At 47.1% G+C, this 111,981-nt stretch carries 126 protein-coding genes, 4 tRNA genes and 3 pseudogenes (2 of these 133 running past the window's edge); 75 read left to right on the top strand and 58 right to left on the bottom strand.

The window, feature by feature from the left end:
* The 4 genes from IPG41_01800 to rny form a co-directional block, all read right to left on the bottom strand.
* On the bottom strand, positions 1 to 7 hold the 5' end (the start) of the coding sequence (locus tag IPG41_01800; GenBank protein QQR55273.1) for a hypothetical protein. It extends 947 nt beyond the left edge of the window; the window shows 7 of its 954 coding nt (coding positions 1–7); the start codon lies at positions 5 to 7; its stop codon lies beyond the left edge, outside the window.
* Between the two features lie 53 nt (positions 8 to 60).
* Positions 61 to 618 carry an RNA polymerase sigma factor gene (locus IPG41_01805; GenBank protein ID QQR55274.1) on the bottom strand — a complete coding sequence of 186 codons (558 nt, stop codon included), beginning with the start codon at positions 616 to 618 and terminating at the stop codon, positions 61 to 63.
* An 84-nt stretch (positions 619 to 702) separates the two neighbouring features.
* Entirely contained in the window at positions 703 to 1,551 is an 849-nt protein-coding gene (locus tag IPG41_01810; GenBank protein QQR55275.1) for a hypothetical protein, read from the bottom strand.
* Positions 1,552 to 1,646: 95 nt separating this feature from the next.
* Positions 1,647 to 3,164, bottom strand: coding sequence for a ribonuclease Y (rny, locus tag IPG41_01815; protein ID QQR55276.1), 1,518 nt, complete (start codon positions 3,162 to 3,164; stop codon positions 1,647 to 1,649).
* A gap of 338 nt (positions 3,165 to 3,502) precedes the next feature.
* Here rny and IPG41_01820 point away from each other — a divergent pair, with 338 nt between their 5' ends.
* Genes IPG41_01820 through IPG41_01845 form a run of 6 tightly spaced genes read left to right on the top strand, consistent with a single transcriptional unit; the run spans position 3,503 to position 9,877 of the window.
* Entirely contained in the window at positions 3,503 to 5,239 is a 1,737-nt protein-coding gene (locus tag IPG41_01820; protein QQR55277.1) for a lamin tail domain-containing protein, read from the top strand.
* Positions 5,240 to 5,263: 24 nt separating this feature from the next.
* A complete protein-coding gene (locus tag IPG41_01825) occupies positions 5,264 to 7,438 on the top strand; it encodes a hypothetical protein (GenBank protein ID QQR55278.1) in 2,175 nt (724 codons plus the stop codon).
* A 7-nt stretch (positions 7,439 to 7,445) separates the two neighbouring features.
* Positions 7,446 to 7,787, top strand: a complete 342-nt coding sequence (locus IPG41_01830) for an NAD(P)H-dependent oxidoreductase subunit E (GenBank protein ID QQR55279.1) — start codon at positions 7,446 to 7,448, stop codon at positions 7,785 to 7,787.
* Positions 7,788 to 7,796: 9 nt separating this feature from the next.
* Entirely contained in the window at positions 7,797 to 8,726 is a 930-nt protein-coding gene (locus tag IPG41_01835) for an FAD-dependent oxidoreductase (protein ID QQR55280.1), read from the top strand.
* Between the two features lie 36 nt (positions 8,727 to 8,762).
* The gene (locus tag IPG41_01840; GenBank protein QQR55643.1) at positions 8,763 to 9,344 is read left to right on the top strand and encodes a peroxiredoxin; all 582 of its coding nucleotides are present in this window, start codon (positions 8,763 to 8,765) and stop codon (positions 9,342 to 9,344) included.
* A gap of 38 nt (positions 9,345 to 9,382) precedes the next feature.
* Positions 9,383 to 9,877 (top strand): lipoprotein, encoded by a 495-nt coding sequence (locus IPG41_01845; protein ID QQR55281.1) that lies wholly within the window; start codon positions 9,383 to 9,385, stop codon positions 9,875 to 9,877.
* Between the two features lie 3 nt (positions 9,878 to 9,880).
* Here IPG41_01845 and IPG41_01850 read toward each other — a convergent pair whose 3' ends face one another.
* Complete coding sequence (locus IPG41_01850; GenBank protein QQR55282.1) at positions 9,881 to 10,369, bottom strand: hypothetical protein; 489 nt, start codon at positions 10,367 to 10,369, stop codon at positions 9,881 to 9,883.
* A gap of 139 nt (positions 10,370 to 10,508) precedes the next feature.
* Between IPG41_01850 and IPG41_01855 the strand changes: the two genes are divergently transcribed.
* From IPG41_01855 to IPG41_01865, 3 genes are read left to right on the top strand one after another with little or no spacing between them, the layout of a single operon-like run.
* Positions 10,509 to 11,474: a bifunctional oligoribonuclease/PAP phosphatase NrnA gene (locus IPG41_01855; protein ID QQR55283.1), complete on the top strand. Its 966-nt coding sequence runs from the start codon at positions 10,509 to 10,511 to the stop codon at positions 11,472 to 11,474.
* 3 nt (positions 11,475 to 11,477) lie between these two features.
* A complete protein-coding gene (locus IPG41_01860; GenBank protein ID QQR55284.1) occupies positions 11,478 to 11,897 on the top strand; it encodes an alpha/beta fold hydrolase in 420 nt (139 codons plus the stop codon).
* Entirely contained in the window at positions 11,834 to 12,028 is a 195-nt protein-coding gene (locus IPG41_01865) for an alpha/beta hydrolase (protein QQR55644.1), read from the top strand. The genes IPG41_01860 and IPG41_01865 overlap by 64 nt, the downstream gene beginning before the upstream one ends.
* Positions 12,029 to 12,046: 18 nt before the next feature.
* Here the strand turns inward: IPG41_01865 and IPG41_01870 are convergent, their stop codons facing one another.
* Entirely contained in the window at positions 12,047 to 12,631 is a 585-nt protein-coding gene (locus tag IPG41_01870) for a hypothetical protein (protein ID QQR55285.1), read from the bottom strand.
* Positions 12,632 to 12,674: 43 nt separating this feature from the next.
* On the opposite strand from IPG41_01870, the gene bcp reads away from it, so the two are divergent.
* The gene (gene bcp / locus IPG41_01875) at positions 12,675 to 13,145 is read left to right on the top strand and encodes a thioredoxin-dependent thiol peroxidase (protein ID QQR55286.1); all 471 of its coding nucleotides are present in this window, start codon (positions 12,675 to 12,677) and stop codon (positions 13,143 to 13,145) included.
* 45 nt (positions 13,146 to 13,190) lie between these two features.
* Positions 13,191 to 13,580: a DUF2203 domain-containing protein gene (locus tag IPG41_01880; protein QQR55287.1), complete on the top strand. Its 390-nt coding sequence runs from the start codon at positions 13,191 to 13,193 to the stop codon at positions 13,578 to 13,580.
* On the opposite strand, the gene IPG41_01885 is transcribed toward IPG41_01880, so the two are convergent.
* A complete protein-coding gene (locus tag IPG41_01885; GenBank protein QQR55288.1) occupies positions 13,555 to 14,367 on the bottom strand; it encodes a fused MFS/spermidine synthase in 813 nt (270 codons plus the stop codon). The genes IPG41_01880 and IPG41_01885 overlap by 26 nt on opposite strands.
* The gene (locus IPG41_01890) at positions 14,364 to 15,032 is read right to left on the bottom strand and encodes a fused MFS/spermidine synthase (GenBank protein ID QQR55289.1); all 669 of its coding nucleotides are present in this window, start codon (positions 15,030 to 15,032) and stop codon (positions 14,364 to 14,366) included. Before IPG41_01890 ends, IPG41_01885 begins: the two co-directional genes overlap by 4 nt.
* A 76-nt stretch (positions 15,033 to 15,108) precedes the next feature.
* Here IPG41_01890 and IPG41_01895 point away from each other — a divergent pair, with 76 nt between their 5' ends.
* Positions 15,109 to 16,569 carry a leucyl aminopeptidase gene (locus IPG41_01895; protein QQR55290.1) on the top strand — a complete coding sequence of 487 codons (1,461 nt, stop codon included), beginning with the start codon at positions 15,109 to 15,111 and terminating at the stop codon, positions 16,567 to 16,569.
* 3 nt (positions 16,570 to 16,572) lie between these two features.
* On the opposite strand, the gene IPG41_01900 is transcribed toward IPG41_01895, so the two are convergent.
* The 9 genes from IPG41_01900 to IPG41_01940 form a co-directional block, all read right to left on the bottom strand.
* Positions 16,573 to 17,676 carry an AI-2E family transporter gene (locus IPG41_01900; GenBank protein ID QQR55291.1) on the bottom strand — a complete coding sequence of 368 codons (1,104 nt, stop codon included), beginning with the start codon at positions 17,674 to 17,676 and terminating at the stop codon, positions 16,573 to 16,575.
* 46 nt (positions 17,677 to 17,722) lie between these two features.
* Entirely contained in the window at positions 17,723 to 18,556 is an 834-nt protein-coding gene (locus IPG41_01905) for a sugar nucleotide-binding protein (protein QQR55292.1), read from the bottom strand.
* A 12-nt stretch (positions 18,557 to 18,568) separates the two neighbouring features.
* The gene (locus IPG41_01910; GenBank protein ID QQR55293.1) at positions 18,569 to 18,940 is read right to left on the bottom strand and encodes a M23 family metallopeptidase; all 372 of its coding nucleotides are present in this window, start codon (positions 18,938 to 18,940) and stop codon (positions 18,569 to 18,571) included.
* 338 nt (positions 18,941 to 19,278) lie between these two features.
* On the bottom strand, positions 19,279 to 19,479 hold the full coding sequence (locus IPG41_01915) for a transposase (GenBank protein QQR55294.1): 201 nt from the start codon (positions 19,477 to 19,479) through the stop codon (positions 19,279 to 19,281).
* Positions 19,476 to 19,712: an IS200/IS605 family transposase gene (gene tnpA / locus IPG41_01920; protein ID QQR55295.1), complete on the bottom strand. Its 237-nt coding sequence runs from the start codon at positions 19,710 to 19,712 to the stop codon at positions 19,476 to 19,478. Before tnpA (IPG41_01920) ends, IPG41_01915 begins: the two co-directional genes overlap by 4 nt.
* A 95-nt stretch (positions 19,713 to 19,807) precedes the next feature.
* Positions 19,808 to 20,572: a hypothetical protein gene (locus IPG41_01925; protein ID QQR55296.1), complete on the bottom strand. Its 765-nt coding sequence runs from the start codon at positions 20,570 to 20,572 to the stop codon at positions 19,808 to 19,810.
* A 46-nt stretch (positions 20,573 to 20,618) separates the two neighbouring features.
* On the bottom strand, positions 20,619 to 20,858 hold the full coding sequence (locus IPG41_01930) for a hypothetical protein (protein ID QQR55297.1): 240 nt from the start codon (positions 20,856 to 20,858) through the stop codon (positions 20,619 to 20,621).
* A gap of 95 nt (positions 20,859 to 20,953) precedes the next feature.
* Positions 20,954 to 21,253, bottom strand: a complete 300-nt coding sequence (locus IPG41_01935; GenBank protein QQR55298.1) for a hypothetical protein — start codon at positions 21,251 to 21,253, stop codon at positions 20,954 to 20,956.
* A gap of 155 nt (positions 21,254 to 21,408) precedes the next feature.
* Entirely contained in the window at positions 21,409 to 21,837 is a 429-nt protein-coding gene (locus IPG41_01940) for a hypothetical protein (GenBank protein ID QQR55299.1), read from the bottom strand.
* A gap of 234 nt (positions 21,838 to 22,071) precedes the next feature.
* On the opposite strand from IPG41_01940, the gene IPG41_01945 reads away from it, so the two are divergent.
* The gene (locus tag IPG41_01945; protein QQR55300.1) at positions 22,072 to 22,869 is read left to right on the top strand and encodes a TauD/TfdA family dioxygenase; all 798 of its coding nucleotides are present in this window, start codon (positions 22,072 to 22,074) and stop codon (positions 22,867 to 22,869) included.
* Between the two features lie 7 nt (positions 22,870 to 22,876).
* Here the strand turns inward: IPG41_01945 and IPG41_01950 are convergent.
* The 5 genes from IPG41_01950 to ssb form a co-directional block, all read right to left on the bottom strand.
* Positions 22,877 to 22,951: transfer RNA gene (locus tag IPG41_01950), tRNA-Gln, on the bottom strand.
* A 60-nt stretch (positions 22,952 to 23,011) separates the two neighbouring features.
* Positions 23,012 to 23,884 carry a hypothetical protein gene (locus IPG41_01955; protein QQR55301.1) on the bottom strand — a complete coding sequence of 291 codons (873 nt, stop codon included), beginning with the start codon at positions 23,882 to 23,884 and terminating at the stop codon, positions 23,012 to 23,014.
* A 22-nt stretch (positions 23,885 to 23,906) separates the two neighbouring features.
* The gene (gmk, locus tag IPG41_01960; GenBank protein ID QQR55302.1) at positions 23,907 to 24,497 is read right to left on the bottom strand and encodes a guanylate kinase; all 591 of its coding nucleotides are present in this window, start codon (positions 24,495 to 24,497) and stop codon (positions 23,907 to 23,909) included.
* Positions 24,498 to 24,932: 435 nt separating this feature from the next.
* Complete coding sequence (locus tag IPG41_01965) at positions 24,933 to 25,262, bottom strand: FKBP-type peptidyl-prolyl cis-trans isomerase (GenBank protein QQR55645.1); 330 nt, start codon at positions 25,260 to 25,262, stop codon at positions 24,933 to 24,935.
* 123 nt (positions 25,263 to 25,385) lie between these two features.
* Positions 25,386 to 25,853 carry a single-stranded DNA-binding protein gene (gene ssb, locus IPG41_01970; GenBank protein ID QQR55303.1) on the bottom strand — a complete coding sequence of 156 codons (468 nt, stop codon included), beginning with the start codon at positions 25,851 to 25,853 and terminating at the stop codon, positions 25,386 to 25,388.
* A gap of 106 nt (positions 25,854 to 25,959) precedes the next feature.
* Here ssb and IPG41_01975 point away from each other — a divergent pair, with 106 nt between their 5' ends.
* The 4 genes from IPG41_01975 to IPG41_01990 all read left to right on the top strand — a co-directional run bounded on the left by IPG41_01975 (position 25,960) and on the right by IPG41_01990 (position 28,815).
* The gene (locus tag IPG41_01975; GenBank protein ID QQR55304.1) at positions 25,960 to 26,472 is read left to right on the top strand and encodes a hypothetical protein; all 513 of its coding nucleotides are present in this window, start codon (positions 25,960 to 25,962) and stop codon (positions 26,470 to 26,472) included.
* A gap of 104 nt (positions 26,473 to 26,576) precedes the next feature.
* The gene (locus IPG41_01980; GenBank protein QQR55305.1) at positions 26,577 to 27,776 is read left to right on the top strand and encodes a hypothetical protein; all 1,200 of its coding nucleotides are present in this window, start codon (positions 26,577 to 26,579) and stop codon (positions 27,774 to 27,776) included.
* Positions 27,777 to 27,853: 77 nt separating this feature from the next.
* Positions 27,854 to 27,928, top strand: a tRNA-Asn gene (locus IPG41_01985).
* 56 nt (positions 27,929 to 27,984) lie between these two features.
* Complete coding sequence (locus IPG41_01990) at positions 27,985 to 28,815, top strand: hypothetical protein (GenBank protein ID QQR55306.1); 831 nt, start codon at positions 27,985 to 27,987, stop codon at positions 28,813 to 28,815.
* Positions 28,816 to 28,910: 95 nt separating this feature from the next.
* Here IPG41_01990 and IPG41_01995 read toward each other — a convergent pair whose 3' ends face one another.
* The 6 genes from IPG41_01995 to IPG41_02020 form a co-directional block, all read right to left on the bottom strand.
* Positions 28,911 to 29,327 (bottom strand): Fic family protein, encoded by a 417-nt coding sequence (locus tag IPG41_01995; protein QQR55307.1) that lies wholly within the window; start codon positions 29,325 to 29,327, stop codon positions 28,911 to 28,913.
* Positions 29,297 to 29,533: a hypothetical protein gene (locus tag IPG41_02000; protein QQR55308.1), complete on the bottom strand. Its 237-nt coding sequence runs from the start codon at positions 29,531 to 29,533 to the stop codon at positions 29,297 to 29,299. Before IPG41_02000 ends, IPG41_01995 begins: the two co-directional genes overlap by 31 nt.
* Before the next feature lie 355 nt (positions 29,534 to 29,888).
* On the bottom strand, positions 29,889 to 30,770 hold the full coding sequence (locus IPG41_02005; protein QQR55309.1) for a hypothetical protein: 882 nt from the start codon (positions 30,768 to 30,770) through the stop codon (positions 29,889 to 29,891).
* A gap of 126 nt (positions 30,771 to 30,896) precedes the next feature.
* Positions 30,897 to 31,151 carry a hypothetical protein gene (locus IPG41_02010; protein QQR55310.1) on the bottom strand — a complete coding sequence of 85 codons (255 nt, stop codon included), beginning with the start codon at positions 31,149 to 31,151 and terminating at the stop codon, positions 30,897 to 30,899.
* Positions 31,152 to 31,153: 2 nt separating this feature from the next.
* The gene (locus tag IPG41_02015; GenBank protein ID QQR55311.1) at positions 31,154 to 31,294 is read right to left on the bottom strand and encodes a hypothetical protein; all 141 of its coding nucleotides are present in this window, start codon (positions 31,292 to 31,294) and stop codon (positions 31,154 to 31,156) included.
* A 242-nt stretch (positions 31,295 to 31,536) separates the two neighbouring features.
* Positions 31,537 to 31,968, bottom strand: a complete 432-nt coding sequence (locus tag IPG41_02020) for a hypothetical protein (protein ID QQR55312.1) — start codon at positions 31,966 to 31,968, stop codon at positions 31,537 to 31,539.
* Between the two features lie 186 nt (positions 31,969 to 32,154).
* Between IPG41_02020 and IPG41_02025 the strand changes: the two genes are divergently transcribed.
* The 6 genes from IPG41_02025 (at position 32,155) to IPG41_02050 (ending at position 36,062) form a co-directional block, all read left to right on the top strand.
* A complete protein-coding gene (locus IPG41_02025) occupies positions 32,155 to 33,165 on the top strand; it encodes a cyanophycin synthetase (GenBank protein QQR55313.1) in 1,011 nt (336 codons plus the stop codon).
* A gap of 49 nt (positions 33,166 to 33,214) precedes the next feature.
* Positions 33,215 to 33,871 (top strand): hypothetical protein, encoded by a 657-nt coding sequence (locus IPG41_02030; protein ID QQR55314.1) that lies wholly within the window; start codon positions 33,215 to 33,217, stop codon positions 33,869 to 33,871.
* Between the two features lie 5 nt (positions 33,872 to 33,876).
* Positions 33,877 to 34,359 carry a CPBP family intramembrane metalloprotease gene (locus IPG41_02035; protein ID QQR55315.1) on the top strand — a complete coding sequence of 161 codons (483 nt, stop codon included), beginning with the start codon at positions 33,877 to 33,879 and terminating at the stop codon, positions 34,357 to 34,359.
* A 95-nt stretch (positions 34,360 to 34,454) separates the two neighbouring features.
* Entirely contained in the window at positions 34,455 to 35,507 is a 1,053-nt protein-coding gene (locus IPG41_02040) for a transposase (protein ID QQR55316.1), read from the top strand.
* Complete coding sequence (locus IPG41_02045; protein QQR55317.1) at positions 35,486 to 35,773, top strand: hypothetical protein; 288 nt, start codon at positions 35,486 to 35,488, stop codon at positions 35,771 to 35,773. The genes IPG41_02040 and IPG41_02045 overlap by 22 nt, the downstream gene beginning before the upstream one ends.
* Positions 35,774 to 35,798: 25 nt before the next feature.
* Positions 35,799 to 36,062, top strand: a complete 264-nt coding sequence (locus IPG41_02050; GenBank protein ID QQR55318.1) for a type II toxin-antitoxin system RelE/ParE family toxin — start codon at positions 35,799 to 35,801, stop codon at positions 36,060 to 36,062.
* On the opposite strand, the gene IPG41_02055 is transcribed toward IPG41_02050, so the two are convergent.
* Positions 36,059 to 36,478: a hypothetical protein gene (locus IPG41_02055; protein QQR55319.1), complete on the bottom strand. Its 420-nt coding sequence runs from the start codon at positions 36,476 to 36,478 to the stop codon at positions 36,059 to 36,061. The two genes, IPG41_02050 and IPG41_02055, sit on opposite strands and share 4 nt — an antisense overlap.
* Positions 36,479 to 36,482: 4 nt before the next feature.
* A complete protein-coding gene (locus tag IPG41_02060) occupies positions 36,483 to 36,917 on the bottom strand; it encodes a hypothetical protein (protein QQR55320.1) in 435 nt (144 codons plus the stop codon).
* Between the two features lie 136 nt (positions 36,918 to 37,053).
* Here IPG41_02060 and IPG41_02065 point away from each other — a divergent pair, with 136 nt between their 5' ends.
* Both IPG41_02065 and IPG41_02070 read left to right on the top strand, forming a co-directional pair.
* Positions 37,054 to 37,407 (top strand): transposase, encoded by a 354-nt coding sequence (locus tag IPG41_02065; GenBank protein QQR55321.1) that lies wholly within the window; start codon positions 37,054 to 37,056, stop codon positions 37,405 to 37,407.
* Positions 37,365 to 37,802, top strand: a pseudogene (locus tag IPG41_02070) (IS5 family transposase). Before IPG41_02065 ends, IPG41_02070 begins: the two are co-directional and overlap by 43 nt.
* Here the strand turns inward: IPG41_02070 and tnpA (IPG41_02075) are convergent.
* On the bottom strand, positions 37,794 to 38,228 hold the full coding sequence (gene tnpA / locus IPG41_02075) for an IS200/IS605 family transposase (GenBank protein ID QQR55322.1): 435 nt from the start codon (positions 38,226 to 38,228) through the stop codon (positions 37,794 to 37,796). The pseudogene IPG41_02070 and the gene tnpA (IPG41_02075) sit on opposite strands and share 9 nt — an antisense overlap.
* 274 nt (positions 38,229 to 38,502) lie before the next feature.
* On the opposite strand from tnpA (IPG41_02075), the gene IPG41_02080 reads away from it, so the two are divergent.
* From IPG41_02080 to IPG41_02120, 9 genes are all read left to right on the top strand, one after another.
* Positions 38,503 to 38,865, top strand: a complete 363-nt coding sequence (locus IPG41_02080; GenBank protein ID QQR55323.1) for a transposase — start codon at positions 38,503 to 38,505, stop codon at positions 38,863 to 38,865.
* Positions 38,866 to 38,884: 19 nt separating this feature from the next.
* Positions 38,885 to 39,280, top strand: coding sequence for a transposase (locus tag IPG41_02085; GenBank protein ID QQR55646.1), 396 nt, complete (start codon positions 38,885 to 38,887; stop codon positions 39,278 to 39,280).
* A 15-nt stretch (positions 39,281 to 39,295) separates the two neighbouring features.
* Entirely contained in the window at positions 39,296 to 39,799 is a 504-nt protein-coding gene (locus IPG41_02090; GenBank protein ID QQR55324.1) for a hypothetical protein, read from the top strand.
* Positions 39,800 to 39,863: 64 nt separating this feature from the next.
* The gene (locus IPG41_02095; protein QQR55325.1) at positions 39,864 to 40,364 is read left to right on the top strand and encodes an NYN domain-containing protein; all 501 of its coding nucleotides are present in this window, start codon (positions 39,864 to 39,866) and stop codon (positions 40,362 to 40,364) included.
* Positions 40,365 to 40,525: 161 nt separating this feature from the next.
* Positions 40,526 to 42,082, top strand: a complete 1,557-nt coding sequence (locus IPG41_02100; protein ID QQR55326.1) for an FAD-binding oxidoreductase — start codon at positions 40,526 to 40,528, stop codon at positions 42,080 to 42,082.
* Between the two features lie 19 nt (positions 42,083 to 42,101).
* Positions 42,102 to 42,893 (top strand): ATP-binding cassette domain-containing protein, encoded by a 792-nt coding sequence (locus IPG41_02105; GenBank protein QQR55327.1) that lies wholly within the window; start codon positions 42,102 to 42,104, stop codon positions 42,891 to 42,893.
* 61 nt (positions 42,894 to 42,954) lie between these two features.
* Positions 42,955 to 43,683: an ABC transporter permease gene (locus IPG41_02110; GenBank protein QQR55328.1), complete on the top strand. Its 729-nt coding sequence runs from the start codon at positions 42,955 to 42,957 to the stop codon at positions 43,681 to 43,683.
* An 84-nt stretch (positions 43,684 to 43,767) separates the two neighbouring features.
* The gene (locus tag IPG41_02115) at positions 43,768 to 44,766 is read left to right on the top strand and encodes a M23 family metallopeptidase (GenBank protein QQR55329.1); all 999 of its coding nucleotides are present in this window, start codon (positions 43,768 to 43,770) and stop codon (positions 44,764 to 44,766) included.
* Between the two features lie 25 nt (positions 44,767 to 44,791).
* Positions 44,792 to 45,148 carry a hypothetical protein gene (locus IPG41_02120; GenBank protein ID QQR55330.1) on the top strand — a complete coding sequence of 119 codons (357 nt, stop codon included), beginning with the start codon at positions 44,792 to 44,794 and terminating at the stop codon, positions 45,146 to 45,148.
* 209 nt (positions 45,149 to 45,357) lie between these two features.
* On the opposite strand, the gene IPG41_02125 is transcribed toward IPG41_02120, so the two are convergent.
* Positions 45,358 to 46,224 (bottom strand): hypothetical protein, encoded by an 867-nt coding sequence (locus tag IPG41_02125; GenBank protein ID QQR55331.1) that lies wholly within the window; start codon positions 46,222 to 46,224, stop codon positions 45,358 to 45,360.
* 98 nt (positions 46,225 to 46,322) lie between these two features.
* Here IPG41_02125 and IPG41_02130 point away from each other — a divergent pair, with 98 nt between their 5' ends.
* Positions 46,323 to 46,850, top strand: coding sequence for a DUF4256 domain-containing protein (locus tag IPG41_02130; GenBank protein QQR55332.1), 528 nt, complete (start codon positions 46,323 to 46,325; stop codon positions 46,848 to 46,850).
* Here IPG41_02130 and IPG41_02135 read toward each other — a convergent pair.
* The 3 genes from IPG41_02135 to IPG41_02145 all read right to left on the bottom strand — a co-directional run bounded on the left by IPG41_02135 (position 46,847) and on the right by IPG41_02145 (position 51,816).
* Positions 46,847 to 48,211: an S-layer homology domain-containing protein gene (locus IPG41_02135; protein QQR55333.1), complete on the bottom strand. Its 1,365-nt coding sequence runs from the start codon at positions 48,209 to 48,211 to the stop codon at positions 46,847 to 46,849. The two genes, IPG41_02130 and IPG41_02135, sit on opposite strands and share 4 nt — an antisense overlap.
* 81 nt (positions 48,212 to 48,292) lie before the next feature.
* Positions 48,293 to 51,100 carry an S-layer homology domain-containing protein gene (locus tag IPG41_02140; protein ID QQR55334.1) on the bottom strand — a complete coding sequence of 936 codons (2,808 nt, stop codon included), beginning with the start codon at positions 51,098 to 51,100 and terminating at the stop codon, positions 48,293 to 48,295.
* Between the two features lie 110 nt (positions 51,101 to 51,210).
* Positions 51,211 to 51,816 carry a DUF1361 domain-containing protein gene (locus IPG41_02145; protein ID QQR55335.1) on the bottom strand — a complete coding sequence of 202 codons (606 nt, stop codon included), beginning with the start codon at positions 51,814 to 51,816 and terminating at the stop codon, positions 51,211 to 51,213.
* Positions 51,817 to 51,925: 109 nt separating this feature from the next.
* Between IPG41_02145 and IPG41_02150 the strand changes: the two genes are divergently transcribed.
* Positions 51,926 to 53,239 carry an SdiA-regulated domain-containing protein gene (locus IPG41_02150; protein QQR55336.1) on the top strand — a complete coding sequence of 438 codons (1,314 nt, stop codon included), beginning with the start codon at positions 51,926 to 51,928 and terminating at the stop codon, positions 53,237 to 53,239.
* Between the two features lie 28 nt (positions 53,240 to 53,267).
* Here IPG41_02150 and IPG41_02155 read toward each other — a convergent pair whose 3' ends face one another.
* Positions 53,268 to 55,184: an S-layer homology domain-containing protein gene (locus IPG41_02155; protein QQR55337.1), complete on the bottom strand. Its 1,917-nt coding sequence runs from the start codon at positions 55,182 to 55,184 to the stop codon at positions 53,268 to 53,270.
* Positions 55,185 to 55,312: 128 nt separating this feature from the next.
* Between IPG41_02155 and queA the strand changes: the two genes are divergently transcribed.
* Positions 55,313 to 56,344, top strand: coding sequence for a tRNA preQ1(34) S-adenosylmethionine ribosyltransferase-isomerase QueA (gene queA, locus IPG41_02160; GenBank protein QQR55338.1), 1,032 nt, complete (start codon positions 55,313 to 55,315; stop codon positions 56,342 to 56,344).
* Between the two features lie 27 nt (positions 56,345 to 56,371).
* The gene (locus tag IPG41_02165; GenBank protein QQR55339.1) at positions 56,372 to 57,058 is read left to right on the top strand and encodes a sulfite exporter TauE/SafE family protein; all 687 of its coding nucleotides are present in this window, start codon (positions 56,372 to 56,374) and stop codon (positions 57,056 to 57,058) included.
* Between the two features lies 1 nt (position 57,059).
* Here the strand turns inward: IPG41_02165 and IPG41_02170 are convergent, their stop codons facing one another.
* Complete coding sequence (locus tag IPG41_02170) at positions 57,060 to 60,302, bottom strand: efflux RND transporter permease subunit (GenBank protein ID QQR55340.1); 3,243 nt, start codon at positions 60,300 to 60,302, stop codon at positions 57,060 to 57,062.
* Positions 60,303 to 60,423: 121 nt separating this feature from the next.
* On the opposite strand from IPG41_02170, the gene IPG41_02175 reads away from it, so the two are divergent.
* From IPG41_02175 to IPG41_02185, 3 genes are read left to right on the top strand one after another with little or no spacing between them, the layout of a single operon-like run.
* The gene (locus tag IPG41_02175) at positions 60,424 to 60,954 is read left to right on the top strand and encodes a sigma-70 family RNA polymerase sigma factor (GenBank protein ID QQR55341.1); all 531 of its coding nucleotides are present in this window, start codon (positions 60,424 to 60,426) and stop codon (positions 60,952 to 60,954) included.
* A 27-nt stretch (positions 60,955 to 60,981) separates the two neighbouring features.
* Positions 60,982 to 62,586 carry a M23 family metallopeptidase gene (locus tag IPG41_02180; GenBank protein ID QQR55342.1) on the top strand — a complete coding sequence of 535 codons (1,605 nt, stop codon included), beginning with the start codon at positions 60,982 to 60,984 and terminating at the stop codon, positions 62,584 to 62,586.
* Positions 62,546 to 63,190, top strand: a complete 645-nt coding sequence (locus IPG41_02185) for a YdcF family protein (GenBank protein QQR55343.1) — start codon at positions 62,546 to 62,548, stop codon at positions 63,188 to 63,190. Before IPG41_02180 ends, IPG41_02185 begins: the two co-directional genes overlap by 41 nt.
* Positions 63,191 to 63,304: 114 nt before the next feature.
* Here the strand turns inward: IPG41_02185 and IPG41_02190 are convergent, their stop codons facing one another.
* Positions 63,305 to 63,442 (bottom strand): hypothetical protein, encoded by a 138-nt coding sequence (locus IPG41_02190; protein ID QQR55344.1) that lies wholly within the window; start codon positions 63,440 to 63,442, stop codon positions 63,305 to 63,307.
* A 178-nt stretch (positions 63,443 to 63,620) separates the two neighbouring features.
* Here IPG41_02190 and IPG41_02195 point away from each other — a divergent pair, with 178 nt between their 5' ends.
* From IPG41_02195 to IPG41_02210, 4 genes are read left to right on the top strand one after another with little or no spacing between them, the layout of a single operon-like run.
* Positions 63,621 to 64,739 (top strand): YibE/F family protein, encoded by a 1,119-nt coding sequence (locus tag IPG41_02195; protein ID QQR55345.1) that lies wholly within the window; start codon positions 63,621 to 63,623, stop codon positions 64,737 to 64,739.
* Positions 64,740 to 64,761: 22 nt separating this feature from the next.
* Positions 64,762 to 67,083, top strand: coding sequence for an S-layer homology domain-containing protein (locus tag IPG41_02200; GenBank protein QQR55346.1), 2,322 nt, complete (start codon positions 64,762 to 64,764; stop codon positions 67,081 to 67,083).
* Position 67,084: 1 nt separating this feature from the next.
* On the top strand, positions 67,085 to 67,813 hold the full coding sequence (locus IPG41_02205) for a C39 family peptidase (protein QQR55347.1): 729 nt from the start codon (positions 67,085 to 67,087) through the stop codon (positions 67,811 to 67,813).
* A gap of 12 nt (positions 67,814 to 67,825) precedes the next feature.
* Positions 67,826 to 69,103 carry an oligosaccharide flippase family protein gene (locus IPG41_02210; GenBank protein QQR55348.1) on the top strand — a complete coding sequence of 426 codons (1,278 nt, stop codon included), beginning with the start codon at positions 67,826 to 67,828 and terminating at the stop codon, positions 69,101 to 69,103.
* Here IPG41_02210 and IPG41_02215 read toward each other — a convergent pair.
* Entirely contained in the window at positions 69,092 to 73,237 is a 4,146-nt protein-coding gene (locus IPG41_02215; GenBank protein ID QQR55349.1) for a hypothetical protein, read from the bottom strand. The genes IPG41_02210 and IPG41_02215 overlap by 12 nt on opposite strands.
* Before the next feature lie 195 nt (positions 73,238 to 73,432).
* On the opposite strand from IPG41_02215, the gene IPG41_02220 reads away from it, so the two are divergent.
* From IPG41_02220 to IPG41_02240, 5 genes are all read left to right on the top strand, one after another.
* Positions 73,433 to 73,509: transfer RNA gene (locus tag IPG41_02220), tRNA-Pro, on the top strand.
* A gap of 6 nt (positions 73,510 to 73,515) precedes the next feature.
* Complete coding sequence (locus tag IPG41_02225) at positions 73,516 to 74,238, top strand: amino acid racemase (protein ID QQR55350.1); 723 nt, start codon at positions 73,516 to 73,518, stop codon at positions 74,236 to 74,238.
* 157 nt (positions 74,239 to 74,395) lie between these two features.
* Complete coding sequence (locus IPG41_02230) at positions 74,396 to 74,728, top strand: hypothetical protein (GenBank protein ID QQR55351.1); 333 nt, start codon at positions 74,396 to 74,398, stop codon at positions 74,726 to 74,728.
* A gap of 54 nt (positions 74,729 to 74,782) precedes the next feature.
* A complete protein-coding gene (locus IPG41_02235) occupies positions 74,783 to 75,169 on the top strand; it encodes a DUF2177 family protein (protein ID QQR55352.1) in 387 nt (128 codons plus the stop codon).
* A 228-nt stretch (positions 75,170 to 75,397) separates the two neighbouring features.
* On the top strand, positions 75,398 to 75,541 hold the full coding sequence (locus IPG41_02240) for a hypothetical protein (protein QQR55353.1): 144 nt from the start codon (positions 75,398 to 75,400) through the stop codon (positions 75,539 to 75,541).
* Between the two features lie 20 nt (positions 75,542 to 75,561).
* Here IPG41_02240 and IPG41_02245 read toward each other — a convergent pair whose 3' ends face one another.
* Both IPG41_02245 and IPG41_02250 read right to left on the bottom strand, forming a co-directional pair.
* Positions 75,562 to 75,861: a hypothetical protein gene (locus tag IPG41_02245; GenBank protein ID QQR55354.1), complete on the bottom strand. Its 300-nt coding sequence runs from the start codon at positions 75,859 to 75,861 to the stop codon at positions 75,562 to 75,564.
* Positions 75,862 to 75,869: 8 nt separating this feature from the next.
* Positions 75,870 to 76,829: an L-lactate dehydrogenase gene (locus IPG41_02250; protein ID QQR55355.1), complete on the bottom strand. Its 960-nt coding sequence runs from the start codon at positions 76,827 to 76,829 to the stop codon at positions 75,870 to 75,872.
* A 73-nt stretch (positions 76,830 to 76,902) separates the two neighbouring features.
* On the opposite strand from IPG41_02250, the gene IPG41_02255 reads away from it, so the two are divergent.
* Positions 76,903 to 76,979 (top strand) — tRNA-Pro (locus IPG41_02255).
* A 41-nt stretch (positions 76,980 to 77,020) separates the two neighbouring features.
* Here the strand turns inward: IPG41_02255 and IPG41_02260 are convergent.
* From IPG41_02260 to IPG41_02270, 3 genes are all read right to left on the bottom strand, one after another.
* Complete coding sequence (locus tag IPG41_02260; protein QQR55356.1) at positions 77,021 to 77,866, bottom strand: hypothetical protein; 846 nt, start codon at positions 77,864 to 77,866, stop codon at positions 77,021 to 77,023.
* Between the two features lie 151 nt (positions 77,867 to 78,017).
* Positions 78,018 to 78,452: an IS200/IS605 family transposase gene (tnpA, locus tag IPG41_02265; protein QQR55357.1), complete on the bottom strand. Its 435-nt coding sequence runs from the start codon at positions 78,450 to 78,452 to the stop codon at positions 78,018 to 78,020.
* 67 nt (positions 78,453 to 78,519) lie between these two features.
* A complete protein-coding gene (locus IPG41_02270) occupies positions 78,520 to 78,756 on the bottom strand; it encodes a hypothetical protein (protein QQR55358.1) in 237 nt (78 codons plus the stop codon).
* A 161-nt stretch (positions 78,757 to 78,917) separates the two neighbouring features.
* Between IPG41_02270 and IPG41_02275 the strand changes: the two genes are divergently transcribed.
* Both IPG41_02275 and IPG41_02280 read left to right on the top strand, forming a co-directional pair.
* Entirely contained in the window at positions 78,918 to 80,087 is a 1,170-nt protein-coding gene (locus IPG41_02275; GenBank protein ID QQR55359.1) for an exo-alpha-sialidase, read from the top strand.
* Positions 80,088 to 80,111: 24 nt separating this feature from the next.
* Positions 80,112 to 82,490, top strand: coding sequence for a beta-propeller domain-containing protein (locus IPG41_02280; protein ID QQR55360.1), 2,379 nt, complete (start codon positions 80,112 to 80,114; stop codon positions 82,488 to 82,490).
* Positions 82,491 to 82,885: 395 nt separating this feature from the next.
* Here IPG41_02280 and tnpA (IPG41_02285) read toward each other — a convergent pair whose 3' ends face one another.
* From tnpA (IPG41_02285) to IPG41_02295, 3 genes are all read right to left on the bottom strand, one after another.
* Positions 82,886 to 83,320 carry an IS200/IS605 family transposase gene (gene tnpA, locus IPG41_02285; protein ID QQR55361.1) on the bottom strand — a complete coding sequence of 145 codons (435 nt, stop codon included), beginning with the start codon at positions 83,318 to 83,320 and terminating at the stop codon, positions 82,886 to 82,888.
* A 67-nt stretch (positions 83,321 to 83,387) separates the two neighbouring features.
* Positions 83,388 to 83,867, bottom strand: a complete 480-nt coding sequence (locus IPG41_02290) for a hypothetical protein (protein ID QQR55362.1) — start codon at positions 83,865 to 83,867, stop codon at positions 83,388 to 83,390.
* Between the two features lie 51 nt (positions 83,868 to 83,918).
* Complete coding sequence (locus IPG41_02295; protein ID QQR55363.1) at positions 83,919 to 84,431, bottom strand: hypothetical protein; 513 nt, start codon at positions 84,429 to 84,431, stop codon at positions 83,919 to 83,921.
* A gap of 45 nt (positions 84,432 to 84,476) precedes the next feature.
* Here IPG41_02295 and IPG41_02300 point away from each other — a divergent pair, with 45 nt between their 5' ends.
* Positions 84,477 to 84,809: a transposase gene (locus IPG41_02300; protein ID QQR55364.1), complete on the top strand. Its 333-nt coding sequence runs from the start codon at positions 84,477 to 84,479 to the stop codon at positions 84,807 to 84,809.
* On the opposite strand, the gene tnpA (IPG41_02305) is transcribed toward IPG41_02300, so the two are convergent.
* Entirely contained in the window at positions 84,742 to 85,176 is a 435-nt protein-coding gene (gene tnpA / locus IPG41_02305; GenBank protein ID QQR55365.1) for an IS200/IS605 family transposase, read from the bottom strand. The two genes, IPG41_02300 and tnpA (IPG41_02305), sit on opposite strands and share 68 nt — an antisense overlap.
* Here tnpA (IPG41_02305) and IPG41_02310 point away from each other — a divergent pair.
* Together IPG41_02310 and IPG41_02315 are read left to right on the top strand one after the other, a co-directional pair.
* A complete protein-coding gene (locus tag IPG41_02310) occupies positions 85,175 to 85,375 on the top strand; it encodes a hypothetical protein (protein QQR55366.1) in 201 nt (66 codons plus the stop codon). The two genes, tnpA (IPG41_02305) and IPG41_02310, sit on opposite strands and share 2 nt — an antisense overlap.
* Positions 85,333 to 85,800, top strand: a pseudogene (locus tag IPG41_02315) (IS5 family transposase). Before IPG41_02310 ends, IPG41_02315 begins: the two are co-directional and overlap by 43 nt.
* A gap of 184 nt (positions 85,801 to 85,984) precedes the next feature.
* Here the strand turns inward: IPG41_02315 and IPG41_02320 are convergent.
* From IPG41_02320 to IPG41_02340, 5 genes are all read right to left on the bottom strand, one after another.
* Positions 85,985 to 86,569, bottom strand: coding sequence for a hypothetical protein (locus IPG41_02320; protein ID QQR55367.1), 585 nt, complete (start codon positions 86,567 to 86,569; stop codon positions 85,985 to 85,987).
* A gap of 46 nt (positions 86,570 to 86,615) precedes the next feature.
* Entirely contained in the window at positions 86,616 to 87,266 is a 651-nt protein-coding gene (locus tag IPG41_02325; protein QQR55368.1) for a LysE family transporter, read from the bottom strand.
* 54 nt (positions 87,267 to 87,320) lie between these two features.
* Complete coding sequence (locus IPG41_02330) at positions 87,321 to 88,511, bottom strand: class I SAM-dependent methyltransferase (GenBank protein ID QQR55369.1); 1,191 nt, start codon at positions 88,509 to 88,511, stop codon at positions 87,321 to 87,323.
* Between the two features lie 65 nt (positions 88,512 to 88,576).
* Entirely contained in the window at positions 88,577 to 90,139 is a 1,563-nt protein-coding gene (locus IPG41_02335) for a hypothetical protein (GenBank protein ID QQR55370.1), read from the bottom strand.
* A gap of 61 nt (positions 90,140 to 90,200) precedes the next feature.
* Positions 90,201 to 90,920, bottom strand: a complete 720-nt coding sequence (locus tag IPG41_02340) for a hypothetical protein (protein QQR55371.1) — start codon at positions 90,918 to 90,920, stop codon at positions 90,201 to 90,203.
* 103 nt (positions 90,921 to 91,023) lie between these two features.
* On the opposite strand from IPG41_02340, the gene IPG41_02345 reads away from it, so the two are divergent.
* The 7 genes from IPG41_02345 to IPG41_02375 are packed head-to-tail and all read left to right on the top strand — an operon-like array spanning position 91,024 to position 96,344.
* Positions 91,024 to 91,413 carry a nucleotidyltransferase domain-containing protein gene (locus IPG41_02345; GenBank protein QQR55372.1) on the top strand — a complete coding sequence of 130 codons (390 nt, stop codon included), beginning with the start codon at positions 91,024 to 91,026 and terminating at the stop codon, positions 91,411 to 91,413.
* 5 nt (positions 91,414 to 91,418) lie between these two features.
* Positions 91,419 to 91,844: a DUF86 domain-containing protein gene (locus tag IPG41_02350; GenBank protein ID QQR55373.1), complete on the top strand. Its 426-nt coding sequence runs from the start codon at positions 91,419 to 91,421 to the stop codon at positions 91,842 to 91,844.
* Positions 91,841 to 92,917, top strand: a complete 1,077-nt coding sequence (locus tag IPG41_02355) for a 23S rRNA (adenine(2503)-C(2))-methyltransferase RlmN (protein QQR55374.1) — start codon at positions 91,841 to 91,843, stop codon at positions 92,915 to 92,917. Before IPG41_02350 ends, IPG41_02355 begins: the two co-directional genes overlap by 4 nt.
* An 18-nt stretch (positions 92,918 to 92,935) precedes the next feature.
* The gene (locus tag IPG41_02360) at positions 92,936 to 93,229 is read left to right on the top strand and encodes a hypothetical protein (GenBank protein ID QQR55375.1); all 294 of its coding nucleotides are present in this window, start codon (positions 92,936 to 92,938) and stop codon (positions 93,227 to 93,229) included.
* Positions 93,230 to 93,261: 32 nt separating this feature from the next.
* Positions 93,262 to 93,663 carry a hypothetical protein gene (locus tag IPG41_02365; protein QQR55376.1) on the top strand — a complete coding sequence of 134 codons (402 nt, stop codon included), beginning with the start codon at positions 93,262 to 93,264 and terminating at the stop codon, positions 93,661 to 93,663.
* A 57-nt stretch (positions 93,664 to 93,720) separates the two neighbouring features.
* Positions 93,721 to 94,329 carry an iron-sulfur cluster assembly accessory protein gene (locus IPG41_02370; protein ID QQR55377.1) on the top strand — a complete coding sequence of 203 codons (609 nt, stop codon included), beginning with the start codon at positions 93,721 to 93,723 and terminating at the stop codon, positions 94,327 to 94,329.
* 11 nt (positions 94,330 to 94,340) lie between these two features.
* A complete protein-coding gene (locus IPG41_02375) occupies positions 94,341 to 96,344 on the top strand; it encodes a hypothetical protein (protein QQR55378.1) in 2,004 nt (667 codons plus the stop codon).
* Here IPG41_02375 and IPG41_02380 read toward each other — a convergent pair.
* From IPG41_02380 to IPG41_02390, 3 genes are read right to left on the bottom strand one after another with little or no spacing between them, the layout of a single operon-like run.
* A complete protein-coding gene (locus IPG41_02380) occupies positions 96,329 to 97,480 on the bottom strand; it encodes a glycosyltransferase family 2 protein (GenBank protein ID QQR55379.1) in 1,152 nt (383 codons plus the stop codon). The genes IPG41_02375 and IPG41_02380 overlap by 16 nt on opposite strands.
* Complete coding sequence (galE, locus tag IPG41_02385; protein QQR55380.1) at positions 97,480 to 98,454, bottom strand: UDP-glucose 4-epimerase GalE; 975 nt, start codon at positions 98,452 to 98,454, stop codon at positions 97,480 to 97,482. The genes IPG41_02380 and galE overlap by 1 nt, the downstream gene beginning before the upstream one ends.
* Positions 98,451 to 98,825 carry a GtrA family protein gene (locus IPG41_02390; GenBank protein ID QQR55381.1) on the bottom strand — a complete coding sequence of 125 codons (375 nt, stop codon included), beginning with the start codon at positions 98,823 to 98,825 and terminating at the stop codon, positions 98,451 to 98,453. Before IPG41_02390 ends, galE begins: the two co-directional genes overlap by 4 nt.
* Before the next feature lie 294 nt (positions 98,826 to 99,119).
* Between IPG41_02390 and IPG41_02395 the strand changes: the two are divergent.
* The 12 genes and pseudogenes from IPG41_02395 to IPG41_02450 all read left to right on the top strand — a co-directional run bounded on the left by IPG41_02395 (position 99,120) and on the right by IPG41_02450 (position 109,643).
* A pseudogene (locus IPG41_02395) lies at positions 99,120 to 102,147 on the top strand (vitamin B12-dependent ribonucleotide reductase).
* 330 nt (positions 102,148 to 102,477) lie between these two features.
* Positions 102,478 to 103,047 carry a hypothetical protein gene (locus IPG41_02400; protein ID QQR55382.1) on the top strand — a complete coding sequence of 190 codons (570 nt, stop codon included), beginning with the start codon at positions 102,478 to 102,480 and terminating at the stop codon, positions 103,045 to 103,047.
* A 50-nt stretch (positions 103,048 to 103,097) separates the two neighbouring features.
* Positions 103,098 to 103,250 carry a hypothetical protein gene (locus IPG41_02405; protein QQR55383.1) on the top strand — a complete coding sequence of 51 codons (153 nt, stop codon included), beginning with the start codon at positions 103,098 to 103,100 and terminating at the stop codon, positions 103,248 to 103,250.
* 21 nt (positions 103,251 to 103,271) lie between these two features.
* Positions 103,272 to 104,249: an FtsQ-type POTRA domain-containing protein gene (locus IPG41_02410; GenBank protein ID QQR55384.1), complete on the top strand. Its 978-nt coding sequence runs from the start codon at positions 103,272 to 103,274 to the stop codon at positions 104,247 to 104,249.
* Positions 104,242 to 104,805 (top strand): hypothetical protein, encoded by a 564-nt coding sequence (locus IPG41_02415; protein QQR55385.1) that lies wholly within the window; start codon positions 104,242 to 104,244, stop codon positions 104,803 to 104,805. Before IPG41_02410 ends, IPG41_02415 begins: the two co-directional genes overlap by 8 nt.
* A 71-nt stretch (positions 104,806 to 104,876) precedes the next feature.
* Entirely contained in the window at positions 104,877 to 105,782 is a 906-nt protein-coding gene (locus IPG41_02420; GenBank protein QQR55386.1) for a hypothetical protein, read from the top strand.
* A 13-nt stretch (positions 105,783 to 105,795) separates the two neighbouring features.
* Entirely contained in the window at positions 105,796 to 106,767 is a 972-nt protein-coding gene (dusB, locus tag IPG41_02425) for a tRNA dihydrouridine synthase DusB (GenBank protein ID QQR55387.1), read from the top strand.
* A 31-nt stretch (positions 106,768 to 106,798) separates the two neighbouring features.
* A complete protein-coding gene (locus tag IPG41_02430; protein ID QQR55388.1) occupies positions 106,799 to 107,242 on the top strand; it encodes a hypothetical protein in 444 nt (147 codons plus the stop codon).
* On the top strand, positions 107,242 to 108,039 hold the full coding sequence (locus tag IPG41_02435; GenBank protein ID QQR55389.1) for a hypothetical protein: 798 nt from the start codon (positions 107,242 to 107,244) through the stop codon (positions 108,037 to 108,039). The genes IPG41_02430 and IPG41_02435 overlap by 1 nt, the downstream gene beginning before the upstream one ends.
* Positions 108,039 to 108,830: a hypothetical protein gene (locus IPG41_02440; GenBank protein ID QQR55390.1), complete on the top strand. Its 792-nt coding sequence runs from the start codon at positions 108,039 to 108,041 to the stop codon at positions 108,828 to 108,830. The genes IPG41_02435 and IPG41_02440 overlap by 1 nt, the downstream gene beginning before the upstream one ends.
* Entirely contained in the window at positions 108,823 to 109,251 is a 429-nt protein-coding gene (locus IPG41_02445; protein QQR55391.1) for a hypothetical protein, read from the top strand. Before IPG41_02440 ends, IPG41_02445 begins: the two co-directional genes overlap by 8 nt.
* Positions 109,252 to 109,286: 35 nt before the next feature.
* A complete protein-coding gene (locus tag IPG41_02450; GenBank protein QQR55392.1) occupies positions 109,287 to 109,643 on the top strand; it encodes a hypothetical protein in 357 nt (118 codons plus the stop codon).
* Between the two features lie 2 nt (positions 109,644 to 109,645).
* Here IPG41_02450 and IPG41_02455 read toward each other — a convergent pair whose 3' ends face one another.
* Together IPG41_02455 and IPG41_02460 are read right to left on the bottom strand one after the other, a co-directional pair.
* A complete protein-coding gene (locus IPG41_02455; GenBank protein ID QQR55393.1) occupies positions 109,646 to 111,094 on the bottom strand; it encodes a methionine--tRNA ligase in 1,449 nt (482 codons plus the stop codon).
* A 69-nt stretch (positions 111,095 to 111,163) separates the two neighbouring features.
* A protein-coding gene (locus IPG41_02460) for a hypothetical protein (protein QQR55394.1) crosses the window boundary here: on the bottom strand, positions 111,164 to 111,981 show its 3' portion. 232 nt of this gene lie beyond the right edge of the window; only the last 818 of its 1,050 coding nucleotides appear in the window; its start codon lies beyond the right edge, outside the window; the stop codon is at positions 111,164 to 111,166.

Consider the following 111,981-nt stretch of genomic DNA (forward strand, 5'->3'; position numbering starts at 1 on the left):
GTTCCATAGATTTGAAAGAAAGAAATAAAAGGAAGCTTCCGTAGTTACAATGCAAATTCTTTAAAAGGGTTGCAACGCTCGTAACTTTTCCAGTCCGCGAGAAAGAAGGGATTTCACGGTGCCTTCTCTTTTATTGAGAATGCTGGCGATTTCTTTAACACTTTTCTCCTCAAAAAAACGGAGAGCAATGACTTCTTGATAAAGCAGCGGCAAAGTCTGGATTTGTTTTTGCACACGTAAAAATTCCTCATGACGCTCAAGCACTTCCTCAGCCAAACGAAGCTCCTCTTCTAAATCAGCGGAATCTTTGAGATCAAACCCAGTATTTTCCATCATGGCTTCCAAAGAACACAGCTTCTTTTTCCCTCTAAAATGCATGCGTAGTTCATTGGTTGCAATGCGATAAAGCCACGCCGAAAACGAAACCGAGCGCCAACGAAACTGCCATAGTTTACTCAGTGCCTTAAAAAAAGTTTCCGCAGCCAAATCTTGAGCCAAAGCCAACTCCCCCGTTCGATGAATCAAATAAGCAAGGATCTTAGGATGGTACAAGTCAAAAAGCACCCCAAAGGCCTCGGGGTCTTTTCTGGCAGCTTCAATGAGTTCTTCTTCCTCCAAAATATACTACTTTAATGAGCTACACCTATAATGCACAAAGCAATCAAAGGTTGCAAAACCACTACAAAACCAATTCAAAGAGGCTCAAACTACCCTTTCAGAACGAGGCATCATGGTGGTCATCACTTCTCTCATCAAGTGAGCACCAACACCAGGCACTCCTAGGGCACGCAAGAAAAAATCAAATCCACGCCCGGCGACCCAAGCACCCCCAAGCAATGAATCTGACGACGAACCATTTTCCACATCGTCAGACTTATACGTCAGAACGGTATAGCCCTGCGTATCAAAAGGTCGCCCTTGAGACTGTCGAAGCAGTTGAGCCAAAATATAAGCTCGAGGATGCACACTGGTAACTCCGTCTGGCAACTGCCGCTCCAAGTGCCTGAAACCAGTTTGCAAGCTTACATCACCGCTCAAAGGAGACACTGCACCCACTTCAACAAAGCCCAACTTGTACCCAAACTGCGCACAAGCAGTAATACCTCGCAAACGATATTTCAGACGTTCACTTAACGTTAAAGGACGACCACGCATATCATTCCTTGCATTCACAAACGCAACAAACTCTTCAATCGGGGCCTGAGGTTCAATCACAAAAACCGGAGCGGTCATCTTTAAAACTTCCTGAATTTGCCCTGCGGTGAATTTACGAAGTGCAGTCAAGCACGCGTCCAAAGTAGGAGTTGGAGACAGGTAGTCAGGATTAAAACTTTGCAAAAGTTCAAAAGCATCGCCAAATTGGGTCCTCACCAAAGCCTCAAAGTTCGCAGCATCAGAGGGAACAGGGACATCACTCTGAGGAACCAAGCCCACTGTGTGCAAAAAGTTTTTAAAATCCCTTGGATTCAGACGTCGCAACGCCAACACCTGATCAGACAAAGATGAGCCATCTGCTCTATCCTGCACTTTGGTGGGAACACCGCGTGACATAATACAATAATATGTTTAAGAAAAGATTTTATTGAAAAATCATTCAGAAAGCAAGGCTGCATAGGTCCATTGTTCAATCCAACAGGAAAACCCAATCACCCCGCAAACGCCTCCACGCGCTTCTCGCGGATCACCTCCACCTTGATTTTGCCAGGGTATTGGAGTTCTTTTTCAATCTGGCGAGCCAGTTCGTGAGAGAGTTTGATGGACTGAAGGTCATCGACGTTTTCAGGATTCACAAAGACGCGCAATTCGCGACCCGCTTGAACCGCAAAGGCCTTTTCGATGCCCTCGTGATCCGTTGCGAGTTTTTCAATTTCTGCAAGGCGCTTCACATAGTTTTCCATATTGTCCTTGTTGGCTCCAGGACGCGCCACAGAAATCAAGTTTGCAACCTGAACAATCTTGGCTTCCACCGTTTCTGCATCCACGTCGCCTTCGTTGGCCTCCACACAGTGCAAAAGCTCATCCGAAAGTCCAAACTTTTTCAAAATGTCGCGCCCGATCATGGCATGCTTACCCTGAACCTCATGATCCACAGCTTTACCAATGTCGTGCAAAAGCCCGGCCTTTTTACAAAGATCCACATTCGCTCCCATCAAACCGGCGAGCTCCGCAGCTAAAAAGGCCACTTCTAAGGAATGCTTGAGTACATTTTGACCATAGGCAATACGGAACTTGAGCCGCCCTAAAATCTTGAGCAAATTCGGAGGCAAACCGGCCACTCCAACTTCAAAAGCTGCTTTTTCTCCCAAATCTTTAATAAGAAGGTTCACTTCTTCCTTCACCTTGGCGTACATCTCTTCAATGCGAGCCGGATGAATACGTCCGTCTTCCACCAGACGTTCCAAAGTGATTTTAGCCATGTAACGACGAATGGGATCAAAACCACTGATGATGATGTTTCCCGGAGTGTCATCCACAATCACATCCACACCTGTCACGGATTCAAAAGCGTTGATGTTGCGTCCTTCACGCCCGATGATGCGCCCCTTCATATCCTCTTGAGGCAAAGGCACCGCCGTCGTGGTGGATTCCACTGTGGTTTCAGAAGCGTAGCGCTGAATGGCATCGGCAAGGATTTGTCGAGCTTTTTGATCAACTTCTTCCTTCATATCACGCTCCAGTTTTTTAGCATAGTGGACCAATTCATCCTTGAATTCTTTTTCAATCTGATCCAGGAGCAATTGCTTGGCCTCCTCATGAGAAAGCCCGGCCACATCTTGAAGTTTCTTTTCTTGCTCACTCACAAGACCCAAGGCCTTTTCACGATCTTTTTTCAGATGTTCCGCTTGCTCCTCGAGCTTGGCTTTCATTTTGTCGAGATCTTCGACGCGCGCATCCATCTGCTCTTCTTTTTTTACAAGACGCTGCTCCGATTCTTCCAATTTCTTACGCTTCATTCGCTCCTCTTTTTGAGCTTCTTCGCGCTCGCGCATGGCCTCATTTTTGGCCTTCATGATCATGTCATTGGCCTTCGTGTGCGCTTCGTTAAGGGCCTTCTCTTGCTGTTGGCGTTTTTTGAGATCTTCGCCTTTGATCTGCTGGTTCCGGAAAAAAAATCCGGCACCTCCTCCCACCGCCAGTCCAAGTAGAAGGAGTATCAAGGTCACATAGTCCATGATAATCGAGGGGTTAAACCCGGCAATAACAAAGAGAGACGCAGATCACTCGTCTTTTTTTAAATCGGATTGCATTGTGTATCGAAGCAGAGTTTTCAAGAAGTTTTCAACAATGAGGAAGTTCGATTCGCGTCGTCTTTGTATCCCGGAACTTGAGATAATAAAGAACTGAACGAAGTGTAAAAGAAAAGAGCGACAAGAGCAATGAGTTTTACACAAAATGGCCATTCAGAATTTTGTAAGTCAGGAAAAGTTAATGCGTTTTTAATGAAAATTTCAGGATTTCGTTCAGGTTTTTGGCTTAAGCTCGACACGTCTAACCCCAAACCATGTTCAAAAAATTGCTCAGCTTCTTTATTTTTTTAAGCCTCTGTGCCCCAACGGCCTTAGCGACTCCAAGCCCAGCCAGCTCTTCTACAGGCTGCCCCGCCACAACCACTTCCAGTGGAGCGATCTCCACAACCTTAAGAATCTCTGCCCTTTACCCCAACCCCAATACCGGTGAAGCCGAATGGATTGAAGTGACGAACACCGGCACTCAAACCCTAGATCTCGCCAACTACACCTTAGAAGACGCCACAGGCAACCCTTGGGCCGCTAGCGGAAATCTGGAAGCAGGCGAAGCCATACAAATCACTGGCTTCTCTTTTCAACTCAACAACTCCAATGAAACCGTGACCTTAAAAACCAGCACCGGCACCCAAGTCGACACCTGGACTTATGCAAGCAGCAGCAAGGGCACCATTCTTTATAGAAACGCAAGCGCAAGCACCTCCAGCACTGAAAACACCACAAACGCCAGCCAAACCGAACAAACCACCTCTGCCCCTGCCAGCACCCCCACCGAATGGCCCACTTTCTCAGAAGCCATGCCCAATCCTGAGGGTTCAGACGGCAGCGAAGAATGGATTGAACTTTACAATCCTCACTCTCAAACCTTAAACCTAAACGGCTTACAATTGGACGACGGCGAAGAGGGCAGCAGCCCTCACACACTCAGTGGAAGCCTGCCCGCAGAAAGCTATTTGCTCATCAGCATCCAAGACAGTCATTTGAACCTCAACAACACCGAAGATCACGTTCGTCTGCTCGGGATCAACAATGAAATTTTATGGGATCACCCCTACTCAGACCCAGACGAAGGCAGCAGTTTGATTGCTCATGGAAGCAGCACTGCCTGGACCACCACTCCCACCCCTGGTGAAGAAAACGTACAAAGTGGAAATCTAAGTGAAGAAACAGAAGAGGATGAAGAAACTTCCAGCGAAAGCAATGAAAGCGATTACCAAAACGGAGACCTTTCCGAAGAAGTGACCGTGACCGAAGTGTTTCCCAACCCCGAAGGCCCCGACAACGAAGAAGAATGGATCGAGCTCACCAACGGCGGTGGTGAAGCAGTGAATTTGGGCAACTGGACTCTCACCGATGCCTCAGGTCGCAGCTACACCTTTCCCGACAGCACCGTGATTCAAGCCGGTGAAACCCTCGTGCTCTACCGCACCGAATCCGCCATCTCTTTGAACAATTCCAATGAAAGCCTAACCCTGGCCGATCACACCGGCGAAGTGATGAGTGAAGTGAGTTTTGACTCCTCCCAAGAAGACGAATCCTATTCTGAAATTCAAATCGAAGAAGTCAGCTCGACTCAAGCCTCGGTGTCAGGACTCGGCAACCCTGTGCTCACCGTATGGCAGTGGGTCACGCCCAGTCCTGGGAGTCAAAACCCAGTTTGGAAACAGATCAAAGGCAGCGTGACCGAATTTGATGAAGGCCTGCTCACTCTCTTCGATGGCATCAGCTCTTGGACCTTCAAAACGGCCAACGCCGCAACCGACGAGCTGCTCTACGAACCCGGCAACGTGCTGCTGGTGCAAGCCTCCCTCAAAGACGAACTGTATGAAGTGATGCACGCCGAACTCGTGCAAAGCGCCACAAGCACAGATAAAGGAGGCTCCTTCCCTTGGAGTACGGTGCTCAGCATCACCGGACTCAGCGCCTGGGGCGGCTATGAACTCTACAAACGTCGAAAATCCATTTTGAATTTTAGACCCCAGGCCTTACAATGAGGGGGATCAATTCCCTAGCTACTTATGAACCGTCTCCCCTCGATTCAAAAACTCGGCTTTTTCGACCCTTGGGAAATTCAACGAGCTTGGCAACTACAGTTACGATACAATGAAAGAGCGATGGCAGAAGAAGGAATGACAGAAGGAGATAGACTAGATATACAAAGACAATACGATAATAACAAAGCAGAGGGAAAAAGAACTTTTGAATTGGCAGATCACACTTTAGACAGAGAAGGCAAAGAAAAAAAAGAATTCCTTACAACCGCCCTAAAAAGATTCCAAGATAAGACTGGTATCAACGAAGAAAAATATATCACACGAGTTGAAGAAGCCATAAGCATGAGTGAATTGAAAGAATTGGAAATGAAATTTAAAAAAACAGGGATCCAGTATTACAAAGAACAGATTAATAAATCAGGTTTATTCATTCCTATAGACCACCGCGAAACCGCCTTCGTGAACGATGAGAAAAAAATATATTTTGACTGGATAGAGAAGCAACCATTAGATACGGAAGATTCTGACGAGCCCAGCATCATCGAAGCGCTTTCCAACCTTCAAGGACACTTAGACGAAAGACGTGAGGGCAGGGATCGATTGAAAAGACAAAGCAGTTATGTCAAAGACGAATTCTTCCGACAACTGGGAGCCATGGGTACGAGCGGTTCAAAAGACAAACTGTTAGAAAAAATACTGAAAAGTGTAGGGAATTTGGAAAAAGAACCCTCCTCAATTCAATTTGAATTTAAAAAAGGGAGTAAAACAGCCGAGGGTAAAAAAGATACAGCTGCATTATTAAAAGAAGTAAGAGAAGAGCACGAAAAAAAAACGAAAGCTTATGAGGGCATTTTAAATGCCAATAGCATGTACTTTGGAGGGAAAAAAGTAAAAACCCCAAAAGGTGAAATGCGCGAAGCTCAATGGGAGTTCATGAAGTGGTTCCAAGACATCAAGAAATTTTCAGAAATGGATACGGCTTTGGAACAGTTAGAAGACACCGTAATTCCAGAAAGAAAAGCCGTTTACCAAGAAAGAAATGAACTGGTCAACGCCTTACCAGAGCCAAGAAAAACTGCCATTTTGAACAAAACAAACGAAATGCGCCTTCACACTCTTAAGGCTTACCTCAAAGAGGCAGGAGGAACGAACTTAGAAGAAAGTGCCATCGCATTGGAATACATCGCAGAGTTAGAGACTGCTGAATATGACGGCTATCCCCTCTTCACCAACGATGAAAAACGTGAGCTTAGAAAGGCAGTTCAGAAAAGCAAGCCTGAGCTACAAGAAGCAGAACTCAAAGTGTTACTAGGACGACTCATCCCTACAAGAGAAGCAGAGGTAAGAGATTACTTAAACTTAAGTGTACATCTAAAAGATGATCAAAAGTTCTTCACTGCGAACGTCTATGAAAAAAGGAAGTTCATGCGAGAGGCAATCGCTAAACAAAATCGAGAACTCCAACATCCTTTCGATATTGACAACCTAAAAGACATGAGTCAGGAAGAAAAAATGAGTACTTTACTGACAAAATTACAAAGCAGAGAAGGACAAAGAGATCTAAAGTCTGCAAGAAAAGAGTTGAGCCAAGAAGGAAAAACCCAACGAACCGATACTCAACTAAAAGTCATGGATGTAATGAGTAACCAATGGAAAAACATGCGGACCAAAGGTCTAACTCAACCTGAAAACTACATGACAGAGATTTACAAAGGTGCCAAGGTGAACAATTCACAACTTTGGCGAGGTGCGTGGCAAACCGGAGTTGCCAGAGACGAACACCAACAATATATGGCAGACACCGCTCGAACTGACTTCAAAGCTTACTTATCTTTACGAGGGAGAACATGGGGAGGAAATGCCGTTAAAATTGGTAAAGTAACAAAGGAAGAGCTAAGCAGTGGAAGGGGAACTATAATGGAAAAACTGAAAGAAGCAAAATGGGCAGAAAATATGCTTTTCTTAAACGGCCAAGGGGAAGATGAACTTCACCCAGATGACATGCTTGCAGATTTTCTAGCAGAATCATTGGGTGAAGAAGCAGACCAAATCATCTTAAAAGTATTCGGCATCGATCCAAGCCAGCTGCCCGTAGATTTCAAACAAAGGCTGATTCAAGTGGCAATCATAGGAGAAAATGGAGGGATTTTCAAAAGAGCCCACAACGGAGCCCAAATCATTCGTGATGCAGTAAATTAATTCGCTAATGAAAGTCATTAAAATCTGCCAAGCAGGGTCATGCCAAAGAAACTTCGCTACGAACACCTTAAAGAAAGCGGAGGAAACACTTGGCATCAAAGCCGGCGAAAACACACCCGACGGTAAGCTGCGACTCGAAACCTGTGGCTGCCTTTCCAACTGCGACTTTGGCCCCAACGTGTACATCGGCACTTACGAAGAAAGTCCCTTGTCCCTCTTCTTAAAGGACGGTAAAGTTGAGAACCATATGACGCCCAGCCGCATCGAAAAACGCCTCCACGAACTCAAAGATGAAACCTCAGGCCAAAGCCCTCCAAGTGTCAATCCATTCAAACTCCCCAATCTCTAATCTCTCTCCATGCTCCACGACATGATCATCATCGGCGGTGGGTGTGCAGGCCTTTCCGCCTCCATCTACGCTCGCCGTTACAACATGGACGTCGTCGTCCTCACCGAAGGACTCGGCGGCACCATCACCACCACTCACCTGGTTGAAAATTACCCAGGCTTCACGTCTGTTTCTGGACAAGAACTCGCGGACGCCTTCATCAACCATGCCAAAGCCAACGATGTACCCTTCCGCTTGGGAAGCCGCGTGACTCGCGTATGGCAAGAAAGCAGCTCTGGCAAAGACCCCATCTTCAAAGTGCAATTTGGTGTGGATGTGCACGAAGCTCGCACAGTGCTGCTGGCCACCGGAACCACTTATCGCAAACTCGACGTGCCCGGGGAAGCCGAACTCGCCTCCAAAGGAGTGTCCTATTGCGCCACTTGCGATGCACCTTTCTACAAAGGAAAAAACGTGATCATTGTAGGCGGAGGCGACAGCTCCGTGAAAGAGTCCCTGATTTTGGCAGAACACGCCAAACAAGTGACCATCGTTTACCGCGGCGAAAAGATCACCAAGGCCGAACCCATCAACATGAAACGGGTGGAAGCGACCCCCAACATTGCGATCCGCCTCAAGGCCAACATTGTGGAAATTCTCGGAGACAAGCGCGTTCAAAAAGTAAAATTCGACGATGGCAGCGAAATGGATGTGGACGGCGTATTTATCGAAATCGGACGCATCCCCCTCACCGACATGGTGAACGATCTGGGCGTTGAAAAGAATGAAAAAGGAGAAATTAAAATCAACCTGATGAGCGAAACTTCCATACCCGGCTTCTATGCCGCCGGCGACGTGGCCGACACCGAATGGAAACAAGCCATTGTCAGTGCGGATGAAGGCTGCAAGGCCGCCTTCCGTGCTTTTGAATTCGTTTCCGCTCAAAAGGCTAAACAATAAATGCGCTTCGCGCTTAACCCCTAACCCATGCTCCCTATGTGCTCCTCCAACGGTTCCTGCAACTGCGGAAAATCCGCCTGCTCTTGTAAAGAAAAAGCTTGCCTTCAAGTGGGCAAAGCCGCTCCCGATTTCACTGCTGAAGCCCTTTTCAAAGACGGCGTAAAAACCGTGTCCCTCAAAGATTATCGCGGAAAATGGCTGGTGCTCTTCTTCTACCCGCTCGATTTCACCTTCGTCTGTCCCACCGAAATCACGGCTTTCAACGACGCCTACGACGACTTTGCCGCCATGAACACCGAAGTGCTCTCCGCATCCGTGGACAGCGTGCACGCTCACATGGCCTGGCAAAAAGACCTCGGCATAATGAAATTTGGAATGCTTTCCGACCTCAGTCACCAAATCAGCCGCGACTACGGCGTGCTCATTGAAGACAAGGGCATTGCTCTACGTGGGGCCTTCGTGATCGACCCTGAAGGAGTACTCAAAATGGCCGTGGTGCATGATCTTGCCATCGGACGCAACGTAGATGAAATCGTTCGCGTGGTCAAAGCCTGCCAAAGCGGTGAACTTTGCCCCATCAATTGGAAACCGGGTGAAAAAACGCTGGGAAAGGCGTAGACTAAAAACTCCAAAAGATATTTCTTACCCCCCTCCTTATGAAAAAACTTTTATTGGCCCTCAGTTTGACTTTAATCCTCACGGCTTGCTCCGAAACAGCTCCCGTAGAAACCGACCCCACCGATGAAACACCGACCAAAGCGGTGGACATTGAAATCGACAGCAGCGATTGGGTAGCCCTTCAAGGACAAGGCTTTTATGTGCTCGCTCCCGCTGGATGGACTCTGACCTCTGAACAAGGCGTCGAAAGTTACGCGGGCACCATTTCTGGTGATGGAATGAGCCTGAGCTTTGATTACGGCGCCTTCGTAGACGATGAATTCAAAGACCAAAATGCCGATTACGCCAGCAGCAAAGAAAACATTGATGGAAAAGACTCCATCATTTATTTGCCACGCAACACCATTGAAGGAAAGCTGGGTATTTTCATGAACGTTTCCGAGAACGAAAAGCTCTCCATGACCGGAGAAGCCCTTGATCTCAATGAACGTCTCACCTTGCTCAAAGTTTTACGCAGCGTGGAACTGGATTGAAAATCACTCAAAAGGTAAAAACTCTTCCAGCTTATAATAGTGATCCATCACTTTAAAGCTGCCCGGAGCCTCATAATAAAGATGAACAGTGAAGCCCGCACCCGCTGCACTCAAAGAATAAACGTAAAAGATGGGCCGACTACTTTCAGCATAATTTTGAGGATCGTAAAATTCTTCTACTTCTCTACCTAGTCCTTCTTCCAGAGCAGTGAAGAAGAGATCATCTTCATAATAATCGACGGGATGGCCACCATCATCGACCCAATCCGGCATGCCTCCTTCTATTACGATGATGTAGACATCTTGGTCAACGTACAACTCCATAAGAGGATAGGTGCCTGTTTTTTCTTTGTATTCCTGCAGCAGATTCATGTAATAATCATAGTGCGATAAACGCGCTGCGTCGGCTCCTTCTTGATAGGAGTCTTCAATGTACCCACATCCCGAAAAAATAAGAAAAGCAGCCGCGAGAGTAAAAATTATTTTTTTCACGTGTGGAGAGATTAAAGTCAGTCAAGATATATCAAATTTCAGAACCCACCACAAGCGACCTTTTGCGCAAGTCAAAAGGTCGCTTGTGCCCTTCGCAAATACTCTAAGAAAAACTAGAATGAACGACCTAGCCCTATGCATGAGTTCAGACGCACTCAACAACTTTGCCCAAGCTAAAACTTTGCTCGATCAGGCAAAGCGCGTTGTCATTATTGCACATAAAAATCCAGACGCGGATGCCGTGGGCTCCAACCTAGCCATGCGCGAAGCACTGGAAAACAATGGCAAGCAAGTGCTTTCAGCCTGTGTCGATCCCATCCCAGAAAATTGCCGTTTTTTACACAAGGCAGAAACTTTTGTCCAAGACTTCAATCCCGCCGATTTCGACCTCATCATCACTCAAGATTGTGGCGGACATAAAGTCATGGCTTTTCATGAAACAAAACCGGAACTGCTCGACCGAAGTAAAACGCTGCTCCTCAACATCGATCATCACGCCTCCAACGACCATTTTGGAACCGTGAACGTGGTCATGCCCGAAGCCCCAGCCACCTGCTTCATCCTCTTTTTGATGTTCTCGACCTACGGCTGGACCCTCACCCCCACCATGGCCACCGCTCTTTTGCACGGACTGTACTACGACACCGGCTCCTTCATGCATTCCAACACCAACGCCACCGCACTGCGCATCGCGGCTCGGCTTCAAGCCATTGGCGCCGACCACTCCCGCAGCATCAAAGAGCAATTTCACACTCATTCCCTAGCTCAACTCAAGCTGTGGGGCCGCGCACTCGAACGAGCCAGCCTCAATTCCAAACAAGCCGTGGTCACCGGACTCAGCAGCAAAGATTTTCAAGAACTCGGTGCCAACAAAGACGATGTTTCAGGACTCATCAACTACCTCAACCACGCCTCACCCGCCAAATTTTGCGTGCTGCTCACCGAAGAAGGCAATGGCATCATCAAAGGCTCCATGCGCACTCAAGACCCCGACATCGATCTCTCTGCCCTGTCCCAACTTTTTGGCGGAGGGGGCCACACCAAAGCCGCCGGCTTCAGTATTCCAGGCCGCTTGGTAGAAAAACGAAGCTGGGGTATAAGTTGAGCCATGGCTTCCATTTTCATCTTTCACGGCATAGACGGCTCACCCGAAGAAAATTGGTTCCCTTGGATGAAATCGGAACTGGAAAAAAGAGGGCATTCAGTGATCGTACCCCAATTTCCTCATGGCAAAGGGCACAACCTAGCCACTTGGTTGGAACATTTTTCCAAGTACGAAAAAGACCTTACCGACGATAGCATTTTAATAGGCCACAGCATGGCAGGCGCCTTCATGCTCACTCTTTTAGAAACCCACCCCGTTCGTGCTTGTTTCTTAGTTGCAGGATTCATTGGCCCCTTGGGGTTAAAAGTGTTTGATGAAAGAAATGCCAGTTTCACTGAAAAAGTTTTGCCTGGCAGAAAATCCGCAACAACTGTGCTCATTTTGAAATTTGCCAAAGCGACAACGACCCCTACGTCTCTATAGAAAAAGCAGAGGAACTGAGCCATCACTTAAACACGCCAGTGACCCTTGTGCCCAATGCAGGACATTTCAATCAAAGTGCCGCTTACACAAGGTTTGATTTACTGTTGGAAAGCATAGAACGGCTGACCTAATCTGCCGGTGCAGACTTTTTAAAGCGCAGCAAATCGTTCATTCATCACCTCCCAGTTGAGGTTTTTAACAAAGGCATTCAAATAGTCAGGCTTCTTGATGCCGTAGTCGATCATGAACGCATGTTCCCAACAGTCGAGCGCCATGAGGGGCACTTGATGCACTGGATAGTTCATGTGGTGTTCAAACATAATATAGTGGTGCAATTTTTTATCCACCTTGCTGAAGGTCAAAAGCACCCAACCTGGAGTGGAAGCCGCCGCCGCACGCATGTCCTTTTCCCAGTTTTCCATGCTGCCGAAGGAAGCTTCGAGCGCCGCCTTGAGAACCGCAGACCCTTCGGTGGGAGTGCCCTTCATGTTTTCAAAATACATCTCGTGCAAATAGGTTCCGTTGAAAGCCGTGGCTTCGCGACGTTTGAGTTCGCTGTATTCACCAAAAGAATAGTTGGCGAGTGATTTATCCACCGTCATGAGTTTTTCCTCAATCTCATTGATCTTCTTCACATAGCCTTCATAAAGCGTGAAGTGAGCCGTGAGTTGAGCGTCTGAAAGTCCTTGAAGAGACCCAAGCAACCTAGAAAAGTCTTTTGCAGTATGTGCCATAATTGAGTAGAGTTAGGGATGAGCCCATTCTAACAAAAGCAGCATGGCAAAGACACTCGATTTAGGCGACAAAGTTCCCGACTTCAAACTCCCCTCCTCAGAAGGCAAAGAAATGAGCCTGCACGATTTTGCAGGCAAAAAAATAGTGCTTTATTTTTACCCCAAAGACGACACCCCCGGCTGCACTGTGGAAGCCTGTGACTTCCGAGACACTCAAGCCGATTTCAGTAAACTGAATGCCGTGATTGTGGGCGTGAGCAAAGACTCACTGAATTCGCATGAAAAATTCATCGGCAAATACAAACTGCCCTTTGTTTTACTCAGTGACGAAGATTTAAAGTTGATGGAAGCCTTCGGCGTGTGGAAAGAAAAAACCATGTATGGGAAAACCGCACTCGGCGTGATGCGTTCCACCTTTCTCATCGATGAAAATGGCGTGCTGGTGAAAGCGTGGCGCAACGTGAAAGCCGCCGGCCACGTTCAAAAAGTCTTGCAAGAATTGCCAAAAGTGTAACAAAAGCATGGGAAGCATCGTTTTAAGAAACGTAATCCAATCTCCATGAGCAGAACTTTCTCCGTCTCAGAAGCGAATCGGGCACTGCTTTTTGTGAAACCCGTGATTGAAGATCTGCAAGCCCTGATCTTTAACCTGGCCGCATGGCAAAAAAATCCCGAAGGATTTTTCATAAAAGAACTGGATGAAAAAATTCGAAAAATCCAATATCACTTTGAAGAGCTCAAACAAGTGGGCTGCCTCTGCCGCGACCCTGAACGCGGCCTCGTGGACTTTCCCAGTTTTTACAGAAACGAACCTGTGTTTTTATGCTGGAGCTTGGGTGAAGAAGCCGTGACGCATTGGCATCACATTCAAGAAAACAATGAGCAGCGCAAACCCATCGACGAACTCTTTTTAGAAGCCAACTCTAAAAGCCCTCAAGCAGTTGCATGAGCATGGCCTCGTTGAGCAATTCCACTTGAGAAAGTTTATCGTCCTCAAACAGCGGTGCCTCTGAATCGTGAGCCCGCACTTCAGGTCCTTCCCGCTGCAAGCCTCTCCACTTTTCTTGCAAGGCCGGGTCCAAGTTTTGAACAGGTTCATATCGAGCTTCCTTCCCTGTGAGCAGCAGCGTGTTGAAACTGCCGGGAATGGGCGCGCTAAACACCTCTCCAAAAGGATGGGCTAAAGTGTTTTCAAAAACCGTCAAAAACTCACTTTCACCAGAAGCCACATTGACCGCAAGTAGACCGCCCTCATTCAAATGCTCGGCACAAAGCTCAAAAAATTCACGAGTGGCAAGATGAGCCGGAATGCTGGCTCCGTGATACGCATCCACCAAAATCAAATCGTAACGCTGTGAACTCTGGAGTAAAAAAGCGCGCGCATCCGAATGGAACAAGTCGAGTTTTGCAGAATCCAGCCCCATATAAGCCTTGGAAAGGGCGCTCACTTCGGGGTCCAGCTCCACGCCCGTGATTTCAAGTTCAGGGTAATAAGCATTGAAAAGACGTGTAAAAGTGCCCCCTGCATGACCCAAAATCAGCACAGATTGAGGGTCTTCAAGCATGGTGGGTAAAACGGCAAAATAATTGTAATAATAATGGGAATCCAGCAAAGATGAAGAAGGATCATAAACGGACTGGGTGATCATAATGGTATCAATATGCAGTCGGCGAAGCCCTTTTTCATCTTGAGTGATGAAGATAAAACCATAAGGAGAATCGACAGCGGCAATCATGTCAGCCCGAGCATAAACGTGAGGTACAAACAAAAAAAGACTGAGCAGCAGCATCGTCGCACCCAAAAAAGTCGGTTTTTAAGTCCGTAAACAGCAAGGAAAAGCAAGACGAATCCGAGCACCAAAAACGTCTTTGTGGTGCCCAATAAAGGGATCAAGAAAAAGGTGGGCAAAAACGTGCCAACCAAGCTCCCCAAAGTAGAAACCATGGACAGCCGACCCGAAACGGAGGCCACATGCTCGGCACTGGGTTGAAGCAATTTTAAGGTGAAAGGAACCATCATCCCAAGCATAAAAAGTGGCAGCAGAAAAAACAAAGCCGCAATGAACAAAGAGCCCAAACGCACCGCAAAAGCCAAATTCGGAGACAAACTCACGACCACTTCAGAAAAAAATTGAATCAAAAAAGGAATCAAAAGGATCCAAAAACCCGTAGCGGCGATCAAAGAAAAATACAGCTTCGGTTCAGGGCGTCGATCCGCCAGCTTGCCTCCATAAAAATAGCCGCCTGCCAAAGCCAACAAAACCACCGCAATCACGTTGGTCCACACATAAAGCGAATTGCCAAAATAAGGAGCCAGCAAGCGTGAAGCACTGAGTTCAACTCCCATCACAACCGCTCCACAGAGCGCCGCCGAAACAAAGTAAACAAAACGAGACTTCATGCCTCCACTTTAAAGCGGACTAGAAAAAAAGACCAGAGTGTTGTAGCTTAGACTCACACGCTTTTTAACACTCCCTATGAAACTGCTCCTTCAAGCAAAGGCCCCCAAAGCCGATCTGCTTTTCCTTGCCTTATACAAAAAAGAAAGTCTGAGCCAAACTCAAAAAGAATGTCTGGGAGTTGATAAAAAAACCGTGGAAGACCGCCTGAGCGCCAAGGACTTTGAAGGAGAAGAGGGACAAAGCCTCACTCTGTTCACCGACAAAGGCAGCCCTAAACGCATCATTCTTTTGGGCCGCGGAGACAAAGAAAAACAAATGCCTCAATCCACCGAATATTTAGGCGCCACCATGGCAAAATTGGCCAAAACAGCCAAAGCCAAAAGTGCAGCTATTTTGTGCAGCAACGAAGATTTAAATGCCCTCAGCTGCGGTTTTGTGCTGGGTCATTACGAATTCACGCGCTACAAAAAGAAAGATCCCAAAGCCGTCTCTTTGGAGCAAGTGAGTTTTGTGAGCAACGAAACGAAAGAAGCTAAAAAAATCTTGGAGCGCACGATGGCCTTTATGCACGCCTCCAATAGAACACGAGACCTCATCAATACGTGTGCCGGCGATTTGAACACCGAAGATTTAGCCCAAGCCGCCGTAGAATTGGGGAAAAAGTATAAACTGAAAACCACCGTTTTCGACGACAAAAAATTAAAGAAAATGGGGTGCGGCGGACTCTACGGAATGGGCCAAGGCGCAACCGTGGGTTCCCGCATGGTGATTTTAGAATACCGCCACAAAAGCAAGGCAAAGGTCCCTGCCCTCGCCTTGGTGGGCAAAGGCATTGTTTACGATACCGGAGGAATGAACTTCAAACCCTCAGGACACATCGAAGACATGAAGTTGGATATGAGTGGCGCCGCCACCGTCATGGGCACTTTGCAAGCTCTCAGCGAACTCCACGTGCCGGGCTATTTTGTGGGAGTGCTCTGCATTGCAGAAAATGCCCTTTCGGAACGAGCCATTCACTCTGGAGACGCCGTAAGCATGTACAACGGAAAAACCGTAGAAATCACCAACACAGACGCCGAAGGCCGCATGGTTTTGGGCGATGGACTCGCTTATGTGGAAAAAAATTACAAGCCTAAAAAAATCATCAACGTAGCCACTTTAACAGGAGCTGTAACCGTAGCTTTGGGCTATACCATCACGGGCGTTTTGGGCAACAACGATGCCTTCATCCAAGAAGTATTGGAGGCAGGAAAGGCCGTAAAAGAACGTCAATGGCCCCTCCCCTTGGACGAAGATTTTGTTAAAGCCACAAAAGGCAGCTTCACCGACCTTCAAAACAGCACCGACGGCATTCGTGCGGGCACCATCATGGGAGCCGCTTTTCTCAAAAACTTTGTGGATCATACCCCTTGGGTGCACCTGGACATTGCTGGAACCGCTTGGGTGGAGCGTCCCACGCCAACCACTCAATATGGAGCCACTTCCGCCAGTCTAAGAACCTTGATTGAGCTGGCGATCAAAAACTCAGACGCCTAAGCCTCACTCGTCATGCAGCATGTCGCGGTATTCCAACTGATAAATGTGGAGGATGGTGATGGTCAAACTGAGTATGAGCGGACCAAAAATGATCCCTTTTATTCCAAAAACCAAAATGCCTCCTAAAACCGCCAAAAAAGTCGTGAGGGCATGAGTGCGCGTGCGCGACCCAATGAGCAGGGGGCGAGCCACATTGTCCACAAGAGAGACCAGACACACTCCCCATAAGAGAATAAAAACTCCCCAAAAGATATCCCCTTGAAGCAAAGTGACGAGTGCAATGGGCCCCCAAATTAAAGAGGAGCCTACATAAGGAATCAATAAAGCAGCAAAGGCCATTAAAGTAGACCAAAAAACCACATTGTGCACTCCAGCAATGGCCAAGCCAATACCCCCCACAATCCCTTGCATCATTGCCGTAACAAAGCTTCCCATCACAATGGCATAAGTAGTGTCACGGAGTTTATTCCCAATTTCACTCTCATAACGGTCAGGCAAAGGGCTCAGTGTTCTCAATATTTCCAAAAAACGTTCTCCATCACGGAAGAAGAAGAAAACCGTTAAAAGAAGAATGAAGAATCCAAGCACAGTATCGCGCACAGTAGCCAAAATAGAAGTGCTTTGAGCAACCAAAAAACCAGCAACACTTTGGGTAAGATCTTTGAGGAGAGTCACCATGCTATAGACAAAATCCGAAGCACTAAAACGCTCAGCAAGCGGCTGGAAAAAAGCCCCCAGCACGGGTATCTCACTGAGTCCATCAAAGCGCAAATTGAGCACATCCCAAGTGATCCACGTGCTAGAAAGCAGTTGATAGGCATTCAAAGCTTCCTGACTTAAAAACAAGATAAAAAAAGCGAGTGGCGTCAGCACAACAATCATCACAAAGAGCGTGCTCAAAAAGGCAGCGATATTATGGTGACGCGGCAGCAAAGTCCTCATCCACTTATACAAGGGGTAAAAAATCACCACAATGGTGGCGGCATAAATGAGAACGTTGAAAAAAGGAGAAATGATCCAAGCAAACAAAAGCAAAATGCCCACCACAAAAAGAGCAAAAAAATAACGGGCAAAATCAGGAAGAATTAAATTTTTGGATGGATTCATAGCGTAAAGAGTTCAATGCCACCCTAGCATGCCCTTCAAGCTTTTTCTAGAGGCCCTCTAGATATTGACGGTACAAAATCAAAGATTCGCGAATAGCCTGAGCAATAGGGCGCAAATGAATGCCCTCGCTTTCCAATTTTTTCACCGAAAGTCCACAATTGGAGCGTCTCGCTCGAGTGAGTTTTTCCATTTCCTCAACAGTGAAAAGCTCATAGCGATATTCCGGATCCACAAGCTCAATGTAAAGGTCTAAAATTTCTTTATGCGTGATCACACCCGGATTGGTCACATTGTAAATACCCGTGGCCCTTTTTTGAATGAGCACCTTTGCGGCTTTCATAAAATCTTCCAGCACGCTGATGGAATTGGGCACCGAAATGACTTTAGGATATTTTAAAATTTTAGTGATGAAATTGCGCTCGCCGGGCACGCTGTCAAAAGGCATGCGCAGACGCAATTGTAAAACCTCAAAATCTTTGAGCATACGCTCGCTCCACGCCTTGGTTCTTGAATAATAACTGCCCTCAAAATTGGGCGTATCTTCTTCCGAGTACCCTTCGCCATTTTTATAACCTTCATACACACAACCGCTGCCGATGTGCACCATATAAAGCCCCAAGGCCTCGCAAGCCCGAGCCAAAATAACCGGCGCCACTGCATTCGAAAACAAGGTTTCCATTTTATGATCTTCACACCAATCCACATTGGGCCGCCCCGTCTTTCCCGCACAGTTCACCACCACCTCCGGTTTTTGGGCTTCCAACTCGGCTTTTACACTGGAGTAATCTTCAATCCGAACTTTAGAAATCACGGCTTCCGGCGCAAAGGCCTCCAAAAAATGCTGCGCAATGTATCCTTGGCCAAAAATAAGAATTTTCATAAGGAAAAAATCTCACAGAGAGTCCCAATAGTCAAATTGCAAATAGCTCAAATGCTCTCCAGGAATCAGGGCAAAGTGCAAATGTTTGCGCTCGCCATCGGTTTCTTCGCTATACGCCTCCCCTAAAAACCCCAAGATTTGCCCTGTTTTCACCTCATCGCCCACAGAAACAGTCAAGGAGGAACGATCCACATGTCCATACAAAGCCAAAAGAGTTTCCCCTTGCAAAGAGTAACGAAGCACCAAAACCCCACCATAACCCTCCACTTCGCTTGCCGCAAAGACCTCTCCATCGGCAATCGAAAACACCGGCACATCCTCGGACAAATCGCCAGCTTCCACATCCACCCCGGTGTGGTACCCCTTAAAACGCTCCGGTTGCAAGCTTCAAGTAGGTGAAACTTTATCCGAGGATGGAAAGGCAGATCCGTCAAAACCAAATTCAACCCTTCTTGTAAATTTTTCTCCAGCAAATACAACGGGAAATTTATCGATCATCAGAAGAAACCATGGACAAGTCATCGATAGCATTGACTGTAATGGGATTGGCGTAACAACAAGATGCACCTACCATTACGGTGAAAATGAAAAGACAGTAGCAACAGACCTGGTGTCGGATTTACTTCTTGCAGCAAATTCAGCATGCGATGCCTTTAGAGCAGTGCAGCAAACGCCGTTCACACCCACTTTTAATGAACCTCCCCGAGCTTACGCTCGGGGTTTCAGCCTAGTTCAAGCTGCGCTTGGCCCGCATCTTCTTCGCCCTGTTGTTGGATATACTTTCGAATGACCTCCTCGTTAATCCCAACTGTGGAGGCAAAGTAACCTGCCGACCAAATACTTCTCGTCCCCCAGTACACTTTTCTAAGAAACGGAAACTTTATGTTCAACTCACGAGCTGTGTTGGCTTTTATTATTCTCACCACCTCTCCCCTGCTATTTGTGGAGGTATGGAAATTAAAATATGTACATGGTCTAAATCCGTGTTTACCTCTTTCACCACCAGTTCCGGATAGTACTTCGGAATATCCTTCATCACTTCCTGCAGAAAAGCCAACACACCTTCGTTGAATATCTTCCGACGGTATTTGGTCGGCCAAACTAAGTGATAGTCACAGATGAAAACTGCGTGTGAGCTTTTTCGTAGCTTCTTCATGCCTCCACTTTACACCACCACGAAGATGCGGGCACCCACTACATCCCTCGGGCTTACGCCCGGGGAACTACGTCAGTTGATTAGATCCATTTGATCTAATTTGCTCCTAGTTTACTGCTAGACAGATACTCAATCTTGCCGGTATCTAGATGAAGCGCAAAAGTTGAAAAGTAATCGCTATCCGTACTAGGACCGATATAACTCAACGTATCCTCATCTATCCATTGAGCTGAAAAGCCTACGTTATAATAAGGCTCTATTGCTTCAATGTCATAGGGATCCACTGAAACAAAATGGCTATCTTGAAAATTTAAAACGTAAATCAGAGTACTGTGTGGAAAAGCCGCAGTAACATTGTCATTGATCGCAGTGATCACCAGTTGATCATAATCAGGACTCCAATTTCCTATCGAGGCACGCGTCTCCTTTGAAAAAGTGACTAGCGTGCTGACTTCATCTGTATAACGAGAATACAATTTGATAGAGGCCATATCGTGATCAACTCCTTTCGGTAAACCGTCATGAACTCCATATACGAAAAAATCCTCGTTGACAGATGAAATTTTTTCATTCATATGATAAGAGCCATCGAGAGGATAAGAACAGTGAACCTCTTCAGGACAAATCATTGGATCTCCATCCTTGTCCAGGAATTGAATAGTACAAGTAGAATCTTCACAAGTATTGGTCACCTTAAAAGTATTCCCTTCAAAAAGGGTGCTCGTCTGCAAAGGATGCACCAAGGAGTAATCACTCGTAGAAAAAATCTTAATGTCCTTGTCTTGAGCAATTGAATTTCCATGAATAGGAGCTTCTTTGGAACAAGAAGCAAAGAGAATGAATATAGCGATAATGAGCAAGGAGTATTTTTGAACCATTGTTTGTAGTAAGGCTACCCACTCGGGTCTAGTACCCTTGAATGAAGGCCATGAATAGGTAGTAAGCAACAGTAAAAAAACTCAACTTTGCAAACTCTACAAAAAGAGCAATTAAGAATAAAAAGGGTTTAAACCCCTTGAAACTTCCCCAGTAGTCTTGCTCGTCTAATTGCTCATGAAAAGCATTTAAATAGGTATCCTTATAAGCTAACCAAACATAATAGCCGGGGATGATTGGCGCTACAAATGCCATACTTTTATAAAACATAGGATGTTTATAGCTTATTTTTTGAAGATAAGTCATGAGAATCAGGCGCCCAAATTGGAAGGGTTACAACTGGCTGGCTAAGCGGATCTAGTACTCTAAGCCTTTTTCCGTAAAAAACTAATAAACAAACCGATAAAATAACCAAATACAAAATGCTGGAAACTACCGAGCAGAGCAAGCACCATCAAATCTGTTGTCATGGACGCTCCTGCTAAAAAAGGGAGCGGAACGGATGTCATAATCAAACTGGCGGGCAAGTACCAAAATACCGGGAGAAAAGTCAGGCCATCCGCTGCATTTTCAGGAGAAATGAGGCTGCCCAAAAGCAATACAACCCAAAAGACCAAATCAAGACTTAAAAATATTATTCCTAATCGGAAAGGAAGTTTTTTCATAATTTTTATTAACATCTCCCAGAGATAGTACCACAATCGCTTCCTTCTCCCTAGGAAAGTGAGTCATAGGCTTTCAAACTGCCCGAACTGGCTGGCCACTCGGGTCTAGTACTTTTTAAGCTATTTGATTACATCATTTACAGTTAATCAATGACCTAAGACTTAGTATAATAAATTAATTGTGCCGGTTGATCATTGAAAACTTCATCTACAGGTAGCTCTAAAATAGGAGAACCTATTTCAGCACCCAATCTTGATTTTACAAAAATATTCCCTTCTATTTTACTTACTAATCCGGCATGTAGAATTTTAGGCCTGCCATTGGGATTGCACCAAACTGCAATATCTCCAATTTTAGGATCTTTAGTTATTTTATAATCTCTATCAATCACAGCCTCCAGATCATGTGACCAAGCAAAGTATGCTTTATTACGTGCACCAATCCAAAACAGTACAGTCCCTCTACAATTTGGCGTACTAGTTTCTTCATCCAAGGCAGCTAATGCTAACTCAAATCTCCTTGTGAAGTCTGCAGTCGTAGTCACCTCATTTGGTCCAATATCACCAAGAGTATCGTCACCCACATTATCCTGATAATATTCCGCAACTCTGCTTCTCATAAGCTTTAAATATTTATCGCATAATTATAACATATTACTTCGACAATAAATAGAGGCCTTGTTTATAACACAAACAACATTATTTGAGGTTTTTGACTTAACTTCTCGGACTATATGTGTCCACTTTTGGGGTACAGATCATTGGCTGGCTAGTCGGGTCTAGTACCCTTAGACCTGTTTCCATGGTATAATCTACTGATGGAAAGAGAAATAGAAAATTTAGATCTCAGCAAAATACCATACAAAGTTGAGGTGGTAGCGCCACATCTGCAAAAGCCAGGACTTAAATTCTCTTTACAGACCACTCCAGGTGTAACAGTTCTAGACTTATTAAGAGAAGGGATATTAAATACGGAGATCTTTGAAAGATTTGGCTTCGTTGTAATCGAAGATTATAAGATTAATGTTGAAGTGGAGGAAGAAGAAAAACCACCTATAGCCTTCGGTGAACTAGGGGATGCCTACAAATGCGACGAACAGGGACTTCACCAAGACAATGTCCCCGTAAGTATTAAAGAGAAGCCTTTGATCACGCTAAGAAGTGCTGACCGGGGAAGAATATCGGATACTATTGTGGCGGTTCCCAACCAAGAACTAATAAAAGCAATGGTTGATTTCATCAATAAGCTTGGCCCAGATGAAATTAAAGAACTATCACCAGACCCTTTGAATATAGAGAGCTTCAGGAATTTGATAAAAGATGCTGGAATAGAGCTAAAGCCTCGCGACTTGAGCGAACTAATCGTTAAGTTATTGCCTTTTAGAACCTATACAAGCTATGGAAATCCAGAACTGTACCGTGCCTTGAATCGAGCTATAGAAGCCCTCTTATATCGACATAAATGGAAATCACATCAACTTCTAATTATAGACAATCAAGCCATGGTACATGCAAGAAGTTTACCTCCAGAGCTTGATACCAGTGAAATTACTGAAAAATCTTATCTATTACGAAGGATAGTTACCTTGGAAGAAGGAAGAGGATTTAGACTTTAGAACAAAATGGCTGGGGTGGAGGGATTCGAACCCCCGAGTGATGGATTCAGAGTCCATTGCCTTACCACTTGGCGACACCCCATCGGTTTCGATGGGTCGCCCCATCAAAGCCTGGGAAGAATACAAAAGTCAGATCAGAAGATCAAGGGCGGGAACCTGCCCAACGAACAGAATAGTGAAGAAGCTTATCAAAAGAGTCTCCACACCGTGTTGATTTCACCCGCTGAGTAATGATGACTTGTTCCGACAGAGCTCTTATCACTCCTAAGGAAGTAGCAGCCCATAGTACTCGCGCGCTACATTCACCAGACTGATCCTTATTGAACTCAATAGGCTGAAGATCCGTCACAGAAAGAGTGATTCCTCTCCTGGGATAATAAGGCTCAGTAGAGATTCTCCAACTCCCAACCAACCAACCCTCTAAATGACTGCCATAGTTCCAAGGGCCAGAGTTATGGATATCTGCATGAAAAAAGACCTCACGAGCAGGTGGAGCTTGACCTAGCAAACAAGATCGGACAGCCTCGACACCTAAAACAGAGGGTATTAAACGCATATCATCATAAAGAGACGATGCAGGCAAGGTCAGTGTAGATGCTCTCGCAGGAGAGGGGTCGAATTTACGAGGACCATATACCCATCTGTCGACGTCGGGACAAAGTTCCAAACAAGGAGATGATGATAAGGTGCAGTGCAAATTAGTGATATCCTCCTCTACCTGCCCATCATGACGTGGGTCACATAATTCGGATGCATACCTTAGTCCTCTCAAGATACCCTGCCTATAGATCCGCAATTTAGGAACTGTAATATTCTCTAAGGGCAATTGAAACGTTTGACCAGTCCGAAGATCGGAATAAGTCAAAGAAGCAGCCTCCTCTGGAATATCCCCTGCTTGTTGATGAGGAAATCGGTTCTGATCCCATCTGCCTATCTCTTGATCTTTTGCATCGAGAATCAAACCTGCTTTTAAAGACATAAAACAAAAAAATAAGCCAACATCGTATCCCTCCATTGTGGGAAGTCAAGCGCTTAGATCACTGCAACTGAGCCTCAATGGCCTGTTCCGTGTCTGCGACAAGCTTTTCAATTTCCCCCTCAATGCTCACAATCACCACGTCACATTCGTTCTGCCATTCCATCTCTTTCATAAAACTTTGACGGCGTCGCTCCAATTCCTCGGCAGGCAAAGTGCTGCGTTTTAAAATGCGATGTTGAAGCGTCTCCCATCCATCCACCGTCAAAAAAATGGACCGTAAATGGCTGGCTGGAATCAGATCACGAATGGAACGGAGCCCTTGAACATCCACCTCACGAATCACAGTTCGCCCCTCTCGAAGAGGCTGCAAAATGGCCTCTTTCAAAGTGCCATAATAATTTTCACCATGCACCACCGCCCACTCCAAAAACTCTTCCCGCTGCATACGAGCCTGAAAATCCTCCTTGCTGACAAAATGATACACTTCACCCCCTCTTTCACCCGGTCGCGGATCACGCGTGGTGCACGAAACCGGAAACGCAAATTCCGGATGACGCTCACGAAGTGCCTTAAGCACCGTCCCCTTTCCAGAACCAGATGGTCCCAGAATAAGAATCAACTTTCCAGCCCCTTGTACTAATTCTTCCACTATGGTATACTATTAAGATTTTTCTGACGCAATTTACAGGAAAATCGCAGAAAGAGAAAGGGACTTAAGAAGAATTCTAAGCCTCAAAGTCTCCCTCCCTCTCTGCTCGAACGCTTTCGGGACACGACTGCGTTCACCCTAAAAAGATTTCCAACGCCGCGCGTAAAAACGCATCTATAAGGGAGTCAACCCGATCACTCGGGAAAAACAAAAATAAAAAAGCAGACGAGGATGCTCTAACGAATAGACTCCTCTCCCTGATCGCTCGGACCACTCCAAACGATCACCCGGAGACGTAGAAGACTATCCACTAGAGCTTACGCAAGAGACCGGTGCTCCCACCTCTGCACTCGCCACTATGGCACTCGCATGTGAACACGGAACCGGTCTTTTGATGTCCGAAAAAGGCGCTTCGCCCTTAGCGCCCACGGCCGCTTACTTGATTTCTAAAAGTTCCACTTCAAAAATCAAAGCAGCTCCTCCTGGAATGGCTCCAGGAACGCCGTAGTCGCCGTACCCCATATCAGAAGGGATGGTGAGTTTGCGAGTGCCGCCCACCTTCATGCCAAGCATACCTTCGTCCCAACCTTGAATCACATAACCCTGGCCAAGCTGAAACTCAAATGGTTCGCCACGGTCTTTGGAGCTGTCGAATTTACTGCCGTCCTCGAGGGTTCCCGTGTAGTGCACCACGAGGGTGTTCCCTTTTTTAGCCGCTTCACCGGTGCCTTCGATGAGATCTTCAATTTTGAGTTCAGTAGTCATGGTTTCTTCGGAAGTATTAGGGGATGAATCGGTCGTGGGAGCCTGAGCCGTGCCGCACGCAGTGAGTAAAAAAAGCGCGAGTAAGAGTGGAGCGAATCCTTTCATGGCGTGAAAGATTTAAGATTAAAAAGGAAGGTCGTCGAGAGTCACAGCAGCCTCTTCGGGAGTTTCACTGGTGGAAGGGGTCTGAGACTTGATCGCACTGCTGTTGCTGGAACGTTCATAAGTTGCATCCACGCCTTCCCCAGTAGGAGCTCCACTGCGATCCAAAAGGATGAGTTGCTCGGCCACAATTTCCATTTTGCTGCGCTTATGACTGTCTTCGCCTTCCCATTCTCGGGTTTGCATGCGACCTTCCACAAAAATCTTTCGGCCTTTTTTTAGGTAAGCTTGAGCGATTTCAGCCAATTTGCCCCAAAGCACAATGTTGTGAAATTCAGCCTTTTCTTGTTTTTGTCCGGCCTTATCGATCCAAGTGCTATTGGTCGCAATACCAAAGGAAGCCACCATCTGTCCACTGGAAGTTTGACGGACTTCAGGATCACGAGTCACGTTCCCAATCACTTGAGCACGGTTGAGAGAATACGCCATAAACGGTAGGGGTTTAAATCGGCCTTACTTTAGCCACGAAAGGGCAAAAAGAGCAATCTATTTATTTTTGACAAAATACTGTAAAATGTTCATTAACAGAAATAATATGGAAATGAAAGAATCCAACAAGGATAGAGAACCTGCAAATAAAGAAAGAGAACAGGAAATAAGAACCATCGCGCGCGAGCTGTACCTAGACTTATTACGTACTTACTACGGCGTCACTCTCGAAGAAGTGCAGAGCCAACAAAAGGAAAGAGACAAAGAACCCAGAAGAAAAGGTCGCCCCCTGAGTGCTTTCCCAAAAGAAACCAATGAAGAGCCTGGGTTTCGTGTGACACATTTTGGAATAGATAGGATTCAGATTGCGTTCCCAGAAGAGACAGAAAATGGGAAAGAATCCAAAAAATGGCACTACCCACTGCTAATAACATGGTCTCTAACAAGCACAGGAGAAATTCGAATAAGCCGGAATAAAATAGATCCAGAAAGCAAAACCTTCGAGCGAATCACAGGAGAAGTGGCCCTAAAAAGCCTACTGGACTTTCTAGAAGCTAAAGAAGTCTTGAAAAATACCATCGCTGAGTTCAAGCGGCGTCTTGGGAGTTCAGAGGAGTAAAAAGAACTTCCAAAGGCTCACGACTGTGGTACTCTAAAGCCGCTTTCAGATAAAAAAAGCCCAAAAGAAGGGTCAAAAGCAAGAGAACAATTTGAAGAACTTTCATGGAACAGGATTTAAAAAAATACATTTTTCAAACAGGACATGGCAAGGGACTGGCCAAAATAGAAATCGAGTCCATTTCCACGCCAAGTGCCATTGTCGACGAGGTGGAGGACGGCTTTGTAGTGGAAGGAGAATGGGCCGACCCCATCGCCCATTTGAATCGCTTGGGGGGCACGGTGCGCATCTTAGAAGTGATACAAGCCGGGCCTTCGACCATGCCACTCAACTTTGAAGAATGGGTGAGTAAAGCCGTGGAAACAGAAGTCAAAAACAAAGAAGGAAAAATTAGGTATGGAGTGAGTATGCACCCCAAAAGCGAAAAAGTCCTGACAAAAATCTTAATTGGCAGCAAAAAGCGCCTCAAAGACAAGCTGGGCAACGTGCGTTTCGTGAACAAGAACTTCCAAAACCTCTCGTCCGTACAAGCCTGGCATGAGCATTTATTGGAAGACGGAGCCATTGAACTGCAACTTTTTCAAGGAGAAACAAAGTGGTACCTCGCCAAAACCGTAGCTATTCAAGATTTCGAATCCTATTCCCACCGCGACTACAATCGCCCGGCTCGCAACGCCAAAAACGGGATGTTTCCACCCAAGCTTGCTCAAGTGCTCATCAACCTGGCTCTCGGCGCCCGCCAACCCTCGCCCGAAGTGACCATTGTGGATCCCTTTTGTGGCAGCGGCACCGTTTTACAAGAAGCCTGGCTCATGGGTTGCAAGGCTCAAGGTTCAGACATTTCGGCTGCAATCATCGCAGACGCCAAGGAAAACCTCGATTGGTTGCATTATGAATATCGACTCGAAGGCTCCATGCCCACTTTCACCAAAGATGCGACCCAGCTCACCAAAGCAGACCTGCCCGACGGCCTTTTCTTTATTGTTTCCGAAACCAGTCTCGGACCCGCCATCAGCAAGCCCCTCCCCGCCCATCATTTGAAAAATGTGCAAGAAGAACTTGAGAAGCTCTACGATGCTTTTTTTTCTAATCTGAAAAAAATCGCCCCAGCCGGCACCGTGATGGTCTTCACCGCCCCCTATCATCGCCAGGGCAATGAACGCCTCTTCCTCCCCCATCTTCCCAAAATTTTAGCAAAGCACAGCACCATCGTGCCACTGTCCGATCACGAACGCCCTTCCCTGTTCTTCGAACGCAAGGATCAACGGGTGAGCCGCGAGATTTGGAAAGTGCAAATGGGATGATCCCCTCACCCAAAAATTCATTTGCAGGAGCCAAACCGCTTCGCTATACTCCCTCTGCATTTTCAAGTGCCGCACATTCCCCTGTAGCTCAGCGGTAGAGCAAGTGACTGTTAATCACTGGGTCATTGGTTCGAATCCAATCGGGGGAGCCACATTTGATATATTAAACATTTTATTTTATAATACCAACTTATTACTCTGAGAAACCATGCTATTCTCTGGTGAATTCATTCCAGAAGATAAAATTGATCCGAGGCCGATTGCCGAGGGAACTCGAGTGCGCGTGCATCGTTTGCAAGGCCACGATGGACTTAATGGACGAATTTTACGAGTTCCAAGAGATCCTGAACGAGATCATCACGAGACGGTTCAGATGGAACTACTAAAGGGAGGGCCTCTGACAAGTTTTTTGCCTGATCCTGAAACCGTTCGTGCTAGGATCGGGGATAGAGTAAGGAATTTGGTTACGAGCCTAGAGGTTACTTCCTCTTTGCATCGAGTGGTACCTAGCGCAGAAAGTTTCGCTTATGAACTGCAAGCCAAGGGGGATATAGACGCTCAGATTCACTACTTGCAACAACTGAGAGGGTTCGTTGATGCTTGTAAGAACACTTACAAGCAGTCCTGTATCCTTCCCGACTTGATTGGAAGAGGGAATGTTGTTTCTGACTCCAATGGAATTTGGCTGCTCGACTTCAACAACATCTCGGGACAATGGACGGTAGGTCCAGAAATTCAGGTGCCTTTGGATGATCAAGGTCTACCCATTTTTGACATGGGTTTGCAGTTGCTTCACAGTATTGAGAAAAAGCTACTCACACAGCGTGGAACTAATCTATCAACCGAAGCCTTCAACAGAAAGTACAGCCAAGAAAGAAGGCCTCAGAGAACCGAGCTTCCAAAAGAACTTCTGGAAACTCTTGTCAGCGCAGACGATCTCAAAAAAGATCCATTCTACGGAGCCTTACGCTTTAGAAAACGTAGGCAAAAAGTTCAGTCTATCTTGGATAAGATGATGAGAGACAGGATGGTCCATTAACATCTCCTAAAAGAGCAAATACCTGACTGAACAGAAGATTTCCTTTGAGTGCAGCCCAATTCAGAGTTCTGAACTTGTCCACAAGGGGGAGCCATTTAGGCTAACTTCTTCACCGTTTCCTCAAGAGCAGCTCGAATCAACTTTTCGAGCAAAGTAGACTCACCTCCATCGGCTGCTGCAAGAGCTTTCACATATTTGGTTCTACCCACTTTAGTTCCCACTTTCAGCTCAATCGGAGGCAAATTGAGTTTCAACAAAATCATACTGATCAAAAGGCGTCCGATTCGACCATTGTAGTCAAAAAATGGGTGAATCCATAGAAAACGGTGATGCATCCAAGCTAAAAACTCTACAAGCTCATCCAAAAACTTTTTATCCTCCAAACCAGGCAAAGATTTAATCCTAATTTTCAAATCTTCGGAAAAATCTTCCATCATCTGGGGAACTTGAAAGAAACGGGGTGGGTTGTGCTTTGAAACGGTCACTTCAATCGTTCTAAATTTCCCAGCCATGTCAGGGAAATCCATCCAAACCCCACATGATGAACTTCTCTCAAGAAAGCAGGTGTGAAAAGCAACTTGTCCTTAGCTTGAGATTCCAAAACAAAATCCCAAGCCTTCTTAATTCCTTCAATTTCCAAAGGAATAAGTTTTGATCTTGGAATAATACCAAAAGCCGTCTCTTTATAACTCGTTTCTCCTTTTCTTTTGCTCTTCATACAGAGGGAAACTTACGAAGCACCTGTCTCACCATTCTAAGCGTTGTTTCGGGATTTTCAGTTTTGGTCGTACGATAAATCATCTGTTCCTCAAAAGAACTCATGTACTTTGCTCTTTTTTGGGGAGAAGCTTTTTGATACTTCCTGAACGCATTGAGAATGTTTTTGATGGGCATATAAACTTAGTGTATTTTGATTATAGCAAAATGCAAAATGAACGTCATGCACATTGTGCACTTCCCCAGAAAAGGGGGTTGGGTTCTTGCTGCACAAAAGTTCGGATTGCATCAAATACGGGGAGCCATTTAGTTTTGCAGATTAAAACCGCACCCAGCCAAGTTGGACGATCGAACTTCTATTTGAGCAAAGAAGCAAGGTTTGCAGAAAAAGGACCGTATAACTCCACTCGTGGACCTGCCATCCTATTGAGATAAAAAGTGGCTGCCTCTTTGCTTTCATATCCTTCCTCGGCATAGATGGAAATGAAATTCACTTCACGGTCTGAGTTTTCTAGGTAGAATCGTTTCGGCTCCCCTTCCTCATTACGGATAAGCACGTAGCCTTCTGGAGCAAGGTTATTAGTAATATTTCCTCCAGCTGAATACTCACTTTCGTATTGAATCACTTCGGTGAGAAGAAAATATTCCTCTAGGGTAGAAAATCCCAAATCAAAAACTTCCGTGTTCAGTTGATTGTCAGAAGAATCGTACGCCGAAACCTCCATCGAATTGAAGAAACTATACAGGTCTTTTTCAAATTGATCCCATGCTTCTACGTAATCAAGTCCGAAAACCAAAAAGTACGTTGACTCTCGTATATTCACATAGTAACACCACGCCCCTAATCCACAGGGGAGCTCAAACCATTTCCCAGAAGTGAGCTCGGGCAAGGCAATAAGTCGCTCTTCGTCGTCATCAGTGATTTCAAGATTACCCTCCACCGCAAGATCCATAATTGACCCTTCTTTTTGATTTTGCAGCTCTATATCCGCTCCGCCAATGTAAGCCTCTACAGCATTCCAACCTTCGGGCAGAGTGAAGCTGAGTCCCTCAACATTAACAATAGATTCACCTTCTTGATTTACAAAAAGTCCCTCTTCATTGACTCTGCCTCGGAGCTCATAATCTTCCTTCACCTCTTCTTCGTAAGGCTCCACCATTTCCTGTTCGTAAGCTTGGCTACAAGCAGGAAGAATAAGAAAGAACAAAAAGCCGGAAATAAGTTTTGGATGTGACATAAAATTCAGTGAGTAAAACAAGTATACCCCCATCACGCTCCCGCCAATAGTGCATTATACCGGCACTTTTAAAAGCTTCCCCATTTCTCAGATTTCGCCATACCATTCAGTTCGCATACTAACCCTTTAGTTTTGATGATTATCCACATCGAAAACAATCAAATTTCCTTGTCCATCAAAAACACCTAGAGCTCGAAATTGGCGATTGATACGAAAATACCAAATGCCACTTCCCTTTGGGTTCCTTTCTTTGAAGCGTACTTGGACTGCACTGCCTTCGAGCAGATATCTTTTTGCTTTTTTATACTGTTCAAGAAGCCCCCTCTTTTGCAAGTAGGGTAGAACGTCCTTTTTTTCAAAAATGTTAGGGACTTCAGGCATATCTACAAATTCAACAGTTCTTCTTTAGGAGTATTCCGAGCCTGTTCTGCCAAAGAAAGCATCTCATGGCCCACCTCTTCCTTGGGGAGTTCAATCAAATCGGGTCGAATGAGCATTTCATACTCTTCGACATCAAGAAGCACGGCAATAGGTGCATTATTGGAAAAAATATATTTTGGCCCTCGCTGAAGACCCTGCAAAGACTCTTTCGTTTTAGTCCTAAGATTCGTCACAGATATAACCTGTTGTCTTAACATAATTAAATTTGTTAACAAATTTGTATATAAATTATATATTAAATATCATACCAATGCAAATAAAGCTCTAATTGCTTCCAGCTTGGGGGAGCCATTTTATAGATAATACCGTGAGTAGAAATAGAATGCTACTCTTCAGCAGGATAGAAGTTGATACCTTCGAGTTCCCACACGTCCGATTTGAAATCGTAAGACCAAATCACATCCACTAAGCCCCTACTTTCATCGCTGAAAATACTGGAACCCGTCAAGGTGATGTGGGCATGACGTCCTCCATAGGCTGCATCGTAAAGAGCCCAGTTAACAGAGGTACTCTCGAAAGTAACCTGGCTCAATCCTTGAAAAGTGGGGCTCTGAACCAAGGCTTCAAAGTCTTCATAGGAAGTGATTTCCTGAAGAGTATCGCTGGTCTGTGCATAAGCAGCTTCAGGATCCACTTTAGCGAGCTCTATAAAGGCTTCTGTTTTCAGTTTTCCTTCCTCTGGTCCAAACATAGGAGCGCCCGTGCAGCCCATTAAGAAAAAGCTACTAAGCAAAACGGTGGCGAGAAGTTTTTTCATAAAAATCAAGTTTAAGCCCGGCACCAATTTACTCTTTTTTAATAAGCACGCAATCCAGATCTGGATTGCCAATCTATTTTTCGTAATGAACAATGGAAGTAAACCCTCCAAAGGCCATATTGAGTTCTTGTCCTTCCCTTTTTTTGAGATAGTCTCTAGAGTTTACTAGCCTCAACGGACTGGTTAATGAAAAAAGGAACACCCTATCTGACAGCACTCATACAAAAATTGGCTCCAAAAGTGGGCGCAAAAGTCATAATTGAACCAAAATGGAAGATTGTGGCGCAAATACGCTATAAAAATGGAGTGAATCGCTACCTTCGTTTTTATACGCTAGACCTCAATCCTGTCGGAGCATCCGATATCGCAAAGGACAAAGGGTTTGCAAAATTTTTCATGCAAAAAATGGGTTATCCAATAGCCAATGGAAAAGAATTTTTTAAACCTTCGTGGGCAAAAGCCATTGGAAGCAAAGATACCGCCAAAACAGCTCTTGGCTATGCAAAAAAGATCGGGTATCCCTTGATTGTAAAACCAAATTCTTCCAGTCAGGGCTACGGAGTCACCTTGGTCCATAATTCAAAAGAGCTGCTGAGCGCACTGAACCACGCTTTTCAGGATGATCGTGTCGCTCTTGTTGAAGAGTACAAACCTGGAAAGGATTATCGAGTGGTGACTCTGGATGGGAAGATCATTTCCGCGTACGAAAGAATTGCACTTTCAGTGACTGGCGACGGGAAAAAGAATATTGGTGAACTTCTTTTGGCTAAACAGAAACTGTTTAAAAAAAAGAAACGAGACACACGAATCGACATTCACGATCCACGCATTTTAAAAACCTTGAAATCGAAAGGCAAAAACTTGAAAACCGTGCTAGCGAAAGAGGAAAAAATAACCCTACTGCCAAACGCCAATCTTTCAACTGGCGGTGAATCAAAAGATGTAACCGAAACCATCCATCCAAAATTTAAAAAAATAGCGATCTCTCTAACAAAAGACATGGGCCTCAGAATAGCCGGGGTCGACATCATGGTGACTCAAGGGGAAATCACCGAGGCTCCAAAGAAAGACGGCTATTACATTATTGAGATCAACGCCGCTCCTGGACTCGACCACTACGTGACCACTGGAAAAGCACAGAAAAAAATCGTAGAAGCCATGTACCTCAAAGTGCTAAAGGCAATGAAGAAAAAGTGATTGCAGTGTAAGACTGGGTTAAAAAGCAAATAAAAGCTATAATGACACCATGAAAAAAATTCTCCTCTTGGCTCTCTGCATTTTCCTTTGTGCGTGTTCAAATACGCAAAAGGTAGGAAAACCCATTAAAGTCAAAGTAATACGACTGACTCCTGTTTCTATTGCAGAAGACCCCTTCAATCCCAATGCATTCGCAGCTGATCTCGAGCAAACGCTGGAGGGTCCTACAAATATGATCGATATTTTTTACAGCTTCCCCTATGGCTATCTCAGCCATTTCACCAAGGAAGAGCGTGAAGAAATAATGCAGCACGAAGAAGCTTATTTTCTCGTCGATGAAAAGAATCACTACCTAAGCTTCGACATCCCTGCTACCCAAACCGACGATTTTGTCTTCAAAGTTTTTATCGACCAAGATGAAAATTGGCTCATCGCTCACTCTGAACACATATGTCCAGCCCACTGTACACAATACCTGAGCTTCTACCGATTCAAAGAAGGAGAATGGATCGATGTCAGCGCAAGTTATTTGCCTCAGTTGGATTTGGCCTTTGACGTAGAAGACAATGGAAAAAACTTCTTCTACTATCATCAAATTTCTCAAGAAGGAGCAGAAATAAAAATCATAGGAGGAAGCAGTGAGGACAAGCCGCCGGCACTCCCCTTATTCAAATGGAATGGAGTGAGTTTTGATGTCTCCAATTGATCAAAATGATTATCGAATTTTTCCGAGTTCGTAACCTAGCTGGGCTCACCTCAAACATGCAAATCGGGCTGTTAGTCCTCGCCTACCTCGTGACCACGGTTTGGGTTTACATGCACTGGAAAGCCACAGGTGAGTTCTTTGGCAGCAGTGGAAGCTTTCAAAGTATTTTTGCACCCTTCTACGAAGAAATGATTTTCCGTGGTTTAATCCTGGGTGGACTCGCTTCCCTATACAGCAAAAGAACCGCCATTTGCTTGAGCAGTTTTCTATTCGGAATTTGGCACCTCAAAAACTTCCCTATCCATTCGAGTGAAGCCCTTATCTACCAGGTGCTCTACACTGGATTGATCTTGGGACCTTTGCTGGCTTGGCTAGCTCTGCGTGTGAAAAGCATATGGCCTGGGGTACTCATCCATGCGACCAACAATCTGCTTTCCCCCTTGAGCTGGTGGATCATAGGGTTGTTGGGCTATCAAAGTCTTTTCTAATCCAATACGTAGTTTCACGAATTTCAAGTACAGCTCAGGGGAAAAGGAAGAGGGAGTAGAGTAGAGATACTTTACTTCTTCACCCCAACTCCCTCATGGAACAATATAACATGACGAAAGGCATTCGTGGACTGAGAAGATTACTTCGGCAGTTTAACGAAGCTACTTTAAAGCCCTGGCAGAGAGACGTACTTAGAGAAAGAATCCTTATTTTGGATTGGTACGACCATAATGGAAAGAATAAAGCCAAGACTGCCAGGGCTTTTGAAACTTCTAGAAGCCACGTACAAAAGCTGGTGAAGGCCAGAAAGGAAGAAGGACTGGGTGGTCTTATTCCGAAAATAACAGGACCCAATAACAAACGTGGATTTAATCTCACCAGTGAAGAGAAACAAGAGATTGAACGCTATGCAAGGATGTTTCCAGATTGGAGCCACAAGAAGCTTCACATGTTTCTTCACCAGCACAGCATTTCCACCTTGTACCGCTATTTGGCAGCAAAAGGATTACTGGTTCGTAATCGCTGCCCCGGGTTTCACAAGAAACCAAAACCTAGGTCTGCTTGGAAAGTCCAAAGAAAGAAACTCCCCAAGGACTACCAAATCTTAAAACCTGGAGACTTGGTAGTCCTAGATTCCATCGTTGAGTTTGTGGACAGCGCCTTCAACAAACTGTACTTCATTACCTGTGTGGATGTGGCCACCAGGATAGGTTTTGCACTCGTAACCAAGCACCACAGTTCCAAGGCGGCCAAAGCTTTGCTGGAAAAGATGGAAGAAGTGCTCCAGACCAAGATTAAAGCTGTTTTAACAGACAACGGCAGTGAGTTCCTGGCGTACTTCCATAAAGCCTGCCAGCAGCAAGGGATTGAGCACTTCTTCACTCGCCCCAGAACACCAAAAGATAATGCGATTTGTGAGCGATTCAACCTTACTTTGCAACAACACCTCTACTGGAGAGTGGACTTAACCAGTCCCATTTACAAGATTAATGAGGTGCTCGCGGATTGGCTCGTGGAGTATAATTGCCTTCGTCCACATGAATCTCTCAATATGAGACCTCCAGTTGCTCACTACTTTCATCTATTCTACTCCCCTCGCCCCATCCCCGAGGTGTACTTGAAACTATGGAACCGGACATCCAATTGACGTATGCAGCCTGGTTACGATATAATACATTCGTAACCAATCTAGATCTTATGATTAGCGCTCGATCAACCATTTCATTTACGGACAACAATTGGACGAAGCTGAAAAAGGAGGAAAATAAAAGTAAGCTGGTTAATAAAGCTTTAGAGTTTTATTTTGGATCTAAAAAACTGCTCAAACAAAAGGAAGAGGAATTCATTCTGAACGAACTCGCCCACTTTGAAAGCACAGGTGAGGTCTACTCATTTGAAGAAACCTTCAATTAACACTCAATCAAGCCGAGCTTTAAAAATGCAAATTGTTTTCCTCAGACAAGCACATCGGTTTATTAAAAAAGCTGATAAACCCCTAAAAGAAAAAATCCGCGAAGAAATCTTGAAAATAGGCGAGAATCCTAAGCTCGGAGAGCCTCTTACAGGGAAGCTCAAAAAACTAAGATCGCATCATTTCGGATTCATACGAACTCAATATAGAATTGCCTATGAAATAAAGAACAATCTGATTATTATAGCGATTGGAACTCGTGAAAATTTTTACAGAGATTTGATAGATTAATTTGAAGAAATTCGCATCAAAGGCTTAAGAACCGGCAGAATCAAAAGGATCAAATTGACCAAAATCAGAGGCTGAACCCAGTGATAAACATAATTTGAAGCCAGCAGTAAAACCAAGAGAAGGGTTTCTCCAATCAAAAGTTTTGTGCTGGGATGCTCCGAAAAAAAGTTGTCGCATAAAATCTTAGTCAAACACTTAAGCTCTCGCTTCTTTTCAGAAGCAGACTGCCCTTTTTTTGGAATCGGAATTAAAGACAAAAGAAAGTAGCTGTGAGGAATAAGATAACCATAAAGAGTGCCCGCCACCAAAGCATTCAAAAGATCCAAGTATCCTTCATTTTGTGGATGAAGACTAAAGACAGAAAATCCATCCCAATTCATATGAATCCAACCAAAAACAACCAGACTGAGCAGCATCGTACTATGGTATAAAACCTCCATCCAAATAGGACACTTCTTCACCAAAAAAAAGCGGCAAAAGAAAAATGAAAAGAAGGCCCACTGCAAAAGGAACTTCACTGACGTCCATATGACTCAAGTACCAATAACAAAGAACCACAAAACAAGTGACCACTCCTTGGCGCGTGACTGGCTGAATGAGTTTTTCCTTAAAAAAACTGTACATCAAAATACCAAGCAAGGTGAAAAAAATCATGCCAAACGAATTGAGGTCCCACAGCCACTCCCCTTCTTTAAGATAAATACCAAGAGAGGTCAAAAGGTAAGCCATTACACCAATAAGAATGGTCACAATCAAATCATAGTTTTTATAACTCGGCCGCCAATTGAGAAAGCGTAAGACTTGGAGGAAGAAACCCGTTCCAAAGCTAAGCACGAGTTGTGTTTCAGTCACCATGGTCAAAAGTATAAATCAAATTCCTTAGCTCAGCCAGACCACAGACTCAATCTTTCCCTAGATCTCCTTTTAGACTAGGAGCTGTTAACATAAATATAGGAGTGGTGTAGAGTGAAGTTACTCTAACCCTAACGCCATGTACCAGATGCTAACGGATGAACAGTTCAAACTGATCCAGCCTTATTTTCCAAAGCCCAGAAAGCCTGAAAAGATTCCACTGAAACGTTGCATGGATGCCATTTGTTATGTACTTAAAACAGGGTGCGCATGGAGACAAATGCCCTACGATTACAGAGAAAAAGAGAATGACTGGCACACGATTTATACAAGATACAAACGGTGGAGCGAATCTGGACTTTTTGGACAAATGCTTAGAGCACTTGAAGTAGCAGATGTACTTCAAGTGCGAATAGCTTTCCTGGACAGTACAACAAATAGAGCGCACCACAGTGCAGCGGGAGCCATGAAAAAAAGGGGCCACAAGCGTTAGGCCGAAGTAGAGGTGGGTACACTACAAAAATTCACATGATTGCTGGAGATCCAGATCATGGGATGCACTTTGTTTTAACAGGTGGTGAAGTGAGCGATGTGAAAGTTGGAAAACAAATTTTGAGAGATTATTCGTTTCCAAAAACAGTAGATCATTTGGCTATGGACAAAGGTTATTCATGCTACAAAGTTCTGGAGCTGTGCAAAGAAAAAGGCATAACTCCAGTCGTTCCTCCAAAGGCAAAAATGAAATTTCCGTGGGAATACAACAAGAACATTTATGCCTACCGCAACGAGATTGAACGCCTATTTCACCGAATGAAAAATCACAGAAGAATTTCAACTCGCTATGACAAAATGAACCTCCCCGAGCTTACGCTCGGGGTTTCAGCCTAGTTCAAGCTGCGCTTGGCCCGCATCTTCTTCGCCCTGTTGTTGGATATACTTTCGAATGACCTCCTCGTTAATCCCAACTGTGGAGGCAAAGTAACCTGCCGACCAAATACTTCTCGTCCCCCAGTACACTTTTCTAAGAAACGGAAACTTTATGTTCAACTCACGAGCTGTGTTGGCTTTTATTATTCTCACCACCTCTCCCACTGCTATTTGTGGAGGTATGGAAATTAAAATATGTACATGGTCTAAATCCGTGTTTACCTCTTTCACCACCAGTTCCGGATAGTACTTCGGAATATCCTTCATCACTTCCTGCAGAAAAGCCAACACACCTTCGTTGAATATCTTCCGACGGTATTTGGTCGGCCAAACTAAGTGATAGTCACAGATGAAAACTGCGTGTGAGCTTTTTCGTAGCTTCTTCATGCCTCCACTTTACACCACCACGAAGATGCGGGCACCCACTACATCCCTCGGGCTTACGCCCGGGGAACTACGTCAGTTGATCAGATTTCAATCACTATCCCCCTTCTTGGTTTGCAAAAAGAGGCCTTTTGGATGAAGTTATGCTCCAACGTCTAAAGGCGGGGAGCAAATTATTATCTATAGGAGCAGGCCCCGCCCTTTCAGAAAGATTTTTAGGAGCTGTTAACATAAATAGAGGAGTGGTGTAGAGTGAAGTTACTCTAACCCTAACGCCATGTACCAGATGCTAACGGATGAACAGTTCAAACTGATCCAGCCTTATTTTCCAAAGCCCAGAAAGCCTGAAAAGATTCCACTGAAACGTTGCATGGATGCCATTTGTTATGTACTTAAAACAGGGTGCGCATGGAGACAAATGCCCTACGATTACAGAGAAAAAGAGAATGACTGGCACACGATTTATACAAGATACAAACGGTGGAGCGAATCTGGACTTTTTGGACAAATGCTTAGAGCACTTGAAGTAGCAGATGTACTTCAAGTGCGAATAGCTTTCCTGGACAGTACAACAAATAGAGCGCACCACAGTGCAGCGGGAGCCATGAAAAAAGGGGCCACAAGCGTTAGGCCGAAGTAGAGGTGGGTACACTACAAAAATTCACATGATTGCTGGAGATCCAGATCATGGGATGCACTTTGTTTTAACAGATGGTGAAGTGAGCGATGTGAAAGTTGGAAAACAAATTTTGAGAGATTATTCGTTTCCAAAAACAGTAGATCATTTGGCTATGGACAAAGGTTATTCATGCTACAAAGTTCTGGAGCTGTGCAAAGAAAAAGGCATAACTCCAGTCGTTCCTCCAAAGGCAAAAATGAAATTTCCGTGGGAATACAACAAGAACATTTATGCCTACCGCAACGAGATTGAACGCCTATTTCACCGAATGAAAAATCACAGAAGAATTTCAACTCGCTATGACAAATTAGACCTGATGTATGCCTCCTTTATCTCCCTCTGCCTTGTGGCACTTTTACTCAAAGTCTTATGTTAACAGCTCTTAGTTGCATTGGGCGTAGCTCCAGAAAACATCGTACTTGCAGATCTCGAAGAGCACATAATGCCAAACGGTTTTGCTCGACACATTTTCGATGCCAGTTCTTGTGATTGGCCAGATTTTGGAACTCGTTTTGACTTCGTCATATATCCGGAATCTTTTTCTATCATTAACAGCCACTACGAAGATTTTGAAAATGGAATGAATCCTAAAGTAACAGGGATTAATTATGGTTACACTGAAGAAGATTATTTCCGAATCTTTGAGGGAGCGGAGTTTTGCAATGAAGTATTTAAGATTGTGTCACCTGCACTATCTGGTACTTGGCATCTTATACAAAACGGCTTAGAACAATTGAAACCTGGCGGAGAACTTCGCGCTTCACTAGTCGGACCCCATGCAATAAAAGAACAAGAACCCTATCGACAACTCGAATACCTTCGTGAGCATCTCCACAGGCAGTTTGGTGCAACAATCAAAAATGGAGAGATCTTGAAAGTTATGCTCCCTAAATAAACAAGTTCTAGTGGGGCCACTAAGGTAGGATGTGGCAAGGGCTTTTTTATGGTAAGCTCTGATTATGAAAAAGGATAACTACGCATTCATCGACAGCCAAAATCTGAATTTGAGCATTAAAGAACTTGGATGGAAGTTGGATTTCAGAAAATTTAGGCAATACCTCAAAGAGAAATATAAAGTCTCAAAAGCCTTCCTGTTTCTGGGGTTCATCGCTGAAAACAGCGATCTTTATAAATCCCTCCAAGACGCAGGTTTTATCCTCATTTTCAAACCCACGCTCACCTATAAAGACGGCCATACAAAGGGAAACTGCGACGCAGAATTGGTTTTACAAACCATGATCGAATTCAAGAACTATCAAAAAGCTCTGCTCGTCACAGGTGACGGAGATTTCCACTGTCTTGCAAAATATTTGATCCAAGAAAATAAACTTGAAAAACTCTTGATCCCAAACCAAAAGAAGTATTCCGCACTTCTAAAAAAGTTTCCTTCCGAGTTTTTGGCTTTCATTAATGACCTGAAGCCCAAACTGCATTACACAAAAAAGAAGAGAACCCAGTAAGGACGGACCCTTAAAAGGCGCTCTTCGTGGTGATTACAAGACCATTATAGTAGGGTCTGCTCTTTCAAGCAAGGCAGTTATAGTTACCTGCTAACGTCAAAGCAACCCTATTCAGATGGCCTGGTCTTTTAATTTAAAGATAAAATAGCTAAGGTAAACCCATGCGCAAAGGTTCAAAAATTCGCACTAGCCTGGTCATCGCTCTAGCGGCGCTAACAACAATGATTTGGGGAACTAAAAAAGCAGTGGAGTTTTCTGTAGAACCGAGCGGCGACAAAGACTGTGGTTTTATTTATTACCGTGAAACAGACGGTACAAAAGCAACTCAGATGGAGGTGACTTACGAAGGCGAAATGATCAATGACGCGAGTTGTCTCAATCAAACACCGATCTATGGCGTAGTGACGGTTAAGGATTCAACAGACATTTTCAATGCCCTCAGTTTTGCCAAAGAAAACGACCTGAAAATTTCACTGGCGGGCCAACAACACAGCATGGGTGGACAGTCTTTCATTCGAGGCGGCTTGATCTTAGACATGAAAGGGCTCACTGCAATGGAGATGACGGAGTCCGGCACTTTAAGCGTTCAGTCCGGAGCCACTTGGGCTGAGGTACAAGAATTTTTAGATCCTATGGGGCTTTCCGTGAAAGCAATGCAGTCCATCAATATTTTTACGGTGGGAGGAACACTGAGTGTGAATGCTCACGGAACAGCACACAATCCAGGACAAGTAGGAGCTACAGTTCGTTCCCTTCAAGTCATGCTTCCTTCGGGCGAAATCGTGACCGCAAGTCTCACGGAAAACGAAGACTTATTCCGACACACATTGGGTGGCTACGGGCTATTTGGAATCATTCTGAGCGCAGAACTGGAAGTGGTGCCCAATATCATGCTGAACCATGAAATAGAATACATGGACTACAAAGATTTTCCTGCGTACTACGAAGCAAATATTGAAGGGGATGAGGAGAGTGAACTCTTCTTTGCACGACTTTCGGTTTCACCTTTTTCCTATCTCACCGAAACGGTGGTTCACGACTTAAAGCGCACCGATTTTGAAGGAGAGTTACCCCCCATGCAACCCGAGGAGCACACGACTTTCAAACGATTCGTTTTGAATTTTTCAAAGACAGGAAATCTAGGACGTTGGTTCCGCTGGATCTTAGAAAAACACGTGGATGCTTATCAACTGCCTTGCACTCGAAATACGGCCATGAGCCAAGCCGAGCAAATTTGTTTAAGCAGCCGAAATCAAAACATGTACGATCCAAGGGCTTATCTCAAAACCAATGTGCCGAGCACCGACATTTTACAAGAATACTTTTTGCCACATGAGCACTTTGTGGAGTTCATCGACGGTCTACGTGAAGTGGTGAAAAAAAACGACGCAAATTTACTGAATGCAACCATTCGTATTGTGAACAAAGATGAAATCAGTGCCCTACCCTACGCCAAGGGCGATCGTTTTGCCGTGGTTCTCTACTTCAATCAAAAACTAAGCGAAAAAGACAGTGAGACATTAGAAAAAACCACCCTCGATCTAATTGATTTAGCGGAGAGTTTGGATGGAACTTTTTACCTCCCCTACCAGCTGTATTATTCAAAAGAGCAACTGCAGTTGGCTTACCCTGAAATTGACGACTTTTTTGCGGAGAAATTAGAGATGGATCCAGAAGAAATTTTGAGCAACAAATGGTATGAAAAGTACAAACAGTAGATTTACTAAACACCACCCCATGATTCAAGTTAAAAATTTATCCAAAAAATTCGGCGACATCACCGCCGTCAACGACATCACCTTCGAAGTAAAGTCGGGTGAAATCTTTGGTTTCCTTGGTCCAAACGGAGCCGGAAAGTCCACCACCATCAAAATCCTCACCACCTTGCTCTCCCCCAGCGAGGGCCACGTGACTTTAAACGGCCACGACCCCGAAAAAGACGCGGATGCGGTGAGGCGCTGTTTTGGAATCGTCTTCCAAGATCACAGCCTGGATGACGAGCTCACGGCCTACGAAAACATGGAACTGCACGGCATCCTTTACGATGTGCCCGCTGTGACTCGCAAAAAACGCATCGATGACCTGCTGCGCTTCGTGGACCTCTTTGACCGAAAAGGCGACCTCGTGAAAGAGTACTCCGGAGGAATGAAACGTCGCCTCGAAATTGCACGCGGACTCCTGCACCATCCCAAAATCATCTTTCTCGACGAACCCACGCTCGGGCTTGATCCTCAGACCCGCAATCACATGTGGACCTACCTCAAAAAATTGAACAAGGAAGAAGGCACGACGGTCTTCTTCACCACTCACTACATGGAAGAAGCGGAAAAAAACGCGCAGCGCATCTGCGTGATCGATCATGGAAAAATCATCGCCTCCGGCTCCCCTGCTGAGCTCAAAAAGCAAACCGAAACCGACTCGCTGGAAGACGCCTTCCTCAAACTCACCGGGAACGCCATCCGTGACGAAGGCGCTTCCACCGCCGACATGAACCGTGCCATGGCCCGCATGTGGGGTGCACGTAAATAACAAGCGAACCCGAAGGGTTTGCTAAGCAATAACGTGGCGTAGCCACAACAACATAACAACCATGAAAAAAATCTACATTCTTTGGCTCCGCGAAATCAAACGCTACCTGCGCTCCAAGTCCCGCATGGTGGGTTCTCTGGCTCAACCTCTGCTCTATTTGCTCGCCCTGGGCTATGGCTTTGGCAGCGTGTTTCAACAAGCAGGAGAAGGCAATTACCTCAATTTTCTGGCACCCGGAATCATTGGAATGAGCATCATTTTTACCGGAATTTTTTCGGGAGTGGCCGTGATCTGGGATCGCCAATTCGGCTTCCTTAGAGAAATGGTCGTGGCTCGTACTTCACGCCTCAAACTCATGATGGGCCGAACCTTAGGAGGAGCCACCATCGCCACTCTTCAAGGGGTGTTGGTACTTGCACTTTCCATCCTCTTCGGCTTCCGACCCGAAAGCTGGCTCGGCATCCTTCCTTCTATTTTGATCATGTTCCTCCTCGCCCTGCTCTTCACTTCTTTGGGAATCATGATCGCTTCCCTTCTCGAAGACATGCAAGGCTTTCAACTCATCATGAACTTCCTCGTGATGCCGCTCTTCTTTTTTTCAGGAGCCCTCTACCCGCTCGAAGGCTTGCCCAAGGTGCTCGACATCATCGCCAAGATCAATCCACTCTCCTACGGAAACGATGCCCTGCGCGGCGTACTGATTGAAAACAGCCATTACGGACTCGGCCTCGACCTCGCGGTGCTTGCCGGATTTTCGCTGATCTTCTTAGCGCTGGGGACTCACTTTTAAGAAGATTCAGATTTAAAAAAGGGCCTCTAGACATTGCAAATGCCCTAGTGGATAATCAGTACTCCACGTAAAATCGATAAGACCATGAAAAAAATCCACGTCCTCTTTTCACTGCTGATCCTCGCTCTTTCCGTAAACTTTGCAAGTGCTCAAACAATGGAGCGTACAAAGATCATCAACAATTCCGTGGTAAAGATTCAAAATCTCAGAGCTCAAAAGCTTGTTTACGACGAAACAGTATGGCCCGTAGACGAATTCAATCTAGTCTCCATGTTCGGGCCTCGATCTCAATCAGGTTCCTATGACTTCCATCGAGGGATCGACATTTCAGGAACTCTAGGTGATCCCGTCTACTCGATTGCCGACGGTGTGATCTACCGTGCCTACGAGGCCGATGATCCAAACAATCCATACAAAAACAGCGGCAATACAATCGTCGTCATGCATGAGGCGGATCTAGAATTTCCCTTCCATGATGGCACCTACACCAAATATTTTTCGCTCTATGCTCACTTAGACTCTCTGTCAGTTGAATTGGAATCAGGAGACGGAACTTATCAAAACATTTCCAAAGGAGATTTAGTGGGAACCCTGGGACAGTCCGGAACAGCCACTTTCCCTCACCTCCACTTTGAAACAAGAATCGCGACCTTGTGCACTCAGCAAACCCAAGAAGACAACCCAAACATGAGCTGTGCCAGCACGTTTTCTCAACCAAGAGATCCCCACGTTAACCCTCTCCTTTTCTTGGAATATCCCGACAATAACAGCACTCTACTCAAAATAAAGAGCGAAAATCCTTTGCAATTATTGGTGAGTTTTGAAGATGAAGAGATGGATTTCAACCAATTGATCGTCACTCGAAATGGTGAGCAAAAAGTCATCAACTTCAATCTCCGCACAGGAATAGATCCAGAAAACATCGACAATCCAAGTTACAACGGAGTCACGATCACCACCTTTCCATTCACAACAAAGAATCCACGACACCGATTGCAATTCGACATTCCATCTTTCGACGGTTACGACACCATCGAGGTCACAGACATTTGGGGACACGGCTTCAAATGGACCCGCCAGTAAAAGTGTTCATACCACCGCTCACACCATGAATATCATCGCCCGCATTCTTCAAGTTGTTTTAGGACTTTGGCACCTGATGGGTGGCATTTACGAGTCTCAAAACCATCAAATACTGCTCAATAAATGGGCCTTAGAAGCTGCGCCTTTCTTTGTTTGGATGAGCCTCGGTATTGTACAAATTGTACTTTCAGTTTTGCTCGTTGTTTCCCTCCCAAAGAAGCTCAAAACCGTAGCGGCTGTTTCAGCCGTGGGCCTCGCTCTCATCGACCTCTTTGGAATCGCCATCTATTCCACCTACGTGGGCATCGGCATGCTGTGGGCCATCATCCCGGCTGTGGTGCTTATTTTTATTGCTTACTGGAGAAGAACAAGAAGCCTCTAGAGGCTATCTCAAAAAAAGGGAAGAGCAAGAACGCAGAGTGTTTTAAGCTGAAAGAGCTGAAGACGAAGGAGGCTTAGCTGGGCTAAGTCGACTGAGGATGAAGCTTTTGTAAGCAAAATAATCCAGTTCTTGCCTTTAAGAGTAGAAAGGACGGGCACGAAATCAGTGCCGTCCTAAATACTCTGGTCTTTTTTTGAGATAGCCTCTATTCACTGCACATCGTAGAAGTGAGCGTACTCAGAACTCCAGGGATCGTCGCTCCAAAATAAGGTTTCAAAGTACTCGGTGTCTTCGTAAGTCAACGCTTCGTTGGAATCGTAATAACCGATGGTGTCGTCGTCCACCCAATCCACCGCAAAGTAAGGCCCGTTATTAGGCGTACAATCGGGCATCACAGGAAGATTGTACTTGCTCTTTTGAACGAGCTTCCCATCTTCAATCGTCAAAATAAAAACTTTAGACTCTTCAGGGTAGTTCACAGGATCAGATTCGTTGCGGGCAAGAATGCCCAACTTGGTCTGGCTCTCGTTCCAACCAAAGAAACGAAGTCCACTACACCAGGCTTCGCTATAATCCACCGCAGTGAAAGACATCAAAACAGTTTGAGTGCCTTCCTTCACATTGTAAGAGATCAGCTGCGACTCGTCATCCGACCAAGTGTCGACGTAGAGCCAATATTTTTCATCCTTCGTCATGGTTTGCTGAAAAGAGGATCCACCAGGATTCGTACGGTCCCACAAAAAAAGCTCACCCACTTCATCGGGAACGCGCACTTCCCTTCCATCGAGCCATTCAAATTGAAGCCATCGATTATAAGGATCATCACAGAAGTAATACCCTGTCCCCACTCCATAAACTTCAGAATAACCACCCGGACAATTTTCAACCATGGCCACTTCTTCACCTTCCCAAATAAGGTATTTGGTCAAACTAGTGGCAATGTGATCCCAATTTGTTGCAACAAAAGTTTCGTCTGCAAGCTCCTGCACTTCCTCAGCTTCTTCCACAATTGTCTCTTCTGGAGTACAAGCCGTGACCGTTAAAACAAGCAGCAAAAGAAAGATAAATTTTGACATAAGAAATTTTAAACAAAGCAAGTATATACGAAGACTTCCATTTTTGTTACTTTTTAAGTATGAACCAGGAAAAGGACCCATTCAAATAACCCATTTTTATGTCTGAAACTCTCCTCAAAACCCTAAAGGCTCGCTTCGAAAAAAACATGCACCGTCACAAAGGGCTCGACTGGGCCAAAGTAGAAGCTAAACTGAAAGCCGATCCTAAAAAACTCGGGGCCCTCCAGCAGATGGAAGAAACGGGCGGTGAACCCGACGTCGTGGGCCAAGACAAAGGCAGATTTCTTTTTTACGATTGTTCCACCGAAAGCCCAGCGGGCCGCCGAAGTCTTTGCTACGATCCCGCAGCCTTGCATGCTCGAAAAGAGCACAAGCCCAAAAACAGCTCGATTGAAATGGCTGCCGACATGGGCATAGAACTCCTCACCGAAGAAGAGTACCGCGCACTTCAAGAACTCGGCAAATTCGACCAAAAAACTTCCAGCTGGATCAAAACTCCTGCTGAAATTCGAAAACTCGGAGGCGCCCTTTTTTGCGACCGCCGTTACGACCACGTCTTCACCTATCACAACGGCGCGGAATCTTACTACGCCGCTCGAGGTTTCCGTGGCTCACTGAGAGTTTAGAGACCTCTCAAGAAATCCCACATTTCACCGCCTGTTTGACGAGGCCACGTGTGAGGATAATACTCGCCTGAATATTCATCATAATCCACTCCATGAGGACAAAAGAGCACGGGGGCATCTTCCAAACAGCCGCGATATTCCACGCAATTGCCCCAAGTGGGCTCCACAGGATCGCTTTCGGTGGAACAAACATTCTGCTCCAAATAATCGTCGCGCGCAGCCAACCCTGAACTGAAGGAAGCCAGCGTGTCATCGGGGTTGTGCCACTGCATCGCCGCAACCGGCCCGCTGCACGTGCCGGTGCTGCGCGCACCTCCCAAAGTGGCGACTCCACGAAGCACGTCCCCGCGAGCGCAAGCCAAGCTGTTCACAAACCATCCGCCGAGCGAATGTCCCGCCGCATACACTTCATCGAGGTCGATACAATAGCTTTGCGTGAGCTCTTCAAACATCACATCAAAAAACGCATAATCACGCAAAGTGTCTGCTCTATCCCCAGAGTTGGACCAAGTGAAACTGGACCCACTACGAAGTCCAGCTGGATACACAAAAATCGCCTCTCCTTCTCCCGCACGTTCAAAGCCGTAATAACTCTTCACCAGTGTGTTTGGACTGGTTCGGCCATGAAAGGCAAAAAGCAGAGGGATGGGGGTGTTTTTATCATAATGACTGGGCACCGAAACAATGGCCGCCCGCTCAATTCCATCCACCATAAAAGTGCTGGGAGCCGAACTGGGCGCATCCAAACCGCAACCCGCCGAAAGCGAGCGGCGCTCTCTGGAAAAATCCTGAACTCCACTGTAAAGCCGCAGCATTTGATGCACCATAAAAGCCATCTCATCGCGCTGAGCCAATTCATTTGGGAAATACGCATATTTGGAAAAAATCCCATTCACATGCACAAAATCGGCGTAAGGTTCATACCACTGTTCGCCCGCCTCGGCATGAGGCAATCCAAAAGCTTGGATCGAAATTTTAAAAGCCTCCACCAAATTCACCGACTGTTCAGGATGGTAAAGACCGTCGGGGTAACCTTGCGCAATGCCCAGCGCCTTTGCTCGGCACACATAAGGAGCAAACCATTCTTCTTTCACATCCGGGAAACAATTCAAATCCACTTCTTCTGTCGTTTCGCCCAAAGCCGCAAAGACAATCTTCAAAAATTCCGCTCGATTCACCTGAGCTTCCGGACGAAAAGTACCGTCTCCATAGCCCTGCAAAACGCCCTGTTCTTGCAAAAACAAAATGCTTTCCACATAAGGACTTTCTTCCACATCCAAAAAAGCAGCGTGCACGAAAGGAGTGGAAAAATTCCCAAACACCAGGAGCAGGCCCGTAAAAAGAGCAAAGATTTTTTTCACAGCAGGATTATACACCAAGTCAGGGAGACTTCAAAAAAGGGACTCCTTGCGGAGTCCCTTTTTTATTCAATGCTCTAACAATCACTCCATGGACAAAAGATCAGAAAGAATGTTGAAGGCATAGCCGCGAGTAGCGACGGCTCCAGGCATAAAGTATTCCTCCTGAACCAATTCGAGCTCATCGGCTGCATCCACATAAGGGGTGTACCAATATTCTCCGCTCTCCTCTTCTGTAACCTGAATGTCATTGGTGTTCAAAATCATCTTGAGGATTTCGGCATTGTTGGCCACCTCCCCAGGGTGGAAGCTGCCATCGGGGTAACCGCTGATCCATCCCTCTTCTTTTGCAAAGCAAACGTAAGGGGCATACCAATCATCGGTCACATCGCTGAAACAGTTGTTGTACACCGCAGGATCAGGCTCATCCCCAACCGCCAGAACCACAATCTTCATGAGTTCTGCGCGGTTCATACCGTTTTCTTCCTGAACACTTCCATCAGGATATCCATCGATCACTCCACGTTCGTAGAGGTCCAGGATTTCTTCATAGTAGTCATCGGAAGAAGAAAGATCGCTGAAAGGATTTTCAACTACTTCTCCTATCCCATCATTTTCATCTTCAAGCTCGTCCGCGTCATCATCGTCGTCACTGCTGCTGGAACTGGAAGAAGATGAACTTCCACCCCCTCCACCGCCATGAGAACCTCCTCCTCCACTACCGCCACCGGAACTGGCGCTAGCCGCAGTGACGTTGGTCATAGCAACACTAGTGTCGGTCGCAATGTCATCGGCAGCGGTTCCTTCGTTTTCAACTTCCAAAGAACTCACGTCATCCGTTCCATCTGTAAAGGCAACGAGACCGGCAAGGATAATATTAGCCGTGCCAGCCGTAATGTCCCCCGTAGCGGTACAAATCACCACTTGAGAAGCATCCGTACAAGAGAAGCTACCCGCACCCGCAAACGTTTCAGAGCTCAAAGAGACTCCAGACACATCCATGAGCGCAGGGAAAGTGATGTCCACTGTATCTGCTGCATCCAAAGCAGTGGGCAAAGTCAAGGTCACCGTAGTGAGGCCCGGATCTCCTTCTACAGAATTGTCTCCAAGTGTTACACTCGCTGCTGCATCGGCAGCGGTTACATCCGTCAAAGCAACCACAGAATCAGTCGCAATGTCATCGGCAGCCGTACCTTCGTTTTCAACTTCCAAAGAAGTGATGTCCGTGGTTCCAGCATTGGCTCCAGTGATTCCCGTAAGAACAATGTTTCCGGTACCCACATTAACAACACCATCTGCAGTACAGGTCACCAGTTGAGTAGAAGGAGAGGTACAAGCAAAGTTTCCAGCTCCACCAAAGGTCTTAGAACCAAAAGCCACTCCAGAAACATTCACGGAAGTAGGAAACAGAATATCCACTGTATCAGCCGCATCCAAAGCAGTTGCTAAGGTTAAAGTCACCGTAGTGTTTCCAGAAGCTCCAACCACTGAGTTTTCACCAAGTACCACACTTGCGGCAGCATCAGCAGCGGTCACATTCGTAAGCGCCACTACGCTGTCGGTAACAATGTCCTGGGCATCCAAACCTTCATTTTCAACTTCAAAAGAGGTGATGTCGGTGGTGCCGACATTCGCTCCAGTGATTCCTGTAAGAATAATGGTTCCAGTACCCGCAGTGATCGTGCCTGTTGCCGCACAAGTCATAATCTGAGAAGACGGGGTACAGCTAAAGTTTCCACCTCCTCCAAAAGTCTGAGAACCATATACCACCAGAGAAATATCGACATACGAAGGGAAGGTAAGCTGCACGGTATCATCAGCATCTAAAGCAGTGGTTAATGTAAAAGCCACTGTAGTGTTTCCCGAAGCTCCAACCACTGAGTTCCCTGCTAAAGTTACACTCGCTGCCGCATCTCCAGCTGTCACATTGGTTAAAGCAACCGCCGTATCAATACCAATATCAGCGGTATCGCCTCCTTCTTCTTCAATTTGGAAATTGCTGATGTCAGTGGTATCCGTATAAAAACTAGTGATTCCTGGGATCACAATGGTACCCGCGGCAGAAGTGAAACTACCCCCACTCACCGTACAAGTCACCAGTTGAGCTGAACTGGCACAAGAAATGGTGGGGCTGCCACCAGCCTCAGTCAAGGTATCAGTAGCAGCAACAGGAGTTACCAAAGCAGACACATTGATATAAGAAGGAAAAGTAATGATGATTTCATCTGCAGCATCAAGGGACACAAGTGGATTGAAGCTCACCGTGGTGTTGCCCGCAGCACCCACCGTGGGGCTGGCAAGCACTACGCTGGCATTGGGATCACCGGCAGAAATATCGATGGTTGCCGTACCTGTTGGATCATCATCGGTACCCTCGGCAGTGGCTCCACCAAACACAAAATCTGTGGTGGAATCCGCATACAAAGGCGTCACACTGGTGATGAGCACACGAATGGTGTCGCCCGTTTCAGTCGTCCAAGTGGTTTCATCCCAATCTATAGTAAGGGTGGACCCAGAAATTCCATACTCACCACGGTTATCGGTGTTTTCATTACTGATGGCGGCTTCACCGACTCCATCGTCGGTGGCATCGTCATCGAATTCCGCGGTAAAGGTGACCCCAGCCCAACCTGTTCCAATATTGGCAGGCAAAGCAAGCGTCAGCGTATCGGCATCGGCCCAAGTTTGTTGGCCGACACCAGTACCTAAATCCACCGTATATTCCAATTCTAAAGTAGAAATGACGGAACCTACGGTTCCTGTGGAAGGGCTAACTGAATAAGTGCTCGCAGCAAAAGCAAGCGGCACTGAATACAGCGCAAGGCTCAATCCCGCCAGCAGAGCGATGAACCTCTTACTGAAGGAACGTGAAATTAAAAAGTTAGAGTGCATAGCGTGGGACTAAAGAATAAATCGCATAAAGTTTAGACCAATCTCTGGACAACAAAAACGCCTTATTCCCATTTTAAAAGAAAAAGCCTTGCCTAAAAAAGACTTGTTTTTTACTTATGATGGAGATTCTTGAAAAGAAAATACGACGGCAAAAGGAAGAAGAAAAAAGGGAGCACAATCTGCCAAAACAGCAGCGTTTGCGGGGCAAGAATCATGTCCTGAAACACAGCCCAGGGTTGCAAAATTAAATCCCAAGTGTTGAAACGCAGGTAGCGCCCCAAATAAATGGCATACGAACATAAGAAAACAACGGCTCCAATAAAAAAGCCGCCGCCCCTTTTAAAAAAGCGCAGCCAGAGTTGCTCCGCCTGCTGCAAACTTTTATAAAAGAAGAAGAGAGCCGTCAAAGCATAAAAGAAAAGCATTTGAATGTCGTACCACAACATGCTCATCTCTGTTTTCCATTTCAAATGGTAAAAATCCGTCAAAAGGTACGGAGCATTGGGAAGAAAAAAGAGCCACACCCAGCTTAGGCCAAAAAGAATCCAGCACGAAGCGCCCTTCCATTCTTTGCGAAAAGCCCAGGTGCTGAGAGCGAAAGGGATGAACGCCAAAAACAAATTGTAAACCAAAAAAGCATAGCTAGGGGTGCCCGTCACCAGCATACGGACCCCAACAATCACCAGGTCAAAAAGAAGAAGATAACGAAGATTCATAAAGCGGCATTGGGTCAATTGCATCAATCTTAGCAAATTCCTAAAAAAGAGGGTATAATTTAAATAAGCACTTCACCCCCTCTACATGCGTCGCTCCCTCCCCCTTCTTATGACACTGGTCCTAATGCTGGGCTTCAGCCCTCGTGCCTTGGCCAGCTTGAACATTCAAAATTGGCCCACCACTAGCAGTGGCACCGACATCAGTGCAGCTCTCATGCAAGTTTCTAGCAGCTTTGAACCCAGCGGACTGGCTTGGCACCCGGGGCGTCAGCAACTCTTGGCGGTAGGGGACGAAGGAGAATTGGCAGCCTTCAATACGGATGGAAGCGATGTGACTCTTTGGCAACCCGGCGGAGATCTAGAAGATGTGACCCTTGTAAACAGCTCCAGCTCCTTGGTTTATTTGGCCGATGAAAACGGTCGCATCCTGGCTTACGATCTTTCCACAAGCCGAATCACTCAAAGCTGGGACGTCACCGAATGGATGCCCCCCTCCAATGGAAACGGCATGGAAGGACTGACTTATGCGAATGGCTATTTTTACGCAGGCTATCAAGCAGATGGAAAAATTTACGTGCTGAACCTCTCTGGAAGCCAAGCCACCTTGGTGCGCACCCTCGATGTGCTTTCCGGGTCAGGCTACACGGACCTCGCCGCTCTGCATTATGCCAATGAAACCCTCTACGCCGTTTATGACAGCGGAGACCTCTTGGTAGAAATGGATTTGGAAGGAAATATTCAAGCCATCTACTCCCTTCCAGGCAGCAACCAGGAAGGCCTAGCCTTAGGGGAAGACGGCAATCAAGACGGGGATGCCAATTTCTACTTGGCCCAAGACTCCGGAGGCATTTTGAGCTATGACGGTTTCCCCGTGCCCACTGCCTCAACTGTCCTAGATGAAGACGGCGACGGTGCCCCTTTTGAAAACGATTGCAACGATAACGACGCAACCGTAAGTAGCGAGCAAACTTACTACTTAGACCGAGACGCGGATGGACTGGGGTCCTCAAGAAGCGCCCTCTTTTGTGCCAGCACAGCACCCACTGGTTACAGCAGCAATTCCAACGACACTCACGACCGCATCCCCAATGCCGGCATTGAAATCGATGGAGACGAAACGGACAACGACGGAGACGGTCTCATCGACGAAGTGAACACTTTGGCTGAAAACGGAGCCCATCCTTATTACAGCACTCTGAACGTGCATCGAGATGGATCCAGAAAAATCATCGAATACAGCGGCTTGGAAAACGGACACATTCTGGTGCGTTACAAAGACAACTCCGTTTACGACTACGCCGCCCTGAATGTGAGCAGTAGCACTCCCACCACAGTGAGTTTAAAGCAAGGCACGGCCTACCTCATCGTAAGATTGGGACAACAGAGAGTGGTGCTGAGCGGCTACACTGGCCAAGCGAAGTGAACCAGCCAAAGAGGGCCTCAGAGTTCCTCTAGTAGCGATGATCGAAGAGCTTGTCCGCAATCTCTGCAGCTTCCGCACGAGTGATGGAATTTGCAGGACGGAAGGTGTCGTTGTCGTAACCTTCAATGAGATCTTCCTCATCGCCATAAACAATATAAGGCGCAAACCAATCGCGGTCGTCCACATCGTCAAAATCAATGTCGGAATCGTCTAAATCTTCATCGAGTAGGTCATCCAAATCGTCCCCTTCCAGTTCTAAGCGGACCAAAATCACCATGGCCTCCGCACGAGTGATGGCCTGATTGGGGAAAAACCTTCCCTTGCTTCCATTCACAATTCCAAGATCGGTGGCAAAAGTCACATAATCATAAAACCAATCGTTGGAATCCACGTCGAGGTACTCATCCGCAGAACGCACAATTTCAACATCCAGCTCTGAATTGAGCAGAGCAATTTTCAAGAATTCCGCACGAGTCACACTGTCATTGGGAATGTAGTAATGACGCTTGCGGCCTTGCACCACCTCACGGTCGTAAAGGTCACAAATCTCTTCTTCAGCCCAATGCCTATCGATGTCATAGAAGTACCCATCGTCACAACTGCCGTCATAGCGTTCATCGTCATAACGATCGTCGCGATCCACGGAACTCAAGCGGACCTCATCGTCATCGTCGTCCTCATCGCCGGCATCGTCTTCTAAGTTGAGGTATTCCGTGCGACAGTTGTTGCTTTCGCGCGCTTCCCTCACTTCATCTTCGGTGTCCACACACACTTCCAATTCATAGGTTTCATCTTCACGACGTAACAAATCCCCCATGTTGACTTCAGAATCTTCCCCTTCATCCAAAAAAGTATCGGAAGAGTTTTGTTCGTAGTCGCGGCTCCATTCCACGTCCCCATCAATGCTCAGTTCCACACGTACTTCGTCGTTGGAAGAAACATCCTTGTCCCCCTTATTCTCAAGCACTGCAATGATGTCTCCATCAGCTTGCAAGTAAATGTCCTCCACTGAAAGATCAGGAATATTCGTGCTAGAACGTCCGCCACCGGAACCGGAGCTGCCTCCATAGTAAGGACTTCCGCCTTCATCATCATCGTCACTGTCATCTTCATCATTTTCGTCATCGTCGTCCTCATCCTCGTCTTCGTCGTCATCGGCATCCGCCACCAAAACAGTGACTTCAAAAGAATCACATGCGTGTTGAATGGAAGCGCCTTGATCCACATCTTCCACACAAATTTCAACGGTATAAGCTTCATCCCCCGTCACCGCAGCATAGAGGTGAGTGGCCGTGATGTAGATGGTGTCTCCCAACTCAAATTCAGGGTTTTCGCTACCGCTTCCATCCCCCCAATCGATGCGTACAAAAGGAGCATCACTACCCGCAAGGTCTTGAATATAGGCCTGTAAGGTGAGCTCTTCACCCAAGGTCAAGGTTTGATCGGAACCCGCTTCCAAAATAAAAGGAGTGGGCTCTTCTTCCTCTTCAGGTTCTTCTTCAGAAGTGGAGAAAATTTCGGTGACACAGTTGTTGTCTTCATCGGATTCCTCGCTCACATCGCCTCCATCAATACACACTTCAATCTCATCGCCTTCCACCAATTCTACAGCAGAAGAAAAGGCCAAGACCCCAGTGGTTTCATCGCCGGCATTTAAAAAGTCCAGCAGAGAAACATTGATACGATTCCAAGCATAAACGGTTGTTCGGTCTGAGCCGTTCAAAGTGGCAATGTTGTAACCACCCGCCGTATTGGGATCCACAGAAACGCCACCCAAATTGGCATAATCCACCGTCACTGTATAATAACCAGGAACGGAAGTATTTTCGGTGAACTGCATATTGCTCACCGTCAAATCAGGATGAGTCGCATCCGCTGAGGCCAAAAACGGAAGTGAAGTCAAAAGCAAGGCCAAAACAAGCAGGAAAGCTCCTATTTTTTTCATATTGAAAGGGATAATCAAGGTGGAATTATGGGCATCGCCAAGACCAAAGTCAACAGGAATAAGGCTTGCCAAAGCCAAAATCACGTGACAGACTGAAGTCCTCAGTCTTAATTTAAGCCCGGAGTTTTTTGGACTCGCTTTACACCTACACCCTCCCCGAGCGCTGCATCGCACAAACTCCAGCTTCCCCGCGCGACCACTCCAAACTGCTGATTTACGACACGGCGAGCGGTGCAGTGAGTTTCGACCGCTATTTGAATTTGGATCGCTATCTGCCACAGGACAGTCTTTTGGTGATGAACGAAAGCAAAGTGCTGCCCTGCCGAGTGCCAGTCAAAGGCCCCAAAAATGAACCCTTAGAACTGCTGGTGATGAGCAATGAATGGAAACCCAGCAATACCGTGCTTTTGGCCACTGTGAATAAGAAACTGCAGCCCGGCGAGCGGCTTGCCCTGCCCCAAGGACACCGACTCACCGTATTGGAGTCCACAGAAAAAATCTTCCGCTTCAAAGCCAGTTTCAATCTGGCTCGCTTGCCGGAAGTCTTGGCCCGCATCGGGCAAATGCCCGTCCCCCGTTACATCAAAGATTGCCCGCTCACCGAAGAAGAGTTGCGTAAAAAATACCAAACGGTCTTCGCTAAAAAACCGGGTTCCGTGGCGGCCCCGACCGCCTCCTTGCATTTCACTCCACGTCTCTTTAAAAAACTCAAAAAAAAAGGTCATGAACTTGCTTTTGTCACCCTACATGTGGGACTGGGCACCTTTGCTCCTGTACTGCCCGAGCACCTAGAAAGCCGCACCCTATATAAGGAATATTACGAGATTCCAGAAAATAGCAGGATTCAAATAGAAAAGCACAAAGCTGCCGGAAAGCCAATATTCGCCGTGGGCACCACCAGTACGCGCACCCTGGAAGCATGGGCCGAAACTGGAGCCAACAAGGGCCCCACGGAACTTTTCATTCTTCCTCCTTACCCCTTTCAAGTCTTGGATGGACTGCTCACCAATTTTCACATTCCGGGTTCCTCACTCATGATGCTGGTCGAGGCTTTTCTGCAACACAAAAAGGCAAAACACCACCTCAAAGACCTCTATGCCTCGGCCCTCGAAAAAGAATTTCGCTTTTATTCTTTTGGAGATGGTATGCTCATCTTGTAAAATAGAGGCCACGATTTAATCCACCCAATGAACAGTCCCATCACTCTAGGAATTGCTTTTACGGCGGGCCTCGTTTCCTTTCTTTCACCCTGTGTTTTACCCCTGATTCCGGGGTTTTTAAGCCACCTTGGGGGCAGCACCCTCAGCGACGCCAAAATCAAACGCTGGAGCATTTTTTTGAGCAGTGTCTTTTTTGTACTCGGTTTCTCCACCTTTTTCGCTTTGATTGGAGTCCTGCTCAACACGGTGCTCAGTCAGTGGGGCACGGAAGTTCAAAGCTGGGTGGCTCGCCTCGGCGGCGCTTTCATCATTTTATTTGGGCTTTTTTTAACAGGCATTCTCACCCCCACTTTTTTACAAAAAGAATACAAATTCAAGCCTCGCTTGCATCCGGCATCACGCCACTTCTCTGCCTTTTTATTTGGAGCCGCTTTCGCTGCAGGTTGGACCCCGTGCGTGGGCCCCGTTTTGGGCAGCATTCTGGTACTTGCCACCGTTTCCCCTAGCTCATCTTTTGCCCTCTTGCTGACTTATTCTTTTGGGATGGGCCTACCCTTCCTGCTCGTGGGCCTCTTTGCCAGCCCCGCCGCAAACCTCATTCGCCGGTATCGCATGGCTCTGCAAGGAGTGACCGTGATCTTTGGTATTTTACTGATCGCCTTGGGTATTCTGGTTTTCACTGAACGGCTCGACCTTTTCTTTGCCTCTTTTTGATTCAACCTCTAAGGAAAAGCGCATGAAAGCGGCGTGAAAGCCAACGGAAGAAAATGAAGAGGATGGGTGTGGTGAATAAAGAAGTCACCCCTGAAGTCAAAAGCCCAAACATGATCACCAAAGACAAAGACCGATACTGTTCACTCAAAATGGCCAACGGAAGCAAAGAAACCAGGGTGGTCATTTTAGTGAGGATCACAGCCCGCAAACGCAAACCCGAAGCATAACTGATGGCCTCCACCTCATCCCAACCTTCACGAATTTTTTGATAAGCTGCATCAATAAGAAAAATGGCCACGTTTTCCACAATTCCTACCAAAATGATGAGCCCAATAATCTCCAAAAAGCCAAATTGCCCATTGCCCAAATGAGCCAGCGCCGGGAAGACTCCAATAAAAGTGAGCGGCACTGCAAACAAAATAACCAAGGGTTGACTGAATGATTCAAAGAAAACCACCAAAACCACATAGGTCAGTAAAATCGCAAGCACCAGAGCTACAAAAAGTTCCTGGAACGAACGGATGAAACTGGCCGAATCTCCTTCGCTATAAACTTCAATGGAGTCTTCTTCCAAGCCCAATTTCAAAGTGTGAGCTCCTTCATTTTCACTGTAATAATCCAGCACCGCTTCTTGAACTTGAGCCGCCGTGGCTTGGTCGTCACGACCCGTGGCCAAACGGGCTTTCACCAGCGAAAGAGTTTCGCCATTTTGACGCAAAATGCTGGAAGGACTGTCCACACTGCGCAGCACCGCCACATCTTTCAAACGCAAAACCGTGCCGTCTAAACTGTAAATAATGGTGTTTTCAATTTCTTTTAAAGAATCGGGATCGGCAGCTTTTTTATCCAAAACAATATCCACATTTTCCCCATCAACACGAACCGTTCCCACCGCTTCCCCTCCGTCCACTTGAAACAAATTCGAAAGTGCCCTATTCACAAGCAAGGTGAGTGGTGCATTGGGCACAGCGAGTTGATTGCGTTCCAAAACATCGCGGTCAAGAAGCACTTCAATCACCGTAGATTCCTTGCCTGTGAACCCATCATCCACCTTCACCACCAAAGGATTTGCACAGTCTTCCTGAACGGTGAAAACATTGTCCACTTCACAAACCTTGAGCAAAGTCGCCGCGACCTCTTGAGCAGCCCTTTCCATGAGTTCCAAATCTTCCGTTTGAACGGCCAAAACAACCTGATAGGCCCCTGTTGGAGGCCCGTTGGAAATCACCCCAGTTTTCACATCGAAGAAGGCTTCTCCCACCTCACGTTCAAGATCAGCATTGATGGCCTCCGCAATGTCCACCGAAAGCGTATCGGGCCGCTCGAGCGCAGGTTTCAACTGGATAAAAACCATCCCCTGCCCAAGTGGAAAAACCGACTCCACTGCCTCATGCTCGACAATGATCTCCAGCACTTGCTCGTACAAAGCTTCACGACGTTCAGGCGAAGTGGAAGGAAAATGGGAGTAACTGAGCTGAAGCTGATCATAATTTTCACTGCTTGAAAATTGCACGGATTTGACCTGACCGCTCGAAAAATAATGACCGGCCACCGCCAGTGGAAGCACCAAGGCCAGCACGATCAAAATGAAACGTAAAAAACGCGACCCATTTAAAATCCATCGATTGAAACGAATGAGCAGCTTAGCAATGCTCCAAAGATTTTCTTCTTCATCCCCGCGCTTCCCTCGTTTTAAAAACGCGCCTCCAATCCAGGTGAGAAACACCAAAGGCACCACATAAGACCCCACCACCGCCGGAATGATGGTCATGGGAATGTAGACAATGATCTGGCCCAAAAGCCCGGAGACCACTCCAAAGGGTACAAAAACCAAAACACTGGTGAGGCAAGCCAGGAACAGCCCCATGCCCACATCGCTCACCGCCGCCAAAGCCGCCTCCTTCCCGTTCAAACCGGCATCCACTTTGCGTTGAATGCTTTCCAGCAGCACCAAAGCGGGGTCCACCACGAGCCCAATGGCCAGCACCAAAGAAAAAAGGACCAAGGTATTGAGGCTTTCTCCTATAAAATAAATATAAATATTCACAAAAATAAGGCTGAGCGGAAGGGCCAAAGCCGAAACAAAAGCCGCTCGCCAAGACACAAAGGCCAGCATCACTAAAAACACCAATTGAATACCCCCGAGCGCATAACCCAAGTGATTGAAAGGAGCATTAAAGGGCCATTCGCCGCCCACCAATCCCGTCACCACCTCCTCCACCTGTCGTTCGTTTTCTTTATTCACCGAGTAATGTTCAATCAACAGTGTTTTGCCGAAGCCATTTTCAAAGACAGAGCCGTCCACAAATTCCACTTCTTCATGTCGTGTGAAAATCTCGCGTAATGCCTCGTCGTAAGCCCCTTTATCGGCGTCAGCCAAAGCCTTCACTGTAAAGACCAAGGGTTCAAAAACAAAGCCGTCACCCTCAATATTGAGCCCTACTTTTTGAGACTCGCCCTCAAAAGAAAAATCTTCTTTCACAGTAGCAAATTCCGTAAGGGCATGCCCACTGAAGGAAAGGGCCTTGAGCGCCCCCAAAGTATCGCCTTGCAAAGTGGTTTGGAAAGAAACACTCTCTTCGTCCATCGTGACATCTGAGATCACAGGCAAACTTTCGCCCAAAGTGGATAGTGCAAAAGAAACTTGCGTGCTTTGCACTCCAAATTCGGCCATTTTCTTTTCATCCAAAGTGACCAAAATGCGATGCTGAAGCGCAGTGAGAGGCGCCACATCCACCGTTTCAGGCAAAGCTCGAATGTCTTTTTCTAGAGCCACATAGCGCTCATGCAGCTCACTCTTTTCAGGAGCAATCAAAGAAAAAACAAAATCCGGACCCACTATGGAAGGCACCGAAACCTTGGGTTCCTCCACGCCTTCAGGCAAGGCCACACTTTTAAAAGCGGAATCCATGCGGCTCACCGTGGCATCGGTATCGGCCTTTTCCTCCAGGCTCACCGAAATCATCGAAAAAGATCCGCTGCTTGTGGAGCTGAAACTGCTCACCCCTTCCACATCTCGCAAAGCCAACTCAATGGGAGCCGTGACTTCTTGCGCAACCGTCTCGGCCGAAGCCCCCAAATAAAGGGTTTGCACAAAAACCAATTTCATATCTGGACTGGGAAACCCGGTGGTCTTCAAAAGAGCCGTCGTCCCAAAACCCACCATCAGCAGCAGGAGCAAACAAAGCGCAGTGAGTCGATTGTTTTTGAGGAAATAAGAGTTGAGACGAGTGTTGAAATCCATAAAAATTTAAAGCGAGCGTGCCAAAAAAGAAGATATTTTGCATCGAAAATGCAAGAAAGTCAAACTCGACTATTCAGAAAAAAACTTGCAGTAAAAACTGTGCTAGAATCTCTATACAAATATGAGCCGACTCATAAAGCAGGCTAAACACAGCCCCAAAGCTTTTACAAAACTCTACGAGTTGCATGTGAATGCAGTCTATCAATACTGCGCTTACCGTACTCACAGCACAGAGGAAGCCGAAGATCTTTGCAGCGAGGTCTGGGAAAGCGTTCTCAAGCACATTCAAGAGCTCGAATCCGACCACCCCACCATTTTTAAAGGGTGGCTTTTCACCATCGCCCGGCATTGCGTTTACAAACACTGGAAAAACAGAAAATCGCCCGACTCCTTGGATGAAACAAGCTGCCAAATCCCAAGCCCAGAAGCTGGGCCAGCCGAGCGTAGCGAGGCGGAGGAAAGCGCAGCTCATTTGCGCGAGCTCGTAAAAGCGCTGCCCCAGCAACAACAAGAAGCAGTGAGCCTACGATTCTTCAGCGGACTCAGGAATAAAGAAATCGCCGCTGCCCTAGAGCTTTCTGAGAAAACCGTGGCCTCCAACCTCAGCCGCGCCCTAGACACTTTGCATCTTTGGTTGAAAAAATTGCAGTAAAAACTTGTTCTAAAACTCTTTACTTTCGTGAAACATTACTTTTCCCATCGTCGACTTCAAAAGAGCTTGCAAGCCAGTCGCGTGCCCCTCAATCCGGATTTTGTGGCTCGACTCAAAAGCAAACTTCTGCTTGAAGCGGAGAAAATGCATGCTGTTTCGCGTTTAGAATTTAATTGGAATCATATGAAACGATACTCTTTCGCTTACCTCTCTTTCCTTCTTATTATAGGCCTTGGCATCGCCAATTTCTTGCCACAAGGAACTTTATCCGCTCAAGAACTGGTCAGCACCGCCACCACTAACTATGAGAGCCCTTCAGGAACCATTTATTACGAAAAACGTGAAACCACCGATTACCAAATCTTCCCTGGAGAAGTGAGCACCGAAGAAGTCTGGAGCAACGACACCGGGGACCTGCTATGGCTGCTCAATAAAAACAATGGGGGGAAACTCGGCTCCATGATCAAGATCAACGACGTGGGTGTGCCCATCGACTACGAATACCCCGCTCCAGCCGAAATATCAGAAGCAGAACAAACAATGGCCGACTCCATTAAGAAAGGCACCGTTTACTGTGCAACCATTGAAGTAGAAGGCAACACTCGAGATGAGACCCTGCTTCAAGTCGCTAAAGAGAACCCTGCGTACTGGTTCATTAGCGCTGGAACGGGTGACGCCACTAAGAGCAAGGGCTACGGCTTCATTGAAACCTCAGGCTCCATGAGTGTCAAAATCCTCCTTGACACCATCCTGAGCCAGATGAACCAAAGCAACGATATTTCAGAAAACAACAACTACAACTTGACTGAGCGTAGCGAAGACGAAATTCAAAAGTACGTGCTCAGTCAAAGTTGGATCGACGACTTAAATCATGAACAAAGAACCGACTACATCTTCAACGCGCAAAACTTCACCCTCGAGCGTCAAGAATATTACGTGGATGAGACGCTTTATTCAAAAACCGTTTATCTCGGGCACGGCACCTACGCAGCGAGCGAACGGGACACCATTTTTGACGCCGAAGCCAAAGGCCTCGTAGAAAATCCCAACTTCACCACCGTGATCCCGGGCTACATTCAAGAATCCGGCTGTTATGACAACCGCACAAAACTGTCTGTGGAAGAAAGTGAAGCCTTCTTAGCCACCCTTCCTAAAGAAGCTCGAGAAGGTTACAAAGGCACCGTGAGAAGCGTTGAAATCTTGATTCCCGTGAACGAAGAACCCAGTGAAGAAGCAGAGGTCAGCGCCTTCATTTGGCCCACCAATTCATATAAAATCTCACAAGTTTTTCGTGGAGATCATCCCGGCATCGACATCACGCGTGAGGACGACACGAGTGAAGAGCTGCCCGAAATTTACGCCGCAGCCGACGGAGTAGTGATCAGTGTCGAAACAGGTTGGAACGCAGGCTATGGGGAGGCCATCAAAATCGATCACGGCAACGGTTACGTCACCCATTACACCCACCTATCTGAGTTCACCGTAGAAGTCGGCGACACCGTGACTCAAGGTCAATTCATCGGACGCATGGGAAACAGTGGACGCGTTTACGGAGTCACAGGGATACACATGCACTTTGAATTGATTTATAATGGCGTCAAAGTTGACCCTCTCGACCATATCTCTCTTTAAAAAACACTGGAAAAAAGGATTGCTCATTGCGCTGCTCGGTGGAGTGACGTTCATGGGCAGTCCTTTCCTTGTTCAAAGATGGGCCCTCGACAAAATTTTCACCGTAGAACAAATCACGGAGCAGCCCGTAGCCATCGTATTTGGCGCCGGCATCGGCAAAAACGGAGGCCCCAGTGACGCTCTGTACGACCGCCTCACCGTCGCTTCTCAACTTTATAAAGCCGGCAAAGTCTCGAGCATCCTCGTCTCAGGGGACAACTCCACTGAAGACTACAACGAGCCCGAAGTGATGAAGAACACTCTCATAAACGCCTTCGCCATCCCTCCCAATGCCATCACTCAGGATTTTGCTGGCCGACGCACCTACGACACTTGCATCCGTGCAAAAACCCTTTTCGGCGTGGAGAAGGCAATTCTCGTCACGCAAGAATTCCATCTGCCTCGCGCGCTATACACCTGCAATTCACTCGGCATTGAAAGCAGTGGCGTCTCGGCTTCCTTGCAACCTTACATTTTTGGCGACTATTACGAATTTCGCGAATATGCAGCCACCTTGCAAATGGGGGTGGATTTATACCTGTGGTCGCCCGACTACATTGAGTAAAAAACGATTTCCGACCCTTCAGACCCTCTCGCACACCAGCCAGAGGGCCTCTACAAACTGTTTAGAAATTCAAAAAAAGCCCCGTAGGGCTCTTTTTGAAAAGAAGAAAAACAATTACTTGCGTTTCTTAGAAGCAGCTTTCTTGGCTGGCTTCTTAGCGACCTTTTTGGCCACTTTCTTCATAGGCTTTTTTACAGCCTTTTTGGAAGCTTTTTTAGGAGCTGCCTTTTTTGCCTTTTTAGCTACTGCCATGGCGTGGAAGTTAGAAGTAAAACTTCATTCAAAATTTTCCTCCAGTTTCAGATGGATTACAAGAGATAATTTAAAGAATTTTTCAAGTCGAAATTTCGTGATGAGCTTGAGCAAAACATGCATTTCCTCCCAATATTTCCCCTCCCCAAGCAAGCAAAACGGGAGTAGGGTTAGGGGCATGGAAGGAACCCACATCCACCAACTGAGCTTCAAACGCTTCCTCCTCTTTTTGCTCCTTTTCTTAGGACTGCTTTTTGGCATAAACATTCCCACTCCCGAACCCGTAGAAGATCATCAAAGTCTCATCCCCGGCATCGTCACCGCCGAAGAATCGACTCAAGAAGACAGCAGTGAAACACCCACCCTCCATCAAATTCTCACGGTGGAAGTGAAACCCGGCACCCCCGAGCGCCAAAGTCTCAGCATCGAAAACAGCGATATCGCCGGCCCCGATGCACGCCTCTTTTATGAAGGCGACAAAGTTTATGTGGCTCAAAGCGAAATCCCCGGTGAAGCCCCTCTGTACAGCATTGCCGATCACGATCGCCGAACTTCCCTCTACCTGCTCTTTGGTATTTTTTGTCTGACCGTTTTACTGATTTCCGGCAAACAAGGCGTCGAATCTTTCTTTGGAATGATTTTTTCTTTCGCGGTGCTGCTCAAACTCATCCTACCTTTGCTCATGCTCGGCATGAATCCTGTGCTTTCCGCACTTGCTGGAGCGGCGCTCATCATCCCCAGCACTTTTTACCTGTCGCACGGCTTTCAAAAAAAGACTCACATTGCCGTGCTGGGCACCTTGCTAACCCTCGCCTTAACGGGTTTGATCTCGCAAATTTTCATCCCTTTGTCCCATCTCTCGGGCTTGGCGGATGAATCGGCCTTCTATCTCAAAATCGGCTCGGAAGTAGGCTTCAATTTTCAAGGCCTCTTGCTCGCTGGAGTGCTCATCAGCATGCTGGGCATCCTCGACGACATCACCGTTTCACAAGCGTCCATTGCAGAGGAATTGCAAGCCGCCAAACCCAAAATTTCTTTCACAGAACTTTACTCCCGCTGCATGACTGTGGGCCGCGACCACATCGCCTCCATGGTGAACACGCTCATTTTGGTCTATGCCGGTTCTAGCCTGCCGCTCATGCTGCTTTTTTTGAGTTCAGACCATTCCTTCAATGAAGTCATCAATATGGAACTCGTCGCGCAAGAAATCGTGCACACGCTGGTCGGCAGCATCGGTCTGATCTGTGCGGTTCCCATCACCACTTTACTGGCTTGTATAAAAATCAAAAAAAGATAAAATAAGGCCATACCTTTTTTTTATGAAATCCAAACTCACCTTCCTCTTTACAACAATCACCTTATTCGGCCTGCTGCTGCAACCCAGCGCAGAAGCGTTTCAATTGAATGAAACGCAAGCCTACGATGGAGTGGCCACCACCAATTATTTTGCCAATTCCGTTTTAACCGAAGCCGATCGCATCGTGGAACGCAGCACCGCCGCTTACGATGAGGATGACAGTTTTGGCATGCCCCGAGAAGCCGATAGCTTCCTTTATGTGGGCTTTGAAGAACCCTTTGACGGTTTTGCCATGGATCTAGAGAACGCCGCAACCGGAGGCGCCTTCAAGGTGACTTATTGGAACGGCTCCTCTTGGTCCACCTTGATTGCAGAAGCGGACGAGAGCATTCGCAACGACAGTACCAGCGGCGTATTTCAATTGGAATGGGATAGGCCCTCCAACTGGGATGCGCGCAGTTTTGAGATCGACACTCCTGAAGATGAGGATGAAGACTCCACCGACGAACTGTACTTCGCACGCTTAGAAGTGACCGAAAACTACAACAGCGTTCCTCTTATTGAACAAGTGGGCATCACAACCTACAACCTGGTCTTGAACGTGGAGACCGAATTGGAAGACGGCCTCAGCGTGAACGAAGCCGACTTTGACTTTATAAGTGGCGGCAACACCACCGTCTACGCTCACAAACGAACAGGCTATGAACATCACTTTGCCCTGCACAGCTTGGGAGGCACTTACACTTATTCCGTGAACAAATCTGGTTACATTGAAGAAGAATTCACCGCCCAAGTCGACACGGATCAAAATGAAGAAGACATTCGCCTCGACTACACTCACGTGATTCGCGCCACCGACGCAGACGACGGAGAAAACGTCAGCATCACCTCTGCCGAAGCCGGAACCGAAGATGTGACTTGCGTAATCGACAATGGCGACGCCTACTGCCCCGTGGATACCGATGATGACAACAGCACGGCCCGCGTGGAAGCAAACAACTACGAGACTCATTCCTTCACTCTGCCCAATCGTACCAACGATGGTGGCGTACAAAAAATTTCCAACATCGAAATGGAGCAAAGCGGAAGCAGCAACCCGAGCAGCGACGATGTGGACCTCTTTGTTTCCGACTTGAGCGTGGAGGATGAAGAACTGACAGTCACCGTGAAAAACATCGGGGAAGAAGATTTGGATGAAGCAGTGGATCTCTACGTTTACATTGAAAACGAACGCGTCGCTTCTTATGAGGTGGGCGAAAATTATCTGGAGGCAGACGACATTGTGAACGTCAATTTCGACCTGGAAGAGTTGGAGGATTTGGATGAAGAAGTGTCCGTGCGCGCTTGCATCGACGCAAATGATGAAGCCGACGAGGACAACGAAAACAACAACTGCCGCACCGAAGACTTCGGTGAGAATAACAGCAACGATGAAGAAGTGGACTTTGAAGTGACCGAAATTTTTGGAGACGAACACGACTTTTATTACACCCTTGCCAACACGGGTGATGAAGATGCCAACGGCTCCATTCATTTCGAAGTCACGGTAGAACAAAACGGTCGAGAAGAACGCGTGCTCAGCGGCAATCATTCCAGTTCCAGTGGAAGCAGCAATTTCTTTGATGCAGGAGGGGAAAGCACCTTCGATTCCGAAGATCTTTTAGAAGAATATTTTGAAGATGGAGACGATTTTGACGTCACCGTATGCATCGACACCGAAGACGATTTCGATGAAGAAAATGAAAACAACAACTGCATGACCGTGGACGACAGCGAACTCGATGAAGGACTCCATTACGATTCTTGCGGTTCCTTCAACGACATCGTCAATCATTGGGCTGAAGAATACATCTGCGAACTCTACGACAGCGATATCGTGGAAGGCCGCAGCCACACTCGTTTCTACCCCGACTCCGCCGTCACTCGTGCTGAATTCCTAAAAATGACCTTGTTGGGCCTCGGCTATGACACTCACACGGTTTCAGCCGTGCACTACTCCGACGTCAGTTCCAGTCATTGGGCCTATGAATACGTAACATACGCAACGGCCAGCGGCATTGTGGACGGTTACAGCAACGGCACCTTTAAACCCGACGCTTACATCAGTCGTGCCGAAGCTTTGGTGCTTTTATTGCGAGCCGCCGATCAAGACGACAACGGACGTGTGGATGAAGATGAAATCAACTTCTGGGATGTGGACGAAGACGACTGGTTTGCCTGGGCCGTGGTGCTGGCCGATGAAGAAAACCTCATCAGCGGGTACAGCGACAACAGTTTCCGTCCCACCAATTCCATCACCCGAGCAGAAGCCGCTAAGATTGTGAGCCTGGCAAATGAACTTTAAAATGAAACGCCTCTTCCTCTACAGCCTACTGCTGGTCAGCACCCTACTGGGCACTGTGCTTGCTTATGACGTGTGGCGAACTCAAAAATTAGAAGGACCGGACGCTCCTTCCCCCACCACTTGGCAAGAGATCGATCCTACGCAAACCGATGCGACCGCGCCTCAAAAACTCAGCATCGCACTGCCTTTTTACTCGCAGGCTCCCTTTGGCAATTGGGATTACCCTTGGCAAGAAGCCTGTGAAGAAGCCAGTATCGCTCTGGTTGCCAATCTATATTTAGAAAAAAACTGGAGCAAGGAAGCGTTCAACGAAGAACTGTTGCGCTTGGTGGACTGGGAAATGGACCGTTTTGGGGCCTACGAACACACGACCGTGGCACAAACCGTGCAAATGATCGAAGAAAATTATGGACTAAAAACCGTCGTGCATGAAAATCCCACTTTTGAAGATTTGCAAAGCAGCATCGCCAGCGGACATTTGATCGTCGCGCCTTTTGCGGGGAAACAATTGAATAACCCCAATTTCACCAACGGCGGCCCCGTTTACCACATGTTGGTCATCAAGGGTTACGACGCCACTAAAAATCAAGTGGTGACCCACGACGTGGGCACCCGCAACGGAGAAGATTACGTCTATACTTGGTCTGTGATTCAAAGTGCGCTTCACGATTGGCACAATACCGACATTGAACAGGGTGCCGCCCGTTGGATCGAAGTTTTGCCCCTTTAGCCCCACGCCCTCATGTTCATTTCTTTGCAAAAAGAAATCCTTTGGTCCACTGTCGTACAAATTCTTGGAAAAGGGCTACAAATTGCCATCGGCATAGTAACGGTGAAAGGAGTCACCACTATTTTGGGAACCGAAAACTATGGTCTATACGGAAAAATTTCAGAATTCTCTTTATTTTTTGCCACGGCAGCCAACTTAGGTATTTTTGGAAACACCGTGCGTCGCCTCTCTCTGGAACCTAAAAATGCACAGCTTTTTGGCAATGCGCTGCTGCTACGTCTCTTCACGGGAATGCTCTTTCTCGGCCTAGGATGGATCTTTGCGCTGCTCACAATTGAAGACCCCATTTTCTTGCTGGGTACGCTCTTTTTCATGAGCAGCCTGCTCTTGGATTTGATGACCACTGTTTGCGATGCTCTGCTGCAAGCCCATTACAAAATGGGCCGTGCCACCCTAGCCTTGCTGCTGGGACGTTTGACCAATCTGGCGGTGATCGGGGCCTTGAGCTCAACGCTCAATAACACGCCCGAGGATTTCAATCTTTCTCTCTTTTTACTCGGCCCTCTGCTGGCCGCCCTCGTCACCTTGGGGCTGAGTTTCCTTTTTGCACGGCAGATTTTAAAACCCAAGTGGACTCTGAATAAAACTTTGCTCAAAGACCTGTTTTTAAGTTCGCTGCCTTTTGGGATCATCAACATTTTAAACAACTTGTACTTTCGTTTTTTGCCCGGCGCTTTTTTGGTCACGGTGCTCAGCAATTCTCATTTTGGCATCTACAATTTGAACATGCACCTCAGTGCAACCTTAAGCATCCTTTCCACTTTTTTCATGTTCTCGGTGCTGCCCAAACTGGAACAAAGCCTTAAAAAGAACGATTTAAAAGCCGCCAAATTGCTCTACCAAAGTGCCAAACGCATCCTAGGGCTCGCTGCCCTAGCCTTGGTGGGACTGGGCACTTGGCTGGGACCTTGGGCCCTCAGCTTGGTCAGCAACAAAGACTTTCTCGATCCTGAAACTTGGTTCTTCCTGCCCTTACTACTCATACTGACGGGCGTGTCTTATTTTTATGATTTGGCACTGCTCACGCTGTTCGCTCTTAAGGATGAACTGTGGTGGATGAAACGCGAAGTCTTGGCCCTGAGCATCGGTCTGCTTTTTGGACTCAGCATAGTGCTGCTGCCTCACAGCACCGGTCTGGCCAGCGTTCTCATTTTAACGGGGGCCATCGTCGCAGAAGGCAGCATTGCATTTTTAGGCATGAGACGGATCAAAAAGCACTTATCGGCTTAGGCTGATTTTATAGCCCGTGTAGTTGTTGGCTCCCGTGTAAGCAGGGCGATACCAATCCCACCCGGCAAAAGTCCAAAATGAAGAAAGCGTAGACCACGCCTCTAAGTCGGCAGAGTCGCTGACTTGAGTCACTTGAGCATCAGGATTGGAAGTGGCACTGAAAAGCGGAACAGAAGTGCAAGAGGCCGAAATGGGATCAAAAGGCGTAGCACTGTTTCCACAATCATAAACTTCCACGGTTCCTAAAAAGCCTTCAATTCTGCGCACTCCAAAGGCGCCATAGCCACTGTTTCGGGTGCCCACCCAATAGCTGTCACCAAAATTCAATACCGTGTTCAAAGAACTGGAAGGCCCATAGGTGCCCGTTGTCCAAGTACCAGAACCATAACCATAAATTTCATCATAGCCCACAAAACTGAGCGTGAGGCTTTGAGGATAATTCGCGGCATTCAAAGGGTCAGTTCCATAATAATAAACTTCAGATCCATCAGTGAAGGCGTCTCCATCGCTGTCTTCATCGTTGGGATCCGTGAAATAAGCCGTCACTTCATATTCGTCGGTGAGGCCATCGGCATCGCTGTCTTCCAAACGAGGATTCGTGCCATAGGTCACCACTTCTTCATAATCCGTTAGTCCATCGTTTTCGGTATCGGTGTCACAAGGATGAGACCCTGCATAATATTCCTCTAAATTGCTGAGTCCTTCTCCATCAGCATCACCCGTTCCATCAGCCACCAAGGGATCCACGCAGCTATAAGTCCCTTCCCACGAATCCGACATGCCATCGCCATCGGCATCAGCAAAATAATCGGAGGAATCCAAGGGGTCAGTGCCATCCTGCAAGACTTCCTGTCCATCGGAATACGTGTCCCCATCGGTATCTGCATCGCTAGGATTCGTGCCATACGTCATCACCTCTTCATAATCATTCAGTAAATCGCTATCGGTATCACTCAAGAGCGGATCCGTCCCATACGTATTCACTTCCTCTCCATCGCTCAGAACGTCTGCATCGGTATCACGATCATTGGGGTCCGTGCTGGAGCCATTCACTTCCTCTTCATCACTGAGTCCATCGCTATCGGTATCACTCAAAAGTGGATCCGTCCCGTAAGTCATGAGTTCTTCATAATCATTCAGTAAATCGCTATCAGTATCACTCAAGAGCGGATCCGTCCCATAGGTGTTCAACTCTTCCTCATCACCGAGACCATCGCTATCGGTATCACCCAAAAGTGGATCAGTCCCATAGGTATTCACCTCTTCTTCATCACTGAGTCCATCACTATCGGTGTCACTTAAAAGTGGATCGGTCCCATACGTCATCACCTCTTCATAATCATTCAGCAAATCGTCATCCGTATCTGAATCATTGAGGTCGGTGCCATAAAGAGATTCAAGCACATCATAAAGTCCATCGCCATCCGTATCCGTGGTGTCGGGACTACTGTTGCTGTCTAGAGGATCAGACCCTAAAAGATATTCTTCATAGTCGCTGAACCCATCGCCATCCGTATCTTGCACCAAGGGATCCGTGCCAAGATTCACCTCTTCACCATCTTCAAAATCATCTCCATCCGTGTCGGCATTCAAGGCATCGGTAAAGTAAACGTTCACCTCATCCCCATCGCTGAGTCCATCACCATCGGTGTCGCTATTGTTGGGCTGGGTGTCGTTTTGGTACTCTTCCAAATTACTGAGTCCATCGCCATCTCCATCTTGATTCGCATCGGAGGCATCGAACGGATCCAATCCATTGGCAATTTCCCAGGCATCTTCCATGCCATCGCGGTCCGAATCACTGAGATGACTGAGGGGGTCCAAAGGATCGGTCAAATCGCGCAAAATTTCCTCACCGTCCGAGTAAGCATCTCCATCCGTGTCTGCATTCGTAGCCAAGGTGCCATATTCATAAATTTCTTCAAAATCCGAAAGCAGATCCAGATCGCTGTCGGCCTTGTTCACATCAGTACCCCAAACGCTTTCCTGAAAAGCACAAAGTCCATCGCCATCGGCATCAAGATTCCCAGCAGCGGTCGTATCGAAAGCTTCGTAAGCTCCACGATCCGAAATCGAACAGACTGGACGTACAATAAAATCTGCATCACGAGGCGGAGCGTATTGCATGTCCGCACTGTTCACGGCCAAAGACCCCGCAAGCAAACGCAGATTGCCATTGGCAGCATCAACGAAAGAAGCCGCTTCCTCATAAGCAGCGCTTTCATAACCCACCGACTGCGTCGCTTCCAAGTCATAAGGCGTTCCAGAAATGTGAACAATCGTTCGCCCCACGCCTTCATAAAGATTGGAATCATACGTGCCCAAATCCATCCAAACATTCGCATTCAGAGCCGCGTTTCCAAAGTTAGAAAACACATTGTTCACGACCTGCGCAGGGGTCGTCAAAGTTGCCGCAAGATCAATCGAGAACAGGTTTTGGCCGTAAAAAGTATTGTTGATCAAATTCAATTCAGAAACAGTACCCGCCGCTTGAAATGCATAATCTCCACCCAAAAAGACATTGTTCAAAAGCGCCCCGCTGAGCTCAGAATCTTGCACGGTAACGGCAGTTCTTCCCCCGGTGAATCGGTTGGCAGCCAAATCCTGACTGAGCAGAGAATAGTAATCCAAAACCACGCCGCGCTCAAAGTTTTCAAAGCTGTTGTCGCGCAACTCCTCCATTACCGAAAAATAGGAGTAAAACCCATTGCCTGTAGGAATAGCCGTATTGTGACTCAGCACGTTTTCATTGAAACGATCCACATCCGAAAAATAGAGGCGAATCCCTTCATTCACTTCGCGGAATTTATTGTCCAAAACCTGGGTCACATCGTAAGCAGCCATGCCAATTGCAAGCTCAGAATGGTAAAAATCATTGCTCCGAATGCTGCCCTCATTGCCGAACGATTCAGGGGAATTCACAGGTGGATTCCCTTCCACCCAGTCCGCAAAATAGCCATCGCTGGCTTCCAAAACAATGCCATACAAAGGGGACCAAATGGCATTTTCTTGAATGTCCGTAAAAGAACCGTTCACAATGTGAATATTGATGCCTTTCCCTGTTAAAATATTTTTTTGAAAGGTGGATGTCACCGAGTCGCGAGCCTCAATATCAGCCACGGAAGAGGCCAAAAGATTGGCCTCCAGTTGAGGCACTTGAACCGCCTCCAAATCAAAAGCATAGTCGCCCCCTTCCACAAGATTGCTGCTCACGGCATCCAATGTATAATCCGCAGCTTGCACGCCCGCCGAACGGGTGCTGCTGTCATCCACAAGGAAGATTTTATTGTTCTGAATCGAAAGGAAACGGGACGTCCCATCCCCTTCTAAAACAAAGCCAAGGGCTACATTTTCAATCGTGTTTCCAATCAAATAAGTCCCCGAAGATTTATTGAATTGAAAGGCAGAGCTGTTCACACCTCCTCCAACGACTTCATTGTCGGCCACATGCACTTGGGCACTGTCCTCCACATAAAAGAAATCACCCGAGTTGTAGCGCGCATCGCTATTTAAAACATAAAAGTCTCCGGTCAGTTGAGAGGCCACAACGAACCAATTTTTGCCATCGTAGCTTTTAGAAGCCGCCCCTCGAAAATCATTGGAATCCACAATCAGTGTCCCGCTATTGGCCGAAGCAAAAATAAAGGCGGAGTTGAACGTGTTGTCCAAAATAGAAACGGTGTTGTTCCCTGAAACCAGAATGGAATTACCGGAAGTGGTAAATGCATTATTCTCAATCAAAACGTAATCTGAGTTCCCATTCAAAGTCACTCCTCCGCTGCCATTGAAATGAAAGCCGCTCACAGTGATTTTTTTATCTCCAGAGATCGTGAAACGCGTCGAGGTGCTGACCCCGCCATAAGGTTTCAACTCCACATCATTGGTGGAATTGGCATTGTTCAAGCTTTGATTGCCACTCCCTTTGTAATAGAGGGTGATGCTTTGACCAGCATACTTCCAATTGCGTGAATCCAAAGCCGCTTGCAGAGTTTTATAAGCGTTGGATTGGGTGGTTCCGTGGCATACGCGAGGGCCCCAATCACTCCCTGCAGCCGGGTCTACATAGGCCGTCGTAGACCACTGGCAGACCGCTTCCACCCTAGGAATAGAGGGAAGCCAATAGAGAGAACCCACCACGGAAAAGAGAAGAAGCCATAAAAAAAGCAGTCCAACGTGAACCCAAACGTCCAAAACGCATGAACATAAAAAGTGAGGTTAGTAAGGAAATCAAGACGTTTAAAATAAGGGCAAAAGCCTTGAGTGTCAATAAGCTGTATCTATAAAAAGAGGTTTCCTTTCCGAAGAAAATCTGTTAAAAAATGGGCACGTCGGGGTGTAGCGCAGTTGGCTAGCGCGCTTGCATGGGGTGCAAGAGGTCGTGGGTTCAAGTCCCGCCACTCCGACCAGAATTTATGAATCCTCAAAATTCAAAGAAAAAAATCATCGGAGTTTTAGGCGGGATGGGGCCGGAGTCAACCATGATTTTTTATCATGCACTGATAAGACAATGCCAAAAACAATACGGCGCCAAATATGACGAAGATTATCCAGAAATTTTTATCTACAACCTGCCGATCCCAAATATAGTCGAAGGGTTGGGACAAGCAGAAAAAACTCTGACCATCCTTATCAAAGGAGCAAAGAAAATAGAATCAATCGGTGTAGATTTTATGGTTATGCCGTGCAATACCACGCATTATTTTTACTCGAGTATAGCAAAATCCATTTCCATTCCATTCCTCCATATTTTCCATGCCACATCGAAAAAAGTTAAAGATCATGGGTTTAAAAAAGTTGGCCTATTGGCAACGGAAATGACAATAAAGCACAAAAGTTTTGGCAAGAGTTTCGGGAAAAACGGGATTGAGCTTATTTTCCCAGACAAAACCGATCAAGATAAACTGACACGGATTATTTTGAATATTCTGGCTGGTAAGAAACGGGACAAAGACAAAAAAGAATTAAAGCAAATAATCGATAGGATGAAACAAGACGGGGCAAAAGCAGTAGTACTGGCTTGCACCGATTTACCTATTTTACTCAAACAAGAGGACGTGGATATTCCAATTTTTGACACAGTGGAAATACTCGCAGAGACAGCGATTCAATATGCGATTGGGAAACCTGATCTGTAACCCTCTCCCCGGGGAATTCTAACCTTACTTCAGCATCTTCCTAATTTTAATCTGTAAATCTGGCACATGATTTTTGAGAGATAAGGAATGAAGCAGCAAATGATTTGACAAAAAATAAAATGTAGTGGAAGTTTAGGGACTCTAACCCTTTCTTCCCATGGGTGCAGAAGGCAAAAAAAATCCCGAATCCGAAAATGAGGCTTCAGTTGACGTAGAACCACTGAAAGGAGGCATCTACGACTGCAACCTCTGCATAGAAGAGTTAGGGTGTTCTGCAGAATTAGTAGTGCTTGGACATGCCGACCCAAGAACGGTATGTGACCTACATTCAAAAAACACAGCAAAGGACTTCACTTTAAGAACAGGCGCGGATGGAAGGCCCTTGGATATAGGAAGGCCAAAGCTCCAGATTCAAATCCCTTGCGGACTTGCTAAAAAAATAGGGGGAGAACTAGGGGTAGTGATCAATCGAGGATTAGGCGAGTCTTAATTCACTGTATCAAAAAAGCCCCGTGGCGTAAACTGAAATCCTCACCCACTTTTTATGTCCACCGCCCTTCCCCTACTCGCCGGTTTTCTGAGCTTCATTGCTCTCGATTTTGTGTGGCTCCGCCTGCTCATGTACAAAATGTACAAAAATGAAATCGGCTCCCTCATGAAGCCTGAGGTGAACTACGCAGCAGCCGCTCTCGTCTACCTCGCTGCCATTCTTGGGATTTATTTTTTCGTGCTGCCCAAGGTTAGCAGCCTTTCTCAAGCCGCGCTCTGGGGCGCACTGTTCGGCGGCCTGGTCTATGCCATTTATGACTTCACCAACCTGGCCATCCTCAAAAACTGGACCCTCAAAATCAGCCTCTACGATGCCGCTTGGGGAGCCATGGTGTGCGCTGCCGTGAGCACCGTGATGTTCTGGGTGAGTGTGAAAGGGTAAAAAATGAAGCCGTGCTGGGAAGAAACGCTTGATGGAAGCTCCCCTTTATGCTTAAATAAGCCCTATACAATCACTTAAAATTCCAATGAATAAACCTAACTCAGAGGCAAGTCTAGTAACGCGAATAGCAACAGGTGCTATAGTGGTTGGAGCTCTTGCAGGAGCTGGATTCTTAAGGTAATTACAGATTATCTAGACCATCAGAGAGACGCAATATCGGCATTGCGAATGGACCTAGCAGGTCAGCAAAAAGACTGGGCGGCGATGAGAGACGAAATGGAAAAACTCAATAAAGGGCAGGCCGAACTGGAGAAAAGCATGGATGAAATCAGCAAGGTGACTGCTGAAACAATGGGTGAGACGACACCTTGAAATTTCAAACCACCCTGCCGTCACCTGCTACTAATAAAAAGAGCAACACCGGCGCAGAGTATAACTCCTCCAAAAAGAAGAAGTAGGAAGGAAACAATCTTGAGTTTGCCGAGCAAATAAAACGAGCCCCATCCATCCATCTTGTAAGAACGCATCACAAAAAGAAAAATTGCATTGCTCAGGAATAAAACCAAGCCTAAAACGAAGAGCGTAAAAGCATTCCATCCCCTAAAAGTGGTGTGCAAAATAAGAGCCAAAAGACTCGACCCAAAAAGAATTGCGGCGAGAGATAAAGCGGCAGGAACGTAGGGGTATTTCATATGCAATATCAGTTACGATGCGCACTTTTTAAAGCAGCGGCCGACTTTTTCAGCGCTTTTTTCTCGAGTGCATTCAAAGGAAGCGAAACCAGATCCGTCACTCCCGTGCTGTCGAGAATGCACGGCACGCTCAGCGCAATGCCCCTTACACCACAGTAGTCATGCCCTTTTTCCAAAGGCACCGACAAGGGTAAAACCACGCGAGAGTGCTGAAAAATATGAACCATGATTTCGCGGATCACCGTCCCAATGGAATAACAGGTGTAGCCCACGTCGTGAATAATACGATAAGCCGCCTCACGAGTGTCTTTATATGCAGCATTCGCCATGCTCTTGGTGAAACCCGGCATTTTCATAAGAGCCTTCCCAGCCACATTGGCACTACTCCAAACAGGAAAAGAGGTATCCCCATGCTCGCCCAAAATAAACGCCTCAATACTTTTGGGGCTCAAACACAAAGCTTCTCCCAAATGAAATCGAAGACGCGCCGTGTCGAGCAAGGTTCCCGAACCGAAAACCCTTCCCCAAGGCAGACCCGAAAGTTTATAAACCTCATACGTCAGCACATCCACAGGATTGCTCACTACAAGCAAGAGAGCGCGCGGAGCCACTTTCATGATTTTGGGCACAATGTCTTTCATAATGGCCCGATTTTTTGCGATCAAATCCAAACGTGTCTCCCCTTCCTGTTGGCGAGCCCCCGCCGTAATCACCACCAAATGCGAGTTTCGAGCATAGGCATAATCATCAGTCCCCACCACCTTTGTAGCGTTAAAAAAAGCCATAGAGTGCTCCATATCAAGCACCAAACCCTCGGCCTTCTCTCGGTTACGATCAATGAGCACAAGCTCCGTGGGCGTCCCATCCATGAGCATGGCATACGCCGCTGTAGCCCCCACATTGCCAGCCCCAATCACGGTCACTTTAAACTGCGTTTGAAACGAAGGGAGGGTGCAGGCTTTGGACATAGGCGTAGATAAGTCAGCACCAGCTTACAACAGCATTGGATTTGAGGAAAGAGGCATGTAAACTGCCGTCCATCGGGGTGTAGCGCAGTTGGCTAGCGCGCGGCGTTCGGGACGCCGAGGTCGTGGGTTCGAATCCCGCCACTCCGACCATTGAGAAAATATAGAGATATTAAATTCATAAAAGAAGGCTATTAATTCATCATCAGAGCTACACCTTGTTTAATGAATCGGATCCCCATGTCTGCACCATATTCAGTTTGAAGCACAACTCTTATATTAAGATCTGGACTCCCATCCCTCTCAAAACTACGAGTATATCCATCTGAATAAACCATGTCAGGAGGAACGTATTCAAGAACATCCTTAGAATTGCTTATAAAATAAACAAAATTAGACATATTCGCTTCCATTAATGAATCAGCCATTATTCCTGGGGGGTAACTCGCACAAAATTCACGTGACGCACTCAAAGCAAGGGATGTTTCCACAAACAGTGTATCCTCTCTCAAATGGAGTGTGCGTAGTTTAGCTTTCCATTCTTGCCTTTCTCCCCAGCCACCAATGTAGTCATTTAAATTTGATAAATAAATTAAACCAATCGTTTTGCCTTCGGTCCTCACCGTTGCATTAATCTTGGGCAAAGCAAGGAGTAACTCAGACCTCAGTGTGGTCAACTTCCCTTGAAGATATAGATTTGCAATCTTACGAAAATTTTCATTTGTCGAAAGCCAACTTTGATAATCTTTTTGGCCTCTTTTAAAACGAAAGTAATGATGCAAAGCAGAAGCTTTTTGCTTTTCAGAACCATCCTCTGACTCTCGTCCCACCAGGCTCATATTTAAAACCAAGTTCACCAATCTCAATTCTTCCGGTTTAAAAGCACCTTTAACCATCTCCATTGTCATATCCGTCAGGTCCGGATTGAAATATTCAATGAACACCTCGACATCCGGAATCTCCCTATACAGTTCAAAATGCCTCCGGATCACCTCCAAAACCACCCTATTTCTAACAGTCATACAAGCATCGATGTCCAATAAATAAATCTCATCGAGATTCGAATTCACTGCTATATCAAAGATTTGATCGAACCCAACACCAATTCCAACCCCTTTAACATCTTTGATGAATTCAAAGACCTCAAATAAAGAGGGTTCAATGAACCTCCCCGAGCTTACGCTCGGGGTTTCAGCCTAGTTCAAGCTGCGCTTGGCCCGCATCTTCTTCGCCCTGTTGTTGGATATACTTTCGAATGACCTCCTCGTTAATCCCAACTGTGGAGGCAAAGTAACCTGCCGACCAAATACTTCTCGTCCCCCAGTACACTTTTCTAAGAAACGGAAACTTTATGTTCAACTCACGAGCTGTGTTGGCTTTTATTATTCTCACCACCTCTCCCACTGCTATTTGTGGAGGTATGGAAATTAAAATATGTACATGGTCTAAATCCGTGTTTACCTCTTTCACCACCAGTTCCGGATAGTACTTCGGAATATCCTTCATCACTTCCTGCAGAAAAGCCAACACACCTTCGTTGAATATCTTCCGACGGTATTTGGTCGGCCAAACTAAGTGATAGTCACAGATGAAAACTGCGTGTGAGCTTTTTCGTAGCTTCTTCATGCCTCCACTTTACACCACCACGAAGATGCGGGCACCCACTACATCCCTCGGGCTTACGCCCGGGGAACTACGTCAGTTGATTAGAAATAATATGGTTAGAAAAAGAGCCATATTTCTCATCAAACTCTCGCCCCTTTATCTCATAGCGAGGACCTGGAGTATCCTCATCACGAAGTACTTCTGCAAATCGAGATCCATACGACCCCTTGGCTTCTTCAAGTAATCGACGGGCTTCTTCTTCGGATTTTCCTCTAGCAATCAGAAGCTTTCTAGCCAGAGCATCTCTATATTCACTAGGGTTCATAGCGTTTCCTTAAATTTAAGCCTTCCCAGAATTATAACACTCCCTAAGCTATCTTTCAATACAGGTAAGGTACAGAAGCTTCTTCCATGTACACTGCATCTACCACTATTCTTCTCATTTTGTTTTGTTTCTGAAAACCACTGGTATTACAATCACCAAGCTTGACTCCATTTTTCCCGTCTCACCACCCGACCTTGAACCCAAAAACCCTCATCATTGGAGCCTCTCTGCTAGGAAGCCTGGGCGTTTTAGCGGTATTTGTAGAACCGAATGCAGAGCCGAATCTAGATTCGACAGTGGAAGATGTGGCGGGCAGCCCCGAGCTGCTTTCCCTGGGGTTCAACAATGCCGAACAAATTGTGACGGACGAAGGGAGCAATGGCATCCACATGGCTTGGGTTGCGGACCAGCAACTGTTTTTTGTAAGCCGAAATGAAGAAGGCGTGCTCACAGCAAAAAGCATGGCCGAGGGGAATATTCTGCTCCCTGCACTCGCTCAGTCAAAAAATCAGGTAGGCTTGGCTTGGGTAGAAAAAATCGACGGAGAAAATTTCGTTCACGTGAGGATTTCACAAGACAGTGGAGAAAATTTTGGTGAGGCAAAAATACTGGGGTCGGGATCAGGAGTGTCTTTGCGTGCTTCTGGAGAACAGATGAGCCTGGCTTGGCACGAAAACGCAAGTCCACTGAGCTCAAAAATCATGCTGAGTGTGTGGGCTGAAAAGGAGTGGAGCGAGCCCATTCGTGTGGATGCTTCTACTCAGGCTCCCCTTTGGCCATCGGTGGCCATGGATGGCAGTGAACTCTACGTCACCTGGCGAGACAATCGTAACGGATACTACTCCATTTGGCTGCGTCGCTCCCTGGACGGAGGAAAAACTTGGGAAGAGGAACAGAACATCAGCAAAGCCATCAGCGGCGACCCTGACATCTGCCTTGGAGCGGAAAACACTGTTTGGCTGGCTCATCACGGAAAAGGCAACATCACCCTCAGGCAATCCACAGATGGTGGCGTGCATTTCAATCATGAAGAAAGCTTGGGAAGCGGCCACTTTGCGCACCTGAGTTGCAATAAGGAAACCGCAGCCATTGTGTGGGAAGACGGCGAAGCTGTGGCTTGGGCCTTCTACAAGAACGAGTTCAAAAAAATAGACGCGGGACAAATTCACGACGGCAAGACTGCAGCCGGCACCGCCTATCTCTCTCCAAAAAATGATTTTCTAGAAATTTTCTGGATAAAAATAACGGGGTCCACGCCATTATTGGGCAACTTACGCCATCAAAAAATATTCTTCAACACTTCCCAAACCCTCAAAAAAGACCTAAGTTAAACACAGACCCTAGCCCAAAACTCCATGAAGAAAAAAATCATTCTACTGCTCGCTTCCCTCAAAATTGTGATCTCTATTTTAAGTTTTTCTGCTCTCACTCAAGCGGAAAGCACTTTTTCAGATCTGGACTCCGAAGACCCCAGCCTCATCGCCATCGAAACCTTGGAAGACAACGGCGTGCTCCAAGGCTATCCAGATGGATCTTTTCGCTCCACCGACACCATCAATCGCGCTGAATTCATCAAAATGGTCGCAGAAGCTCAAGAGGACGACTTCAATGAATCCAACTGTTTCCCCGATGTGACAAGCGACTGGTACGCAAAATACGTCTGCTATGCCAAAACCGAAGGCTGGGTAGAAGGCTACGAAGATGGCTTGTTCCGACCTGCAAATCCCATCAATTTTGCCGAAGCCAGTAAAATCTTGGTCCGAGCCTTTGAACTCGAAGAAGACCCCACTCTCACCCCCTGGTACCGACCTCATGCCGAGGCTTTAGAAGACCTCGCAGCCATTCCCCCTTCTATCGGAGATTTTGAAAAAGAACTGATGCGCGGCGAAATGGCCGAAATGGTGTGGAGACTCAGCGAAGAAGAATACGAACTCGACTCCTTGACCTACGAAGATCTGGAAGGAAATTTAATCGCGCTGAACTCTTGTGAAGAACTGGAGGCACTTTTCCTCTCTGAACCCAGGGATTATTACTACACAGGCTACCCCGAGGAGGGGGATGCCGCCGATGTCAGTGCGACCCCCTCGGCTCCCACGGACTATTCCAGCACCAATGTGCAAGTGGAAGGCGTGGATGAGTTCGACATCATCAAAAATGACGAGGAATACCTCTATACTTTGAAAGACAATCAGGTTCACATCCTAGACCTCTACCCCGCCGAAGCGATGAACACGGTGGCAACCCTCACCTTTGACGATCTCTCTTTCACTCCCAGTCAAATGACGCTCAGTGAAAACCGCTTGGTGGTGGTGGGCAGTGAATACGATTACGACGGCACTTCTTTTCACAGCAATCGAACCGGAGTCTACATTTACGATGTCACCGATCCCTCTGAACCTTCTTTGCTGCGAGACCTGCATGTGGACGGTTATTATGAAAACGCTCGTCGCATTGAAGATGAGCTCTACTTGATCCTGAACAAAAACGCAGGCATGTACTGGGGCGACTACGACACCATGCCAACTCAAATTGCTGCCGAAGAGGTCTTGCCTCACCTCACCGATTCCCTCACTGGAGTGAGCCAAGAAATTGCTCCTTGTGAGGCCATTCGTTATATGCCTCGCACCACTCGCCTCAGCTATGTGATCACCCTGGCCATCCCTCTTGTTGAAGAAGATCCCGTGGATGCGGAAGTGTTCATTGGTTCCAGCGACAACCTTTACGTTTCCAACCAAAACATCTACCTCAGCAGAAGCACCTATTCTTCTCCCAGCGACTATTACTACGACGCCTCCACAAGCAAGACTTTGATCCATCGAATCGCTTTGGATGAGGGCCAGATTGAGTACACAAGCAGTGGAAAAATTTCCGGCACGTTTTTGAATCAATTCAGCATGGACGAACATGAGGGCTATTTGCGAGTGGCCAGCCAAGTCTCTTCTGTCCAAGGCTCCCAAGGCTTGAGCAGTCGCCTCACGATTTTGGACGAAAATATGAATGCAGTGAGCAGCATCGCCAACCTGGCTCCCGGGGAAACCTTGCACGCCGCTCGCTTCATGGGAGACCGCGGCTATCTAGTGACTTTCGAAAAAGTGGATCCTCTCTTTGCCTTTGACCTGTCAGACCCCCGCAACCCCGAGCTTTTGGGTGAATTGAAAATCCCAGGTTACAGCGATTATTTACATCCTTACGGGGACCATTATTTGATTGGATTTGGGAAAGACGTCACCAACGCCAGCGCCGAGCAGGAAGCCTTGCGTGAACTCAATTTCTCTTGGTATCAAGGCTTAAAAGTGGCTTTGTTTGATGTGGAGGATGTGAGCAACCCTCAGCAACTCTACAGTCTAGGCATCGGCGATCGCGGCACGGACTCCGAACTTTTATACGACCACAAAGCTCTGCTCTTCGATCCAATCAGCGGCCAATTGAGCTTCCCTGTGACTTTGGCACAGCACACTGAGGAAAATCCTGACTCCAATGAATTCGGAGAAACAGCGTTCCAAGGGGCTTATTTCTACAGCATCGATCCTGAAAATGGCTTCCTTTATGAAGGCCGCGCCACCCATTACGAAGACGGCGCATTCGAAGACGGCTCTTATTACGCAAGCCGATCCGAAGAAAACTACATCAATCGCATCATTTACATTGGCGACACTTTCTACACCCTTTCCGAAGGCAAAGTGCGCGCCCTGAGCCGCGAAAGCTTAGAAGAGGTGGGAGAGGTGAGTTTGTAAATTTGTAAATGCCGATCAATTAGCCTTAGGCATAAAATCCACCAACCACCTTCCTAGTGCACCTCTATTCACCAAATTCTCTTGCCTCCAATGGCCTCCTCCCACAGTGACAGAAAAGTCTAGTCTTTGACCAGATTTCTTCGGGGTGACCAAATAGTTTCCAAGGGCCTGACTGAGTTCCGTGGAAAGCGCCGCAGAATACGGCGTAGGCACTGGAGCAGTCTGGTCACAAGGAACAGCTCCAAGGTAACTACCAGCATTTCTTATGCCATGAACAACTGCAGGTAAAATCGGCATAGACACATCCCTATAAAGGTCAAATCGTGATACCTTTCCTGACTCTCTAGGAACCCAATCGGCAGAAAATGAACCTCCCCGAGCTTACGCTCGGGGTTTCAGCCTAGTTCAAGCTGCGCTTGGCCCGCATCTTCTTCGCCCTGTTGTTGGATATACTTTCGAATGACCTCCTCGTTAATCCCAACTGTGGAGGCAAAGTAACCTGCCGACCAAATACTTCTCGTCCCCCAGTACACTTTTCTAAGAAACGGAAACTTTATGTTCAACTCACGAGCTGTGTTGGCTTTTATTATTCTCACCACCTCTCCCACTGCTATTTGTGGAGGTATGGAAATTAAAATATGTACATGGTCTAAATCCGTGTTTACCTCTTTCACCACCAGTTCCGGATAGTACTTCGGAATATCCTTCATCACTTCCTGCAGAAAAGCCAACACACCTTCGTTGAATATCTTCCGACGGTATTTGGTCGGCCAAACTAAGTGATAGTCACAGATGAAAACTGCGTGTGAGCTTTTTCGTAGCTTCTTCATGCCTCCACTTTACACCACCACGAAGATGCGGGCACCCACTACATCCCTCGGGCTTACGCCCGGGGAACTACGTCAGTTGATTAGAAGTAGGACAGTTTGGCGTATGCTCTAAACCAATAGGGAAGCGTAATCCAGAAGCAGAAGTTTGAAAACTCAAAAGGTCTGCTTTAAGTATACCTCTACCTTGTAAAGAATCTGCTAAAGTACGACGCACTGCCAACACTTCTCCCGCTACTCCTAGGCCACCTGATGTTAATGCACGCAGTACCTCCGTTTTACCAGTCGATTCTATTCGATCCAATTCAGTCAAAAAAGCTGTCAAGGCTTCTGGATCAACCGAAGCGACACCTTTTCCTATTTTCAAAATACCAGTGGAATCGTCAAGAGAAGCAGCTTGTAATTTGTGTAACCACAGCGGAAGAGCAGTGCCTGCTTGAGTATAAATAGCGTGGACCCCTTCATTGGCTGTTGATATGATTTCAGACATTAATAAAATGGATGATAAGGTAAAAGAAAAAGAGTATAAACCTTTAAATTGAAATGTCAATGTCAAGAAAGTTCTAGCTTCAGCCTTAACCGCTTTCAGAAGCGGTTATTACTATTTATGGATAGGTTCTAAATCAAAAAGTGGAGACCTAAGGCCTAAAACCTGAAGTTGTTCTATATTTGATCCAAGCGCCTCAGGTTGATCAAAAAGGACACCGCCATTCAACCAAACAGCCCCCTTTTGAGGAGAACAAGAAACAAGATTCAAAACCTGGGCAGGGTCTCCAAAACGAGCAACCGTAGCAAATCGGTCCACAAACTCAGTCCAATCTCCTCTAAAGGCCCCACTGAAACACAAAAGAGATTTGCTACCAAACGAACCTTCATTCGATTGAAAAGTCTGAGCCATCGTGGCCGTCATTCGACAATTAAAATCTATAAAAAAGAAGTTGTCCTCTGCATCAATCAAAACATCCACCCCTCCCACTCCCAACCATCCTTTTTCTTTCAATTTAGGAAGAACATGCGTAAGCAAAACAGATTGAATCTGAGATAAAACCCCAGAAGATTCAGCCTCATTTCTAACAATCCCTCCTAAGTATTCTCCACTAGGAGCTGTTAACATAAATAGAGGAGTGGTGTAGAGTGAAGTTACTCTAACCCTAACGCCATGTACCAGATGCTAACGGATGAACAGTTCAAACTGATCCAGCCTTATTTTCCAAAGCCCAGAAAGCCTGAAAAGATTCCACTGAAACGTTGCATGGATGCCATTTGTTATGTACTTAAAACAGGGTGCGCATGGAGACAAATGCCCTACGATTACAGAGAAAAAGAGAATGACTGGCACACGATTTATACAAGATACAAACGGTGGAGCGAATCTGGACTTTTTGGACAAATGCATGAACCTCCCCGAGCTTACGCTCGGGGTTTCAGCCTAGTTCAAGCTGCGCTTGGCCCGCATCTTCTTCGCCCTGTTGTTGGATATACTTTCGAATGACCTCCTCGTTAATCCCAACTGTGGAGGCAAAGTAACCTGCCGACCAAATACTTCTCGTCCCCCAGTACACTTTTCTAAGAAACGGAAACTTTATGTTCAACTCACGAGCTGTGTTGGCTTTTATTATTCTCACCACCTCTCCCACTGCTATTTGTGGAGGTATGGAAATTAAAATATGTACATGGTCTAAATCCGTGTTTACCTCTTTCACCACCAGTTCCGGATAGTACTTCGGAATATCCTTCATCACTTCCTGCAGAAAAGCCAACACACCTTCGTTGAATATCTTCCGACGGTATTTGGTCGGCCAAACTAAGTGATAGTCACAGATGAAAACTGCGTGTGAGCTTTTTCGTAGCTTCTTCATGCCTCCACTTTACACCACCACGAAGATGCGGGCACCCACTACATCCCTCGGGCTTACGCCCGGGGAACTACGTCAGTTGATTAGAGCACTTGAAGTAGCAGATGTACTTCAAGTGCGAATAGCTTTCCTGGACAGTACAACAAATAGAGCGCACCACAGTGCAGCGGGAGCCATGAAAAAAAGGGGCCACAAGCGTTAGGCCGAAGTAGAGGTGGGTACACTACAAAAATTCACATGATTGCTGGAGATCCAGATCATGGGATGCACTTTGTTTTAACAGGTGGTGAAGTGAGCGATGTGAAAGTTGGAAAACAAATTTTGAGAGATTATTCGTTTCCAAAAACAGTAGATCATTTGGCTATGGACAAAGGTTATTCATGCTACAAAGTTCTGGAGCTGTGCAAAGAAAAAGGCATAACTCCAGTCGTTCCTCCAAAGGCAAAAATGAAATTTCCGTGGGAATACAACAAGAACATTTATGCCTACCGCAACGAGATTGAACGCCTATTTCACCGAATGAAAAATCACAGAAGAATTTCAACTCGCTATGACAAATTAGACCTGATGTATGCCTCCTTTATCTCCCTCTGCCTTGTGGCACTTTTACTCAAAGTCTTATGTTAACAGCTCCTAGGGCCTGTTTTTTCTTCTGAATAACCGAAGAAACCCATAGTCCCATCAGGGTGAATAAAAAACTTAACATCAAACTCTTTTTGTTTATCTACATATTCTTGAACAACAATCGTACAATCTAAAGTAGAAAACTTAGCCTGTGCCTCAGTGAAATCATGTGGACCTCTACAAATCCTCACGCCATCACCCCTCCAGAAGAAGTGAGTTTTATGACACACGGATATTCAAAACGATGAGGAGCTGCTTGAGCAAAAGCAGAACCATTCTCATAACGAGCCATTTCTCTAATACGATATTCAGAAGGAACCAACTCTTCTAAATTTTTCTTGTCATTCAAATGCACCGTGACTTCAGGTTTAACCATATATTTATTCGCAAGACGAGGGTCCAAAAAAGGTTGAGCCATTACTAAACGACCATCTGGGGCATACCTAGCCAAAGCCTGGATAAGAATCTCATTACGTCGAGAAGGGTCCCTTACAGAATCAAGAGCCTGCGGAAGGATAAGCTGTTGGTTTGGGCTTACTAAAGGAACTCCAAAATTTCCTGTCAAAGTCTCATAAACACCATTCTTTACAGAATTTGAATAAACGACAACCTTCACGCCAGGTCCTGCACATACCATAGGTCGGCCAGCGACACACTCCTCATCTTCAGGTGAAGATTCATTTAAAAAATGAGAATCCCAACCAAAGGGAAATCCATAAAAATACACAGTCTCTTTTGGGAAGACACGACCAAGGTGGGAAGGTTGTTTCATAACAATGATAATTTACAACATAATTTATATCTAGTCAACGCTCGCCCTAAGAAATCAACCCAATAATTAAAGGTTGGACTCCCAACACCGCTTTAAAAGTAAATTTAAGACCATAAGCAATCAAAATATAAGATCCTACTCGCATCAGTTTTTTAAGCATCCACTGATGAAAAATATGCCGCACTATAAAGGTCAAACCAGCAATTCCAAAAGAAGCGAGTACACCACCCAAAGCCACGTTTGCAGAAAACCCATAAGGACTGATCTCATGCGCATGAGCACTGTACAAGCTGCCTACAACGACCAATGAAAAAACAATGGCCATAGGGTTAACCAAACACATGAGTCCACCCTTTATAAAATCCGAATCAAAAAAACGCAACTTATGACGATGCATGTGCTGCAAACTACGTTTATGGGTGTGATCGTTCAAACTGTGATATCCCATGCTCGTGAGCATATAAGCCGCCAAACACCACATGAGGGTTTGAACCCATGGGATTTGAATGAATTGAGCGGCACCTGTAGTGCCAAGCATCAAATAACAAGCATCCACCAAAGTCGCTCCTAAAATAACCTGAGCTTGAAAGAAAAACCCTCGCCTAGGGTTGAGCCCCTCACGAATACCATAAAGAGTGATGGGCCCTATGATGAAACCCTGACTGAGTCCGAATAAAAATGCCTCCGGGAACAACATGTATTTTTGTTATCCCCTAAGTATACAGAATTACAGGAGAAAATTCAAGATTGTCTAGACCTCCTTGGGCTTGGTCCATTCAAAGATAAAGTGCTTGTCATACACCCCCTCTCCACCGCTGGATTTCCAGTGATAAGGCTGACGGATTACTTTCACTTTTACTCCCAATTCTGCTTCAATATGCTTTCGAATCTGTTTCGCATCAGAATAAGGATGTTTTCCTTCAGTAACACGATTCTCAGTAGGGGTGTACACAATGTGCTGCAAAGGATCAGGAAGCTGCTCATCATCTTCCCCTGTATTGGGGAGCAAACACCCTAAGACAGCTTTTCCTCCAGGAACCAAGAACGCATTCATATTACGAATGAGCTGAGTTGGATCTGCCACACGATCAAGCACCAGGTTAGCAAGCACAATTCCAAATTGACTATTCAAAGCCTCTCCAACTTGCCTGCGAAGTTCTGAGGTTTCAGCATCAATGGCACCCACTGCAATGTTTTGGGTTTCAGCTGCATTGCGTAAAGCAAACGTAGTACTACCATCGATCCCTAAAGAACGTAGTCCATTATTGTCCACCAAGGTGTCCCACTCCGCTAGTTTCTGAGCAGCATTCCCACAACCAAGATCCAACATACGACGATTTTCAGGAGGAAGTTCACCTAAAAAACGTTCCGCAAGAAATCGGTAAAAGCTGGCATCGGAATTGTAGGTGTTTTCACGCCCTTCGAGAAAATAACGAAGAGCCCCTGCAATACGAGCCACCCCCGCTTCATTGTGACTCTTTGCATCGTAAAAATCCAACATGCGAGCATACTGGCCTCCTACTTCTCGCAAATGCTCAGGATCTTTCAAATGCTCTCCTATAAGCTCTCCCATCTGCCCTTCAGGAAGCTGAATGACCGGATTCCTGTCCCTAAGGTAAGCAATCATGGCTCCCACTCCCCCCTTGCGAATCTCAGCAAACTCTTCACGAACTCCTGTCCGAGCTTGTCGCATCAAATGACGTGCAAGTGCTCGATAAAAACTGGTTTCTTCACCAGAGTCCTTTAAGAAAGCGGCAAGCACGTCAGACAAAAGAGCTTCTCCATCTTCTTTCCCCTTACTTGCATCAATGCACTCTGAAAGAAGGACTGAACCCCCTTCAGACGTTTCAACTATCGGGTTCTTAGTCATCAAATACTTTGCAATAGCATCCACGTCATGCGAACCTCGTCCAGATTCATTTTCTTCGAAAGGAAAACCCATACTTTCTATGCTTTTACGATTAAGTCATCATAATATAAAATCGGACGAAAGTCAATAGACTCCCCTTACATTTCTCCTGAAGGAATACGCTTTTTTAGATCCAGATAGTCCATAATAGCTTCTGGCGTCCATTTCAAAAATTCTGGATCCCGTTCCACTTCGGTATAGAGCACTTTATAAATATCTACCACCATAGGGTTCATCATCTCATAAAAAGTCACCTGCCTTGATAACTGAATAAATTCATCTAAAGCAAATTTATCATCATAAACCGCCATATCAATTCCAGTAGCAGGCAGCAGATCACCGGACTGAGTTTCTAAGAAAGAAACCACTGTCCCTCCCCCCGACATCTCCTTGGTCTGCAAGGGCTCAATGGCCCTAGCTTCTGCTTCTTCATCCACTTCTTTCAAAAGTCGCATCCAAGCCTGCTTGGTCTGAGTCAAATCACTCACTTGAGAAAAACCTCCCAAGCACTTATAACCATAATAACAAGCCGCCATCACATAACAGAGCATCATTGAAGGGAAAATTTTCTTCATTTGTAGAGCCTTCGTAATCTCTTCCGGTGTATAGTCATACTGGTGCTCCCCATCCGGACAAACCAGTTTGCCATCTTGAAGCACAAAACGAATGCGATGATTCTTACTATCCAGGCCCCAAAAGAAGTAGGTTCCTAAGTCTTTTTGCAGATCAAAAGCCCCTGGAATACCATTGAAGTACTGACGAGCGAGTTCCTGGTATTTTTTATCAAAGAGCAGCTTATACAAAAGCGAGTCAGGCTTGTTAAGATGAAATTTCACCAAAAGCTCAGTCATCACCGTTTCAATGTCCAAATAAATCAGATTAGGAACGGCAGTTCCTTCCTTCTTAAAGAGTTCAGGCCAGAGTTTATAGTTGATGATCGTGATTTGAGTACTGAGATCTGGAGCCGCTAGAACCTGTTCATCCAAAAAGAAATGATCAAGTAAACCCTTCACTCCTTCGGCTTTCTTAGTAAGCACTAGACCTTCTTGAACCTTACGAGCCAAAGCCTCCTTAGCGCGAAACACATCCTCTTTATTGAAAGCACGCGCATTGTAGACCACGGACATCTTCTCTTTATCAGGCAAAACAGGGAGGCGAATGAAATCTTCCGAACCTCGATTATTACCATGAAACACAATCCCACGGGGATAAGCGGAGGGGTTGTTAAGAGAAACACTGGCAAAAGAAAGCACCATCATATACTTAAGCACTGGATCCGTTAACTCATGATAAGGCAAAACGGAGATGATATTGGAATTGATCCAGTAAGGGTGAGTGATGGGGCCATGGTGATCTGTTGTAGAGAGTACGTGATACTTGGCCAACTGAGCAGCAACTTCTTGAGCGACCGTAGGATTCAATCGTTGTTTCAAAAGGTCCTCCACTATCGAAATAAACTCCTTACGACGCTCATCTAAAGCCGGCATGGGATTGATATCCAAAAAACCGCGCGTGTACTCATAGAGACTCGAGCGGTTGCCGTGCTTTTCCATGATCTCCTTGAGAATCGGCGTACGTTCCCAAATGGCTTCCCATATTGGAAGTAGAGGGTCTGGGGTAGATGATTTAGAAGGGTCCGATTTGGAAGGTTCAAAGCTCATAAAGGCTTTTGGGGTAGTATATTAAAATTCAACAAAAAAACAAGAGCCTAACTTTTTGAGGTCAGACTCTTAAAGAATATGGCTTAGCCCCCATCCCAGAACAGGGCTTCAATCCAAGCATTCGTAGATCAGTTGTAAGATCCAAAGAAGTGCCCAAACGTCCATGCACCAGTTTTGGCTCAGCAAGCTCCCCACTTCGATACAGTACAGCCGAGTCAGGTTCATCTTTCCAAGAATGCGCATAGCGAAGAGCTGAACGCTCATAGGCCCAACGAGCCCGCCTGCGAGAAGCCTCTAAAGCTGGCTTGGTAGCATCCATAGCCTCTGAGACTAAATTGCGATGTCTAGAAGAAAATGCATGCACTAAACCTAAATTTGATAAAGCAGCGTTGGAACGAACAAAAGCCGACTTCCAAGAACGAAGAGCATCAGCATAGTCTTCTAGTGCAGCAAAATGAGTAGGATCCTTGCGCCGAGCATCCAAAAGACGCAAACAGGTCACATAGGAAGCACCCTGCTGATCTAAATCTGGATGATGAAAAGGACGATCCACATGCATAGGAAAAAATTGATCATAAATGGAATCCATACCTTCGACTATTTTCGTTTTACTGAAGACAAGAAGTTCAAAGCGTCGCAGCCAGTCCACAACTTCTCGAGAATTTTCCCGTAAAAAAGCGTCTACGCACAATGGTTCATCTGTACTGACTCGAAAACCTAACCCTTCTGGGAAATCTTCTCGATCTGATACAGGAACCAAAATAGACTCAGAATATACCATCGTCACATAAATAAAATGTAGCAGGATATCATAAACTATTTTAGTAATAACGCAAGGCGGACTGGCTCTGGTCTTTTTTTGACTTAGCCTCTAAACTAACCCCATGATCCCTCTTTTGCCAAAAGCCATTGCTCAAAAGTACGGCATCGATTTTGCCATCGCCTTCGGCTCTCAAGTCAGCGGACAAACTCATGCCGAAAGCGATCTGGACCTCGCGGTTCACAGTTCAAAGAATCCAAGCCTTAAAGAAGAACTCCACCTACTCAGCGAGCTCAGTGCTTTTTATTCAAAGGAGGTGGACTTGTGCTGGATCAATGAAAATGTCAGCGCCCTACTCTACGGAGAATGGGCAAAAAACAGTCAACTGCTCTACGGAAACGAAGAAGACTATCAAGTTTTCTGCATTGAAGCGCTCAAGAAATTCCTAGACTTTGAACCCTATTTCAAACTCCAGGAGCAAGCCTTACAAGAACGTTTACGTCAACTCAGCTAACACCTATGCCAAATAAAAGTCTCATTCAAAGAAAAATTCAAGAAATTCTGAAGCAGCTTCTTTTTTTAGATGAATTGACTCGCGAAAATGCAATCGCCATTTTAGACGATGAAAAAACCTTGTACCTGGCAGAACGAGTGATGGAAAGATTGATCGGCGCAGCCATCGACATCAACATGCATCTGCTTAAAGATTTGAAACAAGAAATCCCAGCAAACTATCGAGATTCTTTTATTGGACTCTCCAAAATCAATGTTTTAAATGAAGCTTTCGCAAAACAAATCGCACACTCCATAGGTTTGCGCAACATTCTCATTCATGAATACCAACAGTTGATCAATGAAAAATTCTTTGAAGCCATGAAAGAAGCAAAAACCGATTATAAGACTTACACTGAAGCCATTCTTCACTTCCTCTCTCAACATCCGTGAACTTCCCGACCCGTCACTCCCGCTTTTGCGAACTCTTCCCGGGCGAAAAACCCTTTCGTTGGAAGCAAATCGAAGAGGGGCTTTTTCAGGTTCAAAACAAGGGCTGGAAGGATCTCACCGGCCTCCCAAAAATCCTGCGAGAAACGCTAGAAAAAGAAGTCCCCTGGATGAGTGGCGAGGCTCAAACCGTGCTCTGCTCCAGTCGCGGCGACACCTACAAAGTGCTGATCAAACTCGCGGATGGAAACCTCGTTGAAACCGTTCTGATGGAAAATATGCGCGATCAATGGACCATCTGCGTCTCTTCCCAAGTCGGTTGTGCCATGCGTTGCGGCTTCTGTGCCACGGGTAAAATGGGCCTCACTCGCAGTCTCACGGCAGACGAAATCATGGATCAGTACCGGTTTTGGAAAAGCTTCCTCACCGAACATCCTCGCCTGCCTCAGCGCATCTCGAATGTGGTTTTTATGGGCATGGGCGAACCGCTGGCCAATTATGAAAATGTAAAAAAAGCCATCCACACATGGCTGGCCTACACCGACCTCGGCCCCACCCACATCACCGTTTCCACCGTGGGCATCTTGCCTGTGCTCGAACAAATCCTCACCGACCCCGATTGGCCGGACACTCGCATCGCCATTTCGCTGCACAGCGCCGTACCCGAGACCCGCAAAGAAATCGTGCCCAGCTCTTTTGAAGGATTCATTCCCAAACTGCACGACTGGATCCGCAAGTACCAAAAAGTACACGGCAATCGCCGTCACCACCTGACCTTCGAGTACGTGATGCTCAAAAATGTGAACGACACCGAGCAGCACGCACGCGTGCTGGCCGACTTTGCTGCCGAGCTCGGAGACATCAAAATAAACCTGATTCCCTACAATTTCACAGACATGGGCGTGGAACGCAGCAGCAACAACCAAATCCATCGCTTCAAAGACATCGTCGAAAAGGCAGGCGTCGAAATCACCGTGCGCAAAACCATGGGTGACGACATCGCAGCAGCCTGCGGGCAACTCATTACTCTTGGCAGGAAGAATCTTTGTGATATTCTTCCGTCCGAAAATATTTAACCGTTAACCCACACCCAAATGGACCGTACCGATTACATTGAAGGACAACGCGAAAAACTCGAAGAATTTCGTGACCGACTCGACGAACTGGAAGAACTGCTTGCAAGCAGCGATGAAGACGAAAATGATTCCGAAATGGAAACCATCAATGCACTGCGTCGCGACCTCGAGTCTTTGGACATGAGCCTCGACGAAATCGAACAGGCAGACGATGAAAGTTTCGAAGAAGTACAAGCGGCTTACGAAGCCGAACGTGAAGAATTTGAAGAAGCCTTTGCCGAAGCCGAAGAAATGGTGGAAGCCCAGGATTAGAAGCGTATACTTTGCTCACCTAACCACGCCTCATGACGCTCAGCCTGCTCGCCCTGTTCATGCTCCCCATTTGCCTTGCCCTGGTGCTTTCTCCAAAAAACATGCACAAGGTCATTAAGGATTGGGCCAATTCACCCGCCCTTCTGTTCTTCAGCTCTCTTTTTCTCTTTTTATTTGCTCTCATCATCGTGATCAGCACCGGCTTCAATCTACGATTTTGGCCACAAAGTGGCACAGCGGACTGGGCCTGGAATTCTCAAGTGATCCTCTCTTGGATCGCAGTACTCATGGGGATCAAAGGTCTCGCAGCTTTTTTCCCAAAGCTCGTCAAATGGAGAATGCACTTCGTCACCGAAGAACTCCTCCCCCTATTCGGCTTTATGGGACTTCTATTTTGGCTGGGAATGGTGTATCTTGAAACCCAAGTCTTTTAGCACGCAGTAGCGTAGCGAACGCGCCTAAAAAGCAACCGTCGCGCAAGCGACCCAAATATGCCCACAAAAACTTCTAAAAAATCTGGAAAATCCACAGAGCCGCTGGTCACGGGGGACATGCTCATCGGGGAGGTTTTAAACCTCTATCCTGACACGGCCGAAATCATGCAGGATTTTGGACTGCACTGCACCTCTTGCAGCGTGAATGTGTTTGAGCCCCTCAAAGCCGGCGCCATGAGTCATGGCATCGAAGAAGAAGTCGTGGATGAAATGATCCTGCGCATCAATGAACTCGCCGCAAGCAAACGTAAAGCCCCCGACGACGGCATTTATGTGACACAAAAGGCCGCCGAAAAAATCCGTGAATTCGCCAAAGCCGAAGATAAAGAAGGTTACGGACTGCGCATCAGTGCCAAAGACAATGGCGGACGTGAACCCGTCTACGCCATGGACTTCCTCAAGGATGGTGAGGCCGGGGACACTCGCTTTGAATTTCACGGCGTGACCATCCACTTGGACCCCGAATCCCTGGGAAACCTGCTCGGCGCCGAAGTCGATTTCATTGAAAGCGCCTACGGCAGCGGTTTCAAAATCACCAACCCTCGCTTCACCAAAAAAGGCGGAGGCTGTGGATGTGGCTCCGGTGGAGGAGGCTGTGGATGCTAATCCATTAGACCATGCTGGCTCTCGCCTTCACCTTCTTTGCATACAGTGCCCTTGCGCGGACCCTCAGCCGACGCCTCGATGAAAGCGGCTCTGCCGCTTTGACAATCGCATTGCTATTCACGCTCATGATCGTGAGCGTGGAAGGACTCGGCACCTTCGGGCTCTTTTCACAAAACAGCCTACTCGTGTGTAGCATCCTCGCACTCATGGGGGGCTTTTTCCTTCGACCCAAAGATGCACCCCTCCCCACGAACGGAAAGTTTTTTTACCTGCTGCTCGGTCTGCTCGCCACCTTGCCCGCGCTCATCCCTTCAGGTGAAACGGACAGCTTCGGCTACCACTTGCCCATCGTGAATCAACTGCTTGAAACGGGCAGCGTCTGGAACGTCTTCTTCGCGGGCTTCGTGGGGCCCAACACTTATTTCCCTGCGAATCATGAAGCCCTTCAAGCCTTCCTCGCAGCCTTCACCCACAACACCGAAGCAGGCTTCCTCGTGAACCTCAGTGCACTCGCCCTCTTCTTCTTCAGTCTTAAAGAAAGCCTTGGGACAAAAGCAGCCCCGCGCTTCTCCGCCCTTTTCGTGCTCGCCGCAACCTGTACGCCCTTCCTTTTTAAACAAATTGTCAACCAGCAAATCGACCTCTTCCTTTTCGGTGTATTCGGCAGCGCCCTGGCCTTTGCGGCAAGCAGCTTCTTGAACGGGAAAAAAGTGGACTTCACAAAGGCCTGCCTCCTGCTCGGACTCTGCCTCGGCTCGAAATACAACGCCCTTCCACAAGTGCTGGTGCTATTGCCCTTTTTGTTCGCCCTTGCAATCCACCAAAAACACCGCCTCCACGACTACGCATTTAACATCGGCCTCACTCTCACAGCAGGGCTTTTTTGGTACATACGCAACGCAGTGATCGCGGGCAACCCTCTCTATCCCTTTGGCATCAGCGCCGGGCCCATTCACTGGATCGGCCACAGCAGCTTCGTGCAAGAAACAGAAGGCAGCTCCTTGCTCTCGCACCTTCAGAGTGACGGCCTTCACAGCACCCTCCGGCACGTGCTTTCCAATGGCGAATTCCACAATGAATTGGGGATGACCGCCGTCTACCTCCTGACCGGAACCACAGTGCTGCTCGCGCTCAAACTGTTTAGCCGAAGCCACCGAACTCGCATGCTCAGCTTCGCCCTACTCGCCATCGCCGCCGGAGAACTGCTCTACTACCTCAGCGCTCCCTACACCTTCACGCTCTGGAACCAAACCATCCGCTACGCGAGCCCCCTCTTTGCCCTCGTGCCCGTAGCGCTCATGTTTTGCGCCTCCACGCCCAAAAGGCAGTCCTTCCTTGGACTCTTCGCTCTGGTCTTCATCGGCAGCCAACTCAGCTCCAGCTTCCTCAGCAAGGATCACGTACAGACCTTGCTACTGGATCAATTTCACGCACACCCTTTCCTCATTTTCAGCCCCTTACTGCTCGCCTTCACACTCTCGATCTTCCTCACGTCTAAAAAAACCCCGCAAACCACGCTGTTTCGCCTCGCCATCGCCAGTCTGCTCGTGAGCCTCTTCACAACCACCGTGGTACCTCAACTCAAAACGCCCAGTGGAGAAGCGAGCACTCTCACCGAAGACGCCTACCTTTCCGTAGATTTGCCAGGCTACAAGATGTTGCTTCCATTTTTAGAACTGCTCCGCCCACAGCCCAAAGGTAGCATCGCTTTAACTGGCCTCACGCCTTACGCGCTCTTCGAAAAAGAAGGCTTCACAGCAGTTTACATCAACACCGATGGCTGCCTCACCTGCACCTATCCGGACTACCGCAGCAAAAGCGCCTCCATCCGCACGGCACCCAACGAAGCCGCATGGAAAGCCGCACTCGCAACCGAGGACATCGCCTACCTGCTCGTCTCCACCACCTACGAACCCACGATCGTGATGCACGAAAAAACCTGGGCCGACACAGATCTCGAACACTTTGAACTGCTGCTACAAAAAGGACCGCTGAGTCTCTACCGCCTACGCTGATCCGAGTCACGAAGGATCTGCACAAAGAAACTCGCAAAGCACGTTTGGATGCCGAGGATCATCAGTGTGGACGTGAGCGCCAGCAGGTTCGCCTCATTCAGATTTTTGAAGCCCGCTTGGATCCATTCATAGACCACAAAAACGTCGCAGCCAAAACCGACAGCAAAGAGGAGCAGCCCAAGCACAAGACCCCGTTCCAAACTGAAACACTTATAAAAAGAGGCAAGCGTGGTGTCTTTGAATTGAAAGGGCTGGGTCTGAGCAAAAGCCCGCGCCTGCATGCCTGTGATCAGAAGTTGATAGCCAAGAATCGCAAGCAAACTTCCAAGCAAGGATGAGTGCGTATCGAAGACGATGCCCGACACTTCCACCGGCCCACGGAACAAGATCAGCATCAAAAAAAATCCAAGCACCATGAAGGCGAGTCCCGGCACAAGAAACAAATACTTGGGACTGTAAAGAAACATGAATTTGAGGTGCCTCCAACCATCACTCCAGGTGTTCAAATGCGGCGGACGGTTGCGCTTATCTTTATATAAAGTGATGGGAATTTCCTTGATTTTCAAATGCAAAAGCCCACTTTTGATGAGCATTTCAGATGCAAACTCCATGCCCTGTGAACTGAGCCGCAGCCGCTCGAAGGCTTCTTTGGTGAGGCAGCGCATGCCCGAGTTGCAGTCAGAAATTTTGAGCTTAAACAAACGGTTCAACAAAAAGGTGAGAACCGGCGTGCCCAAGTAACGATGCAAAAAGGGCATGGCTCCAGGCTCAATTCGACCCTTGAGACGCGTGCTCATCACCAGGTCGTAACCCTTTTCAATCTCCTCCAAAAAAGGATCGATTTCCTCAAAGTTGTAAGAGTCGTCGGCATCGCCCATCAGTAAACACTTGCCCCGTGCCGCTTGCATACCTGCGATGAGAGCGCAGCCGTAACCGCGCTGAGGCACATGCACGACGCGCGCTCCGAGCTCCTCCGCGATTGCAATGCTACGATCGGTGGATCCGTTGTCCGCCACAATCACTTCACCCTCAATTCCAAGACGCTTCAAAGAGGCCTTAGCTTTTTTCACCACAAGGCCGAGCGTCTGCTCTTCGTTCAAACACGGGATGACAATAGAAAGCATCATGGCCCTCATTAAAGCGTAAGATGGCGCTTTTCAAAAGCCCAGGCACTCTCGATCATATCCTGCAGATTTTTCGTCGCCTTCCAACCCAGCAGCTCTCGGGCCTTATCACAGGACGCCAGAAGGTTTGGAACATCACCCGAACGAGGCTCGCACTCCCGGATACGAGCTGCCGTGCCCATCACGCGGGCGCAAAGTTTCACCACCTCCAAAACCGAATGACTTGTCTCTGTGCCCAGGTTCACAAAAGCGTTCTCATGCCCGGCAACCAAGTACTCCAGCCCCAATCGATGCGCTTCCGCGATATCCGTCACGTGAAGGTAGTCGCGCAGACAAGTGCCATCCGGCGTATCGTAGTCGGTGCCATAGACTTCCACCGCTTCATTTTTACTCAGCTTCTTAAAGACCGAGCGGATGAGGTGCGTCTCGGGCTCGTGCAACTCGCCATAACGTGCATCCGCCGAAGCTCCAGCCGCATTGAAGTAACGAAAGGACAAAAATCGTAAGCCACGCGTCTCATACTCGCTGAGCAAATCTTCAAAAACCATCTTCGTTTTGCCATACACCGACACCGGCTCTCGCACATGTTGCTCCGTGATCGGTAAGGTCAGTGGCACCCCATACACCGAAGCTGACGAGGAAAAAATCAGGCGAGCGCACTCGTGCGCGAGCATCACCTCCAGTAAAACGCGTCCTGCCTCCACATTGTTGATGGCATATTTCTCCGGCTCAGACTGCGACTCCACGACCACGCTCAAGGCCGCTAAATGAAAGACTGCTTCAAAAGCATGGCGTGCAAAAACAGAATCCAAAAGGGCACGATCCTGCAAAGAGCCTTCATAAAAAATCGCATCTGGGTGAAGCAGCTCGCGGTGACCCGTACTCAAATTGTCGACGATCACCACGTGGTAGCCCGCCTCAATGAGCATCGCCACCAAGTTCGATCCAATATAACCCGCGCCACCGGTGACAAGAAGCTCCTTCATGCACGATGACGAAAAAGAATAAAATTATAGACCGTGAAATTGATGAGCGCGCTGAGACCAAACGAAGCAAGCTGCGCCAGCACACTCCATGGAAGTAGCGCCGCAAACCACACATTGAAGTGCGCGAAGGCAAACATCATCAGTACATTATAAAGGACAAACTCTGCAAAGAGCCGCGAGTTTTTTTTAGCAAAGTTGCGTCGCGTGAAGGTCCACTTTTTATTGAGCAAAAAGCTGCTCACAATTCCACAGCCGTAGCCGAGCACCGATGCCACATACAAAGGAAGTCCGTTCCACAGCCCCACATTGAGCACCACAAACGTAATGGAAAAACTGAATAAACCCGCAGCTGCAAACTTCAAAAAATGCATGGACGTAGCTTAGCCGAAAAGGTCTCAACCCACAAATTCAAGCCATAACCCCCCCCTCAGATCACCCAATCTGGAACACATTTCCTACGCGGAAAACAATTCAAAAACCGTCAATTGTTTTCAATAACATTTGCTTTGACGGCCTTTCATATTTTCGATAACTTGTGGACTACCGAAGTAAGACGCACAACATATTGTGCCATTCTCCCCCTTCGACCCCAATATACACTTCCCACGGACTCCACCTCCTTCCGCGCGGTTTTAGTTCTTTATTTCCCCATTTTTCCCACGCGTATGGCTCAATCCATCACTTTACCCGATCCAGTAGCAGCTCAAAACGAAGAACACAGCCAAAAATCAGAGATTCGTCGCCCCCAAGAAGGCAAATCCAACTCTTCCAAGGGAATTCGCATGAAACGTCGCTTCACCCAAGCCGGCCTCGACGCCTTTGACATGATGGACTACGACCTGCGCGAATCCCGCATCAAGGAGCCAAGTGGTAAAATCGTCTTCGAAATGACCAAGGTGGAAGTGCCCACAAGCTGGTCCCAACTCGCAACCGACATCATCGCTCAAAAGTACTTCCGAAAACGTGGAGTGCCCGGAACCGAACACGAAGTCAGCGCCAAACAAACCGTGCACCGCATCGCACACACCGTGCGCACTTTTGGAATGGAACACGGCTATTTTGCCAGCGAAGAAGATGCCGAAAGCTTCGAGCAAGAACTCAAATACATGCTCATCACCCAACGTGGGGCGTTCAACTCCCCCGTATGGTTCAATTGCGGACTTTTCCATGAATACGGAGTGACGGGAGATGGAGGCAACTACGCCTGGGATTTTGCCAAAGGCGCCGTCGTAGAAATCGACAACGCCTACGCTCGCCCTCAATGCAGTGCTTGCTTCATCCAAAAAGTGGACGATTCCCTCATGGGCATTTTTGACCTCGCCAAAAACGAAGCCAAACTCTTCAAATATGGGTCTGGAACCGGTTCCAACTTCTCAAATCTCCGCTCCAAGTACGAAATCCTCTCGGGAGGAGGCATCTCTTCCGGACTCATGTCCTTCCTCGAAGTTTTAGACCGTGGAGCCGGAGCCATTAAATCTGGAGGAACCACTCGTCGCGCCGCCAAAATGGTGGTGGTGGATGTGGATCACCCCGAAATCAAAGACTTCGTAAACTGGAAAGTAGAATCCGAAAAAAAGGCTCGCGCCCTCATCGCCGCCGGTTACGACAGCGACTGGCGTGGAGAAGCTTACCACACCGTTTCTGGACAAAACTCCAACAACTCCGTGCGTGTGACCGATGAATTCATGCACGCCGTAGAAAAGAATGAAAAATTCTGGACCAAACGCCGCACCGACGGAAAACCTCATGAAGAAATGGATGCGCAAGCGCTTTTCGATGAAATCTGTAAGGCCGCTTGGGGCTGTGCCGATCCCGGACTTCAATTCGACACCACCATCAACGACTGGCACACCAGCCCTGTGAGCGGACGCATCAACGGCTCCAACCCCTGCTCCGAATACATGTTCCTCGACGACACAGCCTGCAACCTCGCCTCACTCAACTTGGTGAAGTTCATGAATGAAGACGGCAGTTTCGACATCGCCGCCTATCGCCACGCCGTGGAAATTTTCTTCCTCGCTCAAGAAATCCTCGTAGACCTCTCTTCTTACCCCACCGATCGCATCGCCCAAAACAGCCACGACTTTCGTCCGCTGGGACTCGGCTACGCCAATCTTGGTACCCTACTCATGACCAGCGGCATCGCCTACGACAGCGACGAAGGACGCGCCATCGCGGCCGCCCTCACCGCTATTATGCACTGCCACGCGAACGTCATGTCCGCTGAAATCGCCAAGGTGGTGGGTCCCTTTGCCGCCTACGAAAAGAACCGCGAACCCATGCTCAAAGTGATGCGCATGCATGAAGAAGCCGCCAAAGCCATCAACAAAAAGCTCTGCCCTGCAGACCTCTACGAAGCCGCTGTGGAAGACGCAGCCCTCGCCATTGAAAAAGGAGAAAAATACGGCTACCGCAACGCGCAAGCCACCGTGCTCGCCCCCACCGGAACCATCGGGCTTTTGATGGACTGCGACACCACTGGTGTGGAACCTGAATTCTCCATCGTAAAATGGAAAAAACTCGCCGGAGGAGGACACTTCAAGATCATCAACAAATCCATCCCCAGTGCCCTCGAATGAGCAAATCGAAGAAATCAAAGCACACCTTGAAAAGGCCAAAACCATCGACGAATGGACGCCACACATCTCTCCAAAAGCGCTCATGTCTAAGGGTCTCAGCACACAACAAATCCAAGAAGCTCGCCTTTACTTCGAAGGCGCCCAAACACTGGAAGGTGCCCCTCACCTCAAAGAAGAAGATCTCGCCGTGTTCGACTGCGCCAACAAGTGCGGAAACGGCAAGCGCTACATCGCCCCTCTCGGGCACGTGAAGATGATGGCCGCTGTGCAACCCTTCCTCTCCGGAGCCATTTCCAAGACCGTAAACCTACCCAACGAAGCGACCGTGCAGGACATTAAAGACACCTATTTTGAATCCTGGAAGCTGGGCCTCAAAGCCATCGCCCTCTACCGCGACGGATGCAAGCAGTCTCAAGCCCTGAACACCAAGAGTGACTCCAAGATGGCAGATGAAGCCGCTGCTGAAGGAGTGAGCGGGCCTCTCCGTGGAACCAAACTACAAATGCCTGTGAAACGCCGTGGCATCACTGTGGAAGCGAGCATCGCCGGACAAAAGATGTTCCTCCGCACCGGTGAATACGACGACGGCAAGCTCGGAGAAATCTTCATCGACACCTTTAAGGAAGGGGCTTCCTACCGCAGCCTGCTCAACTGTTTCGCCGTAGCCATTTCCGTGGGCCTTCAATACGGAGTGCCTCTTGAAAAATACGTGGACAACTTCACCTTCACTCGCTTCGAACCGAGCGGATTCACAACTCACCCCAACGTACGCACCGCCACCTCTATTGTCGACTTCATCTTCAGAGTGCTCGGCATGGAATACCTCGGTCGTACCGACTTCGTGCACGTGGCCCCCAAGACCACTCAACTGGATGAAAGTCGCTCCCGCAGCCGCATCACCGAAGCGATCATGGGCGAAGCCGCCGTGGCCGCCGCAGACAATGCAAGCCCTCTTTCCACCCAGGCTCAAACCGCTGCCGACGACGGCCTCACAAAACAACTCGCCGGCATGATGGGCGACGCCCCTCTCTGCAACACTTGCGGACACGTGACCGTGCGCAACGCAACCTGTTACAAATGTCTCAACTGCGGCAACAGCATGGGCTGCAGCTGATGCAAGCTTGACGAAATCCTTAAACCAACGAAAAGAGGGCCCCTTCTCCACGACGGGCTCTCTTTAAACGTGAATCTTGAAACCTACTCTATGGCTTCATAGAGCCAATCTCCTGGATTTTAGCAATTCAAAAAGATAGCTCTTGCTCTTCACCAATTCCTATTTTACAGGTTAAAACCCCTCCCCGGGGAGGGGTTTACAGATCAAGTTTTTCAAAAATCAAACGAATGTATTTCCTTACCCCTAACTCCTAAACTGAAACTGCGGTTTCAAGATTCACGTCTATCAGTTGAGATTTACAAAACCAAATAAAAATTGTATAATACAAGGATGGAGAAGCCAAAACCAGCAACAGAACCCTTCCTGACAAGACCTGACGGATTGAGTCCTGAGCTCAAAGAGTTGTATCTGGCGAGAAATTGCGCTTGCTTGGAATTAGCATATTTTATTTCAGATTGCATTCTTCAGCAAACAGACGTTAGCCCCACTCTCTACCCTCCTACCACCATACCTTCTCGTCCGATGGAGGAAGACGAGTGGGAAATTGTCATTAAGAAGGACCCGCACGCAAGAAGTTCGAACGTCCGACTGTATATTCAATGGCATCCTCACTCAAAACGCGCCAACGATGTAGTACATCTCAAGATACAGGCCAATGCCGCAACAAGATTCGGGGCACAAATCAGAGAATATTTAATAAAACATCTCTTTCCTGCCCTTGGCATAGAAGTTGAAACACCTCCGCCGCCAGTAGAAATCAGAAAAGAAACGGCCAGCACAATTGAGCTAAAAGACCCAGCAGTTTTAGCAGAAATAAAAGAGAGAATTCGGGCTTTAACAGAAGCCCATAATAAGTTCATCACAGCCCGAGAAAAGGAGAAACATGGATCTTTGACCTGATCAGCTTGACCTTTTAGAGCTTTATCCCTACAATCCCACTACCTTTTGTTATGAACAACAACAGCAAAACTCACAATATTGTAGACCAACCCGCTTGGAGACCTAAATCCAAGCAGTGGAAGCGTCGAAACAAGGCCAAAGCTCGTCCTGGAGCCGAAGCCCGCTATGGAGCTCTTCGAGCCGCCCTCTTGAAAGGGGCCTAAATCCTTTTTTTGCCCACGCCCATGGGATTTTTTTCGTCCCTACTCAGGGGCAAACCTCGGACCTATTCTTCCAATTTTTCGAGCTACCGGTCCCTTCGAAGTGGACAACGCAAGCCCTTTGAGCCCAAACAAAGCCCTGCGGAACGCAAAAAACAAGGAGGCTTTTTTTACAAAGCAATACGCGTCTTAAAAATCTTCGCTGTCTTCGCCCTCGTGAGCGGATTGGCCTACCTCAGCTTTTTCACTTCCCTCTTTGAAATCCAAAAAATCGAGGTCACAGGCAACGAGGCCACGGCAGCAGAGCAAAGCACGCTCAACGAAAGCTTACAAGAACATTTGGGCAGAAACCTACTCATCTTCAAAACAAGGGAATTGGAGCAAAAACTCTTCGAAGAATACCCTTATTTAAGAAAATTGAACGTGGGACGAGATTTCTTCCACACTCTAACCGTAAATTTAGAAACCTATGAAAACCTGGCCAACGTTCGTGTGGATTTTGAAAACGGCACTCAGCAGCTCTACGTGGTGAATGAACTGGGATTCGTATCGGGCACCGGCAGCAGCACCGAAAACTTGCCCACCTTGGTGATGGATGTCACAGGAACCGATTTGGACTGGACCGCACTCGAAACACTAGAAAGCGAAGAAAGCCCCGAGACCACAGAAGGTCCAGAACCCATAAAAGGCTTCCTCTTGAACCAAGAATTGATTGAAGCGGAAGTGCTTAAAAAATTGCTCAAAGCCACCGAGGATTTCGAGGGCAAATTCAACATGCAAATCCTGGAAATTCATTACTTGAAACAAGCCCGCGAACTCCATCTGGTCACTGAGCGTTATTTCACCGTATGGATCGACCTCACTCAAGACCCGGCCTTGCAACTGGCCAAATTGAAAAAAGCGCTGAGCACTCTCAATATTTACGAGGCCGACCTCGAATACATCGACTTGAGAATTTCTGGACAGAACGGCGAAAAAGTAATATACAAATCCCATGACTAACACGGAACAGCTCAGTAAAATCCTTCGCTTGATCCACGCAGCCGAAGCTTCTTTGAAGTCAGCCCGCGAACTGCTCGGAGAAATCTCGCCTGAAACGGTGACAAACGAACCTCGCCTGCAAGTGAGTGACGCCAAAAGTTACGACGCCGGTGAAAGTCAAATTGTGGAAGGCACTTTCGACGGTCAAGGCATGATCGGTCCAAACGACAAAAACTACCCTGTCCCCGCCAACTACGCCAGCAAATCCAAACTGGTGGAGGGCGACCGACTCAAGCTGACCATTTTGCCCAACGGCACCTTTTTGTACAAACAAATCGCACCCATCGATCGAGAATTTCTGCGTGGCACTTTGAACCGCGAAGACGGCCAATACAAGGTGGTGGCCAATGGAAAAAGCTACCGCGTGCTACTCGCTTCCGTCACCTACTACAAAGGAAACGTGGGCGATGAAGTGACGCTCATCGTGCCCAAAAACCGCGAATCGGCCTGGGGAACTTTGGAGGCGGTGCTGCCTCAAAGCGAAGGAGCGGAAGTCAGTGAAGCGGACAGTTTTTAGAGACCATCTCCAACCAGAAGCCGATTGACCCAAACCTCGATTCGGTCTACTCTAAAACAAAATTTCGACCCATGGACAACAATCCCATCAGTCTCACTCAAGCTTTAAACCACATTCAATCCTGGCTCAACGCCGGCGAATACGACAAAGTGATTCAAGGCTGTTCCGAAATCTTAGAGATGGAGCCCGAAAATTCACGCGCCCTTGCGCTCATGAAAATGGCGGAACAACGCCGTCACGAAGCCACCATGGCTCCAAGCAGTGCCCCTCAAAATGGCACTCCCCTAGCTCCCAACAACGACCCTCTTGCCAATCTGCAAGTGGAGGAACGCCAGGAAGCCAATGAAGCCCGTCCCCCTTTCGAAGCCATGCCAGCCCCAAGTGCAGCCACAAGTCGAGAAAGCGCTGTCCCCTTGCGCGAAGAATTCAACGAAAGCTTGGATAAGCGCAAACTCTTTTTGGCCATGCTCGTTCCAGCAGTGCTGGTGGTGGTGCTGGGTGGAAGCCTCATTTGGTACCTTGCCGATCGAGAACGAAACGAGACCATTGCTGGCAACGGGAACTCAGACGTGAATCAATCCGTACCTGTAGACACAGCCTATTTAGATGACAATGAAGAGCGAGTGGAACAAATGACCGCCATCAGCAGCGTCATTGAAGCGTACCGCCAAAACAAAGGGAAATACCCCGAAGCGGACGATTTAGAACGCATTCTTGTGGAAAGTGATGAATTCAGCGAAGTGCCCAGCGATCCCAAACAAGGTGAGGTGGATGTCGAAGGCAAACCTTTCGGTTATATGTATGCAGTTTATGACAGCAAGTTTGGGAAATCCAACCAGTACTACATCCTCTCGGCCCTCTTTGAAGACAGCAAAGGAGTGGGTTACGAATGGAACGTGGGTGAAAGCGTAAAAAATTACGAAAACTACCGTGACATTGCTCAAGACAATGTGAGTTTCATTGGCAGCAGCAAATAAAATCGAGTGGAAAATGGCTTTCTCGTGGAACAACTTAAAACGTCCCATTCTGGCGCTGGCCCCCATGGCAGGCTACACCGATACCGCCTATCGTCAGCTCATCAAAGGCATTGAGCCGCGCGTCATTTGCTTCACCGAGTTCACCAGCGCCGACGGCCTGGTCTACGGCAGCAAAATGACCTTAAAACAACTGGACTTCAACCCGAACGAAGAGCGCCCTTTGGTGGCTCAAATTTTTGGGAAGAAGCCTGAGCATTTCGCCAAAGCCGCCAAAATCATCGAAGAGATGGGCATCGATGCCATCGACATCAACATGGGCTGTCCTGCAAAAAAAGTGGTGTCCAGTGACCACGGCAGCGCCCTTTTAAAAAAACCTTGCCGCGCGATAGAACTGGTGGAAGCCACGGTGAAAGCCACTCAAGTTCCGGTATCTGTAAAAACACGCATTGGCTCGGATCAATTGGATCTACCCTGGTTCGTTCAATTTTGCAAAGACCTCGAAAGCGCCGGCATTCAACTGCTCACCATCCACGGTCGCACGGCCAAACAAATGTACACCGGTAAAGCCGACTGGGAACCCATTTACGAGGTGAAACGGAATCTAAAAATCCCAGTGATTGGGAATGGAGACATTCGCAGCGTGGCCGATGCTCGTGAAAAACTCGGCAACCTAGATGGCGTGATGGTGGGTCGCGGCACCATGGGCAACCCCTGGCTCATGGCTGAAATTGCGGCAGATTTTTACGGCGAAACCTATGTGCCTCCCAAAACGTTTCAAGAAAAATTGCCCACCTATTTGCGCCACGCAGAGCTTTTGGCAGAATACAAAGGCGAAGAACATGGCATGAAAGAAATGCGCAAACATTTCGTGAATTTGATCCGCGGTTTCGATGGCGCGAGCGAGGCTCGCGCCCAAGTCGTGCAAATTTCCACTTTAGAAGAAGCCAAACGCGTGCTGAGTGCCTTGGCTGAATGCCAAAAATAAGGTATACTTACAAAGATTGAACCCCTACGCCATGGTTCGAAAATTCCTCGCCACCGCCTTGCTCAGTTTAACTTTGAGCTTCGTGCAACCCGCTATGGTCTCTGCCGAAACCACGAGCAACTTCAATGTGTTTGATGTGTTCAGTATCGACGAAGAAGAAGATACAACGACTGGAAAGAGCACCATCAACGGCAGCACCACCATCAGTGATAATATCAAAGATTACGCAAAGGAACACACCGGCGGCAACGTCCCCATGGCCATCATTATGCGAGCCATCAATGTACTGATGCTGCTCATCGGTACTTTTGCTTTTTTGGTCATTTTTTACAGCGGCGTCTTGCTGGTCACCGCCAACGGAGATGAAGGAAAATTGGAAAAAGGAAAAGGCATGATTGTGCCCGCCATTTTAGGCTTGGTCTTTGCCTTTTTAGCCTATTACATCACCGTCTTTATTCAATCGTTTTTCTACTGATGCGTCTCTTTGCCCTCCTCATTCTCGCTCCTTGTCTATGGATGTTCAGCATTGCACCCATCGCCTTCGCCGACACCATGAATTTAGGGGTTTGTAACTTTGGGATGCTAGGGATACAAGGCAGTCCCACCAGCAGCACCGGGCAAGCCCTGAGTGAAGAGGTCACACAAAAATCGAACGAATATGAGACGCGCTACACAGAAGCCTACAATCCCCCCTCCACACAAGAAAATTCAGAAGCTGAAACAGATACCAATTATTGTGGACAAAACAATCCCGCCACCGGAATGATTGAAAAAGGAGATTGCACCAGTCAAGTGATCACTGAAATTTCAGAAGTGGTCAGCAGTGCCACTCTTGACGGAGACCAAAACGAAGACCGCATCATCAACCTCTATCAAGGCCTCTGCTGCCTTTCTTACAACACCGAGGTCACAACTTGTTATGAAACTCGCACTTTCTACACCGAAACGCTCAACGAATGTAAGGCCATAGAAAACGGCGCCAACACCCTAGGCGAAAGGACCAACTGCCAACTGCAACAATGGCTCATCGCTGACACCGGAATGGGCATTTTGAAGCTGTATGTAAAACAAATTTTCACCTTTGGCGCCTTCTTGGTGGGCTCCATGGCCGTGACCACCATCATTTTGAATGGCGTGCGCATCAGCGCCACGGGCGTCAGCGGCGACATTTCAGAAGCCAAACAAAAAATCACTCAAGCTCTTTCGGGAATCATTCTGCTTTTCCTTTCGGCGTTGATCCTCTACAGCATTAATCCTGACTTCTTCGGCTGATGAAAAAACTACTGCTCACCTTGCTCATGGTCCTCACCTTAGCGGTCCCTCTGGCCACCGCTGCGGTCACAGAAGTGCCCCTCATTCCGGCGCCGGACTTTTTGCCCACCCCTCCTCCAGAAACCACGGGTGGCCTACTTCAAGATTACGTACTGGACACGGCGGTGCCCAAAGCCATCAACATCGGCATTGGAATTTTAGCCCTCACCGCCTTCATGGGCATCCTCATTGCGGCAATTCAAATGCTCACGGCTTATGGAGACGAAACTAAAATCGGACGCGGAAAAACCAACCTGCGTTACAGCATACTCGGCCTCATCATTGTGATGCTTTCTTATGCCCTTGTTTCTATTGTGGTTTCGGTGGCTCTGCCTCAAGAAAGCGAAACCTCTTGGATTCCCTCTGCCTACGCCGTGGACGTGGAACGGGACCCCAGCATTCTTTTGCCCGACGTGGAAACGCTGATCGAAAGCCATGATGAGCAAGGACGAGTCTCCTTGCCCAGCGGAGATTTTCTTGGAGAAATTGTGCCCGCCGTGGTCACCAACATCCTATATTTTGTGGGCTTTTTGCTCTTCATTGCCTTGCTTTATGGTGGCGTCCTCATTGTGATTGGACGAGGAAATGAAGAAGAAATCACTAAGGCAAAAACCATCGTCCTTTACGCATCCATTGCGCTAGGCTTGGTCTCTTTGGGCTACGCCATTGTTTATGGCATCGTGACGCTCAACTTCAATCAAGACAGCAGCACCACTACAGACGACGCTTTTACCGAAATGCAAAATGAATAAATCTCTCTTCAAAAAAATCTTGCTGAGCATAATGGCCAGTGCCCTGTTCTGGAGTCTGACTCAAGGCGCTTGGGCAGTCATACAAATTCCAGACATTACACGCCCCGACAACCTGCCAGGTTTCGAACCCATCGACACGGAAAACTCCGAGCACCCTGAACTCAATGCCACCCAAAACATCATTCTTTTTGTGGGAAGCATGGTGAGCCAAGTTTTGCTCTTTATGGCGACCATCGCCATTATTTTTGTGATTTTAGCCGGAGCCAATTACATCTTTGCCTTTGGTAAAGACGAACGCATCGAACGTGGAAAACGCGGAGTGTTTTGGTCTTTGGCCGGACTCATCATCATCCTTCTTTCTTACTCCGTTGTACAAGGCGTCATCTCTCTGATCTTACAAGTGGACTTTTCCACAAGATAACATTAGGATTGGCGTGTTTATTTTTATTCTATCTTATGAAAAACCTCACGTTTTTAGTCCTCGCCACCCTCGCCTTGACTGCTTGCAGCAGCGGCCAAAGTAAAACCGACCAAGCCGGCATCGCCATGGCTCAAGTCAGCTGCCTGCTTTTCGACGAAAGCGTCACCTTCGATCAAATCACTCAAAAAAGCGATGAATTCTTGAAAGAACAGGGCTGGGAAAGCTTGGATGATTTCGACGCCTACCTCAGTTCCATCAAAGGCACGGCAGACGCACAGGCCATCAAAACAGCAGCCTTAGACAGCATGTCAGAATCCTGCAAAGAAGGCATCGCCGAAGTGGGAGGAACTCCCGAAGAATTCATGGATGCCATGTTGGAAGTCCAAGAATAATTTCACTCCGCCATTGGAGGGAATAGCGCTTCCTGCAAAAGCAGATGGTCTTCGCCAAGTTGCAGCAGCATCTTGTGTGACGCATCTGGAATCACAGACGCCAGCATCCTTCCAAGTTCACGACACACGACAATCAAATTGCCAAGCACGCTTTCGAGGCGTGCTTTGTCGGTCTTGGCCAATTCCCACGGTTTTTCTTGATCCACATACAAATTTGCGGCTCGAGCGAGTTCCATCACCGATTCCAATGCCCCTTTGATATCGAAACTCAAAAAACCTTCATGAAAACCTTTCCACGCCTTATCGATGGAATCTTGAAGCTTGCCATCCCCTTGAGGCACCTTTCCTTCAAAATGCTTAAGGGCCAAAGTCAAAACGCGGCGCAGCAAGTTGCCTAAGGTGTTTTGCAGTTCATCTTTATAAACTGTTTTAAAGCGTTCTTGTGAAAAATCTCCGTCTCCATCGCTGGGAATTTCACGCAACAAATAATAACGAACGGCATCCACTCCGTAACGGTCCACCAATTCCATGGGGTTCACCACATTGCCCAAAGTTTTACTCATCTTCTGACCTTCGCTGGTCACAAAACCGTGCACATAAACCGCTTTGGGCAAAGGCAGCTGCGCGGCCATCAGCATCCCAATCCAAATTCCACAGTGAAAACGAATGATGTCCTTGCCAATCAAATGCACATCCGCCGGCCAAAACTTTTTCCACTTTGCATCGTCATCCGCATAACCGAGCGCCGTTAAATAATTGGTGAGCGCATCGCACCACACATACATCACTTGATCGTCCATTCCGGGCACGTCGATGCCCCAAGTGAGGCTGGATTTGGGACGCGAAAAACTCACATCTTGCAAACCTTCTTTAAGCAGCGACAAGAATTCATTGCGACGCGACTCAGGACGAATTTCAAGTTCCCCCGACTTCACTTTTTCTTCAATGGCATCCGAATAGTCCGAGAGCTTAAAAAAGATGTTTTTTTCTTTCAAAACTTGCGGCTCTCGCAAATGGATGGAGCACTTGCCTTCCACCAAATCTTTTTCCAAAACAAAGGCCTCACAACCGGTGCAATATTTGCCTTCATATTCTTTTTCATAAAATTTTCCAGCCGCTTCAATGAGTTTCCAAATTTTTTGAGCTCCTCGTTTATGCAAATCACTGGTGGTGCGAATGAAATCATCATTGGCCGCAGAAAAAGCTTGATTCATTTGCATAAAAAGCGCCGCATTTTGATCTGTGAGCACCTGAGGCTCCATGCCTTTTTCCTTCGCCACTTGAGCGATTTTACTGCCGTGCTCATCCGTCCCCACCATAAAAAGCACCTCGTCCCCTATCATGCGATGGTAACGTGTCAGCGCATCCCCCTGACACAGCTCCAGGGCATGCCCCATGTGCGGCCCCGCATTCACATAAGCAATGGCATTGGTAAGGTAGAATTTGGACATAAATGATAAAGGAATCAATGAAGGGAGCATACCGAAAAGCCCCCTCGTTTGGAAGAGCATCTCAGGCCTTCACTCGCTCAGCAAAACCGCAGCCCAATCGGGCACCGTCGAAACTGCAGCTGTTTCCGTTTCCTCGGGGTTGGTGTGATAAATAACAAAGTCAAAAACAGGAAGATTTTCCCCTTCCCTCACCAAGGTGTTCAAATCTTGGCGAGCAGAGCCATAAGTCGAAGATCCGCTGGCAGCGAGTTCCACATACTCACAAACCGGCTCGTAATCCATGGAGCGAAAACGATAAAAAATCGTTTCATTTTCAGTTGATTCTGTGACGATGTTCGTGAGCACCAAATAATTGAAAACATGGCCGCTCAAAAAAGTGGAAATGGGGTAACCCGCATCAAAATTAGCCCCCGAAGAAGAATAGAATTTTCCATCTTGATAACCGGGAGGTAAACCGCCCAAATCGGCAGTGCCAAACTTGGTGGGAGAAGTAGAATCATAAAAACCCAATTCATTGTAAAGAGGAATGTATTCCGACATCGCCTCAGTGGCCCCCGGAGCCGTGCTGCTGCCCGTGCGTCCCAAGACCTTCCAGCGTAGCACATCGCGCACCGGCACTGAAGCCAAATCCACCGTGCCCTCTTCCAAACCTGCATAAAATTCCACATAAAAATTCATATAAGCTCCATCGGAAGGTTCCAAAGTACCCGCCGCATCGGTTTGAGCAAATAAAGGGATTTGCACCGATTCGTTTTGCGCCAGCGCATGCCACTGCTCCCCCTGATCTTCACAAGGAACCACCAAATTTCCAGAGCGAGCCAAACTGTTCAAATCCCCATTGGCGTGGCTCAAAAAAAGCAAATCTTCATAAGTGGGTTCGTAACCCG

It is taken from the genome of Candidatus Peregrinibacteria bacterium (assembly GCA_016699145.1).
GTDB lineage: Bacteria > Patescibacteriota > Gracilibacteria > UBA1369 > 2-02-FULL-48-14.

Coding starts and splice junctions, on each gene's coding strand:
- IPG41_01810 (QQR55275.1), bottom strand. CDS start 1,551: ATGTCACGCGGTGTTCCCACCAAAGTGCAGGATAGAGCAGATGGCTCA.
- IPG41_01820 (QQR55277.1), top strand. CDS start 3,503: ATGTTCAAAAAATTGCTCAGCTTCTTTATTTTTTTAAGCCTCTGTGCC.
- IPG41_01825 (QQR55278.1), top strand. CDS start 5,264: ATGAACCGTCTCCCCTCGATTCAAAAACTCGGCTTTTTCGACCCTTGG.
- IPG41_01830 (QQR55279.1), top strand. CDS start 7,446: ATGAAAGTCATTAAAATCTGCCAAGCAGGGTCATGCCAAAGAAACTTC.
- IPG41_01835 (QQR55280.1), top strand. CDS start 7,797: ATGCTCCACGACATGATCATCATCGGCGGTGGGTGTGCAGGCCTTTCC.
- IPG41_01840 (QQR55643.1), top strand. CDS start 8,763: ATGTGCTCCTCCAACGGTTCCTGCAACTGCGGAAAATCCGCCTGCTCT.
- IPG41_01845 (QQR55281.1), top strand. CDS start 9,383: ATGAAAAAACTTTTATTGGCCCTCAGTTTGACTTTAATCCTCACGGCT.
- IPG41_01855 (QQR55283.1), top strand. CDS start 10,509: ATGAGTTCAGACGCACTCAACAACTTTGCCCAAGCTAAAACTTTGCTC.
- IPG41_01860 (QQR55284.1), top strand. CDS start 11,478: ATGGCTTCCATTTTCATCTTTCACGGCATAGACGGCTCACCCGAAGAA.
- IPG41_01870 (QQR55285.1), bottom strand. CDS start 12,631: ATGGCACATACTGCAAAAGACTTTTCTAGGTTGCTTGGGTCTCTTCAA.
- bcp (QQR55286.1), top strand. CDS start 12,675: ATGGCAAAGACACTCGATTTAGGCGACAAAGTTCCCGACTTCAAACTC.
- IPG41_01880 (QQR55287.1), top strand. CDS start 13,191: ATGAGCAGAACTTTCTCCGTCTCAGAAGCGAATCGGGCACTGCTTTTT.
- IPG41_01885 (QQR55288.1), bottom strand. CDS start 14,367: ATGATTGCCGCTGTCGATTCTCCTTATGGTTTTATCTTCATCACTCAA.
- IPG41_01890 (QQR55289.1), bottom strand. CDS start 15,032: ATGAAGTCTCGTTTTGTTTACTTTGTTTCGGCGGCGCTCTGTGGAGCG.
- IPG41_01895 (QQR55290.1), top strand. CDS start 15,109: ATGAAACTGCTCCTTCAAGCAAAGGCCCCCAAAGCCGATCTGCTTTTC.
- IPG41_01900 (QQR55291.1), bottom strand. CDS start 17,676: ATGAATCCATCCAAAAATTTAATTCTTCCTGATTTTGCCCGTTATTTT.
- IPG41_01905 (QQR55292.1), bottom strand. CDS start 18,556: ATGAAAATTCTTATTTTTGGCCAAGGATACATTGCGCAGCATTTTTTG.
- tnpA (QQR55295.1), bottom strand. CDS start 19,712: ATGAAGAAGCTACGAAAAAGCTCACACGCAGTTTTCATCTGTGACTAT.
- IPG41_01930 (QQR55297.1), bottom strand. CDS start 20,858: ATGTTTTATAAAAGTATGGCATTTGTAGCGCCAATCATCCCCGGCTAT.
- IPG41_01935 (QQR55298.1), bottom strand. CDS start 21,253: ATGAAAAAACTTCCTTTCCGATTAGGAATAATATTTTTAAGTCTTGAT.
- IPG41_01945 (QQR55300.1), top strand. CDS start 22,072: ATGGAAAGAGAAATAGAAAATTTAGATCTCAGCAAAATACCATACAAA.
- IPG41_01955 (QQR55301.1), bottom strand. CDS start 23,884: ATGGAGGGATACGATGTTGGCTTATTTTTTTGTTTTATGTCTTTAAAA.
- IPG41_01965 (QQR55645.1), bottom strand. CDS start 25,262: ATGACTACTGAACTCAAAATTGAAGATCTCATCGAAGGCACCGGTGAA.
- ssb (QQR55303.1), bottom strand. CDS start 25,853: ATGGCGTATTCTCTCAACCGTGCTCAAGTGATTGGGAACGTGACTCGT.
- IPG41_01975 (QQR55304.1), top strand. CDS start 25,960: ATGGAAATGAAAGAATCCAACAAGGATAGAGAACCTGCAAATAAAGAA.
- IPG41_01980 (QQR55305.1), top strand. CDS start 26,577: ATGGAACAGGATTTAAAAAAATACATTTTTCAAACAGGACATGGCAAG.
- IPG41_01990 (QQR55306.1), top strand. CDS start 27,985: ATGCTATTCTCTGGTGAATTCATTCCAGAAGATAAAATTGATCCGAGG.
- IPG41_01995 (QQR55307.1), bottom strand. CDS start 29,327: ATGGCTGGGAAATTTAGAACGATTGAAGTGACCGTTTCAAAGCACAAC.
- IPG41_02000 (QQR55308.1), bottom strand. CDS start 29,533: ATGAAGAGCAAAAGAAAAGGAGAAACGAGTTATAAAGAGACGGCTTTT.
- IPG41_02005 (QQR55309.1), bottom strand. CDS start 30,770: ATGTCACATCCAAAACTTATTTCCGGCTTTTTGTTCTTTCTTATTCTT.
- IPG41_02010 (QQR55310.1), bottom strand. CDS start 31,151: ATGCCTGAAGTCCCTAACATTTTTGAAAAAAAGGACGTTCTACCCTAC.
- IPG41_02020 (QQR55312.1), bottom strand. CDS start 31,968: ATGAAAAAACTTCTCGCCACCGTTTTGCTTAGTAGCTTTTTCTTAATG.
- IPG41_02025 (QQR55313.1), top strand. CDS start 32,155: ATGAAAAAAGGAACACCCTATCTGACAGCACTCATACAAAAATTGGCT.
- IPG41_02030 (QQR55314.1), top strand. CDS start 33,215: ATGAAAAAAATTCTCCTCTTGGCTCTCTGCATTTTCCTTTGTGCGTGT.
- IPG41_02035 (QQR55315.1), top strand. CDS start 33,877: ATGATTATCGAATTTTTCCGAGTTCGTAACCTAGCTGGGCTCACCTCA.
- IPG41_02040 (QQR55316.1), top strand. CDS start 34,455: ATGGAACAATATAACATGACGAAAGGCATTCGTGGACTGAGAAGATTA.
- IPG41_02045 (QQR55317.1), top strand. CDS start 35,486: ATGGAACCGGACATCCAATTGACGTATGCAGCCTGGTTACGATATAAT.
- IPG41_02050 (QQR55318.1), top strand. CDS start 35,799: ATGCAAATTGTTTTCCTCAGACAAGCACATCGGTTTATTAAAAAAGCT.
- IPG41_02055 (QQR55319.1), bottom strand. CDS start 36,478: ATGCTGCTCAGTCTGGTTGTTTTTGGTTGGATTCATATGAATTGGGAT.
- IPG41_02060 (QQR55320.1), bottom strand. CDS start 36,917: ATGGTGACTGAAACACAACTCGTGCTTAGCTTTGGAACGGGTTTCTTC.
- IPG41_02065 (QQR55321.1), top strand. CDS start 37,054: ATGTACCAGATGCTAACGGATGAACAGTTCAAACTGATCCAGCCTTAT.
- tnpA (QQR55322.1), bottom strand. CDS start 38,228: ATGAAGAAGCTACGAAAAAGCTCACACGCAGTTTTCATCTGTGACTAT.
- IPG41_02080 (QQR55323.1), top strand. CDS start 38,503: ATGTACCAGATGCTAACGGATGAACAGTTCAAACTGATCCAGCCTTAT.
- IPG41_02095 (QQR55325.1), top strand. CDS start 39,864: ATGAAAAAGGATAACTACGCATTCATCGACAGCCAAAATCTGAATTTG.
- IPG41_02100 (QQR55326.1), top strand. CDS start 40,526: ATGCGCAAAGGTTCAAAAATTCGCACTAGCCTGGTCATCGCTCTAGCG.
- IPG41_02105 (QQR55327.1), top strand. CDS start 42,102: ATGATTCAAGTTAAAAATTTATCCAAAAAATTCGGCGACATCACCGCC.
- IPG41_02110 (QQR55328.1), top strand. CDS start 42,955: ATGAAAAAAATCTACATTCTTTGGCTCCGCGAAATCAAACGCTACCTG.
- IPG41_02115 (QQR55329.1), top strand. CDS start 43,768: ATGAAAAAAATCCACGTCCTCTTTTCACTGCTGATCCTCGCTCTTTCC.
- IPG41_02120 (QQR55330.1), top strand. CDS start 44,792: ATGAATATCATCGCCCGCATTCTTCAAGTTGTTTTAGGACTTTGGCAC.
- IPG41_02125 (QQR55331.1), bottom strand. CDS start 46,224: ATGTCAAAATTTATCTTTCTTTTGCTGCTTGTTTTAACGGTCACGGCT.
- IPG41_02130 (QQR55332.1), top strand. CDS start 46,323: ATGTCTGAAACTCTCCTCAAAACCCTAAAGGCTCGCTTCGAAAAAAAC.
- IPG41_02140 (QQR55334.1), bottom strand. CDS start 51,100: ATGCACTCTAACTTTTTAATTTCACGTTCCTTCAGTAAGAGGTTCATC.
- IPG41_02145 (QQR55335.1), bottom strand. CDS start 51,816: ATGAATCTTCGTTATCTTCTTCTTTTTGACCTGGTGATTGTTGGGGTC.
- IPG41_02150 (QQR55336.1), top strand. CDS start 51,926: ATGACACTGGTCCTAATGCTGGGCTTCAGCCCTCGTGCCTTGGCCAGC.
- IPG41_02155 (QQR55337.1), bottom strand. CDS start 55,184: ATGAAAAAAATAGGAGCTTTCCTGCTTGTTTTGGCCTTGCTTTTGACT.
- IPG41_02165 (QQR55339.1), top strand. CDS start 56,372: ATGAACAGTCCCATCACTCTAGGAATTGCTTTTACGGCGGGCCTCGTT.
- IPG41_02170 (QQR55340.1), bottom strand. CDS start 60,302: ATGGATTTCAACACTCGTCTCAACTCTTATTTCCTCAAAAACAATCGA.
- IPG41_02175 (QQR55341.1), top strand. CDS start 60,424: ATGAGCCGACTCATAAAGCAGGCTAAACACAGCCCCAAAGCTTTTACA.
- IPG41_02185 (QQR55343.1), top strand. CDS start 62,546: ATGGCGTCAAAGTTGACCCTCTCGACCATATCTCTCTTTAAAAAACAC.
- IPG41_02190 (QQR55344.1), bottom strand. CDS start 63,442: ATGGCAGTAGCTAAAAAGGCAAAAAAGGCAGCTCCTAAAAAAGCTTCC.
- IPG41_02195 (QQR55345.1), top strand. CDS start 63,621: ATGGAAGGAACCCACATCCACCAACTGAGCTTCAAACGCTTCCTCCTC.
- IPG41_02200 (QQR55346.1), top strand. CDS start 64,762: ATGAAATCCAAACTCACCTTCCTCTTTACAACAATCACCTTATTCGGC.
- IPG41_02205 (QQR55347.1), top strand. CDS start 67,085: ATGAAACGCCTCTTCCTCTACAGCCTACTGCTGGTCAGCACCCTACTG.
- IPG41_02210 (QQR55348.1), top strand. CDS start 67,826: ATGTTCATTTCTTTGCAAAAAGAAATCCTTTGGTCCACTGTCGTACAA.
- IPG41_02225 (QQR55350.1), top strand. CDS start 73,516: ATGAATCCTCAAAATTCAAAGAAAAAAATCATCGGAGTTTTAGGCGGG.
- IPG41_02230 (QQR55351.1), top strand. CDS start 74,396: ATGGGTGCAGAAGGCAAAAAAAATCCCGAATCCGAAAATGAGGCTTCA.
- IPG41_02235 (QQR55352.1), top strand. CDS start 74,783: ATGTCCACCGCCCTTCCCCTACTCGCCGGTTTTCTGAGCTTCATTGCT.
- IPG41_02240 (QQR55353.1), top strand. CDS start 75,398: ATGGACCTAGCAGGTCAGCAAAAAGACTGGGCGGCGATGAGAGACGAA.
- IPG41_02245 (QQR55354.1), bottom strand. CDS start 75,861: ATGAAATACCCCTACGTTCCTGCCGCTTTATCTCTCGCCGCAATTCTT.
- IPG41_02250 (QQR55355.1), bottom strand. CDS start 76,829: ATGTCCAAAGCCTGCACCCTCCCTTCGTTTCAAACGCAGTTTAAAGTG.
- tnpA (QQR55357.1), bottom strand. CDS start 78,452: ATGAAGAAGCTACGAAAAAGCTCACACGCAGTTTTCATCTGTGACTAT.
- IPG41_02270 (QQR55358.1), bottom strand. CDS start 78,756: ATGAACCCTAGTGAATATAGAGATGCTCTGGCTAGAAAGCTTCTGATT.
- IPG41_02280 (QQR55360.1), top strand. CDS start 80,112: ATGAAGAAAAAAATCATTCTACTGCTCGCTTCCCTCAAAATTGTGATC.
- tnpA (QQR55361.1), bottom strand. CDS start 83,320: ATGAAGAAGCTACGAAAAAGCTCACACGCAGTTTTCATCTGTGACTAT.
- IPG41_02295 (QQR55363.1), bottom strand. CDS start 84,431: ATGTTAACAGCTCCTAGTGGAGAATACTTAGGAGGGATTGTTAGAAAT.
- IPG41_02300 (QQR55364.1), top strand. CDS start 84,477: ATGTACCAGATGCTAACGGATGAACAGTTCAAACTGATCCAGCCTTAT.
- IPG41_02310 (QQR55366.1), top strand. CDS start 85,175: ATGCCTCCACTTTACACCACCACGAAGATGCGGGCACCCACTACATCC.
- tnpA (QQR55365.1), bottom strand. CDS start 85,176: ATGAAGAAGCTACGAAAAAGCTCACACGCAGTTTTCATCTGTGACTAT.
- IPG41_02320 (QQR55367.1), bottom strand. CDS start 86,569: ATGAAACAACCTTCCCACCTTGGTCGTGTCTTCCCAAAAGAGACTGTG.
- IPG41_02325 (QQR55368.1), bottom strand. CDS start 87,266: ATGTTGTTCCCGGAGGCATTTTTATTCGGACTCAGTCAGGGTTTCATC.
- IPG41_02330 (QQR55369.1), bottom strand. CDS start 88,511: ATGGGTTTTCCTTTCGAAGAAAATGAATCTGGACGAGGTTCGCATGAC.
- IPG41_02335 (QQR55370.1), bottom strand. CDS start 90,139: ATGAGCTTTGAACCTTCCAAATCGGACCCTTCTAAATCATCTACCCCA.
- IPG41_02340 (QQR55371.1), bottom strand. CDS start 90,920: ATGGTATATTCTGAGTCTATTTTGGTTCCTGTATCAGATCGAGAAGAT.
- IPG41_02345 (QQR55372.1), top strand. CDS start 91,024: ATGATCCCTCTTTTGCCAAAAGCCATTGCTCAAAAGTACGGCATCGAT.
- IPG41_02350 (QQR55373.1), top strand. CDS start 91,419: ATGCCAAATAAAAGTCTCATTCAAAGAAAAATTCAAGAAATTCTGAAG.
- IPG41_02360 (QQR55375.1), top strand. CDS start 92,936: ATGGACCGTACCGATTACATTGAAGGACAACGCGAAAAACTCGAAGAA.
- IPG41_02365 (QQR55376.1), top strand. CDS start 93,262: ATGACGCTCAGCCTGCTCGCCCTGTTCATGCTCCCCATTTGCCTTGCC.
- IPG41_02370 (QQR55377.1), top strand. CDS start 93,721: ATGCCCACAAAAACTTCTAAAAAATCTGGAAAATCCACAGAGCCGCTG.
- IPG41_02375 (QQR55378.1), top strand. CDS start 94,341: ATGCTGGCTCTCGCCTTCACCTTCTTTGCATACAGTGCCCTTGCGCGG.
- IPG41_02380 (QQR55379.1), bottom strand. CDS start 97,480: ATGAGGGCCATGATGCTTTCTATTGTCATCCCGTGTTTGAACGAAGAG.
- galE (QQR55380.1), bottom strand. CDS start 98,454: ATGAAGGAGCTTCTTGTCACCGGTGGCGCGGGTTATATTGGATCGAAC.
- IPG41_02390 (QQR55381.1), bottom strand. CDS start 98,825: ATGCATTTTTTGAAGTTTGCAGCTGCGGGTTTATTCAGTTTTTCCATT.
- IPG41_02400 (QQR55382.1), top strand. CDS start 102,478: ATGGAGAAGCCAAAACCAGCAACAGAACCCTTCCTGACAAGACCTGAC.
- IPG41_02405 (QQR55383.1), top strand. CDS start 103,098: ATGAACAACAACAGCAAAACTCACAATATTGTAGACCAACCCGCTTGG.
- IPG41_02410 (QQR55384.1), top strand. CDS start 103,272: ATGGGATTTTTTTCGTCCCTACTCAGGGGCAAACCTCGGACCTATTCT.
- IPG41_02415 (QQR55385.1), top strand. CDS start 104,242: ATGACTAACACGGAACAGCTCAGTAAAATCCTTCGCTTGATCCACGCA.
- IPG41_02420 (QQR55386.1), top strand. CDS start 104,877: ATGGACAACAATCCCATCAGTCTCACTCAAGCTTTAAACCACATTCAA.
- dusB (QQR55387.1), top strand. CDS start 105,796: ATGGCTTTCTCGTGGAACAACTTAAAACGTCCCATTCTGGCGCTGGCC.
- IPG41_02430 (QQR55388.1), top strand. CDS start 106,799: ATGGTTCGAAAATTCCTCGCCACCGCCTTGCTCAGTTTAACTTTGAGC.
- IPG41_02435 (QQR55389.1), top strand. CDS start 107,242: ATGCGTCTCTTTGCCCTCCTCATTCTCGCTCCTTGTCTATGGATGTTC.
- IPG41_02440 (QQR55390.1), top strand. CDS start 108,039: ATGAAAAAACTACTGCTCACCTTGCTCATGGTCCTCACCTTAGCGGTC.
- IPG41_02445 (QQR55391.1), top strand. CDS start 108,823: ATGAATAAATCTCTCTTCAAAAAAATCTTGCTGAGCATAATGGCCAGT.
- IPG41_02450 (QQR55392.1), top strand. CDS start 109,287: ATGAAAAACCTCACGTTTTTAGTCCTCGCCACCCTCGCCTTGACTGCT.
- IPG41_02455 (QQR55393.1), bottom strand. CDS start 111,094: ATGTCCAAATTCTACCTTACCAATGCCATTGCTTATGTGAATGCGGGG.